Source organism: Mycobacterium mantenii, assembly GCF_010731775.1.
GTDB classification, from domain to species: Bacteria; Actinomycetota; Actinomycetes; order Mycobacteriales; family Mycobacteriaceae; genus Mycobacterium; species Mycobacterium mantenii.
The window spans coordinates 4299104-4414446 of sequence record NZ_AP022590.1 but is presented as its reverse complement, the minus strand read 5'-3'; the positions used below and the strand labels follow the sequence as shown (position 1 = coordinate 4414446).

Sequence of the window (115343 nt, the reverse complement as noted above, 5' to 3'; positions counted from 1 at the left end):
GACTACGACGAGTACGGCTATGAATTCGGTACCGTCGGCACCCGCCTGGACGACCTGGCGGCCGCGCTGCCCCGAATCCAAGCTCGGCTGGCCAAACTGAACCCAGCCCCCACCCGCGACATCCCGATCCTCATCGGCGGCAAGGGCCCGCGGAAAACACTGCGTATGGTCGCCGAATACGGCGACATCTGGCACGGCTTCACCACCGTCGAGACCTATCCGGCCGCGGCGGCCGTGCTGGAAGAACATTGCGCCGCCGTCGGGCGCGACCCGTCCACCATCGAGAGGTCGGCCGGCGTCGAAAACAACAGCGGAGTTCGCCGCGGTGAGGGAACCGACGGATTGATCGCCAATGCCGAAGGCCTGACCGCGCTGGGTGTGACGCTGCTGACCGTGGGTGTCAATGGTCCGGACTACGACCTGACCGCGGCCGAAGCACTATGCAAGTGGCGCGATAGCCGTTAAACCGGCCGGGCCGCATTCGCCTCAGGTTCGTCGGCCAAACACATAAACGCATGCGTCAATTCATGAGAAACTCTCACCGCTAGATTGCCGAACCGGCCGTGAAAGAGACTCAAGAAAACGATGCCGAAGAAATACGGGGTCAAAGAAAAGGACCTGGTTGTTTCGCACATCCTCCACCTGTTGTTGACCGGGAAGCTGCGCAGCGGGGACCGCGTCGACCGCAACGAAATCGCGCTGGGCTTGGGTGTGAGCCGGGTGCCTATTCAAGAGGCACTGGTCCAACTCGAACACGACGGCATCGTCTCCACGCGTTACCACCGCGGCGCCTTCGTCGAGCGGTTCGACGAGGCCACCGTCCTCGAGCATCACGAGCTCGACGGCCTGCTCAACGGGATTGCGTCCGCACGCGCGGCAACCAATCCCACGCCGCGAATCCTGGGACAGCTCGATACGCTCATGCGCTCGCTGCGCACCGCCAAGGATTCGCGCGCCTTCACCGACCTCGCGGCCGAATATCGGCGCACCGTCAATGACGAGTACGCCGGACCGCGGCTGCATGCCACCATCCGCGCCTCGCATAACCTCATCCCCCGCGTCTTCTGGACGACCTATCAGAACGGGCGCGACGACATGCTGCCGTTCTACGAAGACGAGACCTCGGCAATACACCGGCGCGACCCGGAGGCCGCGCGGGCGGCGTGCGTCGACCGCTCCTACCTGATGGCCCAGACCATGCTTGCCGAACTGTTCCGGCGGCGGGTCTTCACCCCGCCCGACGACATCAGCCGGGTCGTTCCCGGTCCGCTGCAGGTAATCCCCGACGCGGACACCATCTGCGGCGAAGCATCGCTGGCGCTGTGAACCGACGCTGAGCGGGCCGGGTCGCCGCTCAGTCGTTACCGTGACACTGATGAGTTCGCGCGTGGGCCGGCACACGAAGCGCCGCGGAAAGGCATTCGGCCTGGCCGCGACAGTCCTCATGGTGTGTGGGCTCGCGCTGGGCGGACCGGTCGCACCGGCGGCCGCCGACTGGAATCAATGCGCGCCGGCCGGCGTGGAGAGCGCGAGGACCCTGCCCAAAGATCTGACCGAGAACCCCACGACCGGCGAGGACGACCGCGACACAACGGCATCCGCCGAACCGCTCAGCGCCGTCGACGTCGGCTCCCTGGGCCTCGGCACGCCGGGACTCCTGACCATCGGCACGCTGTCGGACGCCCCGCCCAACATCTGCATCAACCCCACCGGTGAATTCAGCGGCTTCGACAACCAACTGCTGCGCGCCATCGCCGACAAGCTGGGCCTGCAGGTCCGCTTCGTCAGCACCGACTTTTCCGCGCTGCTGGCGCAAGTGGCGTCCCGGCGCTTCGACGTGGGTTCGGCGGCGGTGAAGGCCACCGATGCGCGTCGGCGTACCGTCTCCTTCACCAACGGCTACGACTTCGGCTTCTACTCGCTGGTAGTGCCGCCGGGTTCCGCGATCCACAAATTCCGCGACCTCGCGGCCGGCCAGCGCATCGGCGTCGTGCAAGGCACCGTTGAGGAGTCCTACGTCGTCGACGTATTGCATCTGCAACCCGTGAAGTATCCGGGCTTCGCCACCCTGTACGCCAGCCTCAAGTCCCGCCAAATCGATGCCTGGGTAGCGCCCGGAACCCTGGCGGCGACCGTCATTCGCCCTGGCGATCCCGCGGTGGTCGCCGCGAACACCTACAGCCCAGGCAATTTCGTGGCTTACGCGGTCGCCAAGGGCAACAAGCCGTTGATCGATGCGCTCAATTCCGGGCTGGACGCCGTCATCGCCGACGGCACCTGGGCGCACCTGTACACCCAGTGGGTGCCCCGGACGGTGCCGCCCGGCTGGAAACCCGGCTCCAAGGCCGCGCCCATCCCCAAGTTGCCGGACTTCGCCGCGATCGCGAAGCAACACCGTTCGTCGGCGGGCCCGCCCGCACCGAAATCACCCCTGGCGCAGTTGGGTGACTCCTTCTTCGACTGGGACATGTACCGGCAAGCCATCCCCATGCTGTTCACCACAGGATTGCCCAACACCCTGATCCTGACCAACAGCGCCCTCGTCATCGGCCTGGCGTTCGGAATGGTGCTGGCGATGGCGGGGATCTCCACCCGGCGCTGGTTGCGCTGGCCGGCGCGCGTGTACACCGACATCTTCCGCGGCCTGCCCGAAGTGGTGATCATCTTGCTCATCGGGATGGGCATCGGCCCGTTGGTCAGTGGCCTGACCAACAAGAATCCCTATCCGCTCGGCATCGCCGCACTGGGATTGATGGCCGCCGCCTATATCGGCGAAATCCTGCGCTCCGGAATTCAAAGCGTCGATCCCGGCCAACTGGAAGCGTCCCGGGCGCTCGGCTTCAGCTATGTCACCGCCATGCGGCTGGTGGTGGTACCGCAGGGAATCCGGCGCGTGCTCCCCGCCCTGGTCAATCAGGCGATCGGGCTGTTGAAGGCCTCCGCACTGGTGTACTTCCTGGGCCTGATCGCCGACCAGCGTGAACTGTTCCAGGTCGGGCGAGACCTCAACGCACAGACCGGCAGCTTGTCGCCGTTGGTGGCCGCCGGCCTCTTCTACCTGCTACTGACCATCCCGCTAACACATTTGGTCAACTACATCGACACCCGCCTGCGCCGCGGCCGCCGCACCGCCAAGCCCGAGGACGACGCCGACATGTTGGCGACGACGTTCGGCCAGGAAATCACGTGACCCCCGGCATCCACGGGCGAGTGTCAGTCTCGCTGGCGGCCAAAGACGTTCACCAAACCCTGGGCGGAAGCAAGGTGCTGCGGGGCGTCGATCTCGAGGTGCCCGCGGGCAGCACTGTGGCGGTCATCGGGCCGTCCGGCTCGGGCAAGTCGACACTGCTGCGCACCCTGAACCGCTTGTATGAGCCCGACAGCGGCGACATTCTGCTGGATGGCAGATCGGTGCTGCGCGACGATCCCGACGAGCTGCGTCAGCGTATCGGCATGGTGTTCCAGCATTTCAATCTCTTTCCGCACCGCAGCGTGCTGGACAACGTCGCGATGGCGCCACGAAAGCTGCGGCGTCTCCCCGCCGACGAGGCCCGCGACTTGGCGTTGGCACAGCTGGATCGAGTTGGCCTGAAGCACAAGGCCGCTGCCCGCCCCGGCATGCTGTCGGGCGGCCAACAACAGCGAGTGGCGATCGCCCGTGCGCTGGCGATGGCGCCGCAGGTGATGTTTTTCGACGAGGCGACCTCGGCGCTGGATCCCGAAATGGTCAAGGGAGTACTGCAGCTCATTGCCGACCTCGGCGCCGGCGGCATGACAATGGTTGTGGTAACCCACGAAATGGGTTTCGCGCGGTCGGCATCCGACGCCGTGATGTTTATGGATCACGGCAAGGTCGTGGAATCGGGCCCTCCTGAGCAGATATTCGAAGCCGCACAGACCGAACGGCTGCAGCGGTTTTTGTCGCAAGTCCTTTGATCCCAGATAACTAGTGGGCAATAGCTCCCTTGTAGGCAACTCATATCGGGATAGACTCCCGATTTATGTCAGACAGCGAATCGAACCCGGCCGAGGTAGCCGAGCTCGCGGAAGGTTTGCACCGAGCGCTGTCCAAATTGTTCGCCATTCTTCGCCGTGGGGACCCCAGCGGCGTGGCGGCAGGGGAACTGACCCTGGCGCAGTTGTCGATTCTGGTCACGTTGCTCGACCAGGGCCCGATTCGGATGACCGATCTCGCCGCACACGAACGGGTGCGGACTCCCACCACGACCGTGGCGATCCGCCGGCTGGAGAAGATAGGGCTGGTCAAGCGTTCCCGCGACCCGTCCGACCTGCGTGCGGTGCTCGTGGACATCACCCCGCGGGGGCGTGCCGTTCACGGTGAATCGCTGGCCAATCGACGCGCTTCTTTGGCCGCGATGCTGAGCCAGCTCCCGACGTCCGACCTCAACACCCTGATGCAGGCGCTGGCGCCGCTGGAGCGGCTGGCGTCCGGCGACCCGACGTCCGGACCCGCCGGCGTGCCGCCCGCGCGCAAGGAAGCTTGAAAACAGCTTTACCGCAAGGCTTTTCGTCTCCGCTCGGTACGGTCGGTAAGCTGCAGGGCATGCCCAATGTACTCATCACCGGCGCCGGCGGCGGTATCGGATCGGCAATCGCCACAGCGCTGGCCCCCACGCACACCCTGCTGCTGGCCGGCCGACCATCCGAGCGGCTCGACGCGGTCGCAGAGCGGCTCGGCGCCACCACGTTTCCGCTGGACCTCACCGACTCCGAGGACATCGAAGCCGCCTGCGAGATCGTGGACGAACTCGACGTGCTGGTGCACAACGCGGGATTGTCCATACCCGGCAGTGTCGCCGAATCGAACGTCGACGAATGGCGTGCCACGTTCGCGGTAAACGTCTTTGGACCGGTGGAACTCACGCTGGCGCTGTTGCCGGCGCTGCGACAAGCGCACGGCCAGGTGGTGTTCATCAACTCCGGGGCGGGCCGCAACGCTTCGCGGAGTATGGCGTCGTACTCGGCAAGTAAGTTTGCGCTGCGCGCCTTCGCGGATTCGCTGCGCAGCGATGAATCCGATTTGCGGGTGACGACGATCTATCCGGGCCGGACCGACAGCGACATGCAGCGCGAACTCGTCGAGTTCGAGGGCGGCACCTACGACCCCGCCAAGTTTTTGAAGCCCGAAACTGTCGCGACCGCGGTCGCCAATGCGGTAGCCACCCCGCCCGACGGTCACATGCACGAGGTGGTGCTGCGGCCCGCCCAGCATTAGGCGCCGCTACACAACCAGATTGACCAGCCGGCCGGGGACCACGATCACCTTGCGCGGGTTTGCCCCCGCCAAGAACGCCTGAACCTTTTCATCGGCGAGCGCCGCGGCCTTCAGGGTGTCCTGATCGGCGTCGGCGGCCACCTGCACTCGGCCGCGCACCTTGCCGTTCACCTGCACCGGGTACTCCACCGTGTCATCGACCAGATAGGCGGGGTCGGCGACCGGGAACGGACCGTGCGCCAGCGGGGTCTCGTGGCCCAGTCGCAGCCACAATTCCTCGGCCATGTGCGGGGCCAGGGGCGCCAACATCAACACCAGCGGCTCGACCGCCGCGCGCGGCACCGCGTCACGGTGCTCCTTGGTGAGATGATTGGTGTATTCGATGAGTTTGGCCGCGGCGGTGTTATTGCGCAGTGCGGCATAGTCTTCCGCGACACCGGCGATGGTGCGATGCAGCGCTCGAAGCGTGCCGGTCGCCAACGCTTGTGCGGGCCCGCCGACCACGCGGGTGTCACCGGTCTGCTCGTCGACCACCAACCGCCACACGCGCTGCAGGAAGCGGTGCGCTCCTACGACGTCCTTGGTCGCCCACGGCCGGGACGCCTCCAGCGGGCCCATCGACATCTCGTAGACCCGCAGTGTGTCAGCGCCGTAGTCGTCGCAGATCTCGTCGGGCGAGATCGAATTCTTCAGGCTCTTGCCGATTTTCCCGAATTCCTGGAAGACTTCGACCTCTCCCCCGGGCCCCGGGTAGACGAAGCGGCCGTCGCGTTCGACCACTTCTTCGGCCGGCACGTAAGACCCGCGCGCGTCGGTGTAGGCGAAAGCCTGGATGTAGCCCTGGTTGACCAGCCGACGGTAAGGTTCCCGCGAACTCACATGGCCCAGGTCGTATAGGACCTTGTGCCAGAACCGCGCATACAGCAGATGCAGCACCGCGTGCTCGGCGCCGCCGACGTACAGGTCGACCCCGCCCGGATCCTGCGGCCCGTGCTCGGCCGGTCGCGGACCCATCCAGTAGGCTTCATTCTCCTTGTCGCAGAACCTTTCCGAATTATGCGGATCGGTGTAGCGCAGTTCATACCAGGAGCTGCCCGCCCACTGCGGCATCACGTTGGTGTCCCGGCTGTAGGGCTTCAGGCCGTCGCCCAGGTCCAGCTCGACGTGCACCCACTCCGTCGCCTTGGCCAACGGCGGTGAGGGCTCGCTGTCGGCGTCGTCGGGGTCGAACAGCACCGGCGAGTAATCCGGCACGTCGGGCAGCTCGACCGGCAGTGCGGCCTCGTCGAGTGCATGCGCACGTCCGTCTGAGTCGTAGACGATGGGGAACGGTTCGCCCCAGTAACGCTGCCGGGCGAAAAGCCAGTCGCGCAACTTGAATTCGACGCGCGCCCAGCCGCGGCCATCGGCCTCCAAGCGGGCGGTGATCTTTTCCTTGGCCGCGGCCACATCCAATCCGTCGAGGTAGCCGGAGTTGACCAGTACCCCGTCACCGGCGTAGGCGGATTCCGAAATGTCGCCGCCGGCAATGACTTCCACGACCGGAAGGCCGAATTCGTGGGCGAAGTCCCAGTCGCGCTGGTCGTGGCCGGGGACCGCCATGATCGCCCCGGTTCCGTATCCGGCCAACACATAGTCGGCGATGAAGATCGGCACGGGCTTCCCGTTGGTGGGATTGGCGGCGTAACTGCCCAAGAAGACGCCGGTCTTCGCTTTGCTTTCCTGGCGCTCGAGGTCGGACTTCGACCCAATCGCCTGCCGGTAGGCGGCAACGGCCGCACCGGGTGTGGCCGCGCCATACGTCCAGCGCGGGTCGGTGCCCTCCGGCCAGGCGGCCGCCACCAACTTGTCGACCAGGTCGTGCTCGGGCGCCAGCACCAAGTAGGTGGCGCCGAACAACGTGTCGGGCCGGGTGGTGAACACCTCGATATCGACCGTCTCGCCGTCGCGCCCGGCGGCCGCGAACAGCGCTTTGGCGCCGGTGGATCGGCCGATCCAGTTGCGCTGCATGGTCTTGACGGGTTCGGGCCAGTCCAGCACCTCGAGGTCGTCGAGCAGCCGATCGGAGTACGCGGTGATCCGCATCATCCACTGCCGCAATCGTTTCCGGAAGACAGGGAAGTTGCCGCGGTCGCTGCGGCCGTCGGCGGTGACCTCTTCGTTGGCCAGCACGGTGCCCAGGCCGGGACACCAGTTCACCATCGAGTCGGCCCGATAGACCAGCCGGTGGCCGTCGATCACGTCGGCCCGCTCCCCCGCCGACAAGCCGGCCCAGTCCCGCCCGTCCTCGAGGGCGCGGGCACCGGACTCGAATTCGGCGACCAGCTCGGCGATGGGGCGGGCCTTGTTGGCGGCGGTGTCGAACCAGGCGTTGTAGATCTGCAGGAAGATCCACTGGGTCCACTTGTAGAACTCGACGTCGGTGGTGGAGAAGCTGCGCCGGCTGTCGTGGGCGAGGCCCAGGCGCCCCAGTTGGCGCCGGAAATTCACCACGTTGGCCTCGGTCCGGGTGCGCGGGTGGGTGCCGGTCTGCACCGCATACTGCTCTGCGGGCAGTCCGAAGGCATCAAACCCCAACGCATGCAACACGTTACGGCCGGTCATCCGGAAGTAGCGGGCGTACACGTCTGTTGCGATGTAGCCCAGCGGGTGGCCGACATGCAGACCCTCCCCCGACGGGTAAGGAAACATGTCCTGCACGAACAACTTGTCGTCCGGGACGGCGGCGCCGTCCAGCGGAGCCAGCGAACCGACCGGGTTGGGCACGTTGAACGTTCCCAGCTTCGCCCAGTTCTCCTGCCACACGCCTTCGATACGGCCCGCCAGCGCCGCGGTGTAGCGATACGGCGGCGCGTCGGAGTCGGCCGGGGCGGCGCCAGAGTTGCTTGCTGGCGAAGCGGTCGGGGAGTCGGTCACCTGAACAGGGTATAAGGACCGACACGACGGGGCCGCCGGCCACAGGTTGATCTCGGTTCCATTGCGCACCGATCAGAGGTTCATCCCAGGTGTGTTTCGAGCCTGTTCACCGCCGTTGACCTGTAGTTACAGTCAGCCACTATCGACGGCTTCTGGTACCGAGCCATTGGAAGGACCGACGCAGATGATTGAGATCGTCCCCGTCCACCGGGCACTCCTCGGCGGTATGGTCGCTGGCCTGATGGGCCTGGCGGTTGTTGTGGGCGGCACGGCATCCGCAGACCCGTTGCCTCCTGCGCCAGCACCCGTCCCCGCGGTTCCCGCGCCGGCGCCGCAGAACCTCGGGCCCGAGCTGGTGCCGCCGAGCAGATACCTCGCGGCCCCGCCGGCCGGCAATCAGATCGTCCCGCCGGCCACCGCCGCCGTCCCGGGCACCACGGCACCGGCCGCTGCCACGCCGGCGGCTCCGGCCCCGGCTCCCGCGACGTCCGGAACGATCCGCGAATTCCTGCAGTCGAAGGGCGTGAAGCTCGAACCCCAGAAGGCCCAGGGCTTCAAGGCACTCGACATCACGTTGCCGGTGCCCGCGCGCTGGACCCAGGTGCCTGATCCCAACGTGCCCGATGCGTTCGCGGTCATCGCCGACCGGCAGGGCAGCAGCATTTACTCATCGAACGCCCAGGTCGTGGTGTACAAGCTGGTCGGCACCTTCGATCCGAAAGAGGCCATCACCCACGGCTACGTCGACAGCCAGAAACTGCTGGCATGGCAGCCCACCAACGCCTCGATGGCCGATTTCGGTGGCTTCCCGTCGTCGGTCGTCGAAGGCACCTATCGCGACGGTGACTTGACGCTCAACACGTCGCGGCGCCACGTCATCGCCTCGTCGGGACCCGACAAGTATCTCGTGTCGCTGTCGGTGACCACCGATCGCGCGGTGAGCGTCGCCGACGCACCGGCCACCGACGCCATCATCAACGGGTTCCGCGTGAGCGCGCCCGGTGCGCCCGCCCCGGCGCGCGCTGCCTCTCCGGTCGGGCTGCCCGCACCGGCTCCCACCGCGCCGGCTCCAGTCGCTGCCCCGGTTGCCCCGGCGCCGGTCGCGGCTCCAGTTGCTCCGGCTCCGGTCGCCCCGGCACCGGCCGCAAGCCCGCTCGTACCGCTCGCCCAGACCTCGCCCGCGGCGCCGGTCGGGCTCCCCGCGCAGGCACCCATGGCGGGTCAGCAGCGCACGCCCAGCCTGCTGGCCATGGTGCCGGGCCTGCCCCCGCTCCCGAACTTCTCGTTCCTGCAGCACTGACGACGGCGGCACCGACACCCGCCGAGCCGGATTCGCGCGCCGGTAAACCGGCTCGTATTGTGAGCGCATGCTGATTGCGGGCGTGCTGTGCATGTGTGCGGCGGCGGCCTCGGCGGGGTTCGGCACTTGGTCGCTTGCACACAACCGGAGTTCCGGCGCCACTGCATTGGCGCTGCGCGCGATGGCGCCGACCCAGCTGGCGGTCGCGGTGATGCTGGCCGCCGGAGGCGTGGTGGCCATGGCCGCGGTCCCGGCTACCGCGCTGATTGTGCTCATCGTCTGTGTCGTGGGCGCACTGGGAACGCTGGCCGCGGGTTCCTGGCAGAGCGCGCGGTTCGCGCTGCGCCAGGAGGCGGCGGCGCCCGCGTGTGCCGGCAGCTGCGCCGGCTGCACGCAGTCGTGCCACTGATCTGAACTGGGGGAGAGGCCCTAGTTTCGGCTGACGTCGATGGGGTGGGTGGCAAGCAGCGAAAGCGGCAGCGGCTGGCGACGCAGGACCTGGCCCCACAGATCCGACCTCGGTCCGACTAGCACGTCGGATGGCAAGGCGGACAACACAATCCAATCGTCGCGTTCGATCTCGCCTTCAAGCTGACCGATAGTCCAGCCCGAGTATCCCGCGAAGATCCGCACCCCTTCGACCAGCGGCGCGATCACGTCGGGCTCGGCGTCCAGATCGACCATCACCACCCGGCCGTCCACGTGCCGCAGGCCCGGCGCGTCGTGCGGGTCGGCGCCGATGCGCAGCGTCGCCAGGCACAGCGCGGCGTCACGCTTCACCGGGCCCCCGATGAACATCGTCTTCGGCTTGGCCGACAGCTTGGTCCACTGTGGCAACACGTTGTACACCGCGGTTTCGCTGGCGCGGTTCAGCACGACACCCAGCGTGCCGCCGTCGTTGTGCTCGACGATGTAGATCACGCTGCGCCGAAACGTCGGTTCGAGGAGATCGGTGTTGGCGAGCAGCAAGGTGCCCGCGCGCACGCGTTGCGCGGCGGGTGCGACGTAGTCCTCTGGGTCCTCCGGCGGCGGCACCAGACCATCATCGCATCCGGTGCCCGGTCGCCCCAGGGCAATCGACGGGGTGGGCCGCGAAGATTTGTACTGTTATTGGGATGGCTTTGACCGCGCGAGCTTTGCCAACCCCAATCGTGGAAGTCGGTTTCGTGATTCCAACTCGGATGCAGTCCAGCGCACCCGTCGAAGTCTGGCGGTCGGTGCGCGCTTTGCCAGATTTCTGGCGGCTGCTGCAGGTGCGGGTGGCGAGCCAGTTCGGCGACGGTTTGTTCCAGGCGGCGCTGGCCGGGGCGCTGCTGTTCAACCCGGATCGGGCTGCCGATCCGATGTCCATCGCGCGCGCCTTCACGGTTCTGTTCTTGCCGTATTCGCTGTTGGGACCTTTCGCCGGTGCACTGATGGACCGTTGGGATCGGCGCCTGGTGCTCGTCGGTGCCAACGTGGGTCGGCTGATCCTGTTCGCCGCGATCGGCACGATCCTCGCGGTGCGGGCCGGCGACTTGCCGCTATTGCTGGGGGCCCTGTTCGCCAACGGGCTGTCCCGGTTCGTCGGATCCGGGCTGTCGGCGTCGCTGCCGCACGTGGTTCCGCGGGAGCAAGTGGTGACGATGAACTCGGTCGCCACCGCGTCCGGAGCTATCGCAGCGTTCTTCGGCGCAAACTTCATGCTGGTGCCCCGGTTCATCTTCGGGGCCAGCGACAAGGGCGCCTCGGCGATCGTGTTCCTCACCGCGGTTCCCGTGTCGATCGCGTTGCTGTTGTCGTGGCGATTCGGTGCCCGGGCGTTGGGCCCCGACGACACCTGGCGAGCGATCCACGGACCGGTCATCTACGCGGTGATCACCGGCTGGCTGCACGGCGCGCGGACGGTGGCGCAGCGTCCCACGGTCGCCGCCACCCTGTCCGGGTTGGCCACCCACCGGATGGTCGTCGGCATCAACTCGTTGCTGGTCTTGTTGCTGGTCCATCACATGCCCAACCTCGAGGGTGGGGGATTCGGCACCGCGTTACTGTTCTTCGGCGCCGCGGGGCTGGGCGCGTTTTTGGCCAATGTCCTGACACCGCCGGCGATCCGCCGATGGGGCCGTTACGCGACGGCCAACGGTGCGTTGGCGGCGTCGGCCATCATCGAGGTCGCCGGCGCCGAGCTGCTGCTCCCGGTCATGGTCGCGTGCGGCTTTTTGCTCGGCGTCACCGGCCAGATGGTCAAGCTTTGCGCCGACACCGCGATCCAGATGGACGTCGACGACGCTCTTCGCGGGCATGTGTTCGCCGTACAGGACGCACTGTTCTGGGTCGCGTTCATCGTCTCAATCACGGTGGCCGCCATCTTGATTCCCGACGACGGGCACGCACCCGCATTCGCGCTGTTCGGGTCGGGGCTGTACCTGGTCGGCCTGGCCATGCACAGCTTCCTGGGCCGGCGCACGGAGCAGGCGAATAATCGTTACCCGGCGGGCGCAACCGACGAGCGGAGGCGATGATGGCGGGTCTCGAACCGATCGTGGCGGACCTACGGGCCGAAAGCGATGAGCTTGACGCCCTGGTTGCGCCGTTGCCGGCCGAACGCTGGGCCGATCCGACGCCCGCGCCCGGCTGGACCATCGCCCACCAGATCGGCCACCTGTGGTGGACCGACCGGGTCGCGCTGACCTCGGTCACCGATGAGGCCGGCTTCGCCGAAGAGCTCAAGGCCGCCGCGGCCGACCCGACCGGCTTCGTCGACGCGGGCGCCGAAGAGTTGGCGGCTCTGGCGCCGGCCGAACTGCTGGCCGATTGGCGGGCCACGCGCGCCCGATTGCACGACGAACTGCTGTTGGTTCCCGCCGGGCGCAAACTTCCCTGGTTCGGGCCGCCGATGAGTGCAGCGTCAATGGCTACCGCGCGGTTGATGGAAACGTGGGCCCACGGGCTGGACGTCGCCGACGCGTTGGGGGTCAAGAGGGTGGCCACCGACCGGCTCCGGTCGATCGCCCATCTAGGGGTGCGCACCCGCGACTACGCGTTTTTCGTGAACAATCTGGAGCCACCGGCCGAGCCGTTCCTCGTCGAGCTGCGCGGACCCAGCGGCGACACGTGGAGCTGGGGATCACCCGACGCGGCCCAGCGAGTCAGCGGTTCCGCCGAAGACTTCTGCTTTCTGGTCACTCAGCGCCGCCCGCTCAGCGCCCTCAACATCACCGCGCATGGGGCCGACGCCCAGCGCTGGCTGGAGATCGCGCAGGCTTTCGCCGGGCCTCCCGGCACCGGTCGATGAGCGCGACGAACGCGCGAAGAGAGCCGGGGCCCACCCGGTCCAAGCACCGGTCGATGAGCGCGACGAACGCGCGAAGAGAGCCGGGGCCCACCCGGTCCAAGCACCGGTCGATGAGCGCGTGAAACGCGGCCGTCAGTGCAGCGGGCCGCCGTAGCTCGCCCGGTTCTCGGCCTCGGCCTCCTCGCGCAGCGCGGTGATCGCGAGGTTCAGTCTTTCGGCCAACTCGCCGTGGCCGTATCCGGTGATCACCCCGGGATGCAAAGTCAGTTCCAGCAACCGGCCGTCGGAATTCGCCACCGCGTGAATGTCGCCCAGGTCGACGCTGTAGGTGACGGCCTCGGCCTGCGCTACCAGGGCTTCCCACTTGTCGGCCGCCTCGCTCAGTTCCCGAAGAACCGATTCGACGAGATCCTTCTCGCTGAGATTCGCGCGACTGCCCGAACCCGCCACCATGCCAGTATCGTCGACCCCTCCGACCAGCGTCAATTCACACGCGAGCAGGTTTGCGCCCAACTTGTTGGGCGCTCACCCGGCGAGCTTTTGATACCAGGCGAGGTGGTAGTTCGCCGACACCGCGTCTCCGCTGGCGATGCCCTCGGTGGCGGCCATCAATAAGCACTTGAGCAGGAGCGCGGGATTGACGTTTGGATACTGCACGAGCAGCTGGTAGCGCGCGGTATCGAGATGTACCCGCAGCACGTCGACCTCCTGGTCGACGACAAACGTTCCCGCGGCGGCGGCTTGTGCCAGCCTCGGCACGATCTTGGGCAGATCGTCACGCCCACATGTGGCCGCACTCAGCACGCTCGCCAAATCCTCGATCGCGGGCAGCGCGCGGGGCTCGACCGACGACGTTGTCGCGGCGAAATCCACCGAGCGATGCAACGAATCGCCGGGAGCGTAAGTGACGACACGCGCCGTTTCGCCGATCAGTGTGGCGACCCCGCCGGTGCGACGCTCGGGTTCCAACAAGCGCACGCCGGCCGGAAGGGTGATGCCTGAGGGTATCCATCCGTGCGCCAGATCGGTGACCAGTACCGTCGTGCCGTCAGCGCGATCTCCGATCGCCCAATTCACGCGTGGCTCCTGCCGGACCACGAATTCGAGCAGCCTGTTCAGCCGTGCGTTGTCCAATCCTGTTGTGGTCAAAGGCTTTTCGCTGCGCGGCCGGGCGGCGGGGAAGGCGGCGGTTTCGGCTTCGGCCGCGGCGCGGGTGGCGTTCTCGGCGGCGGCAGGGGTGACGTCGGCGGCGGCGGGCGTGGCGTCGGCCACGGCTTCCGGCGGGACCACCTGCGGCTCCGCCTTAACGACGACCGTCTCGTCAACGACCACGCGGTGACAACCGGAGTCGGCCTGATCCGGCGTCGACTCCGGCGCACGCTGCGTCGGCGCCTCGAACATCGCCGGGGTGACCACGGGAATGACCTGCGTCTCCTCGAGATGGGACCCCTCGGCGGCGGCGGTGGGCTCGTCCTCGACGGCGTCCGGCTCGACGACGGCCGGCTCGACGATCGCGTGGTGGCGACCGGAATCGGCCTGATCCGGAGCCGGCTCGGGCAGCGGCGAAACGGGCTCGGCCCTGACCACCGGGATGACTTGTGTCTCGTCGAGATGTGACACGTCGGCGGTGATGGGGGTGGGGCCGTCGGCAGGGGCTTCCTGCTCGGGTGCCTGCGGCGTGCCGATGTCGGCGACCTGCTCGAGCGCGGCCGCTCGGCGACGACGTCTCCTGCCCGGACGTGGGGATGGCGTGGGTGCGCTCGGTGCGGGCGCTTCGACGATGGGCTTGACCTCGCGGATTGCGGGCAGCACCTGCGTTTTTTCCAGGTCGGCCCTGGACGGCTCGACCCTCGGTGGGGGAGCAGGGGGCGTTTGGGCTCCGCTCTGCACCGCATGCAGGTAACGAATCGTCGATTCGACTCGGCGCACGGCGCGGCCGCGAGCCTCGTCGATGACGCGCGCCTCTGCCGCCTGGCGGGATAGGTCGGTCATTCCCGCTCGCTTGAGCAACTTCAACTGATCATTGGCGGCGTGAGCAATTCGCTCCAGGTCGGCCTTGAGATACTCAGCGAGAGTGGCAGTTTCGGCCGTGATCGTCGACAATTCGGCAGGCCACAACCCGCCTGTCACCCACGGGGTGCAGTCGACAGGGGAGCTGAAAGCCGGGGTCGCCAGTGATTCCCGGGTAGCTCTCCGGAGGCGTTGGCGCGCCGACATCCGACCGAAGACCGCCACCGGCTAAGCGTACCGGGACCTGGCGGGCGACTTGTGCGGTCAGTGAATTGTGCGGTCGCGAGGCCCTGGGTAGCGTGAGGACATGGCTGATTCTGCACTGCAGCAGCAACTCGACGAGGTGCGCACCTTGCTCGCTCGCGCGCGAGAGTTGTTCGGCCCCAATCCGGTAGAACCGCCGACCGGAATCGCTCCCGATCCCAACGCAGCCAAGCCGTGGCTGCGCTAGGCCGGCAGCTGCCCTGACATTCGACTACCGCGCGCCGTTACGCCGCCGCAATTTGTGCGCCAGCAACTTCTCAATCGCCGCATCCAGATCGCGGGGGGTCGGGACCTCCGCGGAGGGGGTATGCCCGGCCGCGACGATCTCCTCACGAATTTCCAGCAACGCTTTGAGGCACGACACGTCGGCGGTCAGCAGGATGCCCTGCGCCAGCGTCTCGGCGTCGGTTTCCATCGCCTCTTCGCTCAGCGCGACGCTGTGCATATAACCGCCGCGGCAAGAGCGGACAAGGATGTGTCCACTCGGGTGAACAGTGTCAAAAGCGGGATTCGCGTCGGTCATCGACCGCGGTCGACGATGTCGCCGAACTTACCTGCCGCCTCCTGCTCGTGCTGTTCCCACATCGTCGCCGAAGCGGTCAACTTGTCGGCCAGATCGGCGTGGTCAGCAGCTTGCTGCTCATAACACTGACGTCGAAGTTCCAACAGCTCACGGCCCGCGTCGCGCAATTCACTGAAGATCGGCCCCAGCGAATCGAGGCTCTCTTGGATGGCGGCGTGCGACGACGGCACGGTACGCAAATACTCCGATGTGTCCTGGTGGTGCGCGGCAGCCTGACGCAGGTGCGCAGGCACTATATGAATCGAATCTGCCATCCGCTTCTCCCGTTTACTCCCGCCGGTTTTGCCGGCGAGTTCATTTCTGTCAGGTGGTCGACGAGGTCGCCGGCCGGGTAGGTGTCGGTGGGTCAGGCTTGGCCGGCGTCATTGCCGCGGTCGCCGCCGGCGGATGCTCCCAGCCTAGGAAGCTCGGCCCGCTCACGGTGGCGATGTGTTGAATTTGGCCGTCGAGAAGCGCCTTGCCAGGGCCAAGGGCGAGGGCGTGTCGGTCGGTGAACATACCGATATCGCCGGGACTCAACCGCAGGGAATCGACGGGGTTGGGAACGGCGGTTCCCGGTGGGGGAATCGTCATGCCCTGCTGTTGGAAGGCTTCCGCTATCGGGGTGCCGCCGACGGCGGCCGTGATCGCCGCCGCCAATTGCGGGGTGGCGGCTGTCGCTGTTTCCCCGTCGGGCAAGGTCACCGGCGTCGGACCGACCGGCGGCTCGTCGGGTGTGCCCTGCTGGTCGGTGGGCCCGTCGCCGGCGTCGGTCGAAAGGTCGTGTGCACTCGGGTCCTGGTCTTGGGCGTCCGGCAGCTCCTCGTCGGCCAGTTCGTCGACAGCGGGATCGGTTCCGTCGCCGCCTTGCAGTCCGGCGAGCGGAAGGCCGCCGGGCGCTTCCCAGCCGCCGGTGGAACCAAGCCCCGGAAGTGAACCGCCACCAAAGCTGGGCATGGCGGGCGCCATCGGCGGTGGCAACGGGGGCGGCATGGCGGCGCCCGCGATCGGATCGGGCCCGGACGCATCCCCCGAGAGCAGCCCGTTGTCGTCGGCCAAAAAGGAGTCCAGCAACGGATCCCATTCGGTATCGAGATCGTCGGTCGCGTCGACCGCGGGTGTATCACCGACGGGCACCGCGGCTCGCGGCTGTTCGCCGTGGGGATCCTGTTCGCCTTTGGAGGCGTCGTACAGCGACGTCCAGGCCGCCATCAGCGCTGACTTCGACGTGTCATCCAGGCTGGCGCCGAGGACGACCGCGCGAATGTCTCGGAGCTTGCCGATGAGGAACCGCTGGAAATCGCGTGCGCCCGCCGGGGTATCGAGGTCCGATCTGCTCCGTACCGCGGCTTCGGTTTCGTGTTGCAGTTTGGTGAGGGCTTCCCTGCCGTCGACCGCACGCAGGTGCGCGTTCAGGATCGCCGAGACCACCTGCATGTCCAGCTGCGAGCTCGCTGAGTTCTGTTGCGCGAGAGCGGCTTCGGCGTTGGCGATGGCGTCCGCCGCAGCGCCGGTCTCGCCATCGGGTTGCGGCGCGGTTTCAGCGGACGGGTGCGTTGCGGACGGGTCGGCCGTTGTTGCGGCTCCGAAGACGCCGGGGTGCTGTTGGTGGATCTTGCGCAGGATTGCCTCGAGTTGTTCGGGGCGGGTGGTGGGGGTGATCACGGCGTTGATTTCGGCCGGCGCCAATCCCGCTTGCCATGCGTTCTGATCACCGGTGCGATCTCGGACGTATTTGACCGCGGCAAGCAGGTCGTCATACGCCGACATCAGAAGGGTAGGCGGCGCTGCAGCCTGCGTGGACGCTGCTGCGAGAAATGGCGCGACCCCTCCATGTCCGGCGACTGTACTCAGGCGCATAGCTGCCGACAATTCACTGGTTTGCACGGTGTGGACTAGTTCCCGCTAGCCGCTATCGGCGGCGTACTGGGCTTGAAGGCTCTGCAACACGGCCTTTTTCGCGTGATCGAATTCGCGGGCCTGAGCCACTACCGACGCGATCTCACGTTGCTTGGCCATGAGGAACTTCTGAAACTCGCGCGCCCCCATGGGCGTATCGAGGGCAAGATCCGCCTGGTTCACGGTCGCGCGGTCGATCTGCTCGGCGATGGAGTCCAGTCGCCTGACGCTCTCGCGCGCCGCCTCGTGAGCGCTGGTCAGCACTTCGTTCAGCACACGGTCGGCTTCCGACGCGGCGCCGTGCTGACTTGCCAGCGCCGACTGACGCGCCTCGACGGCCTCTAACGAAGGTCCGGGTTGTTCCGGCATCGGCTCACCCTTTTCGTCGTGCCCGCATTGCCGGGCGGTCTTGGCTTGTCATATCGGTCGGCGGATCGCAATGTTGTTGCCCAGGCGGCTTATTCGCACCATGGCACCCGAGTAGGGCGCTTCCACCACCAGGTTGTTTCCGATGGCCAGCTGCACATGGCCGGCGTGCGGAAACACCAGATCACCGGGTCGCACCTGAGAGCGGGGCACCGGGATCCCGTCGTTGATCTGCTGATAGGTGGTGCGATCCAGGTGAATACCGGCCTGCGCGTAGCTCCACTGCACCAGGCCCGAACAGTCGAACTGGTCGGGACCGGTCGCGCCCCATACATACGGTTGGCCCAGGCGGGACAGTGCGGCGCGCACCGCCAGTGCGGCGCGGTCGTTCGGTAGGCCCCGCAGTCCTGATAGTCCCAGCCGCCGGTCGTGCCGGAGCCGATAGCGCAAGGCCAGCAGTTCCGCGTGGCGACGTCGGGCACGCAACCGCGCCGACACGACGTGGGCCCGCTGGGTACGCAGGCGAGTTGCGCGGCGACGCATCGCCTCCCGCTGCGCCAATGGTGTTGCCGGCCTCGTGGCGGCATCCGCGAGGGCCGCGTTCAGGACGCTTCGGGTCAGGTCGCCGGCCTGTGCTCGATCGCGATGCGCGCCGGCGATGATGTCGGTGGCCGCGGTGTCGGTGTCGGCCGCCGCGGCGAGGCGTTGCCGGCTATGGTTCACCGCGAGTTGGTATCCGCCGTGCACGTGCTTGCCGCTCAGCCGGGCGGCTCGCTGCAACACGTCGCGGTAATGCGCGGTGTCCGCGACGAGCGACGACGGCCGGCTGCCGCCGGCGAATAGTTGATGGGCACGGCTCAACGCCTCGACTTCGCTTTGACTCACGATGCCCCCTCGTCGTCTCGGGCCGCGCCTTGTCGGCCCGACTCGAACGCATCGGTGAAGGCACGTACGCGGGGGAGAGCACCCGGCGCGATCACCCCGCGATTGCGGATGTCCCACATCTCGTCGACGTCGACGCCGACCAGTGCGGCGATGATGGTCTCCGGCAACGACGACTGTGCGCATGCCCGGTCGAAGCGGGCGCTCAGGCTGCTGGGCATCCGCTTCAGCAGCGCCGTGCGCGTCGCCTCCAAGGCTTGCAGGTGCTCCATCAGCCGGTCCGTCGAGTCGGCGCCGGCGTTCACGGCCACCCGCCAGGAGCTGGCGGCGAGCATCTCGGCCTTCACGCATTGCGCGATCACAGACAGAATATACGTCTCATATTCGTTTGATGTTGTCGCAGGCAGCCGATCGATGACGGATTTGAGGGCATCAAGCTGTGCTTCGGCATAGCCTTCCAGCACTTCTGTGTCGCTGTGACGGTCGACCACCACCGGTCCGGTGCGCCGCGCGGGCATGGGGGCCGGAGGCTGCGCGGCCACCAGACGGGCCAGCTCGGCGTCCGGATCTGCGGCCACCAACAGCCGCGAGTAGGTGCCTGGCGGCAGGCCTAGGCCGTTTTCAATCTTCTGAACTGTGCTTTTGTGCGGCTTGCGGGCTCCACGCTCGAGAAAGCTGAGACCCATGATGCTGACCCCGGTCGCGGCGGCGAGGTCGGCCAGCGACCAATCGCGTGATTCCCGCAAGGCGCGGATCGCCGCGCCGGCCGATTCACGGGTCACCGCACGCTCCGGCCATGGGCCGGATATTACACAGCCGCCGCCTCCGATATCGTTATATACGTTTCTGTCACGTTTCTCTTGCGTCGGGCGGCTTGCTCTGTATACGCTTTTGCCTACGTTTCACGCTTGACAAGGAGACCGACATGGCACACCCCTGCGCAGCCAACCCGGAACTTTGGTTCGGCTACCCCGATGACGACGGTGGTGACGGCGCCGCGAAGGCGCGCGCATACGAGCGGTCGGCCACCGAGGCACGCATCCAATGCCTGCGCCGCTGCCCGTTGGCACAGCAGCGCCGCTGCGCCGCACACGCCATCGCGCATCGTGAGGAGTACGGCGTCTGGGCCGGCGTCAAGCTGCCGGGTGGCCAGTACCGCAAGCGTGACCAGCTCGCTCACGCACACGACGTCCTGCGGCGTATCGCCGCCGGCGAGATCAATGCCCGACAGCTGCCCGAGAACGCGGCGCTGCTGGCACGTCACGAGCACGAGTCGGTCGGGGTGGCCGCGGTCGTGCTGCACCTGCCGCTGGCGCAAGTCAAACCCCGTTCGGCTGCCTGACCTTCGCCGAAGGCCGGGGCGGCAGTTTGCTGAGCCGGTCAACGGGGTAGTCGGGGTCGGCAAGACCAGTCTGTCGACCTAGAGGCGCACCCATGACGTTCGACCTGACCCCGACGGCAGCACAACACGACCTGGCCCGGCGCACGCACGAGTTCGCCGAATCCGTAGTACGCCCAGTAGCTCTCGACTACGACCAGCGACAGGAATTCCCGTGGGCCGTGCTGGAGGAGGCGGCCCAGCGCGGTTTCTACAGCCCGCTGTTCTACCGCGATCTGATCGGTGATCCGACAGGCATCTCGCTACCGATGTTTATGGAGGAGCTGTTCTGGGGTTGCGCCGGGATCGGCTTGGCCATCGTCATGCCGGCGCTGGCACTGTCGGCGATCGGCCAGGCCGCTTCGCCGGAGCAGATGCTGGAGTGGGCGCCCGAATGTTTCGGCACGCCAGGGGATCTCAAGCTCGCCGCCCTGGCCATCTCCGAGCCGGAGGGCGGCAGCGACGTGCGTAACCTGCGTACCCACGCGCGCCGCGACGGTGACGACTGGATCATCGACGGCCACAAGATGTGGATCGGCAACGGCGGCATCGCCAACGTGCACGTGGTCAACGCTGTGGTCGACGAGGAGCTTGGCCATCGCGGTCAGGCGCTGTTCGTGGTGCCGGGCGGTACCCCCGGGCTCAAGCTGGTGCGGAAACTGGACAAGCTTGGCTGTCGGGCGTCTCATACGGCCGAGTTGCTCTTCGAAGGTGTGCGCGTTCCGGGCGCCAATCTGCTTGGCGGACAGGAAAAGCTGGAACATAAATTGGCCAAGGCCAGGGAAGTCGTGGCGGGCGGGAAGCGGTCCGGCTCAGCAACATTGGGGACCTTCGAGCAGACTCGACCCATGGTCGCCGCCCAGGCCATCGGCATCGCGCGCGCCGCGCTCGAGTATGCGACGGCGTACGCCACCGAGCGCGAGGCCTTCGGCGGACCCATCATCGACAACCAGGGCATCGCCTTTCCGTTGGCGGAACTGGCCACCCAGATCGACGCCGCGCGGCTGCTCACCTGGCGCGCGTCGTGGATGGCGGCCAACAATGTTCCCTTCGAACGCGGCGAGGGCTCGATGTCGAAGATGGCCGCCAGCGAAGTCGCGGTCAAGGCCACCGAGCGCGCTATCCAGACCATGGGTGGCTGGGGTTACATCACCGATCATCCGGTGGAGAAATGGTATCGGGATGCCAAGCTGTACACCATCTTTGAGGGAACCAGCGAGATCCAACGGATGGTCATCTCCAACGCGCTGGGTGCCGCGGTCGGCACACCGCCGCTGCATGTCGTGCTCGAGCCGTCCGGGGGAGCCCTGAACCGGGTGTTCGGGCGGGGCACCCCGCTGCGATCGCGGGTTGCCGACACCGCCCTGTCGATGCAAGATCGCGTGCCCGAGCCCGTCATGCGGCTGGCCATGAAGGTGCTGCGGCCCCCACGCAAGTAGGTGCGCCGGGTACCGTCGCTGTTGACGGCGCCGCATGAGGGCCCGGCGACGAAGGGTAGACGATGAGCAACCTTGAAGTCGCGCCGGCCGAAGTTGCCTGCGCCGCTTCACAACAGCTGGACGCCTACAGCTCACCGAGAAAGACCCGCGCCTTCGCGCCGGATACGGGACTTCGCCCATTACACGCCCGCGCCCCTGGTTGCCCGCCCCACCGTTGCCGACCGCTCGGCTGCGACTACGACCCACACCGCAAAGAAAGGGAAGCACAGATGACAACCGATAAGACCGGCGCGGAAGCCACGGTCAGCCTTCAGGACGGGAAGTACACGATTTCTGTCGACGGTAAGACGGTTGGGCTGGCAGATTTCGCCGACCGCGGCGATCAGCGCGTCTTCTACCACACCGAAATCGATCCGGCGTTTGGCGGACGAGGGCTTGCGACCATCCTCGTCGAGGAGGCGCTCAACGAGGCGCGGGATGAGGGCAAGCGCATTGTCCCGGTGTGCTCGATGATCGGCACGGTGCTCAAGAAGCATCCCGAATTCGACGACATCACCGACCCGGTCACTCCGGAGATCTCGAGGTGGGTGCGCTCTTAGCACTATTTACGTTCCGATTTCGAATGAGACTTCACGGGTGACACACTGGTCAGCAATCAATGTTTTATTGACGGGAAGGCCAAGCTGCCGATCGACCGCAGCGGATTTCGGACACTAGCATTTGACAAAGAGGCCGTCGGCGTAGCCGTTGCGAATTGCTTGCAGTGCGGTGAGCACAGCCTTCGTGTCGCGAAGGGCATCGTCTTCACAAGTGTTGATGAAGGCATGTACCGCGTCTTTGTCCGCCGCGCTGAGGCTCTTGTCGTTGTTCAAAAGATTGACGGCCTGGACGACCGAGTCGGAGATGCTCTTCAGCTGCGCATCCAAGGTGGCGGTCCGCGCTGCGCCCGCCTTTTGTGCGTCGGCCAACGCCGTGGCGATGTTCTCGAGGTCCGCCCCGTTTTTGGGTAGCTGCAGTGACTGCGCTCCCAAAGACTTCACCACCCGCTGCACTTCTTCGGAGTCATTCATCGGATGGCCGCCATCCTGGTGATTCCAGGCGGCTTCGAAGCGGGTGCGGGCTTGCTGGAAGGCATTCTCGGACTCCGCGGTGCATCGGCCCGCGCGATGAAAGGCACCGGCTAGATTGGAAATCTGCAGTGGGCTGCCGGCCTGCAAGCTTGCATTGATCGCCCAGGGGTCGCCGCCGGCTTCGGCGACCAGCGCCTTCTCATCTATATGGGGAAGTCCCATGACACCGTCGAAGTCTCACCGGCGCTACGCATCTCACCGCGGATAGCTTGACATGTGTTCGCACCGGAAAGGCGTATGACGCGATGTGCATTTCCAACCCTCCTGAGTTGCCCATATGGGTACTAATGCGGACGCACCGGTCAATTCACTACGCATTGTGTGCGTGTTCGGGCGTCGGCCGCTCCAGCGCGTAAAGCGCCGTCCGGCGATTCGGCAGGCTGTGTTCGCCGCGGAATTCGCAACGCAGGAACTCGCAGGGCCGACGGACGGTGGTGTTGCGGTGGTCGGGATCGAGCATAATCCGTTGGCACACGGGGTCGATGGCCAGAACGCTGGCAACGACCGGCCGAAGCATGAGAGGATCGGGTGGTTGCGGCCTGCTCGCATCCCTGTGATCCGCGACCACGCCCGGCCTAGTTATCAACGGCCACAGCAACTTCCGAAGCCGCGGTGTTGACCTCGCCCGGCTAGCCATTTCACCTGATGCCCAGGCAGCGGTCTAAAATGATATTCCGGTGACAGACTCCTGCGCGGGATGTGGGTTCACCTATGACCTACGGCGAGCCGCATCGGCCGGCGACGACATCTGCGCCGGGGCCGCCGAAGTCGTTGCGTTCCTGTGCAATAACGACGTCGATGTGCGACGCCGTGCACGACCCGAAGTGTGGTCGCCGCTGGAATACGCCTGCCATCTGCGCGATGTGCTTCTCGTACAGCGCGAACGGGTGCTCGCTGCCCGGCGGGTCAATGGCGCCGACTGCGCCTCCATGGGTCGCGACGAACGCGCCGAGCACGACGGATACAACGAGCAGGACCCGACCCGGGTCGCTCGCCAGCTCACCGACGCCGCGACGCTGTTCAGCAATGCGTTGGTCCGGCTCTCAGCCAGCGACTGGGACCGCACGGTGGTCTATCACTACCCCGAGACCGGCCCGCGGTCGTTGCGCTGGGTCGCGGTACACACCGCACACGAAATGCAGCACCATCTTGGCGACATTCGGCGCCAACTGTGAGCCGACTTTTGCCTACCGCGCTCCCGGTAGTCGTAGTGATACCAGCCGTCGTGATCGATGTAGATGTTGCGGTCATCATTCTTCAACACGACGCCAACCTCGATTGGCCGCGCGTTCAGCATCGCGGCGAGGCGATTGACATCAGCCTGCAATCGGGCCGTCTTGTCCTCGACCTTGGCGCCCGGCTCTACGTCGTCAGCGCTCCGCCGCTCCGCCCACCAGACACGAAAGTCACGACCTCTATCGAGGCCGTGACTTTCGTAGAACCGCTCAGTGTGGGCGAAGGGGGACTTGAACCCCCACGTCCCGAAGGACACTGGCACCTGAAGCCAGCGCGTCTGCCATTCCGCCACTCGCCCGGAAAAACGACCGATGGACCATATCACTCTAATGGCCCGATTCCCGAACCGCCGCAGCGGGCCCGGAAGCCGTCTACCGGGTGCCCCCGTCGGTCGGCATGGCTCTGAGCTGGGACGATCCGGTTCTCACGATTTCGAAAGTGCCGCGGCGACACGATGTCCCGATACCATGCGGGAGTGATCCAGTCCGAGGTGATTCGTTTGCCGTCCAGCGGCAATACCTCATGGCAAGTGCATGCGAACGGTAGGACATGAGTAGCCAACGGGGGCTGGTCGCGCGGATCGAGCGCAAACTCGAGGCGACGGTAGACAATGCCTTCGCGCGGGTATTCGGTGGATCGATTGTTCCGCAAGAGGTCGAAGCCCTGTTGTGCCGCGAAGCGCGTGACGGAGTCCAGAAGCTCCACGGAAACCGCCTTTTGGCCCCCAACGAATACATCATTACCCTCGGTATGCACGACTTCGAGAAGGTGGGCACCGATCCGGATCTCACGTCGAGCGCTTTCGCGAGGTACTTGGCTGACTACATCCACGAACAGGGGTGGCAAACGTATGGTGAGGTGGTCGTTCGGTTCGAGCAGTCGTCGAACCTGCACACCGGCCAGTACCGCGCCCGTGGTGCTGTCAACCCCGATGTCCAGCCCCGCCCGACGGTCGACGACCCCGTCCGGCCACAATCAAATAATGCGTTCGGCGAAGAACGAGGAGTAGCACCAATGACTGACAATTCTGGCTACCGCGGGGCTCAGGGGCCGGGTCGATCCGGCGACGAATACTACGACGACCGCTATGGGCGCCCGCAGGACGACGCGCGCGGTGGCCCGGACCCGCAGGGGACACCCGAGCAGCGGGGTGGCTATCCACCCGAGCAGGGCGGCTACCCCCCTCAGCAGGGCTACCCGCCACCCCGGCATCCGGAGCAGGGCGGCTACCCCGAGCAGGGCGGCTACCCCCCACAGCAGGGCTACCCCGAACAGGGTGGCTACCCGGACCAGCGGGGTTACCCCGAACAACAGGGTCAGGGCGGCTACCCCCCACAGCAGGGCTACCCAGACCAGCGCGGCTATCCCGAGCAGGGACAGGGCGGCCACCCGCAGTCGTACGAACAGCGACCGCCCGCACCCGGAGGCTACGGCGGCCAGGGCTACGAGCAGGGCTACCGCCAAGGTGGCGGCTACGGCCCGCCCGGCGGTCAGCAGGGCGGCGGTCAACAGGGCTACGGCGGCTACGGCGATTACGGTCGCGGTCCGGCCCGCCAGGACGAAGGCGGTTACGCCCCGCCGGAGCAGCGTCCCGGATACCCCGAGCAAGGCGGCGGGTACGACCAGGGCTACCAGCAGGGCGGCGGTTACGGCCGCCAGGACTACGGCTCCTCCGAGTACACCCAGTACTCGGAGCACGCGCAGGGCGGCACGTACGGCGGTCAAGCCGGCGGCTACCCCGAGGCCGCCAGCCCCGAGTACGAGTACGGCCAGCAGGCGGACTACGGCCAGCAAGCGGATTACGGTCAGCAGGCCGACTACGGCCAGCCCGCCGACTACGCCCAGCAGGCGGGTGGCTACGGCGGCTACGGCCAGGGTGGCTACGGTGCCGGCGGCACCACGATCACCCTGCAGCTCGACGACGGCAGCGGCCGCACCTACCAGCTGCGTGAGGGCTCCAACATCGTGGGCCGCGGCCAAGACGCCCAGTTCCGGTTGCCCGACACCGGCGTGTCACGCCGCCATCTCGAGATCCGCTGGGACGGGCAGGTCGCGCTGCTGTCGGATCTGAACTCGACCAACGGCACTACGGTGAACAACGCACCGATCCAGGAGTGGCAGCTGGCCGACGGCGACGTGATCCGCTTGGGCCACTCGGAGATCATCGTCCGGATCCACTAAGCCACTGGGCTTAACGCTGCCGTGCTTCGCCCCGTGTCGACCGCCGTCCAAGTATCGTGACGTAGCCGATGTGCTCGGAGTCACGGGCACCAGAGATGCGACGCTAGGACGGAAAGGACGCCAGATGCAGGGACTGGTACTGCAGCTGACGCGCGCCGGATTTTTAATGCTGCTGTGGGTATTCATCTGGTCCGTGCTGCGAATCCTTCGGACCGACATCTACGCGCCCACCGGTGCTGTCATGGTGCGACGCGGGTTGGCGTTGCGCAGCACGCTGCTGCCCTCACGGCAGCGCCGGCACGCGGCCCGCTATCTGGTGGTCACCGAAGGCGCGCTGGCCGGCGGCCGTATCACCCTGAGCGGGCAGCCGGTGTTGATCGGACGGGCTGACGACTCCACGCTGGTGCTCACCGACGACTACGCCTCGACGCGGCACGCCCGGCTGTCTCAGCGGGGCTCGGAGTGGTACGTCGAGGATCTAGGATCGACCAACGGCACTTACCTTGACAGGGCGAAGGTGACGACTGCGGTACGAGTTCCAATCGGAACGCCGATTCGAATCGGCAAAACGGCGATCGAGCTGCGCCCGTGACCCGCGCCTACGACGATGATGCCGGCACAGCCGGGATCGAGGAGTGGCGCCCGTGACGCTGGTCCTGCGGTATGCCGCGCGGAGTGATCGCGGCCTGGTACGCGCCAATAACGAAGATTCTGTCTATGCCGGTGCACGGTTGCTCGCGCTGGCCGACGGCATGGGCGGTCACGCGGCGGGCGAGGTGGCGTCCCAGCTGGTGATCGCCGCGCTGGCCCACCTCGACGACGACGAGCCGGGCGGCGACCTGCTGGCCAAGCTCGACAACGCGGTGCGCTCCGGCAACGCGGCCATCGCCGCACAGGTCGAAGCCGAACCCGAGCTCGAGGGGATGGGCACCACTCTCACCGCGATCTTGTTCGCCGGCGACCGCATCGGCATGGTGCATATCGGCGACTCGCGTGGCTACCTGCTGCGCGACGGTGAGCTGAGCCAGATCACCAAGGACGACACGTTTGTGCAGACCCTGGTCGACGAAGGCCGGATCACCCGGGAAGAGGCGCACAGCCATCCGCAGCGATCGTTGATCATGCGCGCCCTCACCGGTCACGAGGTCGAGCCGACGTTGACCATGCGCGAGGCGCGCGCCGGTGACCGCTACCTACTGTGTTCCGACGGACTATCGGACCCGGTGAGCGACGAGACCATCCTCGAGGCCCTGCAGATCCCCGACGTCTCCGAGGCTGCCTACCGTCTCATCGAGTTGGCGCTGCGGGGCGGCGGCCCGGACAACGTGACGGTCGTTGTCGCCGACGTGGTCGACTACGACTACGGGCAGACCCAGCCGATTCTCGCCGGCGCAGTGTCGGGCGACGAGGATCAGATGACCCTGCCCAACACTTCCGCCGGGCGCGCTTCGGCGATCCGGCCTCGCGATGAGTCCGCCAAACGTGTTGCGCCGCAACCGGAGACACCGAATCGGCCGCGCTGGTCGCGCCGGAAGATGTTCATCGCCGTCGCGCTGGCGGTGCTGTTGGTGTTCGCGGGCCTCACCGTCGGATGGTGGGTGATCCAGCGGAACTACTACGTCGCGGAATACAGCGGCAGGATCTCGATCGTCCGGGGAATTCAGGGCACCCTGCTGGGCGTCCCGTTGCAGCAGCCGTATCTGGTGGGCTGTCTGAACACACGCAACGAGCTATCCCTGATCAGCTACGAGCAATCCGGTGGCCACGCCAATTGCCAGCCGATGACGCTGCCAGACCTGCGCCGCCCCGGACAAGTCCAAGTCCAAACGGGACTGCCGGGCGGCAGCCTGGACCAGGCCGAATCGCAGCTGCGGCAACTGCTGGCCGAATATCTGCTGCCGATCTGTCCGTCCCCGCGGGCCACGTCTCCGCCCGGCTCACCGGGCACCCGCAGCGGAACACCAGAATCCGGCACCACAGCATCGCCAGCACCACCGACCACCTCGAGCGCCAGCCCCCCACCGAGTACGAGCGCCAACGGCCCCGCGAACTCTGCGCCGGCAGGTCCCACGACCACCTCGCAGACAGTGACCGCGCTTCCCGGGCCGCCACTTCAACCGGGCATCGATTGCCGGCCCGTGGCATGACGACACAGCTTCAGCCGCCGGTCGCGGTCACGCCCCCGTTGCCTACCCGGCGCAATGCCGAGTTGTTGCTTCTGGGCTTCGCCTCGCTGATCACCGTCGCCGCGCTGCTGATAGTCGAAGCCAACCAGGAGCGCGAGCTGCACTGGACCGCGATCAGCTACGGACTGGTGTTTCTCATCGTCTTCGGATCGGCGCACATGGCCATCAGGCGCTTCGCGCCGTATACCGATCCGCTGCTGTTGCCGATCGTGGCCTTGCTCAACGGCCTTGGCCTGGTGATGATTCACCGGCTCGATCTGGTCACCAATCAACTAAGCGGCCGCCACCACCCCAGCGCAACCCAGCAGATGCTGTGGACCCTGATCGGCGTGGTGACCTTCTCCCTGGTGGTCACGTTCCTGAAGGACCATCGGCAGCTGGCCCGCTACGGCTACATCTGCGGGCTGGTCGGTCTTATCTTCCTGGTGATTCCGGCCCTGTTGCCCGCATCGCTGTCCGAACAAAACGGCGCCAAGATCTGGATTCGCTTCCCCGGCTTCTCAATTCAGCCCGCCGAGTTCTCGAAGATTCTGCTGCTGATCTTTTTCTCCGCGGTGCTCATTGCCAAGCGGGGCCTGTTCACCAGCGTCGGCAAGCATTTCATGGGTTTGACCCTGCCGCGTCCCCGCGACCTCGCCCCCCTGCTGGCGGCGTGGGTGATCTCGGTCGGCGTGATGGCCTTCGAAAAGGACCTTGGCACTTCGCTGTTGCTGTACACGTCGTTTCTGGTGGTGGTCTATCTCGCCACCCAGCGCTTCAGTTGGGTGGGGATAGGCTTGGTGCTGTTCGGCGCGGGAAGCGTTGTCGCGTATTACATTTTCGCCCACGTTCGGGTGCGGGTGCAGATGTGGTGGGACCCGTTCTCCGACCCCGACGGCAGCGGCTACCAGATTGTCCAGTCGCTCTTCAGCTTTGCCACCGGCGGGATCTTCGGCACCGGCCTCGGTAACGGTCAGCCCGACACCGTGCCGGCCGCCTCGACCGACTTCATCATCGCCGCGTTCGGTGAAGAGCTGGGGTTGGTGGGGCTGGCCAGCATCTTGATGCTCTACACCATCGTCATCGTGCGCGGGCTGCGCACGGCGATCGCCACCCGCGACAGTTTCGGCAAGCTGCTGGCCGCCGGTCTGGCGTCGACGCTGGCCCTCCAGCTGTTCATCGTGGTCGGCGGCGTGACCCAGCTGATTCCGCTGACCGGGCTGACCACCCCGTGGATGTCCTACGGCGGCTCGTCCTTGCTGGCGAACTATGTGCTGCTGGCCATCCTGGCGCGCATTTCGCACAGCGCCCGTCGTCCCCTGCGCGGCCGCGCCCGCACAAAGCCGTCGATCGCGGCGGCCGGCACCGAGGTGATCGAGAAAGTATGAACGCCTCCCTGCGCCGGATCTCGGTGACCGTGATGGCGTTGATCGTGTTGCTGTTGATCAACGCCACGATGACGCAGGTCTTCGCCGCCGACTCGCTGCGTGCCGACCCCCGCAATCAGCGGGTGCTGCTCGATGAGTATTCCCGCCAGCGCGGCCAGATCGTGGCCGGCGGCCAGTTGATGGCCTATTCGGCCGCCACCGACAACCGCTACCGCTTCCTGCGGGTCTACCCGAACCCCGCGGAGTACGCGCCGATCACCGGGTTCTATTCGCTGCGCTATTCCAGCACCGGTCTGGAACGCGCCGAGGATCCGCTGTTGAACGGCTCCGACGAGCGGCTGTTCGGACGCAGGCTGGCCGACTTCTTCACCGGTCGCGACCCGCGCGGCGCGAACGTCGACACCACGATCAAGCCACGAGTCCAGCGGGCCGCCTGGGACGCGATGCAACAGGGTTGCGGCGGTCCGCCGTGCAAGGGCGCCGTCGTTGCCCTCGAGCCGTCGACCGGGAAAATCCTGGCGATGGTGTCGTCGCCGTCCTATGACCCCAACCTGCTCTCGTCGCACGACCCCGAAGTTCAGGCGCAAGCGTGGCAGCGGCTGCGCGACGACCCCAACAATCCGCTGACCAACCGTGCCATCTCGGAGACCTATCCGCCCGGATCCACATTCAAGGTGATCACCACCGCGGCCGCACTGCAGTCCGGTGCCTCCGACACCCAGCAGCTGACCGCCGCCCCCTCCATTCCGCTACCCAACAGCACCGCAACCCTGGAGAACTACGGTGGGGAGTCGTGTGGAAACGCGCCGACGGTGTCTTTGCAGCAGGCCTTCGCCCTGTCCTGCAACACCGCATTCGTCCAGCTCGGGATCCTCACCGGGTCCGACGCGTTGCGCAACATGGCGCAGTCGTTCGGGCTGGACAGCACGCCCAGTGTCATCCCGCTGCAGGTTGCGGAGTCAACCGTGGGGATCATCCCGGATGCGGCGGCGCTGGGGATGTCCAGCATCGGCCAGAAGGATGTCGCTTTGACGCCCTTGCAGAACGCCGAGATCGCCGCGACCATCGCGAACGGCGGGGTGACGATGCAGCCCTACCTGGTCGACAGCCTCAAGGGTCCCGACCTGACCACCATCAGCACCACAGCACCTTATGAGCAGCGTCGCGCCGTGTCACCGCAGGTCGCCGCTAAGCTAACAGAGCTGATGGTCGGCGCCGAGAAGGTCGCACAGCAGAAAGGGGCCATTCCCGGCGTGCAGATCGCATCTAAGACTGGTACCGCAGAGCATGGCAGCGATCCGCGGCACACCCCGCCGCACGCGTGGTACATCGCTTTCGCGCCCGCACAGACCCCGAAGGTCGCTGTGGCGGTGTTGGTGGAGAATGGCGCCGACCGCCTGTCCGCGACGGGGGGTGCACTCGCCGCGCCGATCGGACGGGCTGTGATCGAGGCCGCGCTACAGGGAGGACCATGAGCCCGCGAGTTGGTGTGACGCTGTCTGGCAGGTACCGCCTTCAGCGCCTGATCGCCACCGGCGGCATGGGTCAGGTGTGGGAGGCGGTAGACAGCCGGCTGGGCCGACGCGTCGCGGTCAAGGTACTCAAGCAGGAGTTCTCCCAGGACCCGGAGTTCATTGAGCGGTTCCGCGCCGAAGCGCGTACCACCGCCATGCTCAACCACCCCGGGATCGCGGCCGTCCATGACTACGGCGAAAGCCAGCTGGACGGGGAAGGCCGGACCGCCTATCTGGTGATGGAGCTGGTCAACGGTGAGCCGTTGAACTCGGTGCTCAAGCGCACCGGCCGGCTGTCGCTGCGCCACGCACTGGACATGCTCGAGCAGACCGGCCGCGCTCTGCAGGTCGCGCACGCCGCCGGTCTGGTGCACCGCGACGTCAAGCCGGGCAACATCTTGATCACTCCGACCGGCCAGGTGAAGATCACCGACTTCGGTATCGCCAAGGCCGTCGACGCCGCCCCGGTGACCCAGACCGGGATGGTGATGGGCACCGCCCAGTACATCGCGCCCGAACAGGCCCTGGGTCACGACGCCACCCCGTCCAGCGACGTGTACTCGCTGGGAGTGGTTGGCTATGAGGTTGTTTCGGGCAAGCGGCCCTTCACCGGTGATGGCGCCCTTACGGTGGCGATGAAGCACATCAAGGAACCGCCGCCGCCGCTGCCCGCGGAGTTGCCGCCCAACGTGCGCGAACTCATCGAGATCACGCTGGTGAAGAACCCCGCGATGCGGTACCGCAGCGGGGGACCGTTCGCCGACGCGGTGGCCGCGGTGCGGGCCGGACGCCGTCCGCCGCGGCCCAGCGCGACGCCGCCTGCCGGCCGGGCCTCGCCGGCTGCCATCCCGTCCAGCCCGACCACCCGAGCCGCCGCGGTGTCCCCGAGCCGCAACGCCGCGCCGCGCCGGTCGCGGCCGGCCACCGGCGGCCACCGCCCGCCCCCGGCCCGACGGACCTTCTCCTCGGGTCAGCGGGCGTTGTTGTGGGCGGCCGGGGTGCTCGGGGCGCTGGCGATCATCATCGCGGTGCTGATCGTCATCAACTCGAAGGCGGACCAGCAGCAACAACCACCGACGGTGACCGACACCGGGACCCCGCCCGCCTCGGCGCCGCCGCCGCCGAGCAAGACACCGAGCGGTTCTGGGGCTCGGCTCGACATGCGGCTTAATTGGCCGGATGACGGGACAATAGGGACTTCTGGCTTCCGCAACGTGCCAGCCCGACACGGAACACCGCAATGAGCACGCCGCAGCACCTGTCCGACCGCTATGAACTGGGCGAGATCCTCGGCTTCGGGGGTATGTCCGAGGTTCATCTGGCCCGTGACGTCCGTTTGCATCGGGACGTCGCGGTCAAGGTGCTGCGCGCGGATCTGGCCCGCGATCCGAGCTTCTACCTCCGCTTCCGGCGCGAAGCGCAAAACGCGGCCGCGCTGAATCACCCGTCCATCGTCGCCGTCTACGACACCGGCGAGGCCGAGACGCCGACCGGGCCGCTGCCCTACATCGTGATGGAGTACGTCGACGGCGTCACCCTGCGCGACATCGTGCACACCGATGGCCCGCTGCCGCCGCGCCGGGCCATCGAGATCATCGCCGACGCGTGCCAGGCGCTGAACTTCAGCCACCAGAACGGCATCATCCATCGCGACGTCAAGCCGGCCAACATCATGATCAGCACCACCAACGCGGTCAAGGTGATGGACTTCGGCATCGCCCGCGCGATCGCCGACAGCGGCAACAGCGTCACCCAGACCGCGGCGGTGATCGGGACCGCACAGTATCTCTCCCCCGAGCAGGCCCGCGGGGACGCCGTCGACGCGCGTTCCGACGTGTACTCACTTGGCTGCGTTCTCTATGAAGTCCTCACGGGCGAACCACCTTTCACCGGTGACTCGCCGGTCGCCGTTGCCTACCAACATGTTCGGGAAGACCCGGTCCCGCCGTCGCAGCGGCACGAAGGGATCTCCGCGGACCTCGACGCCGTCGTGCTCAAGGCGCTGGCGAAGAATCCCGACAACCGCTATCAGACCGCGGCGGAGATGCGGACCGATCTGATTCGGGTGCACAACGGCGAGAAGCCCGAAGCGCCCAAGGTGCTCACCGACGCCGACCGGAGCTCGCTGCTTTCGTCCGGCACGGGCGGCGCCGGCCCGTCACGGACCGATCCGCTACCGCGGCAGGTTCTCGCCGACGCGGGCGAGGACCGCAGCGTCGGTTCGGTCGGCCGCTGGATCGTCGCGGTGGCCGCGCTGGCCGTCCTGACCATCGTTGTTGTCATCGCTTTCAACACGTTCGGCGGCGGCGCCCGCGACGTGCAGGTGCCCGACGTGCGCGGGCAGGTGTCCGCCGACGCCATCGCCGCGCTGCAGAATCGCGGGTTCAAGACCCGGACCCTGCAAAAGCCGGATTCGACGATCCCGCCCGACCACGTCATTGCTACCGACCCGGGCGCCAACGCGTCGGTCAACGCGGGCGACGAGATCACCATCAACGTCTCCACCGGGCCCGAACAGCGCGAGGTGCCCGACGTGTCCTCGCTGAGCTACTCCGACGCGGTCACCAAGCTCAAGGCCGCGGGTTTCAGCAAATTCAAGCAGGCCAATTCGCCCTCGACCCCGGAGCTGCTGGGCAAGGTCATCGGGACCAACCCGCCGGCCAACCAGACGTCGGCGATCACCAACGTCGTCACCCTCATCGTCGGCTCCGGGCCGGAGACCAAGCAGGTTCCCGACATCGCCGGCCAGACCGTCGACATCGCGCAGAAGAACCTGACCGTTTACGGCTTCAGCAAGATCACCCAGGCGCAGGTGGACAGTCCGCGCCCGGCTGGTGAGGTGATCGGCACCAATCCGCCCAAGGGACAGATGGTTCCGGTGGACTCGGTGATCGAGCTGCAGGTGTCCAAGGGCAATCAGTTCGTCATGCCCGACCTGTCCGGCATGTTCTGGACCGACGCCGAACCCCGGCTACGCGCGCTGGGCTGGACGGGGATCCTGGACAAGGGCGCCGACGTCGACGCCGGTGGCTCCCAGTCCCATCGGGTGGTGTATCAGAACCCGCCGGCCGGGACCGGGGTCAATCGTGACGGCATCATCACGCTGAAGTTCGGTCAGTAGCCGTCGGGTCGGCCGGGAAATACGGTCGCACCGCGGCGTGCACGTCATTCTCCAGCCGGCGCACCAACGTGTCGTTGCGTTCCCACCCGCAATCGGCGAGCCAGTTCGCCAGCATGCGGTGGCCGCCCTCGGTGAGGATCGACTCCGGATGGAACTGAACACCGTGAATCGGCAATCCGGTGTGCCGCACGCCCATGATCACGCCGCTTTGGGTGCGAGCCGTGACCTCCAGCACCGGCGGCAGCGACTCGGGCAGGATGGTAAGCGAATGGTAGCGAGTCGCCGTAAAAGGATCCGGAAGTCCTTGCAGCACACCAACATTGGTGTGGTAGACGCTGCTGGTCTTGCCGTGCAACAGTTCGGGGGCACGGTCGACGGTCGCGCCGAATGCGACGCCGATGGCCTGGTGTCCCAGGCAGACCCCGAGCAGCGGAGTGCGCTCGGCGGCACACGCCTTGACCATCCCGATCGACGCGCCGGCGCGCTCCGGGGTGCCCGGCCCCGGGCTGAGCAGCACCCCGTCGAACTGACGGGCGACGGCCGCGTCGTCGGACAGCCGCGTGTCGTCGTTGCGCCAGACTTCGGCGTCCACACCCAGCTGACCGAGGTACTGCACCAGGTTGAACACGAAGCTGTCGTAATTGTCGACGACCAGGATCCGCACCGTGTCAGGTTACCGCCCGCCGCCGCTCGCGCCGCCGGTCAGTAGGAGTCAGTAGTTCACCGGGCCATTGGGCTGCGCAAAGTGCAGCCGATCGGGCTCGAAATGACCCACCACCTGCACGTCCGACTTGACGTCTTCTGCGTAACCGAGGCCGAAGCGGACCACGTACTGCTTGTACAGGATCACCAGGGGAGCGGCGGCGAGGGCGGCTTGCATGGCCGCGGCGTTGCCGATCGCGGTGATCGTGTACGGCGGGCTGTAGGTGCGCCCGTTGAGCAGCAGGGTGTTGCCGACGCAGCGCGGCACCGACGTCGCGATGATGCGCTGGTCCTGCATCTGGACCGCCTCGGCGCCGGCGCTCCACAGCGCGTTGAGCACCGCCTGGATGTCTTGCTGGTGCACCACCAGATCGTCCGGAGACGCGTCGCGCGGGAAGCGGCCGTTGGCGTCGCGCTGGGCGTCCGCGAGGGTGACGACCAGGCCCGGGCCGTGCACCGGGCCCATCCCCGCTTCGCCGGCGAGCTCGCTGGTGCGTCGCAGCATCGCCGTGAGCGCCGCATCCGACGAACGGCCGTGCGCGGCGTCGATCTGGTGCGCCAGATCCTCGCGCTGGGCGCTGAGACGGTTCACCGATGACTGGGTCTCGCGGACCAGGTCCACCAGCCGCGGGGCGTCACTGCGGCGGATTTCGGTGCCACCGGAGACGCCGTGGGTCGCGGCGAGCAGCAGCCCGGCCAGCAGACACACGACCGGGACGCCCAGGCGCCACGGCGACCGGCGCGTCTGGATCATCGAGTCTCCATTTCCTGGTCACCGTCCCAGGTGAGTTAGTCTCGTAGCCGAGCAATGGGTGCAGCTGCAGTGTTCATCGTTGCACCCCGTCCCGCTCGTCGTGTCGTTGAGGTAATTCGCGAGGTAATCATGCCCAAGTCCAAGGTCCGCAAGAAGAACGACTTCACCGTCAGCGCGGTCAGCCGCACCCCGGTGAAGGTCAAGGTCGGGCCGTCGAGCGTATGGTTCGTCGCGCTGTTCATCGGTCTCATGCTGATCGGCCTCGTCTGGCTGATGGTGTTCCAGTTGGCCGCAGTCGGAAGCCAGGCGCCGACCGCCCTCAACTGGATGGCGCAATTGGGACCGTGGAACTACGCAATCGCGTTCGCCTTCATGATCACCGGTTTGTTGCTCACGATGCGGTGGCACTGAGCAGGACACTCCGCATAATGAATTCATTTTCGGCCCGATTTGCCCCTGCCTCAGCAACTTTCCGACCACCCAATCACACGCATGTGATTTATCCCCACTGTTGATAGCTGATGTGGATAACTGCATAGGCCGTGGTGGGAGGGGCTAAAGGCCGCATGCAGCAAACACAATGGGAGCCGCACACGGCGGGAATCGCTGGTTGTGGAGCTGCGGGCGTTCTGATGGCTATCGCGGCTGTGACCGTGATCACAGACCCGCCGGGGCGCATCCTGGCGGGAGTTGCCGCAGCAGGTCTGATCTTGTTTGCCGGCGTGTCGTGGCACGCGCGTCCCAAGCTGGCAATCACGCCCGACGGCCTGATGCTCCGCGGCTGGTTCCGGACGCAGTTATTGCAGCACGCCGACATCAAGATCATCCGCATCATCGAGTTCCGGCGTTACGGCCGGAAGGTGCGGTTACTCGAGATCGAGACCGCGGACGACGACTTGGTGCTGTTCTCCCGCTGGGACCTCGGGACGGACCCGCTGGAGGTGCTCGACGCGCTCACGGCAGCTGGCTACGCGAGCCGTCAGTAGGCCTGATGTCCCGCGGCTTACCGCCCGGACTTAAGAGATCGTGATCGACTCGATGACGACGGGCTCGGTGGGACGGTCATTGCCGTCGGTCGCTGTCGTGGAGATCGCCTCGACCACCTGCTGCGACTCCGGGTCGATCACCTCACCGAAGATCGTGTGACGCCGGTTGAGGTGCGGGGTTTGACCGACCGTGATGAAGAACTGCGAGCCGTTGGTACCCGGGCCCGCGTTCGCCATCGCCAGCAGATAGGGCTTGTCGAATTGCAGTTCGGGATGGAACTCGTCGGCGAATTTGTACCCCGGGCCGCCACGACCGGTTCCGGTCGGGTCGCCACCCTGGATCATGAAGCCCCGGATCACCCGGTGAAAGACCGCGCCGTCGTAGAAGGGGCCGGAGGAGCCTCCCGATGCGTTCTGCGTCGAGTACTCCTTGGTGCCCTGCGCCAGGCCGACGAAGTTGGCGACGGTCTTGGGCGCGTGGTTACCGAATAGCGCGACCTTGATGTTGCCGCGGTTGGTGTGGAGCGTGGCGGTAGCAGTCTGAAAGGGGCTGTTGGTCACGGCATGAGAGTCTGCCACTACGCACGGGCGTGCCCGCACCCGGTGTCACCCAATCCGAACGGCCGCCGAAAACCCGGGGCACGCACACCGCGCACCCCGACGTCCCTATGCTGACAGTCTGTTCAGATACCGGACTCGTGATGGGCCGGCTTCTCGACAGGGTCCAGCAGCGGGACAGAAAGGCGACAGATGAGCGCAAAGACGGAATCCCGGCTGACCCCGCGGCAGCGACTGACCCGCGGCCTGACCTATTCGGCACAGGGACCGGTGGATGTCACCCGGGGAGTGGTCGGCCTGGGTGTTCAGTCCGCGCAATCGACCGCGTCGCAGTTGCGCAGCCGGTACGAGGAGGGGCGCCTGGCCCGGGACCTCGCCGCGGCCCAGGAAACACTGGCCCAGGAGCTGGCCGCCGCCCAAGAGGTGCTCACCAGCCTGCCCCAGGCGCTGCAGGACGCGCGGCGCGCGCAGCGGCGCGGCAAGCGCCCCTTCGTCATCGCGGGAGTCGCCGTCGCGGTCCTCGCCGGTGGCGCCGTCGCGTTCAGCATCACCCGGCGATCCGTGCGGGCGAAGCCTCAAGAGCCTCAGTCGCGGCCGCCGAGCGTGGACGTGCAACCGCGCCCCTGAGCTCACCGCACGACCAACCGCAACCGCTCGCGGCGCCGGACCAGGATGCTCGGCAGCCATTCCCCGATGTCCGTTGCGTCGATCCATGTGGTGCGCTCGAGCAGCGTGCCTAACACGATGCGGGCTTCCAAGCGGGCCAGCGCTGCTCCAACGCAGAAATGCACCCCCTTGCCGAAGCTCACGTGATTCTTGGCGGCGGTCCGGTCGAGCCGGAACTCGTTCGGGTCGTCAAAGTGCGCCGGGTCGCGGTTGGCCGCTCCCCACATCAGCAGCAGATGTGCACCGGCCGGCACCTCGACCCCACCTAGTGTGGTGTCGCGCCACACGTGGCGGTAATGACCGCGAAAGGGCGCTTCGAAGCGAAGCGTCTCCTCGATGAAAGCGCCTAGCAATTCGGGGTTTTCGCGTAGCTGCCGTTGGATCCCGGGCCGGTCGGTGAGGACCCCCGCCGCGCTGCCCAGTAACGACGCGGTCGATTCGCCGGCGGCGCTGAAGAGCGTGATCATGATGCCCAGCGCGGGCAGTTGTTCGAGTTCACCTGACGCATAGCGTGCGGCCAGGTCGGCTATCAGCCCGGATTCGCTGTCACCGCTGGTTTTTTCGAAATACTCCAGGACATAGCCGGACAATTCCATCGCGGCCATTCCGGCCTGTTCGAGCTGCTCTGAAGTGACGATTCCGTCGAGCAGCGTCGTGGTGGCGTAGCCGAGCCTGATGAGTCTGTCGACATCGTCATCCGGAAGGCCCAGCAGCTTGCAGACCACCATCATCGGCAACCGGTTGGCAATCGCGCTCATCCATTCGATTTGGCCATCGCGCAGGTTCTGCTCCCACAGGTCGCCCGCGATCTGGGCGGCGAACTCTTCGATGATCCCAATCCGCTTGGCCGACAAGTGCGGCAGCAGGATTTTCCGGTGCAGTGCGTGCACAGGCTCGTCCGCGGTGGCCAAGGCGTGCATCGACCCTCCCGGCGGGCCCATGTCGAATGGAGTGACGGTGCCGTCCTCGTGAAAGACCATGGTCGCCGTGAGGTTTGAGGAGAAATCCTCGACGCGCTCGACGGCCTCTTGTACCGCATCCCAACCGCACACGGCGTAGAACACGGAATCGCCGATGCGGTGCACGGGCGCCTCGGCGCGCATCCGGTCATACAGCGGGTAGGGATCCTGTATGGCCTCACCGCCGAAGAACCGGATCGCACTGTCCAAGACCGCCATGTGTTACAGGCTCGGCGCCGCTGCACCGCAGCGTCAATGGATCGCCGAAAAGTTGAGGAGCGTTCGCGGCCAAGGCCGATGCTGGATAACCGCGACGACCCGTGCTCAGCAGCCAGTACCCATGAGAACGTCAGTGCAAAATTTCTCACCGTGCGAGAAGCATTCCCGCGGCCCGCAATGTGGTGGAACATGGGTGGATGCCGCGTGACGACTGGTTGGTGGGCCGCGATCGCCGAAGCGAAGCCACCGACCGGATCTACACGGCAGCGGCCGACCTCATCGCTCGCCTGGGGTATGACGGTTTCACGATCGAGGCCCTGGCCGCCCGGGTGCACTGCTCACCCGCAACGATCTATCGGCATGCCGGCGGCAAAGCGGCCATCCGCGACGCCGTCGTCGCTGTCCAAGCGGCTCGCATTGTCGACACGACACGGGCAGCCATCAAGGACCTCACGGGCCCCGAGCGGGTGGTGACCGCCACGATCATCGCGTTGGAAAACCTGCGCTCCGATCCACTGGCGCAGCTGATGCGGTCGATCCATGCGGCACCTGTCAGCGATTGGGTCATCAGCTCACCGACCGTGACCGGCTTGGCCGCCGAGATGCTGGGGCCCGGGATCGACGACCCGCTGGCTGCGCAATGGCTGATCCGCGTCTTCCTGGCCTTATGGAGTTGGCCGCTCAAAGATCCTGTCGCTGAACGCGACTTGGTGGCACGCTTCCTCGGTTCGTCCTACAGGCTGAGGGCCGAGGAGGAACCCACCTCGTAGCAGACGGGCTTGGCATGTAAGCGCGACACCTTACGGCATCGCCTCGGCCCACGCGATATGTCCTTCGAGCCCAGACGTTCTCGCCATCTCGAGGTAGCGATCCCTGAGTTGCGGGTAAGCCGCGACATCGCCGTGAGCCCGCGCCAGTAAGGCCCGCACCCGACTCAGCCAGATCTCACGCAGCACCAAACCGTCATCGGCCGGCGCGGCCGCTAACCGCTCGATGGCGGCCTGCGCTTCGGCCAGGTCAGATTCGGACCCGCGATCGAGCAGGGTCTCCACCAGGACGGCGGTGGACACAATGCCCCAGGACAGCAGTTGTCCGCCACGGGCGAGCTGGTCGACCGCGGCGCGCATCACCGGTAGCGCCTGGTCTCGGTCTCCGCGGCGCGCCGTCTCCCGCGCCACATACACGTCGAGCATCGGGACATCGCACAAGTAGTGCCCGCCGCGCAGGAACACCTCGCGGACCTCAGCCAGCAGCTGTTGTCCACGATCTCGCTCGGACTCGGTGTCGCGGTGCACCAGCGCCAGGCCCAGGGTCAGCCAGGTGAACGCCAACTGCAGGTTGTCGCCGGATCGTTCGGCAATCGCCAGCGCCTCCTCGATCTCGCGCACCGCGGACTCGTCGGGTCGCAGCGCGCCGGCCGGTATCCCCGTGGTGTAGACGTAGCTGACGACGGTGACATAGCACAACGAGTCGGCGCCGTGTGCCATGGCCAAGCCGCACCGCTGGTCGTCTCGCCACCCGGGATGTCCCAGGGCATAACGGGCGATAGCTCGCTGCGCGAAGGCGAGCGCCAGGGGAGACCCGAAAAGGAAATTGCCCTTGGCGGGGTCACCGTCGGCCAGATCAATGACTCTCTGTGAGAGGCGGAGCATCTCGGACCACTCGCCGCTGCCCATCTTCGCGCGGATCGCTGTGAAGGACAGCCCCACCGTCAAGGTTGGATCGCCGATGGACTCGATGAGGGTGATGGCTTCGGAAGCCAGCCGCGACGCCTCCCGCACGCGGTCCTGGAAGGTGTGGTCCACCACCAGCCCAGCCATCGCAATGGCCAGCGACGCCTTGTCCCCCGCGGCGCTGCACAACTTCCGCAACTCCTCGAAGCGATCGCCGACATTGTGCACATGCACCCGCCAGCCGATCCCGCACAGCATGGTGCGCGGGGCGATGCACATAGCGGTCCGGTATGGCTCGTCTTCGGGCAATGCGTCGGCGATCCTCGCGGCGCTTTCCCACGCCAGACGCGCCGTGGCGAGGTCGCGGTAAGTCGCCCACGCGGCCGCGCGCATGTGCCAGCCGTAGGCGTCTCGGGAGTCACCCGCGGCTTCGAGATGTTCGGCGATCAGCGCCGCGTTCTGGTCGGCCGAATCGGGTTCGCGGGCCTCGATGGCGGTCGCCAGACGCCGGTGCATCTGGGCGCGATCGGATTTCAGTTGCGATTCGTAGGCCACGGCGCGGATCAGCGGATGGCGGAAGGCGAACTCGGCACCGGGGGTGAACCGAACCTGATCGATCAGCGCGGCGCCGAGGAGCGCGTCGAGCGCAGGCGCATTACCCACCGAGGCGAGCAACTCCGGCGTGAAGCGCGAGCCGATCACCGCGGCGGCGTTCAGCGTCTGCTTGGCATCAGGATCCAGACGGTCGATGCGCGCGGCGATGGTGGCCTGCAGGGTGCCGGGAACGGTGACCTCGGCCAGATCTGTGACGCTCGTGAAACCTCCGCGGTCGCCCCGAAGCACGGCGCGCTCGGCAAGCTCGCGCACCATCTCCTGCGCGAAAAAGGGGTTCCCGCCCGTCCGCTCGGCGATAAGCGATTTAATACCGGAGACCGACGGATCGGTGCCCAACAATTCGTCGAGCAGCGTCGCTGTTTCCGAATCACTCAATGGCGCCAGTGAGATCGTCTGTGTGCCCAGGACTTTCGCCAATGCACCCTGGTAGTTCGGGCGGTATGTGATCAGCACCATCGACGGCGTTTGGGGTATGACGGCGAGCAGCTCGGCCAGCATCGAGTCACTGACCTCGTCGATCCAATGCACATCTTCGATGACGTAGAGGACCGGTTGGGTGCGGTTCAACGACATGGAGTTGATCAGCGCGGTCAACCGCCGGCGCCGCGCGTCGGGATGGATTGTGGGAGGCGGCGTGTCCGGGTCGCGAATGCCCATCAGGTCATACAGCAGCAGCACGTCTTCGTCGGAGGCATCGGGGATCCTGGCGCGCACCTGTGCGCGCGCGGCCTCGTCATCGAGCTCGGTTATCCGAGTGGCTTCGCGCAACAGCCCAGCCGCAATCAGGAAGGGGGCATCGCTGGTATGCGACTCACAGAAGACCGACACCACCTCGACACCACGAGTGCGGGCCATCGCGACCGCTTCATCCGCGAGTCTCGTCTTGCCGATACCCGCGGGGCCGGCAACGCAGACCACACATCCCCGCCCGGTCATCGATCGATCCAAAAGCCCTGCGATCGAAGTGACTTCGAGCTCTCGCCCCACCAACGCACCTTGCAGGGAGCGACTACGCCGGCGCTCGTCGGCCATGCCCAGAAGACGGCGAGCCGGCACCGCACCCTCGCTGCCCTTGACGCGCACCATCTCGGCATCGCCGAGCAGGGTGGCGTGCGCGGCGAGTCGGGCGGTGGATTCGCTGAGCATCACCCCGCCCGGCGGTGCCACTGCTTCCATCCGTTGCGCCATCCCGACCTGCTCACCGATTGCGGTGTAGCCGAGCGGTCCCGAACCGATGTCGCCCGCGATCACCTGACCGGAGTTCAGTCCCACCCGCAACTGAAGCTCGATGCCGTCGCGCTCGCGGACGTCGGCGGCGAGCCGCTTGATCTCGTCCTGAACGCCCAGGGCCGTCAGACAGGCGCGAACAGCGTGGTCCTCCATTGCTACGGGTGCGCCGAACACCGCCATGATGCCGTCGCCGGTGAACTTGTCCACCGTGCCCCGGTAGCGGTGCACCACCTTGGTGCAGCGATCGACCAGGTCGGCCATGATCTCACGCAACCGCTCCGGACCGACGGCCATGGCGATGTCCATCGAATGGACTACGTCGGCGAACAACACCGATACTTGCTTGTACTCCGCATGTGCGGCGATGTCGGCGACCGGTGAGCCGCATTCGTGACAGAACCGCGCACCCTCGAAGAATTCGGTGCCGCACGCCTGGCACGCCGTTACGGCCGTCATCCGACCCTCCGCCAATCCTCGGCCCCCACGTTTGCTGAGCTCCTCAAAGGATAGGCCGTCGGACACTCCGCGAGGGAGCCTTAACTTCACACTCAAGTGCCGTCAACACGATATTTACGCGACGCTCACGCCTCAGTCCCTGGCAAAGCAGAACAGCCGGTAGGAAGCCTCGCCGTTTTCCAGACGGCGGTAGATCAGCGAGCCCCGCCCTCCCGCGTAGTCATCGGCTATGCCGCGCAACAGTCCGATATTCGGCAGCCGGCGCGTGATCTGGTCGAGAAACCGATTCTTCTCCAGCCCCCGCATCACCTCCGCATTGATGATCCGTTCGGACACCAGCCGCATCGGGATGTTGGCCAGGTCCGCCTCCCACGCATCGATTTCGTCGGCGTAGCGGATGTCGGCATAAAGAAAGTGCCCGCTCGGGCGCAGGACGCGTTTTACTTCGGCGAAGAACTTGGGGACATTTTGGTAGTTGATCGCGGCTTCGACATTGATCACCGCGTCGAAGGACTGTTCGGGAAAGGGCAGGCTCTCGGCGTTGCCAGGCACGAAGGTCAGACCGGGCAGGTTGTGCCTCTTGCGGCAGAATTTGATGCCGACCGTGTTGAGATCCAGTCCCGTGTAGGACGCCGGATGCAGGGTCCGCGTCAGATACGCAGCGCCGCCACCGTGGCCACAACTGACCTCGAGCACGTCCTTGCCTGCGAGGTCCACCTGCGTGGCCGTCCGATGGTAGAGCTGAATGGGAAACCGATCGGCCTCATCGGCCGCCGTCAGCGGCAAGGACATCGGCGGATCCTCTTCGTACCCGTAATTCAGGAACAACACGTCGTCCCTAGTGAGCAGGCGGCTGAGAAGCCGGTACCCGTATTTAAAACGCAAATTCAACAGCGCCAGAGAGATTGGGTTGCGATTCAACCGGTCGATGAGGCGTTCCATCGGCGTACGTTGGAGTCGCCCATCGTCTTTCGTGCAAAACCGACGTGTTGAGAACGGCCGAGGTAACCTGACGCCCATGCTCAAGTGTCCCATTCCGACACTGCTGCGCGAACGGGCGAGTCTGCAGCCGAATCAGACGGCGTTCACGTTCATCAATTATGACCAGGACCCGGGCGGAATCGCAGAAAGTCTGACGTGGTCGCGGCTGCATCGACGAGTGCTCAATCTTGCCCAGGAGCTCAGACTTCGCGCATCCCCGGGCGACCGTGCGGTGGTCCTGGCGCGACCGGGACTGGACTACACCAGTGCATTTCTCGGCGCACTACAGGCCGGCCTCATCGCGGTCCCGCTAGGTGAGACCAGCGACGAGCGCGTGGATACGGTGCTGCGTGACGCATCGCCCTCCGTCATTCTCACGACATCGTCCGTCGCCGGCGCTATTGCCGACAACGCCGGGTCCAAAATCGGCGAATCCGTACCATCGATCGTCGAGGTTGATTTACTGGATCTCGACTCCAACAAAGGCGCCCCGACCCGGGCTGAGACTGCAACGGACACAGTCTATTTGCAATACACTTCCGGATCGACGCGCACGCCCGTCGGAGTCATGGTCACGTACAAGAACATCATGGCCAATTTCGGGCAGATCAATGCCGCGTTCTTCGGTGACCACGGGGGCGTTGCCCCGCCGGACACCACCGTGGTTTCTTGGCTGCCGTTCTACCACGACATGGGCTTGCATCTCGGGATCATCTTTCCGGTTCTGACCGGATTCCGCACCGTGCTGCTGAGCCCGGTCGCATTTCTACAGCGGCCCGCCCGATGGATCCAATTGCTGGCAACGAACAGTCACGCACTTTCGGCGGGACCAAACTTTGCTTTCGAACTCGCGGCACGAAAAACCTCGGATGGCGACCTGGCCGGGCATGATCTCGGAAACGTGCTGAGCATCCTCAACGGTAGTGAGCGAGTACAGCCTGCCACACTGCGACGCTTCACCGAGCGGTTCGCTCCTCTCAACTTGCCGGACAAGGCATTACGTCCATCATACGGAATGGCGGAAGCCACGTTGTACATCGCGACCCGCGAGGCGGGCCAGCCACCGCAGGTCGTTCACTTTGGCTCCGACGAACTGACCGCGGGCCTCGCGAGACGGTGGGAAGGCGCGGGCGGCACACCATTGGTCAGTTACGGTTCGGCGCGGTCGCCGGTGGTGCGGATCGTCAATCCCGACAGCGGGATTGAATGTCCGGCGGGCACGACCGGCGAAATCTGGGTGCACGGAGACAACGTCGCGACCGGCTACTGGCAGCGACCTCAGGAGTCTGAGGAGACATTCGGCGCAACGGTTGTCACGCCATCGGAGGGCACCCCCGAAGGACCATGGCTGCGAACCGGGGATCTGGGCTTCTTCTCCGACGGCGAGCTGTTCATCGTCGGCCGCATCAAGGATCTGCTGATCGTCTACGGACGCAACCACTCTCCCGACGACCTCGAGGCAACTATTCAAAGCATCGCGCCGGGACGTTGCGCGGCGATCTCGGTGCCCGACGAGGGCACGGAAAAGCTGGTCGCGATCATCGAGTTCAAGAAACGCGCCGACTCCGGCGAAGAGCCGGTCGATGCGTTCGACGTCGTCAAACGCAAAGTCACCTCCGCGGTATCCCATGTGCACGGACTCAGCATCGCGGATCTCGTTGTGGTGGCGCCCGGTTCGATCCCCATCACCACCAGCGGCAAGGTCAGAAGGGCGGCCTGCGTGGAACGCTACCGGCGGAATCAATTCGCCCGCTTGGACACCTAGTACATGGACGGCTCGGCTTCGCGAAGTCTCGGCGTCGCCAGATCGGGAGGACGACATGCTGCGGACGATCCTGGACTCCGCATACCGGTGCCACTATGCGTCGAGGGAAGGCCGATCGAATTCGCAGGTGATCCCTGGCGTTAGTCTCAAGCACCTCCGATGGCGCTTGCCTATTCGCCGCGCCTATCGGGCCGTCGTCGAGGGTGGGTATGGGGTCGAGATCGGCGGTCCGAGTGCGCTCTTCAGAACGGTGCTTCCTCTGTATCAGTTCGTCCGAGGACTGGATGGGGTCAACTTTTCCGCCTCGACCATCTGGGAAGGCCGTATCAGGGGTGGTCAGAATTTCAACTATCACCACAAAAAACGCGGTCAGCAGTTCATCACCGACGCGACCGACTTACATGGGATCGATGCTGCGCGTTATGATTTCGCACTATCCTCGAATTGTCTCGAGCACATCGCCAACCCCATCAAAGCGCTGCTGGAATGGAACAGGGTACTCAAAGCCGGTGGTGGGTTGATCCTCGTCGTCCCCAACAAAGAGCATAATTTCGACCATCGTCGTCCGGTCACGACGTTCGAGCACTTGGTGGACGATTTCACTCGTCGCGTCGGCGAGGACGACCTCACCCATCTGGCAGAGATCTTGGCGTTGCACGACTTGCGCAGGGACCCGCCGGCCGGGGGGTTGAAGCATTTCCGGCATCGCAGTCTGAAGAACTTTCAGAATCGGACCCTCCACCATCATGTGTTCGATGTCGGGTTGATCGAGGAAACGCTGGACTGCGCGGGATTCGGCATCGTGGATGTGACCACGACACGGACCGACTTTTTCGCACTCGCAACGAAGAACGCCGACGTGGCGTCGCTGCCGACCCAGCAAGTGCAGGACGCTGCGGGGTCGACTTGAGACTCCCGAATGTGTTGCGCACCGAATCGGAGCGCACGGCGGCGGCCGTCCGCCACCGCCTGGGCCGCAACGCTTTCCGGTTCTTATGCGAAACCCACCTGGACCTTCCCCCGCAGCCTGCGCCCGGTTGCCGCACGCTGCTGCTGTTCGCGCACTTCGACCCCCAGGGCATCGTCGACCCTTATGTCGCCCATTATCTTCGGGCGCTGCAGCGGCTGGGAACAACCGTTGTTTTCGTCTCCGGTTCGCCTATCCTCGCGCCGGAGTCGGTCGCCCCCATCCGGGCCCTCTGCGCCGGCATCTACACCCGTCGCACGCTGTCCTTCGACTTCGGGTCGTGGCACCTCGCCTGGTGCATCCTCACCGACCGCGGGTGGTCGCTCGATCAGTTCGACCGGTTCGTCCTCGCCAACGACAGTGTGTTCGGTCCGCTCTTTCCCCTCGACGAGATGTGGAGCTCGTTCTGCGACGCCGACATGTACGGAGCGATCGAAAACAGCCAACTGGTTCCTCACCTCCAATCCTTCTTCCTGGCGTGGGATCTCAACTCGCGAACCCGGCCCTTCCTCGACGACTTCTGGAACGACTTCGAGTACGTCGTCCACAAAGGCTCCGTCATCTGGCGGCACGAGATCGGCTTGTCCCGGCGTGCGCGCAAGGCGGGGCTGAGTGTCAAACCGTTCGTCTCCGCCGCCGCCATCGACGCAACCTACGGGCACTCATCGGCGCAGCGGCGAGTCCTCAGGCACCTCGGGCGAAACAACGCCACGCTGTACTTCTGGGACGGGCTCATCGAGGACTTCCGATTTCCCTTCCTCAAGACGATCCTGGTCCGCGACAACAAGTACCGGCAAGGGTCGATGGCGCAGCTGCGCGACGTCATCGAACGGCACACCGACTATCCGTACCGGCTCATTCAATCGAATGCGGACCGGCTCGACCCGAGAGGTCTCGCCTCAAATGCTGCCTACGCCAGCAGTCACCAACAAAATGCCCGCCACTGCGGGGACGACGGTGAGAATGCGCCGACGGTGAGGTAGGACGATCCGCTGCAGTTGCAGCACGGCCGCCTGGGTTCTCGCCGGCATGACGAGGTAGCTGACGAGCGGGATCTCAATGAGAGTGAGCACCACCAGGGTGAACGTCACCACCGCGCCGAACTGAGTGCCGATTGCCGCCCCGGAGGAGGCGATGACGATGAGCACGACCAAATAATCGGCGGGCGGCATGGTCGACACCAGGCCTATCCCAAACGCCACCCATGGGTTTCCGCCCCGCAACGCATGTTTGACACGCGCGACGATCCGTTCCGATGGGGCCGGTGCGATCGGCTGCAGAACCGAGGCGCCCCCGTACGGCAGCATCCCCGCCTGCCGGCGGCCCGGAAACCCCGCTGAAACCGCTGCAGCGATCAGCAGCGCGAGCACACCGATAACGATCTGCAGATATCCGCCCGTGAAACGGGCAACCGTGGACCGTGCATGTTCCACCACTGCCAAGGAATCACGCAGCGTTAACAGCAGCACGACACCACCAAGCCCGGGGGCGATGCCTGCTGCCACGCCGCCCAGCCAGTACGCGACGAGGTTGTGTCGCGGCCGGGGGCGCGACATCATGACCATGACGATCACCGGACGCGTCGGGTCGATCGACAGCCAGAGTGCGAGCGCCAGCACCGTGCCCCACATCAGTTGACGCGCTTCGTACGGGCCGCAACTTCCAGGAGATCGGCCGCCGCGGTGACGCTTTCGGCAGGTTTGGTCATCCGGGTGGCGATTTCACGGGCTCGGATGGCGTACTGCGGCGCGTGGATTTCGCGCAGGTGCGCGACCAGCGATTCCCGGGTGATGGTCGACAAGCGCTGGGCACGACCGACTTTCATCCGTGTGACCTGTGCCGCCCAGAACGGCTGATCCGCCACGTCCCACAGGACCAACATCGGCATGGCGGCACGCAGGGCCGCGGCCGTGGTGCCCGCGCCACCGTGGTGTACAACCGAGCGGCATAAGGGAAAGATAACTGAATAGTTAACCAGGTCGACCATTTTCACATGGTCATAACGGGGAACGCAGTTGGAGCCGCTAGTGCCGGAATAGACGATGGCCCGCTCGCCGAGTTCCGCGCAGACGGTGGCGATCGTGGCGATCGTCTCCGCCGGGGATTGAACCGGTGTGCTGCCGAAACCGAAGTAGACCGGCGGCGTTCCCCGGTCAATCCACGACGCGACCTCATCGTCGGCATCCGTCGGTAGGTCCATCGTCAACGCGCCGACGAAGGGTCGCCTGCCGTTCCATTCGGTCGCGAGGCCCGGAAAGCACGCCTCGTCGTATGCCTGGATTTCGAGCGATCCACCTGCCGCCATCCGTTTCGCCGCTGGGGTCGATGTCCTCGGAAGGCCCATTTCGCGGCGCTGCGCGTCGTCGACATCCTTGGTGATGCGCCAATACAGCCACCACGCCGACCGCAAAGCGGAGCGGACCAGGGGAGCCGGCGACGGTATCGAAGGAAGGCCGAGCCGGCCGTTGACGCAGATCGGCATGTGGTGCAGCCCCGCCAGCGGAATATCGTAGTACTCGGCAACATTCGCGACGACCCCGTGGTACGTCTGCCCGGTTACCAGCAGGTCCGCTCCGTCCGCCAGTGAAGTCAGCGTCCTGCTCATCTGCGCCCAGCCCTCAACGAAGAGTTCCTTGCCCGCGCGCACCAGGTGGATGGGATTCTGCGGTTTGAGGGCGTGATGAACGAAGTCCGCGACCGCGTTCACCTGCTCCTGTGAATCGGGTCCGTACTCCACCGCGGCAAGGCCGGCCGACGCCACGAAGTCCACCAGGTTTGGTGGGACGGCCATGTGTACTTCGTGCCCTCGCCGCAGCAGCTCCAGACCGACGGCGGCGCAGGGCTCGATGTCGCCGCGAGTTCCGTGGGTGGCCAACACAACTTTGAGAGGGGCGGCCCGGCGCATCAGTCGTCGTCCGCGTAGGCAAGGCCCGTGACGTCGGTCATTGCGCTACCGGCATGGCGCGCGCCCACGACGCGGCCCAGCACCGATTTCAGCGCACTGAGATATCGCGTCACCGAGTCCCTGGCCACCGGATTGTTCGGGAAATTCACCCAGATCGACACCTGGTCGAAGAGGCGGATCACCGAGATGTACAGGTGCGCCGGATCTCTTGGGTCGCAGTAGATTCTGATATTCGCGTTCTTCATGTGCGAGGCGATGGTCGCGGAAAACGGCGGGAGTCCCGTATCCATGTAGTTGACCATGGTGCAGTTCGGTCCCCATTCCCTGAGCCAGGGCACCATCTTCAATACGTCGTTGAACGACACCTTCGCGAGGTCGAGATTCGCATCGAAGGATTCCTGCGCGGCACGGGCGGTCTCTTGAAAAGACGCGGGCTCGACGGGCACCGTGAATGGAACCACGCCGGTGAACCAACCCATCGTGGCGAATTCCGCCAATGACCTGCGATTGTCGGTCGGCGCGAGCCCGTAATACGTTGTAGCGCCCGTCAACTCGTACTGTGCGAGCGCGACGCAGGCGAACAGGCCGCCGCTGACGCGCGCGCCCGCTTTCGTACAGAGCGCTTCGAATTCTGCCGTCTGTTCCTGGTTCATCAGCCGTTCGACCACCAGGGCGCCGCCGGTGGGTTCCGACAGGTCGCCGAGGGGGAGGGGAAAGTCCGGCAGGGTTCCACCATTGTTTTCGGCGAACTCGATCCACTTACGCACCTCAGGCGAAGCCAGGGACAGGGTGGACAGGTGTTGTTTCTCCCGCAGGCAGAAATCGTCATGGCTGGCCGGAGGCGGTGACGCAGCGAGCGCGCCGCCGGTAACCAGGATGCGGTAGTTCATCACGATCTCGGCGTACAGACCCGAAATGATCGTCGGGTCACAGTGCAGGTGATCGACATTCGCGAAGAACGTGAAGTGGTCCGCGCGCTGGATGATCCCGAACCTGAAGCAATCCCACTGAACGGGGTCAGGCGTGGACAGCACAAACTCTTGCCACTCACTTGTCGACATCTCACCGTGCCGGATCGGGAGAAACTCGATGTCCGCGGGGTCTTCCATGGTATGCCGCACAATGCGTTCCGCATCTTCGAATACGAACCAACTGTGATACGTCTTGTGTCGACGAAGATGTGCGTTGATGACGTAACTCATGGCACGGATATCACAGCGCCCGATTTCGTCGCCGGAACCGATCACCAGCCGTGCGTAGTTGAGCCCCCGCGCCGCGTAGCGCGAATAGCCGCGAAGATGGGCTTCTTGCATGGCACTGAGCGGAACGTCGCTTACCGGCGCCTGCTGGGCTTTCTCGAGCGACGCGGGCGATGCTTGCCACGACACGATCCGGCCCGACCCCGGCACCCAGTCGTGGACTGTTCCGACGAACAGCCCGCGCGCTGGCCCTGCGCCTACGAACACCGTTTCTCCTTCAGTCCACTGGCTCGGCCGGCATTTCGATGTGCGCGCCGTTGCGGCGGTGCGGTGCCGACTCGCCGGATGCCAGCCGTTCGGACAGGAGTCCGGCCAAACCCTGAATCGTGGTGATGTCGTTGGTGGTCACGCGTATCCCAGTTTCGGCCTCGATACGAGTGCGCAGCTCGAGGTTGCCCATCGAGTCGAGGCCGTACTCGGAAAGGGGGTGATCCGGATCGATGGTGCGACGGAGAATCAGGCTGACCGCATCGGAGATCATGCGCCGCAGCCGGATAGGCCGCTCCTCCGGCGGTAGCGCGTTCAACTCGTTGAGAAATTCGCTTGCATCCACCGCGCTTTGAGATTTGGACCGGAACAGTTCGGCGAACCGGCTGCGGTGCGCGTAGGCGGCGAACCACGGCGTGCCCGTCATTTTTGCGTACCCGGAGTACGCGCGGTCGTGGCAGAGCAGCGCTTGGAAAGCGTAGGCCCCCTCTTCGGCCGTGAAAGCGGTGTCGCGCCAGTGTGCGATGGCGGTGCCTTCGCCGCCCTCGCCGGGAGCCGGATCGTCGCCGTTCTCGGCTCGGCGTTCGGTGACGCGACCGACCTCGGACCACAATGCCCATCCGATCGCGGTGGCGGGAAGGCCTTGGGTTCGGCGCCACCGCGCGAATGCGTCCAACCAGCTGTTCGCCGCGGCGTAGGCCCCTTGTCCGGGTGAGCCCACCAGACCTACTGCCGAGGAGAACAGGCAGAACCAGTCCAGCGGAAGGCCGGCCGTAGCTTGGTGTAAGTTCCACGCTCCGTGGGCCTTTGGCGCCCAATTGCGTCCGATGAGCTCCTCGGACATATTGGCCAGCATTGCATTTTCGAACACGGCTGCGGCGTGTAGCACCCCGCGCAGCGGAAGGCCGGTGGCGGTCGCCGCGGCCACCAAACGCGCCGCCGTACCGGCTTCGGTGATGTCGCCGCATTCCACCTCGATGTCGGTGCCCATCGCCCGCATGAAGGCGATCGCTTCCAGCGCTTTGGGATTGGGCTGCGAACGGGAGCTGAGCACGATGCGGCCACAACCGGCCGTTGCCATCTTCTCGGCAAGGAAGAGACCGATGCCCCCCAATCCGCCGGTGAGGATGTAGGAGCCGTCAGCCCGGAAAGCCGGGACCTGCTCGGGTGGGACCACGACGTTGGTGTGCCCGCCCCGGGGCACGTCGAGCACGAACTTGCCCGGCTGTTCGGCCTCGGTTTTCACGCGGAGAGCCGCGGCCGCGTCACCCAGCGGGTAGTGCGTGATTTCCGGTAATGGCACCGTACCGTCTGCGACAAGCCGGTACACCGTGCCCAGCAGGTCACCGATGCGCTGCGGGCGACTCTCGGCCATCAGGGTCAGATCGACGTGATGCACGGTGAGATTGCGATGGAAGGGGAAGGGGCCGAGTCGCGTGTTGGCACAGGGGTCGTGTTGACCGATTTCCACGAATCGGCCGCCAACGGACAGCGCTTCCAACCCGGCGCGCTGGGCGGCCCCCGTCAGGGCGCTGAGCACGATGTCGACACCGTACCCGTCGGTGTCGCGGCGGATCTGCTCGATGAACTCGGTGCTGCGTGAATCGTAGGCATGCTCAACACCGCTGTGGCGCAGCAGGTCTCGTCGCTGCTCGCTGCCGGCGGTGGCGAAGACCTCGGCTCCCGAGGCACGGGCGATGGCGATCGCCGCCTGCCCGACGCTGCCGGTGGCGGAGTGGATCAATACCCGGTCGCCACTGGTGATCCTTGCCTGATCGTGTAGCCCATACCAGGCGATGGCATGCGGGGTGCTCACCGCGGCCGCCTGATCCTCAGTGAGGCCCGGGGGAAGGGGCGCGGCGAGGCGGGCGTCGCAGGTGACAAACGTGGCCCAGCAACCGTTTTCGGACAGGCCGCCCACACGTTCGCCCACCCGGTGAGTGGTCACGCCGGGGCCGATCGCGGTCACGACGCCCGCAAAATCCGTGCCCAGCCGGGGCGCCCTGCCGGGGACACCCGGATACTGGCCGGAGGCGAAGAGGACATCGGCGAAGTTGATGCTGGCCGCCATCACCGCGACCTCGATCTCCCCGGGTCCCGGTGGAAGGCGTTGGAACGCGGCCAGTTCGATCGTTTCCAGGTCGCCAGGCGTGCGGATCTGCACCCGCATCCCATCGTCCGGGTGGTCCACCACGGCGGTCCGCCGCTCCTCCGGCCGTAGCGGTGCCGGAGTCAGGCGCGCCGCGTGCCACTGGCCGTGCCGCCAGGCCGTCTCGTCCTCATCCGAGGACCCCAGCAGTTGCCGTGCCAGTTGCTCGGCGTCCGTGTCCTCGTCCACGTCGATCTGGGCGGCCCGCAGATGGGGATACTCCGTGCCGATCGCTCGCACCAGGCCACGCAGCCCGGCCTGTTCCAGGTTGATCACGTCCCCCGGCAACACGGTCTGGGCGTTGCGCGTGACGACGTAAAGGGGCGGCGGTTCGTCGTCGATTGCCGTGATATCCCTGACAATTCGCGCCAGATGGCGCACATAGTCCCCGCCGCGCTGGGCACACTCCTCGTCCGGGTTGCCGTTTCTAGGTCCCGTGAGGACGACCACTGCACCGACCTCGTGGGTATCCAGATGCGACCCGACCGATTCGGAATTGGCCTGGTGATCGGAGCGTTGCGGCCATGTCATGGTCAGGCAGCCGGCGCCTGCGGCCTTCAACGCATCGGTCAGGCTGGTCGCCATGACGGCGGCGGTGGCAGAGGTGCTGATCAACAAATACGTGCCCGGCACGACCTGGTCCGCATCGGGCAGAGTGCGCGGCATCCACTCGATGCTCAGCAGCCGTTCGTTGAGAACACGATCACGGTTCACGCTCTCGGAGGCCCCGGTGCCGACTTGCAGCCCGCGGACGGCCAGCAGGACCGTCCCATACTCGTCGAGCACATCGAGGTCGGCCTCCAACCCGGCCCCGTCGGCACGTGTCACCGTCGTGTAGCAGTAGCGCGCGGTGCGCGCGGGAGCATAGACACGGATCCGGCGTATGCGCATCGGCAACAGCAGACCTGAACTACCGGCGGCCCGGGCGGCAGAACTAGCCGCCACCGACTGGAAGCAGGCGTCCAGCAAGGCGGGATGCACGCCATAGGCGTTCTGTTGCGAGCGGATCGGGCCGGGTAGCCCGACGTCGGCCAGCACCGTGCCGACCGTCTCGTCGGCGCTGTGCACCGCGGCCAGTCCGGCGAATGCGGCACCGTACTGCAAACCGTGCTCGTCGAACTGCGTGCGCAACTCGGCGCCTTCCAGCCGGTGCGGGTGGGCCGCGAGTAAGGCGGGCATGGCGTAGGTCGGGGGCTGGTCGTCATCCCCTACCGGGTGCAACACCGCCGCCGCCCGGCGAATCTGGGTGCCTTCCGCGAACGTCTCCACCACGAAATCGACTGCGCCCGCGGGGGTCACCGATGCGACGGCGGATACCGGAGTCTCATCGTCCAGCAACAGCATCGCCTCGAAGCTGATGTCGCGGACCTCGGACTTCTCGCCCAGGACGGTGCGGGCGGCTTCCCACGCCATCTCGCAGTAGGCCGCTCCTGGAAGCGCGGCCACGTTGTGGATCCGGTGATCGACCAGCCAGGGCTGAGCCGCGGTACCGACCTCGCCCTGCCAAACGTGGCGCTCCGGCACCTCGTGCAGTCGCACATGGGCGCCCATCAGGGGGTGCACCGGAACTGCCCAAGCGCCGCGTGCCCGCGAATCGTCGCCGCCGCGGGTCAGCAGCAGGGGGCGGTGGTTCCACGCCGGAAGCGGCGCATCCACCAGCCGACCGCCGGGGGAGATCGCGGAAAAGTCGATCGCAGCACCGGCACTGAACAGTTCGGTAAGAAAGCCTCGCAGTCCATGCGGCAGGGCTTGCTCGCGGCGCATGGCGGCGAGTGCGGCCAGCGGCATGCCGAGGCTGCCGGCAGTCTGCTCCACGGCGTGGGTGAGGAGGGGATGCGGGGCCAATTCCGCGAATACCCGGTGGCCGTCCTCCTGCGCCGCCTGCACTGCCGCGGCGAAACGCACCATGTGACGCAGATTGTCCGACCAGTACCAGGCATCGCACACGGGCTGCTCGCGCGGGTCGAATGCGGTCGCGGAGTAGAAGCGCACCTCAGGTGTCATGGGGTTGAGCTCTGCGAGCACGTCGGACAGCTCGTCGAGGATTGGATCCACCTGCGGGGAGTGCGACGCGACGTCAACGGCGATTTCGCGGGCCGGCACGTCCCGTTGCTCCCACGCGGTGACCAGGTCGCGCACGGCCTGCGTGGCGCCGCCGACCACCGTGGACCGGGGCGAGGCGACCACCGCGAGCACGACGTCCTCGACACCGCGGGCCATCAGTTCCAGAAGCACTTGCTCGGCCGGCAATTCCACCGATGCCATGGCGCCGGAGCCGGCGATCGTGGACATCAGTCGTGAGCGGCGGCAGATCACCCGCACGCCGTCCTCCAGCGACAGCGCGCCCGCCACGACCGCGGCGGCGGCCTCGCCCATCGAGTGACCGATCACGGCCCCGGGCCGCACCCCGTAGGACCTCATCGTGGCGGCCAGCGCGACCTGCATCGTGAACAGCGCGGGCTGAATGCGATCGATCCCGGTCACCGTCTCGGGCCCCGAAATCGCTTCGGTCACCGAGAATCCGGACTCCCGGGCGATCAGGGGTTCCGCCTCGGCGACGGTCGCGGCGAACACCGGTTCAGTCGCGAGCAGCTCGGCACCCATCGCCGCCCACTGCGAACCCTGCCCGGAGAACAGCCACACCGGTCCTCGATCGTCCTGTCCGACCGCGGACTGGTACGGGAAGTCGTCCGCCGCAATTCCGCGCAGGCCTTCGGTGAGCTCCGTGAGGCTGCCGGCGATGACCGTCGTGCGCACCGGGCGGTGCGCACGGCGGCGAGTAAGGGTGTACGCCACATCCGCCGCCGCCGGCCCCTGCGCGTGCGCGCCGATCCAGGCGGCGAGCCGCCCGGCGGTTTGCCGCAGTCCGTCGGCCGACGTCGCCGACAGCGGGAAAAGCAGGGGGCAGCCGATCGCCGGAGTGTTGGGCGCGTCAACCGGTGCCGCCGTCTCGGGGGCCTGCTCGACGATCGTGTGCACGTTGGTGCCCGAGAAGCCGTATGACGACACCGCGGCGCGCCGCGGGCCGCGGTGACCGTTCCGGGGCCACGGCGTATTCTCCTGCGGCACAAACAGATTGGTTTCAATTTGGGCCATCTCGTCGGGCAGCCGGGTGAAGTGCAGGTTGCGCGGAACCACACCGTGTTGCAGCGCGAGGATCGCCTTCATCAGACCCAGCGCCCCGGCGGCCGACTGGGTGTGCCCGAAGTTGGTCTTCACCGATGCCAGCGCGCACGGCCCGTCGAGGCCGTACACCTCTGCCAGGCTGGCGTACTCGATCGGATCGCCGACCGGGGTTCCGGGACCGTGCGCCTCCACCATGCCGACGGTGCGGGGGTCGACGCCCGCCGCGGCCAACGCCGCGCGATAGGCCTCGACTTGCGCGGCCCGTGACGGCGTCACGATATTCACCGTGTGGCCGTCTTGGTTGGCAGCCGTGCCGCGCAGCACCGCCAAGATCCGGTCGCCGGCGTCGATCGCATCCGGTAGTCGCTTGAGCATCAGCACGACGCACCCCTCGCCGGCCACGAACCCGTCGGCGGCGACATCGAACGCATGGCAGCGTCCGGTCGCGGACAGCATTCCGATGGCGGAACCCGAACAGGATTTGCGCGGTTCGAGGGATACCGAGGCGCCGCCCGCCAGGGCGATGTCGCTCTCGCCGTCCTGCAAGCTTCGGCAGGCCAGATGCACTGCGGCTAGTCCTGACGAGCACGCGGTGTCCACCGTCATCGCCGGGCCGCGCAGCCCCATCGTGTAGGCGATCCGCCCGGAGCCCATGGCGAAGCTGTTGCCCATGTATCCGTAGGGCCCGTCCAGCGCGTTGGCGTCGGCGTGCACGAACTGGTAGTCGTCGTGCATCAATCCCATGAACACGCCGGTCCGCGAGCCGGCCAGCGTATGCCGGGTGAGGCCCCCGTGCTCCATGGCCTCCCACGAAACTTCCAGCAGCAAGCGATGCTGAGGATCCATCGCGGTCGCTTCTTTTTCGGTGATACCGAAGAACTCGGAATCGAAGCCCGCCACGTCATCGAGGAACGCGCCCCACTTACACACCGACCGGCCGGGCACACCAGCCTGCGGGTCGTAGTACTCCTCGGCGTCCCACCGCTCGGGTGGGATTTCGGTGACCAGGTCAGCGCCGCGCAGCAGCGCGTCCCACAACTGTTCTGGAGAGTCGATGCCACCGGGCAGTCGGCACGCCATGCCGATGACCGCGACCGGCGTGAAAGGCGTCCTGACTACCCGGACCGAAGACATGGCCGACCCTGAGCACTCACCCCACTGCGGATTAGCCCGTACAAAGCCGTTTCCTCCTCGTAGCAAAGGTGGAGTTGCGCCGTGGGCTGCCTTATCGCTGGTTAGCAACCGGTCAATTGCCGGGCTGCCTACTGCGTCGCCGATATTGAGAATATGTGGTAGGGCTGGAGATTTGCTGCAGGTCAGTCGCCTTTACGGCGGCGGTGGCTTACGGGTCACGCAATCAGTGCTTACAGATGTTAGCGGAACACGATCGGTCCGTGAGGTTATCTGCGGACCTGAGATGTCCGGGATCGGAGTTAACTGAAATTCTTGAGCGCCACTCGAGTGTCTCGTGGCTTGACCCGCACGCGTCGGTCGGTGCGGTCGGGTTGATGGAGGTCCGCAGCGTTGTGGAGCCTAGGGGAATCGAACCCCTGACACCCGCCTTGCAAAGGCGGTGCTCTACCAACTGAGCTAAGGCCCCTCATCGTGACTGGGTGGTTGACCTTGGTCATCCACAGCCACGTGCCAGATCTCGACTCCACGTCGTGACCACGCCACCGCTGCCAATACGGCGGCAAGCCCCAGTGGCAGTGCGAGTCTTACGCAACGTCTTGACGGGCACATGGTTGTGGGCCTAGGAGGACTCGAACCTCCGACCTCTTCGTTATCAGCGAAGCGCTCTAACCGCCTGAGCTATAGGCCCGTACTCGCGTACGGCCGAGCGACGAGATTACCGCAATAGCCGCCCGACTCCCAAAAGCGCAGCATCCACTGCTAGTCGCGATCCGCCAATGTCACTTCGACACCGCCGATCAGATCCGTGGTGAGGTTGTAGACGAACGCGGCGATGGTGGCCATCGCGGTGAGCAGCACGATGTTGACCAAGCCGATCAAGACGGCGCCGCCGAAAATCGTGCCGCTGGACACCAGTTCGCCGCTGCTGCCGCTGGTGTTGTTCAGCAAGTCGCCGACGTTGCTGTTCAACTTCGACCACACGCCCATGCCCCCGAGCACCAGGTAGAGGAACGCGACGGCGATCATCCAGACGAAGAACAAAGCCACCGAGAGCAGCAGCGATACCTTCAACGTGCTCCAGGGATCGATCCGCCGAATCTGCATGCTGGCGCGCACGGGGCCCCGCGTTCGCCGAGACACCTGCACTCGGTTGTCGCGGCTTTCCCGGCTCTCGGCGGTTGTCGGACGTCCGCCCGACGAGCTCGACGAATCTGCGGGACGCTCGGGTGCGGGCTTGCGGTGTGGGCCACGCGGCAGCGGGCCGGACAGATCCGGCAGTTCACTAGCGTAGGCCTCGGCCGGGGATCCCTCGGTGCGCGCAGGCTCAGGTTCCTTGGCATGCGCCGGACCGCCGGGTGCGGGCGCTGCGGTGCCGGAGATGAAGCGGTTCAGTCGGGGCGCGACGCCGCTCTGCTGGCCCGATGGCCGCTTATCGGTGGACGCCTCGTGCTGCCGGGGCCCCGGCTGCGAGGGCCGGGCACCGCCGCGCTGCCACGGTGGTCCCTCCCCACCCTCATGGGGGGCGCCGCCACCCGATGCGGGCGGCGCGGCCCGGCGCACCCCGGCGCGCTCGACCGAACCATCCCCGTTGGGGCCGTCCCCCTTGTTGGGGGCGCCCGGCTCGTTCGGTGAGGTCACCCCGACTCCTTAGGTCTCCTACCCTGGCCGCCCGCGCGGTGGCAGTCGCATTCTGTCTGGTCGGGCTGAGTCTAAATGCCCGATTCCTCCGCGGGCCGCCCCGCGGCCCGCATCGTCATCCGGCTGAGTCTAAATGCCCGATTCCTCCGCGGGCCGCCCCGCGGCCCGCATCGTCATCCGGCTGAGTCTAGTGGTTCGGTACCGACTAGTTGTCCGACTCCGCAGCACTGCCGCTTTCCTCGACGACTTCGTCCGCGTTTTCTTCGGCGTTGCGGGCGATGGCCAACAGCGTGTTCTCTTCACCCAGGTTCATCAGGCGCACGCCCTTGGTCTGTCGTCCCGCCTTGCGGACCTGGCCCGCCGCGGTGCGGATGACGCCGCCTCCCGAAGTGATGGCGTACAGCTCGCTGTCCTCATCGACGATCAAGGCACCAACCAGCCTGCCGCGCCGGCGGTCGTACATCACCGTCAGGACTCCCTTGCCGCCGCGGCCCTGCACGGGATACTCCTCGATCGCGGTGCGCTTGGCGTACCCGCCCGACGTCGCCACCAGGAGGTAGGTGCCCTCGCGGACGACGTTGAGCGACAGCAGGTAGTCGTCGGCGTTGAACCGCATGCCCTGCACGCCGGAGGTGGCGCGGCCCATCGGACGCAGGGCTTCGTCGGTCGCCGAGAACCGGATGGACTGGCCGTTGGCCGAGACCAGCAACAGGTCCTCCTCGGAGGAGCAAAGCACCGCGCCGACGAGTTCGTCGCTGTCGCGCAGGTTGATCGCCACGATTCCGCCCGACCGGTTGGAGTCGAAGTCGGTCAACTTGGTTTTCTTCACCAGACCGTTGCGGGTGGCCAGCACCAGGTACGGGGCGTCCTCGTAGCTCTTGATCTGGATGACCTGAGCGATCCGCTCCTCGGGCTGGAAGGCCAGCAGGTTGGCGACGTGCTGGCCGCGCGCGGTGCGCGACGCTTCCGGCAGGTCGTATGCCTTGGCCCGATACACCCGGCCCTGGGTGGTGAAGAACAGGATCCAGTCGTGGGTCGAGCAGACGAAGAAGTGCCGCACGATGTCGTCCTGCTTGAGCCCGGCGCCCTGCACTCCCTTGCCGCCGCGCTTCTGGCTGCGATACAGGTCGGTCTTGGTGCGCTTGGCGTAGCCGGTCTCGGTGATGGTGACGACGACGTCCTCGCGGGCGATCAGATCCTCGTCGGCGACGTCACCGTCGGCGGCGATGATCCGGGTGCGACGGTCGTCGCCGTGCTTCTCGACGATCTCGGCCAGCTCGTCGCGGACGATGGCGCGCTGCCGCTCCGGCTTGGCCAGGATGTCCTCGAGGTCGGCGATCTCCGCTTCGATCTTGGCCAGGTCGTCGATGATGCGCTGACGCTCCAGGGCCGCCAGCCGGCGCAGCTGCATGTCCAGGATGGCCTGGGCCTGGATTTCGTCGATGTCCAGCAGCTCGATCAGGCCGGCCCGGGCGATGTCGACGGTTTCCGACGCCCGGATCAACGCGATCACTTCGTCAAGTGCGTCAAGGGCTTTCACCAAACCGCGCAAGATGTGCGCGCGCTCGTTGGCCTTGCGCAGGCGGTACGTGGTGCGCCGGATGATCACGTCGAGTTGATGGTCGACGTAGTGGCGGATCATCTGGTCGAGGCGCAGGGTGCGCGGCACCCCGTCGACGATCGACAACATGTTCGCCCCAAAGCTGGTCTGCAGCTGGGTGTGCTTGTAGAGGTTGTTCAGCACCACCTTGGCCACGGCGTCGCGCTTGATCTCCACGACGATGCGCAGGCCGACGCGGTCGCTGGACTGGTCTTCGATGTTGGAGATGCCGGCCAGCTTGCCGTCGCGGACCTGCTCGGCGATCGAGGTGATGAAGTTGTCGTGGTTCACCTGATACGGCAGCTCGGTGATCACCAGCGAGGTACGCCCGCGCGAATCTTCTTCCACCTCAACGACTCCGCGCATCCGGATCGACCCGCGGCCGGTGGTGTACGCGTCGTGGATGCCTTGCGATCCGACGATCAGACCGTGGGTGGGGAAGTCCGGGCCCTTGACCCGCTCGCAGACCGCGGCCAGCGTGGCCTCTTCGTCGGCCTCGTGGTTGTCCAGGCACCAGTAGACGGCGTCGGCCAGTTCCCGCAGGTTGTGCGGCGGGATGTTGGTCGCCATGCCGACCGCGATACCGCCGGAGCCGTTGGCCAGTAGGTTGGGGAACCGGCTGGGCAGCACGGTCGGCTCTTGCACCCTGCCGTCATAGTTCGGGATGAAATCGACTGTCTCCTCGTCGATTTCGCGCAGCATCTCCATGGCGAGCGGAGTCAGCCGCGCCTCGGTGTACCGCATGGCTGCTGGCGGGTCGTTACCCGGCGAGCCGAAGTTGCCCTGGCCGTCAACCAACGGGTAGCGCAGTGACCACGGCTGGGCCATGCGCACCAGGGTGTCGTAGATCGACGAGTCGCCGTGCGGGTGGTAGTTACCCATCGTCTCGGCGACCGAGCGGGCCGACTTCGCATGGCCACGGTCCGGACGGAAGCCCGAGTCGAACATGGCATAGAGCACCCGGCGGTGCACCGGCTTCAGACCGTCCCGCACCTCGGGTAGTGCACGGCCGACGATCACGCTCATCGCGTAATCGATGTAGCTGCGTTGCATCTCCTGCTGGATGTCGACCGGTTCGATACGGTCGGCGGCATCGCCGCCGGGCGGCAGCGTGGTGTCTGTCATCTATTCCTCATCGGTGAGATTTCAGTGGGGTAGCAGGTGCTGAGGCGCTAAACATCAAGGAAGCGCACATCTTTGGCGTTGCGGGTGATGAAGCTGCGGCGGGCGTCGACGTCTTCGCCCATCAGGATCGAGAACAATTCGTCGGCAGCGGCGGCGTCGTCGAGAGTGATCTGACGCAGCACCCGCACCGAGGGGTCCATCGTGGTCTCCCACAGTTCCTTGGCGTCCATCTCGCCGAGACCCTTGTAGCGCTGGATGCCATCCTCGGCGTTGATCTTGCGGCCGGCCTTCCTGCCTTCGGCAAGTAGACCGTCGCGCTCGCGGTCGGAGTAGGCGAATTCGGGTTCGCTGCGCTGCCACTTCAACTTGTACAGTGGCGGCTGCGCCAAAAACACGTGCCCGTTTTCGATCAGCGGCCGCATGAATCGGAACAACAGCGTCAGCAACAACGTAGAGATGTGCTGGCCGTCGACGTCCGCGTCGGCCATCAGCACGATCTTGTGATAGCGCAGCTTGGTGAGGTCGAACTCGTCGTGAATGCCGGTGCCGAGCGCGGTGATGATCGCCTGGACTTCGGTGTTCTTCAAAACCCGGTCGATACGCGCCTTTTCGACATTGATGATCTTGCCGCGCAGCGGCAGGATCGCCTGGAACATCGAGTCGCGGCCGCTCTTGGCCGAGCCGCCGGCCGAGTCGCCCTCCACCACATACAGTTCCGACTTGCGCGGGTCGGTGGATCGGCAGTCGGCGAGCTTTCCGGGCAGCCCACCGAGATCGGTAGCGCTCTTGCGGCGCACCAACTCTCGCGCCTTTCGCGCGGCGATGCGGGCCTGCGCCGAAGACACCGCCTTGTTGACCACGACCTTGGCGTCCGCGGGGTTGGCTTCGAACCAATGCGTCAGTTGTTCGTTGCAGACCTTCTGCACGAATGACTTGACTTCGGTGTTGCCCAGCTTGGTCTTGGTCTGGCCCTCAAACTGCGGTTCGCTGACCTTCACCGAGATCACCGCGGCCAGCCCTTCGCGGATGTCGTCGCCGGTGAGGTTCGGGTCCTTGTCTTTGAGGAGCTTCTTGTCCTTGGCGTACTTGTTGACCACCGTGGTCAGCGCGCTGCGGAAGCCCTCTTCGTGGGTGCCGCCCTCGTGGGTGTTGATGGTGTTGGCGAAGGTGTGCACGGATTCCGAGTAGCCGCCGTTCCACTGCATGGCGATTTCGACCTCGTGGCCGGGGCCCTTGCCGTCGAAGTCGATGATGCTCTGCTGGATCGGGCTCTTGGTGCGGTTGATGTGCTTGACGAAGTCGACCAGACCACCGGGGTAGTGGAAGGTGCGGTGCTTGACCTTATGGGGCGCAGTGGATTCGGCTGCTTTTTCCTCTGCCGTCTTGGGAGCTTCGGCGGTATCGCTGACGACCTCGTCGACGACCTCCTCCTTGGACACCCGCTCGTCGGTGAGGTTGATCGTCAACCCCTTATTGAGGAACGCCATCTCCTGGAGCCGGCGTGCCACCGTTTCGAAGTCGTAGTCGGTGGTCTCGAAGATTTCCGGATCGGCCCAGAATCGGATGGTGGTGCCGGTGCGCTTGGTGGCCTCGCCCTGTTTGAGCGTTCCGGGCACCGCACGGTCGTAATACTGCGACCATTCGTGGCCGTCACGGGCGATGTCCACCTCGAGCCGCGTCGAGAGCGCGTTGACCACCGACACACCGACGCCGTGCAGACCACCACTGACGTTGTAACCGCTGTTCTCCCCGCCGAACTTGCCGCCGGCGTGCAGTTGCGTCATCACGACGTCGACGGTGGGGGCGCCGGTCGCGTGCATCGCCACCGGAATGCCGCGGCCGTTGTCGGAGACCTCGACGCTGCCGTCGTCGAGAATGCGGACGTCGACCTTGTCGGCGTAGCCGGCCATCGCCTCGTCGACCGAGTTGTCGACCACCTCCCAGATGAGGTGGTGCAAACCACGCTCACCGGTGGACCCGATGTACATACCGGGGCGTTTGCGGACGGCCTCCAGGCCTTCGAGCACGGTGATCGCTGAAGCGCCGTATTCGTTTTGCGCCTTCTTCTTCTGGGCAGCCACGGTCGGAATGCTCTCCTTGGGGTTTCATGCGGGCGGTTCCAGTCACCGCAACAGTCGCATCCCGCCAGTCTAGCGTGATCGGGCGTCGGGACCGATTTTCTGGCCGCGTTTCTACCCAGCTAACCGCGCCGTGCGCACGATTTCTTTATTCTGGCCGCGTCCCGACGTGCGTCGAGGGGGTCTGCGTCGTCCTGGCCGATTTCAGGGGCCTGTGGACAAACCCCCGTCTGGGCATCCGCAGGCGGGGGTCTGACTCCCTAACCGTAGGTGTCGCGCGGGCCTCGTCCCGCGATGTGACGCGGCCCCTTACGCCAGGAGGGTGCGGCCGGGCCGGTGATTCTCAACGACGTCACGACTCCGTTGCCGACGGCGGCCGCGATCTTGGCCAACAACTGCGACTGGATCATCCGCAACTGGGTGGCCCACGCCGTCGATTCGGCGGTCACGCTCAGCACGCCCTCGTTCAGGGCGGTCGGCACCGCATGGTCGGCGATCTGGTGGCCAACCACCGTCGCCCAGTTTCCCAGCACGGTGCCCTCGGCGACTTGCGCTGACCAACCCCGTTTTTTCGCCAGTTCGCGCGCCAGGCTGCCCAGCGGTTGCGGGTCTCGAACGTCGGGTCCGGGTCCCGACCAGCTGCGTCGCCGGCCCGCCACCCGGCGCGGCACGGGAGCCACCGCCCGGCCGCGGCCGGCATCTTTTCCCTGGGCCCGGGCCGCGGCCCGAGCCTCCTCGAGGGTGCGCCTGACCAAATCGATCCCACTCAGCGCACTCGACGCCCCGCTGGGGCGCGGACCGTCATCCGTACCGGTCATGAGTGCATCTCCGATACCCGGCCCGAGTCGCCGTCGCATAAGTCGACGTAGACCTGTCGAGCTTCCCAGCCCGCCGGAATGTCTTCGAGCACCGCGGCGGTGACCAACACTTGTTCGGCGGATTCGGCCACCGTGGCGAGTGCGCGGCGCCGGGCGGTATCGAGCTCGGCGAATACGTCGTCGAGCAACAACACGGGTTCGCTTTCCTCGGCACGCAGTAGTTCGTAAGCGGCCAGCCGCAGCGACAAAGCAAACGACCACGACTCCCCATGGCTGGCAAAGCCTTTCGCGGGTTGATCCCCGAGCCACAATTCCAGGTCATCGCGGTGCGGCCCGACCAGACACATGCCCCGTTCCAGCTCCGCGCCGCGGCGTGCCGACAATGCCGCCAGCAAGGCGGCTTCCAGGAATTCACGATCGGCGCCGGCGAGATCAGCCGCCGCCTCGGCAGCCAGGCTGGATCGATAACCGATGGACGCGGCACGCGATCCGGGAGCCAAAAGCTGATACGCCTTTTCGACCTCCGGAGCCAACTGGTTCACCAAATCGATACGCGCGGCCATCAATTGGGCACCGTGTTCGGCGAGGCGACTGTCCCACACGTCGAGCGTGTCCAGCGCGCCCTGGTCGCCCCGGTAGCGCGCACCGGACAGCGATTTCAACAACGCCGTGCGCTGCCGCAAGACTTTTTCGTAGTCGACCCGCACCGCGGCCACCGCCGGGCGGCGCACCGTCGCCAGGTCATCGAGGTAGCGGCGCCGGTCCGACGGATCACCCCGCACCAACGACAGGTCTTCGGGAGCAAACAGCACCGCGCGCAGGACCCCGATCACTTCGCGGGTACTGCGCACCGGGGAACGATTCAGCCGTGCCTTATTCGCCCGGCCCGCGGCGATTTCCAGATCGACCGCACACTCCCTGCCTTCGTTGACGACGATTGTGGAAATCAGCGCGCGGTCGGCACCCGCGCGAATCAACGGCAGGTCGGTTCCCACCCGATGTGAACCCAGGGTGCTCGAATACCACAGCGCCTCAAGGAGATTCGTCTTCCCGAACCCGTTGGACCCGATGAAGACCGTCCGACCAGGCTGCAATTCGAGGTCGGCGTGTGCCCAGGACCGGAAGTCACGCAGTCCCAAATGCCGGACGTACACCTAGCCAGGCAACCGGACAGGCATCAACAAGTAGACGTAATCGGTCGGCAGGGCGCTGTAGGGGCCCGGGCCGGTCGGGTGGCTGTCGTCGTTCAACGCCGGACGCAGCAACGCCGGCTTACCCGGAGTAGTGAAACCGAACGACACCCGCTCGGAATGGACCGATCCTAATCCGTCGGTCAGGTACGTCGGGTTGAAGGCGATCGTCAACGGCTCGCCGACAAAATCGACCGCCAGATCTTCTTCGGCCCGGCCGACGTCATCGGCACCGGCGGACAACCGCAGCGAACCTTCGCTGAATTCCATCCGCACCTGCGCACCACGGTCGGCCACCAACGCCACCAGCTTGATGGCCTCGGTCAACTCCGCCACATTGATGGTCGCCACGGCCGTGTGCTCGGCCGGCAGCAGCTGACGGAACTTCGGAAACTCCGCATCGAGCAGGCGGGTGGTGCTGCGCTTGCCATTACCGCTGATGCCGAGCAATCCATCTTTTCCGACGCCCGAGCCCGCACCCAATGACAACCGGACCTCGGAGCCGTCGGCGCCGGTCCGGGCGGCTTCGGCCAGCGTCTTGGCCGGCACCAGGACCGCGGCTTCGATGTCCGGTGCGGCCGCCGACCAAGTCAGCTCGCGAACTGCCAAACGGAATCTGTCGGTCGCGGCCAACACCACCGTGTCCCCCGAAATCTCTACCCTGATACCGGTCAGCATCGGCAACGTGTCGTCGCGGCCGGCGGCGATGACAACCTGGCCGATCGCCTCGGCGAACAGATCAGCGGGCAGCGCCCCGGTCTCTTCCGGCAGCGTCGGCAGCGTCGGGTAATCCTCGACGGCCATCGTCGGCAACGAGAACCTGGCGTTTCCGCAGTGCAGCGCCACGCGATTACCGTTGACGTAGAAGTCGATGGGCTTGTTCGGCAGTGCCCGCACGATGTCCGACAACAACCGGCCGGATACCAAAACGCTTCCCGGAGAAGCGATTTCGGCTGAAACCTGTGCTTCGGCGGAAACTTCGTAATCGAATCCGGAGATCGTCAGGCCCTCGTCGGTTCCAGACAGCAGCACACCGGACAGCACCGGCACCGCTGGTCTGGACGGCAGGTTCTTCGCCACCCACGAGACCGCGTCGGCGAAAGACTCCCGCGTTAAACGAAATTTCAAGTCGCTGAGGCCAGCCGTTGTCGTCGCCGCGTCCATAGCGTCCCTTCACCTACTCAGCGTTTCGAATCCATTGGCTAGCCGCCCGCCGCTAGCACGGGGCTCCGCCACGAACGCCGATGACATGCAATGCCAACGACGAACGTTACGGCAGTCGAAGAACAACCGTAGATCCTTCGGGGCCATCTTGAAAGCTAATCGCAAAGCCCGACAACCCGAGCTGACCAAGGCCAAGGCGACGGGTGTGTGCCGCGCGTCCCCAAGCCTGTATTTCAAAGAAGAACCGATGAAGAGATCTCAGTACCAGTATTAAGGCCTGTGCATTCTGGGGAGAACACCGTCTCGGCGCAGCTAGCGCCATGATCGGGTTGTGCATTGCGGCGTGCCTACCTGTTGGTGGTGTGTTGGGTGGGTGGGGACGAACCACGGCTGTGCACGCACGCGGTGTTACTGCACCGGCGTTTAATTGCGTTGTGCACAGCCCTGCCCACATACGCACGGTGTGGCGGGTGTGACAGACGCGCGTGAAGTTTCTCGAAAAAAATCACAAACTCGGGCAGCAGAAGCCCGGAAAACGGCGCTCGGTGCGCCGGGCGAGAGAAGAACTCAGCGCTTGGAGCGCTGCCGGATGCGAGTGGTGAGCTCCTTGACGTGATCAAAAATCTCACGGCGCTCGGCCATCTCGGACAAGATCTTCCGCTGCGCATACATGACCGTGGTGTGGTCCCGGCCGAACGCCTGGCCGATCTTGGGCAGTGAGAGGTCGGTGAGCTCGCGGCATAGATACATGGCGATCTGGCGCGACTGCGCCAGCGCGCGAGTCTTGCCGGGCCCGCGGAGTTCTTCCACGGTGGTGTCGAAGTACTCGGCGGTGGCCGCCATGATGGTGGCCGCGCTGATCTGCATGGTGCTGGCATCGGCGATCAGGTCGCGCAGGACGATTTCGGCCAGTGATTTGTCGATCGGCGTCTTGTTCAGCGAGGCGAACGCGGTGACCCGGATCAGGGCACCTTCGAGCTCGCGGATGTTGCGCTCGATGCTGCTGGCGATGAGTTCGAGCACGTCGTCGGGCACCGCCAGCCGCTCCATCTGAGCTTTCTTGCGCAAGATGGCGATCCGGGTTTCCAGCTCCGGGGGCTGCACATCGGTGATCAAGCCCCACTCGAAGCGTGTTCTCAGCCGGTCTTCCAGGGTGGCCAGCTGTTTGGGCGGCCGGTCCGAGGAGATGACGATCTGCTTGTTGGCGTTGTGCAGCGTGTTGAAGGTGTGGAAGAACTCTTCCTGGATACCTTCCTTGCCTTCGATGAACTGAATGTCATCGACCAGCAGCACGTCGACGTCGCGGTAGCTGCGCTTGAACGCGACTTTGCGGTCGTCACGCAGCGAGTTGATGAAGTCGTTGGTGAACTCCTCGGTGGACACGTACTTGACCCGCATCCCCGGGAACAGCCGCTGGGCGTAATTCCCGGCGGCGTGCAACAGGTGGGTCTTACCGAGACCGGACTCACCCCAGATAAACAACGGGTTGTAAGCCCGCGCCGGTGCTTCGGCGATCGCCAGGGCGGCCGCGTGTGCGAACCGGTTGGAGGCGCCGATGACGAAAGTGTCGAAAGTGTAGCGGCGGTTGAGGCTCGTTCCGGCGGCGACGGCCGGGTCGATCGCGTGCGGCCGCTCGGTGAAGTAGTTGGGCCAGCCGGGCTGGTTGTCGCCGACGGTCTCGCTGTTTTCGAAAGCTTCCTCGGTATCGACGGCCGGTCCGTCGCCGCCGAAGGAAGGATCGGATTCGGGGAACGGTTCCGCCGGCGGGATGAGCGCGTCCTCGACGTCGTCGGGCGGGGGAGCGATGCGGACTCCCAGTTGGATCTGCTGACCAAGCCGACGGCTGAGCGCATCGGTGATGGGCGCGCGCAGATGTCGTTCGATCTCGTTCTGCACGAAACTGCTCGGCACCGACAGCAGAGCAAAGCCCTCGACGATGGTCAGCGGGCGAACCAGATTCAGCCACGCTCTTTGCTGCGGGGTGAGGGGAGTGACCAGCGTCGTGCGGTTGACGGTCATGCCGTCGGCAGTGGGCTCCCCGTTGAGCTCGGAAACGACCGCATTCCACACTGTCGTGAAACTGGAACCGGGGTCATCGGCCAACGACGCATCTCCCTGGTTTTCGAACGTCCCGGACCCGAGTCACACCACGCTTGGCGACAAAACAACTGTCCACATAGTTATACACAGGTGTGGACAGGATGATCGTAGGCGAGCCACAACCTACCGGCGACGGCTCGCGATCTCCGCGCTGGAAGAAAACCTCGGGAGGTTGTCTAGGCAGCTAGTCGATCTACCATCCTCGCTTCGTTGTCGAGCGCTGCTTCAGTCTAAAACGACTTCGCAGAAGCTAACAGTTTTCCGTTCGGCTGCCAACAGTTCTGCTGCATTCCAATCGGGTCGTTTAGGGTACGTGGGGCTTGCTTCGGCTCGTCATGTTAGCGGCGTGCGCGGCGGGTGTGACCGAAACCGAAAACGTTCCGACGCCTCCGTGCGGCTTCGTTGTGGCAAGCCAGGTTTGACCAGGCGAAGCCTCGTCAGTACCCTCAAACAGTCGCCCGAAAGTCGGCGATACGGCTGCGACCCGAACCACCTGGGGACCGCGCCGGCCAGCAGCACCAAGACCACCTCCGGTCGAACCGCGGACGAGCTCGATGCGAATGTCTGATCGGCCGGATGGCAACACAACGAGGAGAACGTCGTGGCCAAGGGCAAGCGGACCTTCCAGCCGAATAACCGGCGCCGAGCCCGCGTGCATGGCTTCCGCCTGCGGATGCGCACTCGTGCCGGACGCGCGATCGTATCCGGTCGGCGCCGCAAGGGTCGTCGCGCGCTCTCTGCCTGATCGCAACTTCAGGTCTTCCGGCGGTGCTTTCCGCGCGCAACCGCATGACGCGGTCAATTGACTTTGACGCGACGGTGAAGCACGGGATTCGTATGGCGCAGCCGGATGTCGTCGTGCACTTTCGGCGTGGGGAGCACCGCGACGAACCCCGCCCCCCGCGCGTCGGGTTGGTGGTGGGCAAGCCCGTCGGATCCGCCGTGGAACGTCATCGGGTCGCTCGCCGGCTGCGGCATGTGGCGCGCAATCTGCTGGGCGAGCTCGGCCAATCCGATCAGCTGGTGATCCGCGCGCTGCCCGGCAGCCGGACCGCATCCTCGGCTCGGCTCGAGCAGGAACTGCGCCGGTGTCTACGGCGCATACCGGCGGCGGGAAGTCAGCGATGAGAGCGGTGGCGCAGCTGCGCACGTTCACCCGTGATGCGGGAAGGACGGCCGCGCGCGGAGTGATTTTTTTGATTCAGCTGTACCGGCATATGGTGTCGCCGCTACGCCCGGCGACGTGTCGTTTCGTTCCGACTTGCAGCCAGTACGCGGTCGATGCTCTCAACGAGCACGGCCTGATTCGGGGGAGCTGGTTGGCTGTAGCCAGACTCGCCAAGTGCGGTCCATGGCATGAAGGCGGTTGGGATCCGATTCCGGACCGCCCGGGAAGCCACGTGAATTGCCAACATGCCAGCGACGCTTGGGCTGTCCAAGCGGCGCGAGGGGAGAGTGGATCTTTTGTTTGATTTCTTTAGCCTCGACTTCGTCTACTACCCGGTGTCGTGGATCATGTGGGTCTGGTACAAGTTGTTCGCCTCCATGCTGGGGCCGTCGAACTTCTTCGCCTGGGCACTGTCGGTGATGTTCTTGGTGTTCAGCCTCCGGGCCCTGCTCTACAAGCCCTTCGTGCGTCAGATCCGGACCACGCGTCAGATGCAGGAACTACAGCCCCAGATCAAGGCGCTGCAGAAGAAGTACGGCAAGGATCGCCAACGCATGGCGCTCGAGATGCAGAAGCTGCAGCGCGAGCACGGCTTCAATCCGATCCTGGGCTGCCTGCCGATGCTGGCGCAGATCCCGGTGTTCATCGGCCTGTACCACGTGTTGCGCTCGTTCAACCGCACCACCGGGGGATTCGGTCAGCCGCACCTGTCGGTGGCCCAGAACCGCCTCACCGGAAACTACGTCTTTACCCCGACGGACGTCGGACACTTCCTGGACGCCAACCTGTTCGGGGCACCGATCGGCGCCTTCATGACGCAGCGCACCGGACTGGACGCATTCACCTTCTTCAGCCGGCCGGCCGTGATCGCGGTGGGGCTGCCGGTGATGATCCTGGCCGGGGTCGCAACCTACTTCAACAGCCGGGCGTCGGTGGCACGGCAGAGCCCGGAGGCGGCGGCCAACCCGCAGACCGCGATGATGAACAAACTCGCGCTCTACGTGTTCCCGCTCGGCGTGGTCGTCGGTGGCCCGTTTCTTCCGCTGGCGATCATCCTGTATTGGTTCGCCAACAACATCTGGACCTTCGGGCAGCAGCACTACGTCTTCGGGATGATCGAGAAGGAAGACGAGGCTAAGAAGCAGGAAGCCATCCAGCGGCGCGCGGCGAATGCGCCGGCGCCGGGAGCCAAGCCGAAGCGAAATCCTAGGGCGGCAACTGCCGGCGAGAACGGTTCGCCGCCTTCCGCCGCGGACACCGACGGGTCCGGTTCCGCGGCGACGGAGTCCGACATGGCCGATGACTCAGCGACCAAAGCGAGCGAAGGCCCGAGCAACCGCACACCGCGGCCCGGGGCCCGACCGAAGAAACGCAAACGCTGACACCGGCGGAATAGCTACCGGGTCCGCCCCGACAGGGCGACCTAATTGGGCCGGGGCCCATGAAATGAGGGAGAGAAGACATGACAGACGCCGACACCACCGAGCGCGAGGTTGACACCGAGCTCGACACGCAATCGGCCGCCGAGGATGCCGCGGATTCCGGCGCCGAGGAAATCGATGATCTGGAGGAGCGGTTGGTCGCCGAGGGTGAAATCGCCGGCGACTACCTCGAAGAGTTGTTGGACCTGTTGGACTTCGACGGTGACATCGACTTAGACGTCGAGGGCAGCCGCGCGATCGTGAGCATCGACGGCAGCGACGACTTGAACAAGTTGGTGGGCCGTGGCGGCGAGGTGCTCGACGCGCTGCAGGAACTGACCCGGCTGGCGGTACACCAGAAGACCGGCGTGCGGAGCCGCTTGATGCTCGACATCGCGAGCTGGCGGCGCCGCCGCCGGGAGGAATTGGCGGCGCTGGGCGACAAGGTTGCGCGCCGAGTGCTCGAATCCGGCGAACGCGAAGAGCTCGCGCCGATGACGCCGTTCGAACGCAAGATCGTCCACGACGCCGTCGCCGCCGTCGCCGGAGTGCACAGCGAAAGCGAGGGCGTCGAGCCCGCGCGCCGCGTCGTCGTCCTGCACGACTGACGCGCGAAGTTACAGCCGTGTAGTTCCCGTCGTCCTGCCTTCGAAGGTTGTTCGTGCACCCTGCAACTCGAGGATGTTTCACGTGAAACATGTCGGCCCCGCCGACGCCGTGGCGGGAGGGTCGGGGGAGGGCGCCGGCTTCGGCGCCGCCCCAGATTCCGCGGCCGTCGTCTTCGCCGAACGGCTCGAAATCGCGCAGCGATACGCGGAGGTTCTGGCCAACGCCGGGGTCGAGCGCGGGCTGCTCGGTCCGCGGGAAGTAGACCGAATCTGGGACCGCCACATCTTGAACAGCGCGGCCCTCGCCGAGTTGCTCGATCGGGGCGAGCGAATCATCGATATCGGCAGCGGTGCGGGCCTGCCCGGGATACCGTTAGCGATCGCGCGGCCCGATCTCTCCGTTGTCCTGCTCGAGCCGTTGCTTCGACGCAGCGAATTTCTCAGCGAGGTTGTCAACGAACTAGGGTTAGCCGTCGAGGTCGTCCGTGGCCGTGCGGAGGAACCGGGAGTGCGTAACCGGTTCGGGGAGAGGGATGCTGCGGTGTCGCGAGCGGTTGCTTCGTTGGACAAGCTGACGAAGTGGAGTTTGCCCTTGCTACGACCCGGCGGACGGATGCTCGCCATCAAGGGGGAGCGTGCTTCCGACGAAGTTGAACAGTACCGGCGTGTGATGGCAGCATCGGGCGCCGCTGATGTCAGGGTGGTGACATGTGGCGCGAACTATTTGCGTCCCCCCGCAACCGTAGTTTCAGTGCGCCGCGGAAAGCCGCCACACCACAAGCCGGCACGGACCGGGAAGGCCGGAACCCGATGACTTCTTCAGGAGATTGGCCGGTGGCTCCGCAGGCACCGGCGGACGTTCACCAGGCGACCGCTCCGGCTCCGGCCGCGGCGAAACCGGAGGCCTCCGCGCCGCCGGGGTTGGCCGCCGCGCCGCGCGCGCCGGCGAATGTTTCACGTGAAACAGCCGACGAATTCGATACGCCGATCGGTGCGGCCGCGGAACGCGCGATGCGGGTCTTGCACACCACCTACCCGCCGTTGCGCCGGCCGCCCCATCGCCGGGTCTTCACGGTCGCGAACCAGAAGGGCGGCGTGGGCAAGACGACCACCGCCGTCAATCTCGCCGCCGCCCTCGCGCTGCAGGGACTCAAGACCCTCGTCATCGATCTCGACCCGCAGGGCAACGCGAGCACGGCGCTCGGCATCACCGACCGGCAATCGGGGACACCCTCCTCATACGAGGTCTTGCTCGGCGAGGTCTCCGTGCAGGACGCGCTGCGGCAGAGCCCGCACAACGAACGCCTGTTCTGCATTCCGGCGACGATCGACCTGGCGGGCGCCGAGATCGAATTGGTCAGCATGGTGGCCCGCGAGAACCGGTTGCGCACCGCATTGGCCGATCTCGACAGCCTCGACTTCGACTGCGTCTTCATCGATTGCCCGCCATCGCTCGGGCTGCTGACCATCAATGCTCTTGTCGCCGCGCCGGAAGTCCTGATCCCGATCCAGTGCGAGTACTACGCGCTCGAGGGCGTCTCGCAGCTGATGCGCAACATCGAGATGGTGAAGGCGCATCTGAATCCGAAGCTCGAAGTGACCACCGTGGTGCTGACCATGTACGACGGCCGGACCAAGCTCGCCGATCAGGTCGCCGAAGAGGTGCGTCGATACTTCGGGGCCAAGGTGCTGCGCACGGTTATTCCGCGCAGCGTCAAGGTCTCCGAGGCGCCGGGCTACAGCATGACGATCATCGATTACGACCCCGGATCACGCGGGGCGATGAGCTATCTCGACGCGAGCCGCGAACTCGCCGAGCGCGATTGACCACCATCCGCGAAGGGACGACCATGACGCAGCCGTTACGCAAGAAGGGTGGCCTCGGCCGGGGCCTGGCTTCGCTTATTCCGACCGGTCCCGCGGAGGGCGACGCCGGACCCGCGACCCTCGGACCGCGGATGGGCGACGCCGCCGCCGACGTCTTGATCGGGGGACCGCCGCCGCAGGACGCGTCCGCAATGGGCGCGGTCTACCGCGAAATCGCGCCGGCCGACATCGAGCGCAACCCGCGTCAGCCGCGCCAGGTCTTCGATGAGGAGGCGCTGTCCGAGCTGGTGCACTCCATCCGCGAGTTCGGCCTCTTGCAACCGATCGTGGTGCGGGCGGTCAAGGATTCGGCGAGCGGTGCGCGTTACCAGATCGTGATGGGGGAGCGACGCTGGCGCGCGGCCCAAGAGGCCGGTCTGGCGACCATCCCGGCCATCGTGCGCGAGACCGGTGACGACAATCTGCTTCGCGACGCCCTGTTGGAGAACATCCACCGGGTACAGCTGAACCCGCTGGAAGAGGCGGCCGCCTACCAACAGCTGCTCGACGAGTTCGGCGTCACCCACGATGAACTGGCCGCGCGCATCGGCCGGTCGCGGCCGTTGATCACCAACATGATCCGGTTGCTCAAGCTGCCGATCGCGGTGCAACGGCGCGTGGCCGCCGGCGTGCTGTCCGCCGGGCACGCGCGCGCACTGCTGTCGCTGGAGGCTGGGCCCGAAGCGCAGGAAGAGCTGGCCACCCGGATCGTCGCCGAGGGACTGTCGGTGCGGGCCACCGAGGAGGCGGTCACGCTGGCCAACCGGGCCGGCACGGCCACGCCGACCGCCCCCCGCCGCAAGCCGATTCAGATGCCCGGCCTGCAAGATGTAGCTGACAAGCTTTCGACCGCCTTCGATACCCGGGTGACGGTCAGTCTGGGCAAACGCAAGGGCAAAATCGTGGTCGAGTTCGGCTCGGTGGACGACCTCCAGCGGATCATCGACGTCATGTCCCCGCCCAAGTCATGACCAAGGACACCGTGTAATTACGTCACTGTGACACCGCGGCCGTCACTGCGCGGAATCGGCCTGCGCCAGCTGCTTAGCATTAGACGAAACGGCATGCGCATCAACAACTTTCGATGTTCGGCGCGCTGCGCCCGGTCGGTGCGGGCCATTTGGCCGCGCCAACCGCGCTGGCCGGGCCAAAGCTGGCCCGATCACGACCACCTCTCTTATCCTGGAGGGGTCGCCGGTGCAGATGGCTGCAGTACCGCACAGGAGCCAGGAGGCTAGTGTCCGCTCGAATCATGCCACTACGGCTCGAGGCATTCGAGCAGCTTCCCAAGCACGCACGCCGGTGCGTCTTCTGGGAAGTCGATCCAGCGACCCTCGGCAACCAGGATCATCTCACCGACCCCGAATTCGAAAAGGAAGCGTGGCTGTCGATGGTGATGCTGGAATGGGGTTCATGCGGGCAGGTTGCCACCGCGGTCCCCGACGAACGAAGCCAATCCGAGCCGTCGTGCCTGGGCTACGTGTTCTACGCCCCACCGCGGGCGGTGCCGCGGGCGCAACGATTCCCGACCGGTCCGGTGTCCGCGGACGCTGTGTTGTTGACGTCGATGGGCATCGAACCCGGGCCGGCTGCCGAGGACCTGCCGCACGGTTTGATCGCCCGGGTCATCGATGAGTTGGTGCGACGCGGCGTGCGCGCCCTCGAAGCGTTCGGCCGCACCCCGGCGGCCTCCGAATTGCAGGATCCGCGCCTGGTCGGTCCCGACGTGCGGCCGGTACTGGAAGCCGTCGGCGACTGCTCGGTGGACCATTGCGTCATGGACGCCGAATTCCTGAAGGACGCGGGATTCGTTGTGGTGGCACCACATACGTACTTCCCACGGTTGCGGCTCGAGCTCGACAAGGGCCTCGGGTGGAAGGCCGAAGTGGAGGCGGCCCTGGAGCGTCTGCTGGAGAACGCGCACCTGGAGCAGCCGGTCGGCGCCGGGTCCACGGCTGTGAATGGGTTGAAAACCACCCTCGATGGTTAGTTAGAACCGCCCAGGTGGCTGGTGCGTTCCACCGACAGCTCGTGAGCCAGTAACTCGGCGAAGGTGAATGTGCCTGTGGGACGGTCGTTTTTGCCCAACAGGTAGAGCCGCTTGACCGCGGCGAGGATTCCCTCGGCGATGGCGTCGCGCGTCTGCGTCGAGACCAGCATCGAACGATCACGCGGGTTGGTGATGTAGCCGACGTCGACCTGCACCGTCGGCATCCGGGTCAGACGCAGCAGATCCCACGTCCGGCCGTGCGTGCGGCAGTCCCGTAAACCGGTGCGGGCCACGACTTCTCGCTGGATGAAGTCCGCAAGATTACGCCCGATGGTGGACACCGAACCGTGCGAGTTCCCGAAGTGAAAGGAAGCCACCCCGTTGGCCGCGGCGTTGACCTGAGTTTCGCAGCGCAGGCTGATCATCAGGTCGGCCCCGACATTGTTGGCGGTGGCGGCGCGTTCGGCATCGAGGGGACTGCGGTTGACCGGGCGCGACAGGAAGGTCTCCATGCCGATCGCGGCCATCCGCCCTTCGAGCCGGCTGGCCAAGTCCCACAACACGTCTGCTTCGCTGACCGGTCCCGACGGACCCTGCATGATGGTGCCGTGGTCCGCGCCGCCGCGGCCCGGATCGATGATGATCCGCTTGCCCGACAGTTTCGGACCGGACGAGCGAACCAGCTCCTCTTCGCGGATCGCGTGCGGGGATCCGCCGGTGACCCGTGAACTCAGGAAGTGGAAGGAGCGCAACGTTTCCGGTCCGCAGATGCCGTCGGCAGACAGCCCGTACTCGCGCTGGTACGACATCAACGCGTTGTGGGTCTGCAACCCGAAGTATCCATCGACCAGGCCGGTGTAGAAACCCAAGTCCTGCAACCGCGCCTGCAGCGTGGCCACATCGTCGCCGAACAGCGGGGCACCGAATTGGTGATACAGCGTGCGGGCACCCAGCCGGTACGACGCCTCCTTGAGCGCCCGGTAGGTGGCCTCACCGACGATGCCGTCCACCAGAAGTCCGCGATGCTGTTGGAAGGCACGGACCGCCTGGTCAAGCTCGGCATCGAAGAGCTCGAGGGCCACGTGCCGACCGGTATCGAGGTCGTCCTCGGAGCCGTCAAGCAGGCCTAATGTGGCCAGCGTCGCCCGGATCTCGGTCACAGCAGCGCTGCGGTCACCACAGCGCAGCGCGTCGCCGTATTCGCGGCGCGGACTCGACATACCAAGGGCCCTCCGGGACTAACAGACAAGCTCAGATCTGGGCAACAGCTGACCGTATTGTCGCAGACGCTTCGCAAATTCGGGAAAACCCCAGGCCATTAGCGGGGCGTGGTGCGGCAAAATGAACGGAGATCAGCTGAGGTTGGGAACCGCGTCCGAAAGCTCCCGCAGTAAAGCCGCCTTGCCCTTCGCGCCGACGATCCGCTTCACCGGCTGCCCGTCCTTGAACAGGATCATGGTGGGGATGGAGACCACCTGAAAGTTCTGTGCGGTTTCGGGGTTGGCATCCACGTCGAGCTTGGCGACGGTGAGGTGTTCGCCCCGCTCGCTGGCGATCTCCTCGAGGACCGGCGCAACCATCTTGCACGGGCCGCACCACGTTGCCCAAAAGTCAACTAGCACAGGTTTATTGCTGGACAGCACGTCGGTGGAGAATGACGCGTCCGAGACTTCTAGTGTGGCCCCGGCTTTTTCGGCGTCGGTCATTGTGGTGCTCCAATCAATGTGTCGGTACTGCCAGGAAATTCGGTGGCGTCGCCTTGCGCGGCGGCGCTGGACTCTTCGTGGTCGGCGAGCCAGCGTTCGGCGTCGATGGCGGCCGAGCAGCCGCTGCCGGCGGCGGTGACGGCCTGCCGATAAGTGCGATCCACCAGGTCCCCGGCGGCGAACACCCCATCGATCGAGGTGGCCGTGGTGTGCCCGCGCACCAGCACATAGCCCTCAGGGTCGGTCTCGAGCACCTCGCGCACCAACTCCGAACGCGGGTCATGCCCGATCGCCACGAACACCCCGGTGACCGCCAACGTGGACACCTCACCGCTGACGGTGTCGCGCAGCCGCAACCCCGTCACCGTCTGCTCACCCTCAACGGCCTCCACGGCCTTGTTCGTCACGATGGTGATCTTGTCACTGGCCTTCGCGCGTTCCAGCATGATCCGGCTGGCGCGAAACTCCTCCCGCCGATGCACCAGCGTCACGCTGCGGGCAAAGCGGGTCAAAAAGGTGGCCTCCTCCATCGCCGAGTCCCCACCACCGATCACCGCGATGTCTTGATCCCTAAAAAAGAACCCATCACAGGTCGCACACGAGCTCACCCCGCGGCCCAGCAACTCCTGCTCCCCGGGCACCCCCAAATAGCGCGCCGCCGCCCCCATCGCCAAGATCACCGACCGCGCCCGATGCGTCTGGCCCTCAGACGTGGTCACCGTCTTGACCCGACCCTGCAGCGACACCGACTCGACGTCTTCCATCCGCAGATCCGCACCAAAACGCAACGCCTGCTCACGCATCTGATCCATCAACTCCGGACCCGTGATCCCATCACGAAAACCCGGGAAATTCTCCACCTCGGTGGTCGTCATCAACGCCCCACCAAACGACGTCCCCTCAAACACCACCGGCGCCAACTGCGCCCGCGCCGTATACAACGCCGCGGTATACCCAGCAGGACCCGAACCAATAACGATCACGTCGTGCACAGTGTCGGCGGTCATGAAAACCTTTCAAGCGATCGGATCTGTGTCAACGCCAGCGTAGGTACGCCTGTTCCCCGGTGTGTCGCACCACCCATGGCACCACATTAGAGGCGGGGAACCTGGGTGTTGGCCAGTAGTCCCGTGTCGGCGGCACTGCAGTTGGGGGAGACCGCATAGACGGCCAGCACGTGTGGGCTGTCGCCGGGTATCACCAGGACGACGCCGGGGCGGGCATTGATCTCGACCGGCCGCGCCCCCAGGACCTGCGTGGACGCGGGATAGCCGAGGCCGGTCAGGCAGGAGGCGCGCCGCGCCGGGTCGCTGAGCGCGCCGTAATCGGGGCTGCGGTCGAGCAGGCCGAGGATTTCGTGCTGGGAAAGCGGGATCTCCATCGGCGGCGTCGACACCGTGATGTGCTGGACGTCGCCAGGGGTGTCCGGGGCGGGTTCGGGAGCGTGCAGCAGCGCGACCGTCCCGAAGCCGATCGCGGCGAGCACCGCGCACAGGCCGGCAACCGCGGCGATGGTCCGGGCCGGGCGGATGTGGGGGCGTGCCGAGTGCACAGCGGGGCCGGCCGCTTCACCGGAAGCGGTCTCCGCCGAGCGAAGCGCCGCGGAGATTCGGGCTGCCACCTCGGGGGGAGGGTCGGGTGCCGCGCCCGAGTCGGCGCCGACGGCGGCGACGTCATGCCGAACCTGGTTCAGGGCGCCCAGCACGCCGGCGGCTTGGGGGTCGGCGCGGACTTGCCGGCGGACGCGTGCGGCGGACTCGTCGTCCAAGATGCCGGCTTGCAGGTCGGCGAGGAGATGGACGGTCAGCGCCGGCTCTGACTCCGCGCTGCGGTCATTCGCCGCCTCGTCATCCGCTGCATCCATCGGACCCAGTGTCCGTCATGCGCGCACCGATCGCCACGAACAGCACCGCCGGGGCGGCCGCCTGTCGGGTGGGTCAGGCCTGGCCGGGGGCGGCGTCGGGCAGCGCGTGGGCGCCGACGTTGAGGTAGCCCAGCAGCTCGGCGAGCCGAACCCGGCCGCGAGCGCAGCGGCTTTTGATCGTGCCTTCGGCGACGCCGAGCAGCCGGGCGGTGTCGGCCACCGAGTAGCCCTGCATGTCGACGGCCACCACCGCGGCCCGTTGCTCGACGGGAAGGCGCATCAAGGCGCGCTGCACCGCCATTGTGGTCTCGACCTGAGCCGTCCGATCGGCCACCGGATAGATGTCTTCCAGCGGCACGGTCGGGTGGGCTTTGGTGCGGCGTAGCCGGTCCAGACAGGCGTTGACGACGATGCGGTGCAGCCAGCTGCCGACGGCGGCGTCGTGGCGGAACGCGCCGGCGCCGCGGTGCGCCGAGAGCATGGCGTCTTGCAGCGCGTCCTCCGCGTCCTCGGGGCTGCGGGTGGTCAGTCGGGCCAGCCGGTGCAGGTGCCGCTGATGGCGGCGGAACAGCTCGCTGAAGGCGTAGCGATCGCCGGCCACGTGGGCCGCCAGCAGCTCGGCGTCGCTGCGCTCGTGCTTGGCGTTTCTCCTGAAGCCCACGGCCGGACAGTAACTAATTGCGTATGACGCGGCACTTCACTTGCGGCGCCTCGTGTGAGTGTTCGGGACCGCCCGGATCAGGACGCGGCCTGGACCGTGATCTCCGAAAAGCCGGCTTGGCTCTTGCCGCTGGTGGTTCCCAGCGTGGATATCCACACCAGCAGATTCGACGTCGGCGAGCCGGCCTTGACCGGGATCACGTTGTGGCCGGGCTTGAGCGTGAAGGCCGGGGCCAGCACGGTGGTGTCGTTGAGGCTGGACGGCGACGGCGAGGATGCCGCGCGGATCTCAACCTTGGTTCCGCTGCTGGGCGTGTCGATGCTGACTTGGCCGATGACGGTGGGGCTGGGCAGCTGCAAGATCAGCCCCTCGCCCTGCTTGAAGCTGGGGAAGGGGACGGCGTCGGTGTAGACCTCGGTCGCCCAAGCCGTCGAGGGGTCGCCGTCGATGGCCTGGCCCGCGGTCCCGGCGTTGTCGGCGTCGCCGTCGGGGGAGAAGACTGTGGCTTTGGTCGGCTTGACGACGCTGCCCGCCGCCGCGGACGGGGCGCTCGACGTTGCCGAGGCGGACGACGACGAAGGGCTGTTGAGTCCGAGCTCATCCTTATTGAGGCCGCCACCGACGTTGCCGAAGATCTTGCTCACGATCGACGCCAGCAGCAGCAGGGCCACCACGATGACGGCAAGGCCGGCCGCGACCCCGATGATCACATTGCGTCGTCGGCGCGCGAAGGCCGCCTGGTCCTGACCGGTTGAGAGCAGGGCAGTTGACGGCGAGGGTGAATCGTCGATCGGTCCGAGCACTTCGGTGCGGTCGGCGACCGCGGTGGCCTGCTGAAGCAGGTTCAAAAGCGTTGAGGCGCTGCGGATCCCGCCGTCCTCCTGGACGGCTCGGACGGCGACGGCGGAGATCTGGAACGGGATGTCGCGGTCGACGGACATGGGTTCGACGGGATTACCCGAGGAGTCGCGCTCGGCCGCCGCGAGTCCGCTGCGCACCCCGCTCTCCAGGATGGGCCACCGATTGACCAGCAGGGCGTAGAGCGCGGCACCGATGCCGCGGATGTCATCCTGCGGGTTGGCGTCGGGCATGGTCGCCGGGTAGGCCAGCACGACGTCGCCCTCAATGCTGACCCGCACCCGGCTGGGGTGGTCGATCGACAGGGCGACGCCGGCGCGGTGGGCGGCGTCGGCGGCGGCGGCCAGGGACTGCATGGCCCGCACGGCCCCCACCGGTGAAGGTGCGGTGTCGGCCACCTCCTGCAGCGAGCCGCCCCGAATCCACTCCGAGACCACCAGGCCGCCCGAGCCGGTGTGCACGACATCGAGCACTCGGGCGATTCCGGGTTTGTCGATGCGGCTGAGCCGCAGGGTGCGCGACAGGATCTCCTGCAGGACCTCGTCGGGCAGAGCACCGTCGGGGTCGACGAAGGTCAGCGCCACCTGCCGGTCCAGGGCGGTGTCCAGCGCCTGCCAGAACTGCAGCGGCGGCGCGCCGCCGTGGAACACCAGCAGGCGATACCGTCCGCCGGCGATCCGGGCGCCCGGCACCAGGTGCACGTCGTCTCCCGCGGCGTCTGCCGAACGCTCGCGCGGCGCTTCGAACGGGGTCGGTGCGCGCCGGGATTCCCCGGGCACATCGCTCCTGGCCTGATCGGACGGGCGCTGCGCGGACCGTTGGGGCTCGTCAGCGGGGATGTCGGGGTGGAAGTCGTCGGCGACCGGCCGCGGCAGCGGAGTACCTGAACCTGCGCCAGGTCCAGCGCTGGGGGATGCGCTCTCCATCGGGCGGTCGGTCACCTCCGGTCCTTTCGCTAGCCGGGGCTCGGTTGGCCCGCTCCGGAGGCCTGCGCCGGATCGGCTCCTGGACCGCATTTACCCCAGGCGGGGAAGAATTCCTCTGCTCAGGGTACGTGACCGGGCGCCGGTGAGACGATCGATCCTTTGCACGTGGTCTGCGCGGGCGCGGCCCGCGGCCCGTGATGCGGTAGCGGAGGGCGTCCAGCGCCGCCCGCGCTTCGGGGACCTGTGCGCGCAGCATGACCGCGGCGGTGATGGGCAGCATGATCAGCCCCAGGACGAACAGGCGAAGCAGGGAGCCGGCGCCACCGTGCTCGGTCAGGTGGTCCAGCCCCAGCAGCCGGTCGCTGACATGTGCGATCAACCCGGCCAGCATGGACGCGGTGAGCGTCACCAGGATGGTCCGGACCTCGCCGACGCCGATCAGGTGGCCACCCGCCGGCAGCAGGGCGCGTCGCAGCAGGAGGTAGCCGATGACCGCGCCGGCGAGGAATCCGACGCCATTGGCCAGCCCGAGGAAGCCGGCCACCAGCTTGGGGTCGTCGGTGAGGTGCGGGGCCAGCACCGAGCCCAGGATTTTGACGGCCGTGATGACGAGGATGATGACGATCGGCGTCCACGGCTGTTCCCGCGCGTAGAACACCCGCAGTTGCAGGAGCACCAGGCCGTAGGGGATCAGCGTGAAGGCCGAGAGGGTGATCGCGGCGCCCAGGTAGCCGGCGTCGACGTTCCCGAAATGGCCGTAGGCGAACAGCGCGCTGCCCATGGCGGGACCGCCGACGGTCATGAACGCCACGATCGGGATCAGCGTGATCAACGTCAGCCGGGTGGCCAGCGACAGGTCGCCCAGGACGGCCTGAGTATCGTCGGCGGCGGCGTTGCGGCTCAGCCGCGGCATCACCACGGTCAGCACCGTCACGCCGATCATCCCGAACGGCAGCATCAGGACCAGCCAGGTGTAGTTGTAGATCGCGGGGCCGGAGGCCGCCGCGGTGCTGGCGATCTGATTGCCGACGACCAGGCCGAGCTGGCTGATCAGCACGTAGAGCACCATGGCGGCGGCCATGGTGCCGAAGCGCTTGAGGCGCTGGTCGATTCCCCACAGTGGGCGCAGGTCGACGCGTTGGCGCCGCAGTGCCACCAGCAGCAGGCCGGTTTGAGCGAACACGCCCAGCGTGGTGCCGATGGCGAGCACCAGCAGCTTGGCGTTGCCCATGCGGACGGGGTCGACCGACAGCTCACCGGGAACCAGTGCGTAGACCGCCAGGGTGATCAGCGCGACGACGTTGTTGACGACGGGCGCCCACGCCGTGGGCCCAAATACGTTGCGGGTGTTCAGGATCGCCATGAACACCGACGTCAGGCCGTAGGCGAGGACCTGGGGGAGCAGCAGATAGGCGAAGGCGACGGTGAGCGGCTCGTTGACTTGCGGGGCGCGGCCCAGCATCAGCCGCACCAACAGCGGGGCGGCCGCCACCGACAGTGCGGTGGCGACGATCAGGAGCGCCGTCGTCAATGTGACCAGGCGCCGCACGAAGGCCGCGCCGCCGTCGGGGTCGCTCTGCTCGGCGCGCGCCAACACCGGCACGAAGATCGCGGTGAACGTCGCCTCGAGCACCAGGGCCGCCACCAGGTTGGGCAGCTGATTGGCCACCGAGAACGCGCTGGACAACGCCGCGCCCAGGATCGCGGCCAGCAGCACCACACGGGCGAAGCCGGTGAGCCGGCTGATCAACGTGGCGAAGGCCATCGCCCACGACCGCGAGACGACCGCGGAGTCGGACAGCTCGGGGCGTCGACGGTCTATCTCGGCTGCCACGGGCGGCAGCGGCCCGGTCGGCGGGGAGCCCGGCATCCGGGAACGCCGCGGCGGCTCGGGCAGGCGGTGGTGGTGGTGCGGTTCGGCCTGCCGATAAGCGGGGGTCATACTCGGTGCTCTTCTTCGGCCCGCCGGTCGGCGTCGTCGCGCGTCTCGCCAGGTCCCGCGGCGTGCCGGGCATCGGGTGGGTCGGGACGGTCCAGGTCGGCGCGGTCGGGCTGCCCGCGGAAGCGGTGCCACAACCGCCGGCCGGCCAGCAGGACCAGCACCGCCGCGGCGGACAGCGTGATGGCGAACAGGACCTTGCCGTAGGCGTTGGAATGCACCGACAACCGCACCGGCTCGCCCAGCCGCAGACCGTCCGCGGTCCGCAGGGTCACGTCAACGGCGACGCGCTGGGTGAAATTCACCTCGATCGGGATCCGCAGCGGCAGGTAACCCGGCGGCAATTCGATCTGACCGACGTCGGTGACGTTCATCCCCGGCGGCGCGTCGACGTGCAGCCGCACCCGGATCGGCACGGCCAGGCCGTTGTGTAGCGCCAGAGGCAGCGGGCTGTGCTCGGTGGCCAGGGTGTAGGAGCCGCCCGGGTTGACGATCGTGACGGCACCGAACAGGTCGTTGATCGTTTTGCCGACCACCGCCAGGCGCTGCTGGGCCAGCCCGTTGCGGGTGTCGGGCGGTTCGGACTGGCTCAGCGCCCGCAGCATGTCCTCGCGCAGCGGCGCGGTGTACTGGACGCCGGTCAGCCCGGTGCGGTCGTCGGTCATCAGCGACGAGGTCAACGCCCACAGCCGGCCGACCTGACCGGTGATCCCGGCGGTGACGTCGTCGTTGAACTGGCCGCGGGCGGAGGTGTAGGCGCCGACCTCTTCGGGCGGTTGGGGGTGGGCTTGTGCAGCCTGGTTGGCCTCGGTGATCACGGCCGGCAGCGGGCGCGGCAGCGCCAGACCGGAGCGGATGGTGGTGGCCAGCGCCGTCAAGATGACCTGGGCGTCGTCGGCCTGCAGATTCCACGTCGTCGGCGGGACCAGGATCTGGGTGCGCGGGTCGTCGTGGCGCAGCGCCTGCCAGAACATCGACCCCAAAGCGTCCTGGCGGCGTGCGGTCACCGAATCGTGGCCCAGCCGGACGGTCATGGACGAGTCCAGGTATGTCGGCACGTCGGGGGCGGTGCCCGCCCCAGCCAGTGCGGCCCCGACGGCGGGGTCGAACGGCGCGACCGTGACCTGCGCGGACAACCGCCGGGGCGCGGTGTCGACGCCGGTCTCGGAGTCGGCGGCCGACAAGTCGGCGGCGGCGATCGCGACCGTGTTGTCGTTGCCGCTGAGCAACTTGACCGCGCGGCCGGTCAGCGGGCCGTCGGGCACCAGCGTGGCGCCGCGCACCGAGGAGACGTCCAGGATCTTGTCGATGATGCCGTTGGCGCTCGTGGTGGCGATCGCGCTGAGACCGGGATCGTTGACCCGCTGCACGGCATCTAGATCAGCTTGCGCGTACGGCAGCGGGGTCACGCAGGTCCGGTGTGCCAGCGCGCGCAGGCGGTTCAGCCATTCGGTCGCGGTGGCCTGCCCGGCGCCCGGGTGGGTGGGGGCGCCGGGCAGTTGCGCGGGCCCGTCCGGGGAATTGGATACGACATAGCCGGCGGTCATCGCGTTGACGGTGACCAGCAGATCCGGATCGATCGCCAAACAGAGTGCGCGGCCGACGGCGCCGTCGGGGTCGACGTCGTGACTGGTGGCGACCTCGGCCGAAGCCAGCAGGATGTCGAGGCGGCCGCCGCTGGCCAACGAGGTGGCCAGGTCGTCGTCAACCAGCCGTACCGGGATGGTTCCCCCCGGCACGCCGGGAGCCAGGCGCGGCCGGTCGGCCAGCGGCCACAGCATGGTGATCAACACCGGTTTGGAGGTGTCGGGCGCGACAGCGGAGCCGACGTCGTCGGCGCGGTCGGGCGGCACCCCCACGGCGGGCAGCAGGAATCGCGCGTTGTCCAGCCGGGCGGGCGCGCCGTAGTCCGGCGTGCCGTTCACGTTGACCAGCACGGGGTAAATGCCGGGCTTCTCCACTCCCAGCGACGGCTTGGTCAGTGCCCGCAGGGGGGCCGACAGGGTGAAGCCGACTTCCTGGCCGCGCTGCAGCTCGGGAGCCACAGTGAGGAAATCCGCGGCGGGCTGGTACCCGTCGGTGTCGCCGTCCAGCGTGGTGCGTAACCCGGCGGAGGCGGTGACCGCGCCGGCGTGCTCGAGCCGGACCATGACGTCGCGGACGGGGCGGTCGCCGATGTTGGTCACCATGCCGGTGACGGTCACGACGGGCGGACTGGTCGTGGTGACCACATCCGGGGTGACCTGATCGATGCGTACGCGGACAAACGGCGTCACCCCGGGCTCGCCGGCGGCCGCACGGGGAATCACCGGCCCGGTGAGTACCGCGATTCCGGCCACGATGGCGAGGACGGCGGCTATACGCGCCAGGCCGGCCCAACGCAGACGCGCAGCTGTCACGGCCCCGGTCCGTGGCCGTTCTTCCGGCTCGCGGCCGGTTTGTCAGAATGCCGAGTCCGCGAGTGCGTCTGCGGGCGGCGCCGCGGCGAACTGGGTGGCAGCGGCGGCAGCGAGGCCGGGCCGTCGTTTTGCAGCTTGTCGATCAGCTCGTCGGCCACGCGGGCAAGGCGACGTTCGTCGGCGTAGGCGAGCCGGGACGGCAGTTCGCCCATCGGTACCCAGGCGACCTCGGCGACTTCCAGATCGTCATCGGACAGCTCGCCGCCGGAGAAACGCATTAAGTAGTGGTGCACGGTCTTGTGCACGCGGCGGCCGTCGGTGACGAACCAATAGTCGATGCGGCCCAGCGCGGCCAGCACGCTGCCGCGGATGCCGGTCTCCTCGGCTACTTCTCTGATAGCGGTCTGCTCGGCGGTCTCACCGAGTTCGATATGCCCCTTGGGCAGCGACCACAGCATCCGCCCGCGGCGGTCGATGCGCCCGATCAGGGCGGCGACCTGCGATTCGCGCGGCCCGTCGAGACCGTCGATGACCAGCCCTCCGGCGGACGTTTCGTGGACGGTGCGCAGCTGATCCGGTCCGCGGCGAGTCGCCCGGGGTCGGCGCGATTTGGTGGCCGTCGAGTCGCCGGTCGTCTGACTGGTGGTCTGATTCTCGGACGGAGTCGCGGCGCCTCGGCCACGACGGCGCCCCCGGCGCCGACGTCGTTTGCCTTGTTCGCCGTCCGACACCCAAGCGATAGTAGCTGGCACGACTTATTCTCCCGGAGACGCTCGCCGCGGAATGAGTGGGCGAGGCCGAGACGGAATGCGTCTCGTCAGATCGGGCCTATCGCTTGGGCGATCGCCCATGCCGCGCCAAAGATGAGCAGTGAGAGTGGCCCGGACAGGCTGCCGATGAGCATCCCGCGCCCGATCTGGCCCACTGTTCCCGGCGCAAGCATGACAAGCGCTGAGATCGCCATGTAGATGAGGACTGCCGGAAGCACGAACACGATCGAGTACGGCATGAAGAGCCACGTGGCGAACTCGACAATGAATACGTGGAGAACCGCGACCGCAAAAGTGACCGGACCGTAGAGCGAATTTGGTATCGGGGTCAGCGATTCGTCGGCCACCACAAGACCTTTCAGCGCAAAACCAGATACGCGAAAATTATTCCACCGATAAGCACGGTCGCAGAAGATCCCGCAATGCTAAGCGCAATACCGCGATTGCGCGGCGAGGGCGACTTCCCCAGTACCGCGGCGAGTGCAAGAGACACCACTGTGGTGATGACGACGGCGATGAGCATCCAGCTACGTTCGGTGTGCCCGCGTTCGGTCATGAAGGGTCCCTTGCCTAGCGCCCACATCGTGACGAGCAGCAATCCCAAGACGATCTGGACGACGAACGGCGCCGACAAAGTCGCCACGCGCCACGCGCCAGCGTCCAAGTTGCGAGGTCGAAGGAAAGGTGGCATCCCTGGTTGCTTTCAGTTGATCGCCGTCATGCGGGGACTGCAGTGCCGGTGGGCAAAGGCGGGACCGACGGTATGTCGGTAACTGGGCCAAACTCGGTCGCGGGCAAAGGAGCCGGCACATCGTATTTCGTGTTCCAGCCACCCGTGTCGAACGGTGTGAACGCTTTACCGCCGATGGGGCCGACGTCATGATGGCCGGGCAGGTTGAAGGCCGGACCCCACGATCGGCCGGATTGGGCGGGGTCGATCAGCACTGTGCGGGTACCGCCGTTTGGCAAGTCCTGGTACACCTCCAAGGACGGGTAGTCAGTGCGCGTGCCGTTAACCTGCACACCTCCTGGTCCGGGCGTGAAAACGAGGTCGCCGTTGACCGTTACTGTATGGCCCGTAAACGGTCCGGTGGGATCTCCAGTAACTTTCGGGGCGAACGGGTTGCCCGCGTCGTATTTAATTCGAACAGATCCATCGGGAAGTTGCGTCACGCTGCCTTTGGGTATGCCGACCTTCACTTGCCCCGGGCCGCCGGTGGAGTTCTCCTCGACAGAAGGATTCTGCCTTAACACGACGAGCCCATTTTCGTAGTCGATGTAGGTGGTGACCTTGGTGTCTTCCGGGTCGAAGGTGGGATTGGGTCCTCGGTTGTTCCCAAGATCTCGCTTCCATGGCGGAAAGCTAGTCACGTCGCGTTGTTCGATCCATTGCGAGACACGAACTACTCCCTGTCCGGGCACTGGGCGAATCTTTACCACCTCGACCTGCGATTTAGTGCCCTTGAACTTCGGATCATAGGTCTGCGGATCTAAAGCTGCCGCAGTCTCCCAGTCGGCGGCCGACGTCGGTTCGCGGCCGAAGACCTGTTTGAAAGCCTCGATCTGGTTGTGCCGCCGTTCCTCGTCGCTGACAGTCTGTGGGGGGCCTTCCGGGATCTCGCCGTCGAGAGCTTGAATCGGCGCCTGGTATTCGCCCTGCTTACGCAGGTTGGCCAACGAAGTTTGTAGCTGCTGAGAGTACTGCCCGCGGATTTGCGTGAGGTTATTCAGCGAGGCCTTGGTGTCGCCGATCGCATGCTTCTCGAGTCCGTTGATGTAGTGGTCCAGCAGCTGCCTCTCCGAAGCTGTTAACTGAGGATTCTTCTCAAGCTCGACCGCCTCACCGATTTGATCGTCGAGACCTTGGAGCGTGCCTTCGAGCGACGCAATCTCGCCCTTTCCGGATCGTTGGGCCTCGGCCAGCGCCGCCGCGACGTTCTCCAGATCGGCACCGATTTTGGGCAATTGAGCCGCTTGTAATCCGAGTGAGGTCGTGGCCCGCCGAACCTCGGCCGAGTCGTTGATCGGATTCTCGCCGTTCTCGTGCGTCCAAGCGTTATCGAAGCGGTCGCGTGCCTGACGGAACGCGACCTCGGCTTCCGTCGTGGACTGGCCCGCGTCGTGAAACGCTGCCGCGAGGTTCGAGATCTGGGCCGGCCGCCCGCTCTGCAATGTGGCGTCGATCTTCCATGGATCCCCGCCAGCGAACATGATCAGTGCGGCCTTGCTTATGTATCGGAGATGCACCGCACCGTCCCGCCGTTCACCCTTCTTGTCGCACGTAAGGCTACTGACGCTCCGTGCCGGGTCAATTCACCTTTGTGACGTGCGAGCCTCCTCACACGGGCTTTTCGGCTCCGGCCGACTAGGCTGATCGAACGTGCCTGAAGCCGCCCAGGATGCCGACCTGCTGACCGCCGCCGCGGTCGCTCTTAACAGGCATGCGCCCATGCTTGCCGAGCTCGGCTCCGCGTTCGACGCCGCGGGCCATCAGGTCTACCTCGTCGGAGGTTCCGTACGGGACGCGTTGTTGGGCAGGTTGAGTCCTGATCTGGATTTCACCACGGATGCACGCCCCGAGCAGGTGCAACGAATCCTGCAGCGGTGGGCCGACAACCTGTGGGACACCGGGATCGAATTCGGCACCGTCGGTGTCGGCAAGGGCGACCACCGCTTGGAGATCACCACCTTTCGCGCCGACACCTACGACCAGGTGTCCCGGAATCCCGAGGTGCGCTTCGGCGATCGCCTGGAGGACGACCTGTTGCGCCGCGATTTCACGGTCAACGCGATGGCCGTGCGTATCACACCCGAGGGGCCCGGCGAATTCCTTGACCCCCTAGGCGGTTTGGTGGCGCTGCGGGCGCGGGTGTTGGACACCCCCGCCGCCCCGGAGGTGTCTTTCGGCGACGACCCGTTGCGGATGCTGCGCGCGGCGCGGTTCGTCTCGCAGCTGGGTTTCACCGTCGCACCGCGCGTGCGCGAGGCGATCGATCGCATGGCCCCGCAGCTGTCGCGGATCAGCGCCGAACGGGTGGCCACCGAGCTGGACAAACTGGTGCTCGGCGACGATCCGACGGCCGGCATCGATCTGCTGGTACAGACCGGCATGGGCGAGGTGGTGCTGCCCGAGGTCGGCGGCATGCAGATGGCCATCGACGAACACCATCAGCACAAGGACGTCTATCAGCACTCACTGACGGTGCTGCGCCAAGCGATCGCGCTGGAGGACGACGGCCCGGACTTGGTGCTGCGCTGGGCCGCGCTGCTGCACGACATCGGTAAACCCGCCACTCGGCGCCACGAAGCCAACGGTGGCGTGAGCTTTCACCATCACGAGGTCGTTGGTGCCAAGATGGTGCGAAAGCGGTTGCGCGCGTTGAAGTATTCCAAGCAGATGGTCGAGGACATCTCGCAACTGGTGTACCTGCATTTGCGGTTTCACGGCTACGGCGACGGCAAGTGGACCGATTCCGCGGTGCGCCGCTATGTCACCGACGCGGGACCGCTGCTGTCACGGCTGCACAAGCTGGTGCGGGCCGACTGCACGACCCGCAACAAGCGCCGGGCCGCGCGGCTGCAGGCCAGTTACGACCGGCTCGAGGCGCGAATCGCCGAGCTGGCCGCCCAAGAGGATCTGGCGCGGGTGCGTCCCGATCTGGATGGCAACCAGATCATGGAACTGCTCGGCATCCCCGCGGGGCCTCAAGTCGGCGAGGCGTGGCGGTTTTTGAAAGAGCTGCGGCTCGAACGTGGGCCGTTGGACAACGACGAGGCGACCGCGGAACTGTTGGCGTGGTGGCAGTCTCGGGGGAACGACTAGCGGCAGCCGCGCGTCCGAGTACGCATGGATTACTGTCTCGCCGGCGACGACGGCGCCGCCATTTGGCATGGGCAACCCGATCTCGATCTCGATCACGACGGCCGCTTCGACTCGATCGGGCTGGATTTCGACCACGACGGACTGCGCGATGACGCACTCGCGGATCTCGACGGCGACGGCCTCGTTGATCACGCCGTGCTGGACCTCGACAACGACGGCACACCCGAGGCCTACTTCACCGACGACGGATCCGGGACGTGGGCGGTGGCCATGGACCGCGGCGGTCAATTGCGCTGGTTCGGGCTGGACGGTGTCGAACACACCGGCGGCCCGCTGGTCGACTTCGACGGGCACGGGCGCCCGGACGCCCGCCTCGTCGATACCGACGGCGACGGCCTCGCCGACCGCGTCCTGCGGTCCGACGAAAACGGCGTGACCGGTTACGTCGATACCGACGGCGACGGCAAATGGAATGTCCGGCTGACCGACTCTGACGGTGACGGTCTCGCCGACGGCGCGAGCCCCCTGTGAGGACGAATTGCTGACGTAGCGATCGCTTCGATGCTGCTGCGCCATTTGAGCGTTCCCTTCCTCGTTGCCGAGGCCGGCGGGGATCCGTGGTCGGTCAACGCCAGCTTGCAAGCCGGTCGCCCGGCGCAGATCTCGGCCCTCGCGCAGGCCTTCCGTGACGCCGGGGTAAGCACCGTCGAGGCCGGCGTCGCTTTTGAGGCAGCTCGGCGCCGGTTCGATGCGGCGTGGAATCACCAAAACGGCGGGCGCCCGTTCAACGATGACGCCGAGGTGCGGCGAGTGACCCGGTCGCTGGGGCTGCAGACCTCGCAATTGCCGCGTATAGCAATCGATTTGGAGAACGTTGCCGCGGCGCTGGCCGAGGCGCAGCGAACCTCCGCGTGGTACATCGGCGCGCTGCAATACGACCTCGAAGCCATCGACAACGAGATGTGCGAGGCCCTCGCTGACGACGACCATTGCGCGGTTGAGGATCTGCGCGCGGAGGCGGTCGCCGAAACGAGGGCAATAGCGTTCTTGCTGCGCCAGATCCGTGATCGGTATGCGGCTTCTCTTGCCGCGGGCCTGGGGGCGTTGCGTACGGACGGGGCCGACCCGGCCGAGATTCGAGGCGTCGACGAGTTGTCGATCCCGCCGCCGGACAGCGGCCCCGAGGCGGCCAAAAGGTGGTGGGATTCGTTGAGCGCCGATCAGCAGCACCTATTGATCGATCAACACCCGCACGAGCTGGGCAACCTCAACGGCATCCTGGCCGAAGTGCGCGATACGGTGAACCAGGCGGCTCTGAAGGACGACTTGCGCAAAGTCGAAGACGTCGCCCGTCAGCGCGGGCTGGATCCCGCGGCGCTCCGGGACAGCGCGCTCAGCGATAGGGATAGCGAGATATTCACCACGCCTGGCGATTATGGGCTGTGCGCCACGGACATCACCCGATACCAGAACGCGGTAAAGACCAACGACTTCCTCGAGCGCGCCAAGGGCTCCGACGCAACCATCATGCTGTGGGCGTACGACCCGCTGGCCTTCAACGGCAAGGGCAGGGCGGCCATCGCGATCGGCAACCCGGACAAGTCCCGCAACACGGCGGTCGTAGTGCCGGGCACCAACAGCAGCGTGCGGGGAGGGTGGATGTCTGACGGGACCGACGACGCGATCAACCTCTACGAGCAGTCATCGAAGGCCGACCCTAACCAGCCGACCGCGGTGCTGGCGTGGATGGGTTATGACGCACCCGAATTCGGGAATCCGCATTGGGAACAGGCCGTCACTGATCCATCGAAGTTGGAAGAGGTCGGCACCCCGTGGAGGGCGCGGCAGGCGGGTGCGCTGCTGGCCGCCGACGTCAATGGTCTTAGTGCCACACACGATGGTCCAGTTCATGTCACCGTCCTCGGGCACTCCTACGGGTCCACAACGGTGGCCGACGCATTCGCCCACAGCGGCATGCGCGCCAATGACGCCGTGCTAACCGGTTGCCCGGGAACCGATTTGGCGCGCAAAGCCGCGGACTTTCATCTAGACGGCGGCAGGTTGTATGTTGGCGCCGCATCGACTGATGCGATCAGCTGGATAGGTGACTTGGGCAGCGGGCTTCCAAACGGGCTGAACGAGGCGCTCGGCGGACCGGTTGGCCCCTTAGCCGGGCTGGGCTCCGACCCGGCCCATGCCGGTTTCGGGGTGGTGCGGTTTCGCGCCGAAGTCGCTGGCTCGCACAGCGTCATGCCGTGGTTCACCGACCACTCGCACTACTACGACGTGGGCAGCGAAGCGCTCCACAATATGACCGAGATCGTCACCGGGCATGGCGATGATCTCGCCGGTGAGGGCATGCTGGCGTCCGACCGGGCGGCCGCGCGGATCGCTATTCCTCTTCAGGTCCGCACGCCGTTGGGGACGGTTTCGCTGCCGCATGTCGGGATCCAGCTGCCCGTCACCGTCGACCCGGAGTGGGATCGGCCGACGCGCTCGGTCACCAATGGTCATGGGTTTCGGTGAATTGACCACTTGCGGGGCTGCATTTAGCCTGGTCAACAGATTTCGAGACTTGGAAGGAGTGCCGATGTTCGTCGATACGGAGCTATTGCACTCCGGAGGCAACCAGTCCCACCGCGCGGGTGGCCACGCCCAGGAGGGGGCCGATCAGCTGGCGGGAGGGACCGTGGCATCGGGGATGTTCGGAGACTTCGACGCGGCCAACGCCTTTCACAGTGCGGTCGCCGCCGCGCACGGGCAGCACGTCAAAACCCTGCAGGGGCACAGTGAGACGCTGACCGGTGTTGGCACCAAGGCCCACCACGCCGCCACCGGGTTCACCAATATGGACAGCCATAACGCCGCTGAAATGCAGGCGTTGCGACCGAGTTCCGGATCGTCGACACAGAACGTCTGAGTGACGCCCGTGATGGAGGACCCGCATTGGAATCCTGGTGCCGGGCCGCATGGTGGTTCCTCGGAAGGGAGTGGGCGCCGGGCGATGCCGCTCCGCCAGTGCGTCCCTCACGGATGTGGCCGGCCGTCACGGTTGGTGCGACTACCGCGGCCGCGCCCACCGATAGCCCCGCCGAAGTGTTTGCGGCGCACCAAAAGTTTTGTGACGCTTACAAACTCGCTATCCGCGCCGTGCAGATCGAGACGAATGGCAACAGTCCGGAGCGTGCAGGTAATGCGACTGTCAATGGTGCGGTACACCTCGAGCGAGTACCCAGTGCTTACGTCCAGTGATCGCACCACCGCTGTGGCACTAGCCAACGCATACAGCAATGCCGCAGCCGAAGCCAGCTTGGGTGATTCTGCCGCGTGGCAGTCGACCGTAGCTGACGTCAACGCGAAGGACGCTGCGATGAAAAAGCTATGCGGGGGCGGCTGACCCGGTTTGCGGGGCGCGGTGATTGCTCGTCACTCGGTTAGCTGTTCAACTAATGGAATGAAGCTTTCGAGGGACGGTCTCGGAAAGCACTTACACCATTAGGAGGACGCATGGCGGGGGATTTGCCTCCAGCTCCGGGGAGTGGGCCGCGAGTCAGCCCGCCCGGCTCAACGCAGTGGGCACCTGTATTTCCCACGCAATCACACCGACGCTCAAGGACGTGGCCGTCTGTAGCTCTGGCTGGAGTGGCCACGGTGGTTGCCATTGCTGCGCTGGTTGTTGCTCTTACGCGACCGACAGCTACGAAACCAACGACGACGAGTACGCCGACCTACAGTGCTGCCGAGGCGACTACAGCTCAACGCCAGCTGTGCGATACCTACAAACAAGTTGCGCGAGCCGTGCAAGCTGATACCAACGGCCACGACGTCGCGTTGGGCCGTATCGCGCTTACGAACGCTGCGGCCATGCTCGATGACGCATCCGCCAACCCAGCCCTTGGCGCAACATATCGCGATCCCGCCCACGCATTAGCCGCGGCTTATCGCCAGGGGACGGCTATGGGAAATAGGGACGTCGCGACCGATGCACAGTTTCAAGCCGCACTTGACGACATTAACGCGAAGGATGCCGCGATGAAGAAGGTATGTGGTTCGTAGTGCTTCTGAACGAGTCGGTGAATGAACCTGTTCCGCACGCCCGATCGCTAAGTCTGGACAGGGCAGCTTGCGTCCGCGCCGCTGAGGGGGTTCGCCGCGTGGTGAATTGCTGGCGTGCCGTTGCCTGACGCACCATTGAAATTGACGGTGATTGGGCACTGGGCGGCTGTCTTATACCGGTGTTCATGACGAGTGGGGAGTGGGCGTGACGGCGGAGGTATTTTCGGCGCTCGGTGAGGGACCGGACGGGGAGCCTCCCATGGGGAATTCGTCGACCCATCTCAGGCGCCTCGCATCTCGTTCAAGCCGGTCGCCGCTGACCCTTGCCCTGGCACGGCCAACGGCGCCGCACACTTCGGTGAACTCAACGTCGCCGACTCATGCCACTGCGGAGATTGCAACGGCGCAGCAGCGGCTCTGCGAGACTTACAAAGTGGCCGCGCGGGTTGTGCAGGTCGACACAAATGGCAGGGACAAAGCGTTCGCACGCATCGCGCTGACGAATTCCGCCGCCTTGCACTACAGCGCATTAAATGACCCGCCTCTGGACGAGCCGCACCGTAGCGCCGCCCAAACTTTAGCGACGGCATACCTGACGGACACGGCGAAAAGCAGTGAGGGAGCCCCTACCGAGGCCGAATTTCAAAAGGCAGTCGCCGATGCGAGCGCCAAGGATGCCGCGATGAAAAAGGTATGCGGTGGCGGTTGATCTTCCACCCGGTACGTGGACCTCGGCATTAATTGGACCGTGGTGGCCAGCACCTTCGACGGGATTACGCGCCGCTGCTCAACACTGGAGCCAAGAGTGCGGGGAGCAGCAGCTGTATTCGCAGAACCTGCGTGTCCAGTGGACAGCGTTCGCTGCAAATAATAAAGGGCACACGGCAGACGACCTCATAACGAGGTTTCAGCAAGGGGAAAAGCTTCATCTGGATCTCGCCGAAAAGTACCAGACAAAGGCGTCAGCGTTCAATTCAGGCGCCGATGCCATCGATTATCTACGAAGTCGCTTGTCGGACATAGCGAATACGGGCAACAAAGAGATCAACAAAATCCTGGCATCAAAAAAGCTGCCTCCGGAGAAGTTGGCGGAAATACAGGCGGTCCAAGCACGCTGCAACGCCGATGCCGCAAACGCTAGCCGGGACGCCCTCGACAAGATGATGGCGGCAACGCAAAAGATTCTCGATGCGGATGGTATCGGTGGCGATGCCCGTAGCTGGGCGGCGGCAAACGGCTTCAATGTAGGTGACGCCTCGCCGCCAAAACCGATCAGCCAGCAGGATTTGAATTCGGCGGGTGGCGGTGTGGGTGGCGGCGGGGTGCGCGGCGATGGAGGAGTGCCCGCACCTGCTGGGTCGCCGGGGCACGCACCGCCGGCAACGGCAGTTGGCGGTGGCATACGCGGTGGTGGAGGTGTGCCGCCCAGCAGGCCGTCGGGCGGGTCAGCGCCTGTTGGTGGGGATGGTGTACGCGGCGGCATTCCAGCCGCAAGCGCTCCGCTATCGCCCGCGGGCGTCCAAATGCCCGGCGGCGGCGGCACCGTCTCGCCAGGGATGCCAGGCGTACATGGCGGTGGAATGCCAATATCGCCGGCCGGTCTAGGTCAAGGCGGCCAGCCCGGATTAGCACAAGCCTTTACCTCCGGCTTGGCGACCGGCCAGGCGACGGGCCCTGGTGGACAAGCGTTTACGGCCGGGCCGATACAGGCGATGGAGGCAGGGGGACCTCAAACTCCTCAAGCAACGCCGGCAGTGACGCCGACCGCACCGAGTGCAGGGGCATTCATACCGGCAAGCCCTCCGGTCGACGCACCCCCACCTGCATCCCCCGCTCCGACGGCCACCGGCGGAGGCACCTCAGTTGCGCCGGTGATGCCCAGTGGTTCGTGGTCGTCGCCCGCACCGACCGTCGGTGGCGGCTCGTCCATCCCCTCAGGGTCGTTGCCCGCGTACGGTTCCGACCTACGCCCGCCCGTGGTGGCGCCGCCGTCGGTGCCGTCGACTCCGGCCGGTCCCGTATCGGGCGCGCCGGTAGCGTCTTCGCCGGCATCGTCCCCATCCGCGGGCGGGCCGGTTGTCTCTCCGGTGGAAAGGGCCGCCGGATCTACCGCGGGTCAGGCCGGTGCCGGCTCCTCGACGATGGCCGGCGCGTCGGCAGCGTCTGCGGCAACTGGGGCCACCGCTGGGGCGGTCTCCGCCAGAACGGCCGAACAACGGCGGCTGCAGCGACTCGTCGACGCGGTGGCACGTCAAGAGCCGCGGCTGTCGTGGGCGGCTGGGCTACGCGACGACGGCGTCACCACGCTGCTGGTCACCGACCTCGCCGGCGGGTGGATTCCGCCCCACGTCCGGCTGCCCGCCCACATAACACTGCTCGAGCCGACGGCGCGACGCCATGACGCCAACGTGGTGGACTTGCTCGGCGCGATCACGGTCGCGGCCGCCCACCACGCCAACACTTATGTCGCCGAACCGGGTCCCGACGAGCCCGCACTCAGCGGTGATCGGCCTGCCCGCTCGGCCGCGCCTGAAGTCGATGAGCTTGGGCCCACTCTGGTGGATGCCGTGCGCCGTCGGGACGGGCTGCCTCGGATCGCACAGGCTGTCGCGGCGCCCGCGGTGCGAAAAACCGGCGTCCTCGAAAGCGAAACCGCGATGTTGCGCGAATGCGCCGCAGAAATCCAGCATTCGGTACTAGCGGCCTATCCCAATCATGACCCAACGGTGGTCGGAGACTGGATGCTTTTGGCGGCCATCGAAGCCCTGATCGACGGCCATGAATACCTTGCGAATTATCACCTCGCGTGGTTTGACGCGATCGGTCATCGGAGTCGTTCGTAGTTGCCCCAAGTTGTTGGGTGAATAGCATTACCGGCGTCTTATGCCAAAATGAGTGGCACGAGCGCCGAGCTGCGCCCAAGGGTTAAGCATCAAGCGGTTCGGGCTTCACGAGTGGGGTGGAGGTGAGATTGTGGGTGTCGGTAATCCCATCAGCAGTGACTTGCCAAGTACTACTGTCCTGATCAACGGAGTGCCGGTGCAGGTCCCGGGGCCAGGCCCCGGTCATCCACCTGACCAGTCGCCCGCCGGCGGTGGCGGTGGCGGCGCGCTAACCGGCGCCGGCAACGCTGGCGTCCCAAAAGACGCAGCCGACGCCGCCGCCGCCGACGCTGACCGTCGCGCCCACGCCGCCGACGCCGCGGCGAAGTTCCCGGCCAACGAGGCAACCAGCCAGCAGGACATGCAGATGATCCAGCAGATGCTGCAGAGCGTCACCGGCGCGGTCGGCGGTGCAATCGGTGGCGTCATGGGACCGCTGACCCAGCTTCCCCAGCAGGCCATGCAGGCCGGCCAGAGCGCCCTGCAGCCGCTGATGAGCGCGGTGCAGGGCGCCCACGGCGCCGGGCTGGCCAGCGACGCGCATCTGGTCGACAGCGTCGGCAGTGGTGGCGGCTCCGGCCTGGGCGCTGGCTCCGGCGGCGGTGGTGCAGGCCTCGGCGGTGGAGGCACGACCCCGGCCAGCTCGCTGGGCCCGCCGCCGGTGCCGACGTCGTCGCCGCCGACCACACCCGCGGCCGCCAAAGCGGCGATGATGCCGCCAACCGGTGGCATGCCCGCCATGCCAGGACAATCCGGAATGACCGGCATGCCGATGATGCCCCCGGGAGCGATGGGCCACGGCGGCGAAGGCGGCAATAAGGACAAGCCGGTCGAGAAGCGGGTGACGGCCCCGGGCGTGCCGAACGGCCAGCCGGTCAAGGGCCGCTTGACGATCCCGCCGAGCGCGCCGGGTAACAAATCCGGCGAAGCCAAACCGACCGTCGTCACCAATCGGCCCAATCGCCGGATCGTGATCATGCCGTCCGAGGACGAGCCCAAGGAATAGCAGTCCCCCCAGCCCACCGAAAGGGTGAATGGTCGGGTAGTTCAGTCGGCAGTAGGGTCATTACGTAATTGCGGCCGGCCGAACCCAATGCGCGGGTCATATTGGGATGCTCGTTTTTGACAGCAGAACTGTCGATGCGTGCATGCTATTGGTACGTCTGCAGCGAGACCGCGGAATGCGCGGCCAGGAGGGTGTGGGAGTACAAGCGCGAAGTGTCCGGCGACGATGCGGCGCCGCGAGGGCGCACAGGTGAATCAGGGCGGGGAAGTCGGTGACCGATCCCCTGAAAGCGCAAGCGGTCGCGGCGTTGTCTCGCGCCCACAAGCTGTTCGGGGAGCCAGCGACGGGCGACGGCATCGGTGACGCACCGGCGCACACGCAGGCGCGCGCCGACGCGACATGGCATGGGACCGCCCGGTTGCCAGGGGCGGCGGCGGCGCGGTCGGGCACCGCAATAAGACGCCTAAGTCGGTTGTCCCACACCGACCGGGCGCTGGAACAAATCATCACCGACGCCCGCGCCGACCACGCCCACGGCCGCGCGGCGACAAGGGCAACCCTGGAAGACGCGTTGGCAGACGCAACCCCGGCCATCGACACGCCGATGGGCCGCCGCGAGGCCCTTGCCCGCATGGCCGCCCGGCTGCGGACTCAGCATCGGCGCGTCGCCGGATCTCGCCGACGGGCACGGCTGCTCGCGCGCAGGCTGCGGCGCTTGCACTACCTACAAAGGCGGTCGATGCACAGCAACCAGCCAAACGGTCGCCCAGCGGTGCTGGCGGCCATCCGTAAAGCCCTGGACATCAAGGGCATTCACGACCGGGCGGCGCGCGCCCGCTGGGAACGCGGCATGGACCTGGTGGCTCGCCGCGAATCCGACTACGACGCAAGCGCGGTCAACGACTGGGATTCCAACGCAGCGCGGGGCACCCCGAGCAAGGGTGCCTGGCAATTCATCGCGCCGACCTTCGCGGCCTATCACCAGCCGGGAACCTCGCGCGACATCCACAATCTGGTGGCGCAGGCGTGCGCGTTCATCAACTATGCGATGGGCCGCTACGGGGTTGCCGCCGATGCGTCGAATTTGGCTGATCGGATTCAGCAGGCCGATCCTCACCGAGCGCCCAAGGGGTACTGAGCATGCCGCTGAGTTTGTCTAACCGCGACCAGAACTCTGGGCACCTGTTTTACAACCGGCGGCTGCGCGCGGCGACCACCCGCTTCTCGGTACGCATGAAACACGATGACCGCAAGCAGACCGCCGCGCTGGCGCTGTCGATTCTCCTGGTGGCCATCGCCGCGGGCTGGATGCTACTCCTCAACGTCCTGAAACCGACTGGCATCGTGGGTGATTCGGCTATCATCGGCGACCGCGACTCCGGAGCGCTCTACGCCAGGATCGACGGCCGGCTCTACCCGGCGCTGAATCTGACGTCCGCGCGGTTGGCGACGGGCACCGCGAACCAGCCGACGTGGGTGAAACCCGCTGAGATAGCGAAGTATCCGACTGGGCCCCTGATCGGCATCCCGGGAGCACCGGCGGCGATGCCGGTCCACCGGGGTGCGACGTCGGCGTGGGCGGTATGTGACACTGCGGGACGCCCGCGCAGCCCGGAGCGGCCGGTGGTGACTTCGATCGCCGGTCCGCTCGACGGATTCGACCGCGCCACCCCCCTGAGCGACGACGCCGGGGTGCTGGTGACGTTCGAGGGCAACACCTTGGTCATCTGGGGCGGCAAGCGCTCGCAGATCGATCCGTCCAACCGGGCGATCACGCTCAGCCTGGGACTCGACCCGGGAGTGACGCTGCCGGTGGAGATTTCGCGGGCGCTGTACGACGCGCTGCCCGCGACCGAACCGCTCGGTGTCCCCGCGGTGCCGCTGGCGGGCACGCCGTCGACGTGGGTCTCGGGCTCCCAGGTCGGCGCGGTGTTGCAGGCCCAGACCGCCAGCGGCGGCAAGCAGTTCTATGTGTTGTTGCCCGACGGGGTGCAAAAGGTCACCAGCTTCGTCGCCGACCTGTTGCGCAGCGCCAACTCGTACGGCTCGACGGCCCCGCGCGTGGTGACGCCCGACGTGTTGGTCAACATCCCCGAAGTGAACTCGCTAGCGGTGGACTACTACCCGACCAGGCGCTTGAATTTCGTTGACACTGCAGCCGATCCGACCACCTGCGTCGGCTGGGAGAAGGGCTCGACAGATCCGCAGGCACGCGTCGTGGTCTACAACGGGCGCGGCCTGCCCTCGCCGTCGTACATGGACAACCGCATAGTCCACCTGGTGCGTGACGACCGCGACCCGGCGTCGGTGGTGGCCAACCAGGTGCTGGTGTTGCCGGGCGCGGCCAACTTCGTCACGTCGACGAGCGGCGTGGTCACCTCCGACTCCCGGGAATCGTTGTTCTGGGTTTCCGACAACGGGGTGCGGTTCGGCATCACCAACGACGACACGACGTTACGCGCACTCGGGCTCGATCCGGGCTCGGCGGTGCAGGCGCCGTGGCCGTTGCTGCGAACCTTCGCGGCGGGCCCGGCACTGTCAAGGGAATCGGCGCTCTTGGCGCGGGACACCGTCCCGGCGCTCGGCAAGGTGGCTGTGGTGACGACATCGGCGAAGCCGGGAGGCTAGAGAATGTCCAAGAAAGCTTTCCCCATCAACCGCGTCAAGATCGAGCCGCCGAAACCGGTGCGGGTGGCACCCAGCGCACCGATCGCGCTGCCGGAACGCGAGCCACGCAACATCTGGGTGATGATCGGGGTGCCGGCGCTGATCGTGGCGCTCATCGGCACCATCGTCATGCTCTACGTCTCCGGCGTGCGCAGCCTGACCACCGGCTTCTTCCCCCTGATGGGCATCGGCGCCTTCAGCATGCTTGCCTTCTCCGGCCGTTTCGGGCGCGCGCGCAAGATCACCTGGGGCGAAATGGAAAAGGGCCGTCGCCGCTATCTGCGTGAGCTCGACGCCAACCGTGATGAGATCCAGACCGCGGTGTGTGCGCAACGCGAATGGCAGAACTCCGTGCACTCCGACCCCCGCGGGCTCGGGGCCATCATCGGCGGCCCGCGGATGTGGGAGCGCGGACGCGGCGACGCGGACTTCCTCGAGGTGCGTCTCGGCACGGGCGTGCAGCACGCACCGGACTCGGTGCTGTCGGTGACCTGGCCCGACATTGCCTCCGATGAGGAGCTCGAACCCGTCACCGGACAGGCGCTGCGCGATTTCATCTTGGAACAGCGCAAGATTCGCGATATTGCCAAGGTGGTCAACCTGCGCTCGGCACCCGGCTTCAGCTTCGTCGGCGACGACCTGGACCGGCTGCGCTCGTTGATGCGCTCGGTGCTGTGCTCGCTGGCGGTGTTCCATAATCCGCGTGACGTCAAGCTGATGGTGGTGACCCGAAATCCCGAGGCGTGGTCGTGGATCGTCTGGCTGCCGCACAACCTGCACGACGAGTTGTTCGACGCCTGCGGGTTTCGGCGCCTCGTCTTCGCCACCCCCGAGGAACTCGAAGAGGCGCTGGGCGTCGAGCTGCACATGAAGGGCAAGCGCGGCGCGTGGACACCGCTGGCCGCGGCCAGTCCCACCGCGATGGGCTCGACACTGGAAACCGGCACGAACACGGTCGATCTGGGCCCGCACCTGGTGATCGTGGACGACAACACCGGCAGCCCCGACGCGTGGGAGAGCGTGGTGGGGCAGGTCGGCAAGGCGGGAATCACGCTGCTGCGCGTCGCCTCCCGGGTCGGCACCGGCGTGGGCTTCGCCAACGACCAGGTGTTCAACCTCAGCGAACGCCACAGCGCACCCAGCGGCTCGGTCAACGGCGACATCACCCTGCACCGGAACGGCTCCGACGCCGACGGCGAGGACAATCGCCCGGCTCCACTGCTGCGCGTAAATAACAAGTTCTTCGCCCACGCCGACCAGCTCTCCGTACACCGCGCCTACCGCTACGCCCGGGCGATGGCCCGGTGGTCACCGACCAGCCGCAGCGAGATCGCCGACTCCGTCAGCGGCGCAACCGAATTGCTGCGCGCCCTGGGCATCAGCGACCCCCGGGACCTGGACGTCGACCGGTTGTGGGCCGAGCGTCGGGGCCGCGGCGACGAGCGCTGGTGCGAGGTCCCGGTCGGGGCCAAACCCAACGGCGAGCTGCAGAACATCACCATCCGCGCAAAAGACTTCGGCGGCTTCGGGTTCCACTCCGTGGTCATCGGCACCAGCGGCTCGGGTAAGTCGGAGTTCTTCCTGTCGCTGGTCTACGGCATCGCGCTGACGCACTCCCCAGAGACGTTCAACGTCATCTTCGTCGACATGAAGTTCGAGTCGGCGGCGCAGGATATCCTGGGCATCCCCCACGTGGTGGCCGCGCTGTCGAACCTCGGCAAGGACGAACGGCACCTGGCGGAGCGGATGCGCAGGGTCATCGACGGTGAGATCAAGCAGCGCTACGAGCTGTTCACCTCGGTGGGCGCCCGCGACGCCAACGACTACGAAGAGATCCGGCTGGCCGGACGCGACCTGCCGCCGGTGCCGGTCCTGCTCGTCATCGTCGACGAGTACCTGGAACTGTTCGCCAACCACGAGAAGTGGATCAACCTGATCATCCACATCGGCCAGGAAGGCCGCGGAGCCAACGTCTTCTTCATGCTGGGCGGCCAGCGACTGGACCTGTCCTCCCTGCAAAAGGTCAAGTCCAACATAGCCTTCCGCATCGCGTTACGCGCCGAGTCCGGTGACGACAGCCGCGAGGTGATCGGCTCGGACGCCGCCTACCACCTGCCGTCGAAGGAAAACGGTTTCGGTCTGCTCAAGGTGGGTCCGCGCGATCTCGAACCGTTCCGGTGCTTCTACCTCTCCGCCCCGTTCGTCGTGCCCAAGACCAAGGAGGTCGCCACCACCGTCGACATGACGCTGACCAAGCCGCGGCTGTACAACTGGCAGTTCCAGCCGCTGGACGCCTCCGACGCCACGGCATTGGAGGCGGCCGCCGCCGTCGACGCCGAACCCGACGAATTCCTGTACTACGACGACGGTTTCAAGCGGAAGAAGATCGTCGACGTGCTGCGGGAGTCGCTGCGCGAGGTGCCGCACCGCTCACCGCGCCGGCCGTGGTTGGAGCCGCTGGAGGAGCCCGAGTCCATCGACGCGCTGGTCGCGGGATACCGGGGCAAGCCATGGCACGTCGACTATGGGCGCAACGCGGGGCTGATGTTCCCGGTGGGTGTGATGGACATCCCCGAAGAGTCCAAGCAGATCGTGCACGCGGTGGATGCGTTGCGCAGCAACGTGATCGTGGTGGGGGCCAAGCAGCGGGGCAAGACGACCACACTGATGACGCTGATGTGTTCGGCGGCAACGATGTACAGCCCCTCGCGCGTGACGTTCTTCTGCATCGGCGGTGCGACGCTGGCCCAGGCCGCCTCGCTGCCCCACGTCACCGACATCGTGTCGCCCAAAGACGCCGAGGGCATCGAGCGCATTTTGAGCAGCATGGACGCCCTGATCGACGCCCGCGAGGATTCGTTCCGGCGCCTCAAGATCGACCTCGACGGCTTCCGCGAGCGCCGCTTCGCGCCGGGCAGCGACGGCCTGGGCGGCACGGACGCCAACGACCCGTTCGGCGATGTGTTCGTGGTGGTCGACGACTACGACGACCTGTACTCGAAAGATACGGTGCTGGGCGATCGCATCATCTCGTTGAGTAGCCGCGGCCCGGAATACGGGGTGCACGTGATGTGCAGCGCCGGTGGCTGGATTCACGGCCAGCGGCAGAGCCTGCTGCAAAACGCCACGGCGCGAATCCAATTGCGGCTGGCCGACCCGAGCGAAAGCCAGATGGGGCACTCGTCGCTCGAGTCGCGGGACGCGGCCCGGCGGACGCTGAACCGGCCCGGCTTCGGTCTGACCGACAGCTTGCACGAGCTGCGGGTCGGTGTGCCAGCACTGACCGATGCCAGCACCGGCGCGATGGTCAGCATCGTCGACGTCGGCGCCCGCATCGCGGAGGTCGCCGGCGTCACCAAGCACGCCACCCTGCAACGCTTGCCGCAGCGGGTGGCGCTCAAGGCGATTCTGGAGTACGAGGCCGCTCACCCCACCGCGCCTCAGTTCCAGGACCTCGCGATCAGCTTCGCCATCGGCGAGCGTCACGAACTGGGTCCGGTCCCCATCAAGCTGCGCGAGAGTCCCGGGTTGATGATCTTGGGCCGGCAAGGCTGCGGAAAAACCATGTCGCTGGTCGCCATTGGCGAGGCGATCATGAACCGATTCAGCCCCGAGGAAGCGCAGCTGACGCTGATCGACCCGAAGACCGCGCCACACGGTCTGCGCGATCTGCACGGACCCGGATACGTGCGCGCGTACGCCTACGACCAGGACGAGATCGACGAGGTGGTCACCACGCTGGCGCAGCAGGTCCTGCTACCCCGGCTGCCCCCTAAAGGCCTGAGCCAGGAGGAGTTGCGCGCGCTCAAGCCGTGGGAAGGCCCGCGGCATTTCGTGCTCATCGACGACATCCAGGACCTGCGCCCGGATCAGAGCTACCCGCCCAAGCCGCCAGTGGGCGCGGCGTTGTGGAAGCTGATGGAACGTGCGCGGCAGATCGGCTTGCACGTCTTCACCACTCGCAACAGCGCGAACTGGGCCACGTTGCAAATGGATCCGTGGATGCGGTTCCAGAATTCGGCGAAAGTGGCTCAGCTATATATGGACAACGATCCGCAGAACCGGATCAACCGAAACGTCCGGGCCCAGACACTGCCGCCGGGGCGTGGCCTGCTGGTCAGCGTCGACGGCGACGTCGAGGGCGTTCTGGTCGGGCTGCCGTCGTCGGTCATACCGCCACAGCAGTAACCAGTTGCGGATCGGGTCTTTTCACCGCCGACGTGGCGGCGCGACGGGGGAGTGGACGCGGCCACCAGAACCAGCGGCCCAGTAGCGCCACGATGGACGGCACGATGAAGGCCCGCACCACCAACGTGTCTACCATCAGCCCCACCGCGATCGTCGTGCCGATCTGGGCGATGCTGAGCACGCTGCTACTCAGCAGCGCCAGCATGGTCAGCCCGAAGATGACGCCGGCGATGGTGACCACCCCGCCGGTGCCACCGAACGCCCGGATGATGCCGGTCTTCAGGCCGGCCGCCGCCTCCTGTTTGACGCGCAACGCCAGCAGCAGGTTGTAGTCCGCGCCGACGGCGATCAGCGCAATGAAGGCGATCGGGGCCACGGCCCAGTGCAGGTCGTGATGGAGCAGGTGCTGCCAAATCAACACACTGGCACCGATGGCCGACGCGTAGGAGGTGACGACCGTTCCGACGACGACCAATCCCGCGACCGGGCTGCGCAACATCGCCGTGACGATCAGAAAGATGAGGACCAGCGCGGCCCCCACCAGCAGCGTGGTGTCCCCGGCCACGAAGCGCTGCAGATCGGCGGTCACCGGGCCCACTCCGGCAAGGTCGACCTCGGTCGGCGTGAGGGTGCCTTCCTTGGTGGCCTCCTTGATGGCGGCGCGCACCTGATCGGCCCGCTTGGCGCCCTCGCCGCCCCACTCCGAGCCGTCGCCATAGACCAGCAGGTATGCGGCGCGGCCGCTTTCGGAGATCAGGTGGCGCAACGCGGTGGTGTACCGCGGGTCGCTCAGCGCCCGCTGCGGCATGTAGAAATCCGCTGCGGCGCTGCCCTGGAATTGGGTGGCGATCTCGTTCATGTAGTCGGTCAGCTGACGCATTTGGGGTCCGAGCGTGTCGGACAGACTCAGCAAGTCATGCATGGCCGAACGTGCCTGCCCCAAAGCATCTTTCATCGACACGACACTCTGCGGCAGCGTGGCCATCGCGGTGGCGGCTGTGCTCGACCCGCTGGTGAGTTTAGCGGCGCCCGAATCCAGGCGCGTGGAAGTCTGCACCAGGCTGTCGACGGGCTGGAGCACCCGATCCACCGTCGAGCAGATCGGATTGGTGGCGCAATCGGGGGTACGCCCGACGAAGTCCCGCAGCGGGTCGAGGTAACCCGACACGGTCGTGACATTGCGCTGCAGGCCCTCCATCCCGGCCCGCATGTCTTCCGCGGCACCCGAGACTTCCGCCAATCCCACACTGCCACCGCGTAATCCGATACCCAGCCCGTCTACCGCAACCTGGGTTTGCGCCAGCGCGCTGTCCAGCTCGGTGACCCGCTTGAGCCGCTGGGTCAGCGAATCCATGGTGTCGCCGAACTGCCGGCCGAGCACGCCGGCCTGATAACTCAACGTCGCCTGTTCGGGCACCTTGCCGTCGGGGCGACTGGCGGACTGCACCGCACGCACCCCCGGTACGGCCATGATGTGACGGGTGATTCGCTCGATGGCGATCAGGCCGGCCGGGTTGCGCAGGTCGTGGTCGGCCTGGATCGCGACAACGTTGGGCAGCAAGGCGTTGGCCGCGAAATGCCGGTCAGCGCTGGCATAGCCGCGGTTGGAGTCGGTGGACGACGGCGTGGCGGCGGGTTCGTTGAAGCCGACCCGCATGCTCACCAAGGGCAGCGCGACCAGCAGCGTCAACGCCAGCGCGGTGACCAGGATCGGCCCGGGCCAGCGCGCCACCGCCGCCCCGACCCGGCGCCAGCGCCGCGCGGTCTTCGACGGCCGCGGTTCCAGGTATCCGCGGCGTATCGCCAAAGTCATGAGCGCCGGCGTCAGCGTCAGCGCCGCAACCATGGTGGCCAGAATGCCGATGGCGCAGGGCAACCCGGCGCTGCGGAACGAGCCCACCTTGGCGAACACCAGGCACGCCAGCGCCACCGACACGGTCAGCGCCGATCCGATCACCACGGGCGCGATTGAACGGTAGGCCTGCGTCAACGCCTCGGCCGGCGCGACGCCGCGACGCCGGCCCTCGTGGTAGCGGCCGACCAGGAAGATCGCGTAGTCGGTGCCGGCCCCGAGCGTCATCGCCGCCATGAGCGCCACCGAAAACAGGGATACCTCAACCACATTGGCCTGGCCGAGGGCGGCGACGACGGCGCGTGCCAGGGCCAGGGCGAGGCCCACGGAGGTCAGCGGGATCGCCGCCGCGACCGGCGATCGGTAGACCAGCAGCAACAACAGCAGGATGAGACCGATGGTGGCCGCGGTGATTCCGAGCATCTGACGATCGATCGCGGAGAATTCGTCAACGATCGTCGCGCCGGGCCCCGTGACATGAACGGCCAGGCCCACCGGCGGTGAAAGCTTCTGGACGGTCCCGCGCACCGCGTTGACCGAATCCCGCGCCTGCGCGGTGCCGAGCATTCCTGCCAGCCGGACCATCACGCTGACCGCCTTGCCGTCCGAACTCTGTGCTCCGGCGGCGGTGGCCGGCTGCGACCACAGGTCGGTCACCGCGTAGACGTGGCGCTGATCCGAACCGAGTGATCCGGTCAACGCGTCGTAAAACTGGCGATCCCGCGGGGTCAGCCGCTGATCACGTTCCAGCACAACGTAAACGAAGTTGTTGCTAGGGGTCTGGTTGAACAACTGGGCGGCCCGGGCCGCGGCCACCGCGCTCGGCGCGCCGGGCGGCATGAAGGACCGGGCATGCGAGTCGACGACCCGCTCCAGTTGCGGCACCGCCACATTGGCGACGGCCGCGGCCAGGATCCAAAACCCGACGATCAGGACGGCGTACCGACCGGTCAGGCGCGCGAAACGGCCCATTCGATCATGCAACGGTCTGCCGATCGCTGGTCGGCCCGCCGAACAGGCCCACGGCGACATGCTCGCCGCGGGTAAGCGAGCGCACCCGCACCGACCGGCGGGTGCCGATCTTCACCAGCGCGTGCAGCCCGGGCTCGGCGGCCTCGAGATCGGCGCGCACCTGTTGGGCCGATGCGCCCTCGTGGGCCGCCTGATCCAGCTTGGCCACCAGCATGGTGATCCAGCGCTGCCCGAGCGAGAGCATCAAACCCTCCTCGTCGCCGAATAGCTCGGACACCTCGGATGAGTTGTCGATCAACGCAAGTGCCGACTCGGGGTCCGTCTCGGCGGCTTTGATCACCTCGGCCATGAAGGCCATGCGGTTGTGCAGCTGTGTCCATGTCATGACTCGACGCTAGAAAAACAGCCACCCGCCGCGCGTCGTGCCGAAGTGCAGTCTTTGTCTCCTACCACGGGCGGAGACGGGTGCCGCCCGCAGGAGGATGTGACGTCGCGCCGGGCTCTTCTAGGATTGCACGATGGCGCACGCCGCGGTGAATTACCTGCGGGAACAGCTCCGCCGACGTAGCGAGCTGATCCCGGTCGGTGTCACGTGGGCGGCGATGATCTCCGTCGATGCCGCCCTCGTACTCGGCGGCGTGATCGGGACGTTGCAGCGGCCAGCCGCCGATCTACCCGTGGCACTGGGGGCGTTCGCGCTCGCCCTGTCGCCGGAGTTGGCGTTCTTCGTCTTCAACATGAAGATCACCCCGGGACCGTTGTGGGCGACCTGGTCGACGGCCACCGCGCTGACGCTGTTCGGTACGTCGACGCCCATTCACGCCGATTTCGCACCGGCGTTGTTGGTCCTGATGGTCTTGGTCGTCGCGACGCTGGCGTCGGTCTTGTTCGGCTTGCTGGCCACCGCGTCGGCGGCCGCGCTATTGCTTACCGCGTCCGCATTGCACCGACTCGACACGGTGGTGCTGTATTTGGGTCTCATCGCGGTGGGTTGGCTGCTCGGTTACCTGATGCGCACCCAACGGCTGCTGCTGGCCGAACAGATCGAGGCGCAGAACATGCTGGCCGAACACGCCGCCGCCGATGAGCGCCGGCGCATCGCCCGCGAGGTGCACGACGTCATCGCCCATTCGCTCAGCATCACGCTGTTGCACATGACCGGTGCACGGCGCGCGCTGCAGCAGGATCGCGACGTCGACGACGCCGTCGAGGCTTTGGAGCAGGCCGAGCGGCTGGGCCGCCAGGCGATGGCCGACATCCGTCGCACCGTCGGCCTGCTGGACAACTGGCCGACCAAGACCGCGCCGACCGCGCCCGAACCCGGCATCGACGACGTCGCGGCGCTGGTCGAGGGTTTCCAGCGGGCCGGACTGACCGTCGCGCTGTGCGTCGAAGGCCCCACCGATCACGTGTCCGCCGCGGTCGGCCTCGCGCTGTACCGCATCACCCAGGAGTCGCTGGCCAACATCGCCAAGCATGCGCCCGAGTCGAAAGCCGGTGTGGTGCTCGATATTTCACCGGCGTCCGCCCGTCTCGCCGTCACCAATCTGGTCCCGGCCGCGGTGGTGGCCGCGCCGTCGCAGGAAGGGCGCGGCGTGCGAGGCATGCGCCAGCGGGTCGAATTGCTCGGCGGGGCCATCGACGTCGGCCCCACCCGGGACGGCTGGTCGGTGTGCGCCGAAATACCGTTGCAGGAGGGCGATACCGCCTGGCGGCCCTGGTGGTGTAAGGGGTGATCCCGGGTCACTCGGCGGCGCCCGAGATCACCGTCTTGTTGGTCGACGACCAGGACCTGGTGCGGTCGGGCCTGCGCCGGATCCTGCGCCGCAAGGACGGTTTCGTCATCGTCGCGGAGTGCGCCGACGGTGACGAGGTGCCCGCCGCGGTGGCCGAGCACCGGCCCGACGTCGTCGTGATGGATCTGCGGATGCGCCGCGTCGACGGGATCGAGGCGACGCGCAGGATGGGCGGCAGGCCGCCGGTGCTCGCGCTGACCACCTTCAACGAGGACGAGTTGTTATCGGGGGCACTGCGTGCCGGGGCGGCCGGCTTCGTGCTCAAGGACTCGTCTGCCGAGGAACTGATCCGCGCGGTGCGGGCGGTCGCCAGGGGCGACAGCTATCTCGATCCCGCGGTGACCTCGCGTGTGCTCACCACCTACCGCAAGGCCGCCCCCGGACCCCGCGGCACCGCGATCGGCGAGCTGACCACCCGCGAGCTCGACGTGCTGACCCTGATCGGGCACGGCCTGTCCAACACGGAGATCGCCGACGAGCTGTGCATCTCGGGCGTCACGGTCAAAAGCCACATCGGGCGGATCTTCGGAAAGCTCGACCTGCGCGACCGCGCCGCCGCGATCGTCTACGCGTACGACAACGGCATCGTCGCGCCGCGCTGAAGATCTAGATAGGCGTTGACTGCTCCGCCAGGTTCAGCAAGACGTAGGCCATGCAGATCAGCAAGTTCAGCACCACCATGACGATGCCCGCAAAGATCAATGAACGGGCGCTGCGTTGCTTTAGCCGCTTGAACCGCGCGGCGCGCGACTCGTGGTCGAGTCGGATCGCGATCAGCGCAAAGTTCACGTTGATCATTTCGTGAGCGGCCAGCGGCGCGCCGGCCAGCAATTCCCGCAGCCGCTCCGGTGCCGTTCGAACACCCACCCGTTCGAAACGGTGGCACAGACGTCGCGCTCGCCGTTGGCGGAGCGTGTGATACGGCAGGCGAAGCTGCCGCGCAAGCTGCCCTCGATCGTCCCCCCACGGGTAAGACGGGGTCATCACAAGCGGGATTCTAAATCGCCCGGCGTCACTTTCGCGCCGTGAACGCGAATTATGTTGCGAGATATCAGCTCGTCGTTTGCGGTCAGGTGCTCGGACAGGGGTGGATCCACGTAACGTTCGAGGTCGCGAAGCTACCAGGGCGCCATCGGATGGCGCTTGGGCGCATCCGCCCCAGGCTCCGCCGGGTTCAGTGCTCGATGTCGAACTCGAGCGCCAGGGTGATGGGGCCGCGCAGCGCGTTCACCGGTTTCCGCGGAGCTGGGCAGGTGCGCCGCGCGTTGGGCGGTTCGCGCCGTGGGAGTTTATGTCTGCTCGCGACAAACCTGACTTGGTGGACTGAGCGGGGATCGGGCAGCCCGGACTTGTCGGTGGTGGCTGCAATGATGATGTGATGTCTTTGACCGCATCCGCTGGTGCTGTGGTGGTGAGTCCCAGCGAGCGTGTTGCGGTGTTGTTCGAGGAGCTGGCGGAGTTGACGGGTCAGCGCAACGCGATTGATGGGCGCATCGTTGAGATCGTCGCCGAGATCGATCGCGACCAATTGTGTGGCGTCACCGGCGCGCGGTCGGTGCCGGCGTTGGTGGCCTGGAAGACGGGCTGCTCGCCGGCGAACGCGCACACGATCAGCACCATCGCGAGCCGGCTCGAGGAGTTCCCACGCTGCGCTCAAGGCATGCGAGAGGGCCGGCTGTCGACCGATCAGGTCGGCGTCATCGCGGCGCGGGCCGGGGCGGGTTCTGATGAGCACTACGCGCAGCTGGCGCGCTGCGCCACGGTCAATCAGCTGCGCACCGCGGTCAAGCTGGAACCGCGACCCGAACCCGACCCCCGGCCCGGGCTCGAGCGCTGCTCGATCACGACGACCACCAACGAGCAGGGCAGCTGCTATCGGATCGCACTTGCCCACCAGGACGCCGCGAAGTTCGACGCCGCCTTGGCGTCTCACCGTGATGCGCTGATCGCCGAGTGGAAGCACGATCACGGTGAGGGCCGGGGCGCTTTAGATCAGCGGCCCCCGTTGCCGGGCACCGCCGAGGCGTTTATGCGCCTGGTTGAGGCCGGATGGGACGCCGAGGCGGCCCGCCGCCCGCACGGGCAGCACACCACCGTGGTGGTGCATGTCGACGTCGAGCAGCCCGCTGCGGCACTGCATCTGGGTCCGCTGCTCACCGACGCCGAACGCCGATACCTCACGTGTGATGGCACTGCCGAAGTCTGGTTCGAGCGTCACGGTGAGGTCATCGGTGCCGGGAGGGCGACCCGCCTGATCAACCGGCGGCTTCGCCGCGCGCTGGAGTACCGCGACCGCACGTGCGTGGTTCCGGGTTGCGGTGCCACCCGTGGTCTGCACGCCCATCACATCTGGCACTGGGAGGACGGCGGCCCCACGGAGTTGGCCAACCTGGTGCTGCTATGCCCTCATCATCACCGGTTGCACCATCGGGGCGTCATCACCATCACCGGACCCGCAGGCGCTCTCACCGTCACCGACGACGCCGGCCGGTTACTGAGCCCGGGATCGCTGGCACGCCCACCGACCCAACCCCCTCCCGCGGTGGCGCCCTGCCCGGGACCTACCGGCGAGCGCGCCGACTGGTGGTGGTATGAACCCTTCCACCCCCAACCACCACCGACAAACAACTAGCTTGGTTTCCGGAATCGGTCACTACCGGCAATGCATCGAAGCTCAAACATATTGGGGTATCGAGGAATTCGTGAACATTCCCGGCTGCCCCCACCGCTTCGTGGACATCGGGGCACCGACAACCAAACACGCACCGCCCCCGCGGCCCCGCGACGTCCGCGACCCCTCATCAACACCCGCGATGACAGTGCGCACTAACTGGGGCCAAGTTGGGTCTGCGCGCGAGAAACTTTAGGCGCCGCCGGTCATCCGCTGTGACTCCGGCAGGTCCAAGTAACGCTCGAGGTTGCGATGCATGTTGATCACGCGGCGTTCCTCGCTGGACAACACCAGGTGCGTGAAGCCGGGTTGGTGCATGCCGCGCTGCAGGCCGGGGAGCACCGCGATGTCTTGAGTGAGCACCACGCCCGGCTCGGCCGCGTCGGCGGCCATGCGGACATCCGTGGGCTTGGTGCGTGGCGCCCCCGGCGGCATTCGCGTCATCAAGAACATGACCAGCTCGCCCCTGTCGGGGCAGGGGGCGGAGGCGGGGCGCGAGCACATCACGGTCAGGTGGTCGGCGTTGGTCAGCAGCGTCATGTTGGGGAACACGTTGTACTGGTGCAATCGGGTCATTCGGTCGGTGTCCGCCCAGTCGAGATCGACGCCGCGACTCGCGGCGAATGCCCGGGTTCGGTCCGCGATCAGGTCGGCGACCGTCTGTCCGGGCCGGCGTTCGTCGGCGGGGAAGGGCGTCCCTTCGGCCGCGCCCATCAACGCTCCCTGCGTGTAGACGTAGGCGTTCCAGACCTCTTCGTCGCTCAGCGCGCCGTCAAAGCGTGGGCTCGGCACACCGTAGGGCTGGTCGGACTTGCCGGTATGACCCCAAATCCGTTGCGGCGCATGGATGTCGTCGACGCAGCGCAGCAGTTCGGGATGCAGGGTCGCAATGTGGTAGGTCTCGCTGTATCCGTCGGCGATCGTTTTCCAGTTCGCGTCGACCTCGACGGTGAGCGTCGCGTAACAGCGGAAGTCCTCCAGGTGACACCAGGCGATGTCATCGGGCACCGCCTCCAGGTATTCGGTCAACGGCAACGCGTCCGGGTCGAGGTTGACGAAGACGAGCCCCGCCCAGGTGTCGACCCGCGCCGGTATCAGCGGAAAGTCGGACATCCTCAGGGCGCCGAAGCCCTTGCGGTTGGGCACCCGTTTGAGCGCGCCGGCCAGGTCCCAGGTCCAACCGTGATAGCCGCATTTGAGTTCGCGCAAGCCCGAGCCCGATCCGGTGCACAGCGAATTGCCGCGGTGCCGGCAGACGTTCTGAAACGCTCGGAGCACCCCGTCGTCGTCCCGGATGATCAGCACCCCGTACGGCCCGCAGCGGTACTCGAAGTAGTCGCCGGGCGCCGCGACGTGGTCGGTCATACAGGCCAATTGCCACACCCGCGGCCACATCCGTTGCAGCTCGAGCGCGGCGAAGGCGGGGGAGTAGTAGCGTTCGGCGGGCACCAGCGTCGGATTCGGGCGGGGTGCCGATGGCGTCCTCGTCGCGGGTTCGCGCCGGATTGCCGGCCGTCGTGGCCATCGAGGAGTTCTTAACGCGCTCCGCGGACCAGTCGCCCGGGCCGGGCGCCGGTGTCGACGTCGTTGCGCCGCGTCACCGTTCCGCTGACGATGGTCGCCGCATATCCGCTGGCGCCCTGCAGGATTCGGTTGCCACCCGCGGGCAGGTCGAATGCCATCGCCGCCGGGTGCAGGGTCAGAGCAGCCATGTCGATGACGTTGAGGTCGGCCTTCTTGCCCGGCTCGATGGTGCCGCGGTCGGTCAGGCCGAACAGGTGAGCGGTGTCGCGAGATTGCTTGCGGATCACGTACTCCAGTGACAGCTTCTCGCCCCGGTGCCGGTCCCGCGCCCAGTGGGTGAGCAGGAACGTCGGATACGAGGCGTCGCAGATCATCCCGCAGTGGGCGCCGCCGTCGGACAGTCCGAGCACGCCGGCGGGGTGCAACATCATCTCGCGGATCGCGT

Annotated in this window: 94 protein-coding genes, 3 tRNA genes and 4 pseudogenes (2 of these 101 running past the window's edge); 53 read left to right on the top strand and 48 right to left on the bottom strand. The window is 66.4% G+C overall.

Annotated elements, in window-relative coordinates; translation table 11 throughout:
- The 6 genes from G6N50_RS19935 to G6N50_RS19910 all read left to right on the top strand — a co-directional run.
- On the top strand, positions 1–465 hold the 3' portion of the coding sequence (locus G6N50_RS19935; RefSeq protein ID WP_083095145.1) for an LLM class F420-dependent oxidoreductase. 351 nt of this gene lie to the left of the window's left edge; only the last 465 of its 816 coding nucleotides appear in the window; its start codon lies off the left edge, out of view; it ends in the stop codon at positions 463–465.
- A 120-nt stretch (positions 466–585) separates the two neighbouring features.
- Positions 586–1326, top strand: a complete 741-nt coding sequence (locus tag G6N50_RS19930; RefSeq protein ID WP_083095144.1) for a GntR family transcriptional regulator — start codon at positions 586–588, stop codon at positions 1324–1326.
- A 49-nt stretch (positions 1327–1375) separates the two neighbouring features.
- Positions 1376–3190 carry an ABC transporter substrate-binding protein/permease gene (locus G6N50_RS19925; RefSeq protein WP_083095188.1) on the top strand — a complete coding sequence of 605 codons (1815 nt, stop codon included), beginning with the start codon at positions 1376–1378 and terminating at the stop codon, positions 3188–3190.
- An 8-nt stretch (positions 3191–3198) separates the two neighbouring features.
- Positions 3199–3936 (top strand): amino acid ABC transporter ATP-binding protein, encoded by a 738-nt coding sequence (locus tag G6N50_RS19920; RefSeq protein WP_372509890.1) that lies wholly within the window; start codon positions 3199–3201, stop codon positions 3934–3936.
- A 65-nt stretch (positions 3937–4001) separates the two neighbouring features.
- Complete coding sequence (locus G6N50_RS19915) at positions 4002–4505, top strand: MarR family winged helix-turn-helix transcriptional regulator (RefSeq protein WP_083095142.1); 504 nt, start codon at positions 4002–4004, stop codon at positions 4503–4505.
- Between the two features lie 59 nt (positions 4506–4564).
- On the top strand, positions 4565–5236 hold the full coding sequence (locus G6N50_RS19910; RefSeq protein WP_083095141.1) for an SDR family oxidoreductase: 672 nt from the start codon (positions 4565–4567) through the stop codon (positions 5234–5236).
- A gap of 6 nt (positions 5237–5242) precedes the next feature.
- Here the strand turns inward: G6N50_RS19910 and leuS are convergent, their stop codons facing one another.
- Entirely contained in the window at positions 5243–8152 is a 2910-nt protein-coding gene (gene leuS / locus G6N50_RS19905; RefSeq protein ID WP_083095140.1) for a leucine--tRNA ligase, read from the bottom strand.
- A gap of 184 nt (positions 8153–8336) precedes the next feature.
- Between leuS and G6N50_RS19900 the strand changes: the two genes are divergently transcribed.
- Together G6N50_RS19900 and G6N50_RS19895 are read left to right on the top strand one after the other, a co-directional pair.
- A complete protein-coding gene (locus G6N50_RS19900; RefSeq protein WP_083095187.1) occupies positions 8337–9452 on the top strand; it encodes an LpqN/LpqT family lipoprotein in 1116 nt (371 codons plus the stop codon).
- A 67-nt stretch (positions 9453–9519) separates the two neighbouring features.
- Complete coding sequence (locus G6N50_RS19895; protein ID WP_083095139.1) at positions 9520–9861, top strand: hypothetical protein; 342 nt, start codon at positions 9520–9522, stop codon at positions 9859–9861.
- Between the two features lie 20 nt (positions 9862–9881).
- Here the strand turns inward: G6N50_RS19895 and G6N50_RS19890 are convergent, their stop codons facing one another.
- Entirely contained in the window at positions 9882–10490 is a 609-nt protein-coding gene (locus G6N50_RS19890; protein ID WP_142275553.1) for a YqgE/AlgH family protein, read from the bottom strand.
- Positions 10491–10633: 143 nt separating this feature from the next.
- On the opposite strand from G6N50_RS19890, the gene G6N50_RS19885 reads away from it, so the two are divergent.
- Both G6N50_RS19885 and G6N50_RS19880 read left to right on the top strand, forming a co-directional pair.
- The gene (locus tag G6N50_RS19885) at positions 10634–11953 is read left to right on the top strand and encodes an MFS transporter (RefSeq protein WP_083095186.1); all 1320 of its coding nucleotides are present in this window, start codon (positions 10634–10636) and stop codon (positions 11951–11953) included.
- Entirely contained in the window at positions 11953–12726 is a 774-nt protein-coding gene (locus G6N50_RS19880) for a TIGR03084 family metal-binding protein (RefSeq protein ID WP_083095185.1), read from the top strand. The genes G6N50_RS19885 and G6N50_RS19880 overlap by 1 nt, the downstream gene beginning before the upstream one ends.
- A 132-nt stretch (positions 12727–12858) precedes the next feature.
- Here the strand turns inward: G6N50_RS19880 and G6N50_RS19875 are convergent, their stop codons facing one another.
- Entirely contained in the window at positions 12859–13179 is a 321-nt protein-coding gene (locus tag G6N50_RS19875) for a DUF2710 family protein (protein ID WP_083095137.1), read from the bottom strand.
- 72 nt (positions 13180–13251) lie between these two features.
- A complete protein-coding gene (locus tag G6N50_RS19870) occupies positions 13252–14961 on the bottom strand; it encodes a DUF5631 domain-containing protein (RefSeq protein ID WP_083095136.1) in 1710 nt (569 codons plus the stop codon).
- A gap of 82 nt (positions 14962–15043) precedes the next feature.
- On the opposite strand from G6N50_RS19870, the gene G6N50_RS28875 reads away from it, so the two are divergent.
- Positions 15044–15187 carry a hypothetical protein gene (locus tag G6N50_RS28875; RefSeq protein ID WP_169926959.1) on the top strand — a complete coding sequence of 48 codons (144 nt, stop codon included), beginning with the start codon at positions 15044–15046 and terminating at the stop codon, positions 15185–15187.
- 24 nt (positions 15188–15211) lie between these two features.
- Here G6N50_RS28875 and G6N50_RS19865 read toward each other — a convergent pair whose 3' ends face one another.
- From G6N50_RS19865 to G6N50_RS19840, 6 genes are all read right to left on the bottom strand, one after another.
- Positions 15212–15523, bottom strand: a complete 312-nt coding sequence (locus G6N50_RS19865; RefSeq protein WP_083095135.1) for a DUF2694 family protein — start codon at positions 15521–15523, stop codon at positions 15212–15214.
- Complete coding sequence (locus G6N50_RS19860; RefSeq protein WP_083095134.1) at positions 15520–15837, bottom strand: ESX-1 secretion-associated protein; 318 nt, start codon at positions 15835–15837, stop codon at positions 15520–15522. The genes G6N50_RS19865 and G6N50_RS19860 overlap by 4 nt, the downstream gene beginning before the upstream one ends.
- Before the next feature lie 49 nt (positions 15838–15886).
- A complete protein-coding gene (locus G6N50_RS19855; protein ID WP_083095133.1) occupies positions 15887–17332 on the bottom strand; it encodes a DUF4226 domain-containing protein in 1446 nt (481 codons plus the stop codon).
- Between the two features lie 135 nt (positions 17333–17467).
- Positions 17468–17830, bottom strand: coding sequence for a DUF4226 domain-containing protein (locus G6N50_RS19850; protein WP_083095132.1), 363 nt, complete (start codon positions 17828–17830; stop codon positions 17468–17470).
- A 48-nt stretch (positions 17831–17878) separates the two neighbouring features.
- Positions 17879–18712: a C40 family peptidase gene (locus tag G6N50_RS19845; protein WP_083095131.1), complete on the bottom strand. Its 834-nt coding sequence runs from the start codon at positions 18710–18712 to the stop codon at positions 17879–17881.
- Positions 18709–19491 carry a helix-turn-helix domain-containing protein gene (locus tag G6N50_RS19840; RefSeq protein WP_083095130.1) on the bottom strand — a complete coding sequence of 261 codons (783 nt, stop codon included), beginning with the start codon at positions 19489–19491 and terminating at the stop codon, positions 18709–18711. The genes G6N50_RS19845 and G6N50_RS19840 overlap by 4 nt, the downstream gene beginning before the upstream one ends.
- Positions 19492–19634: 143 nt before the next feature.
- Between G6N50_RS19840 and G6N50_RS19835 the strand changes: the two genes are divergently transcribed.
- The 3 genes from G6N50_RS19835 (at position 19635) to G6N50_RS19825 (ending at position 22125) form a co-directional block, all read left to right on the top strand.
- Positions 19635–20051: a WhiB family transcriptional regulator gene (locus tag G6N50_RS19835; RefSeq protein WP_083095129.1), complete on the top strand. Its 417-nt coding sequence runs from the start codon at positions 19635–19637 to the stop codon at positions 20049–20051.
- A 92-nt stretch (positions 20052–20143) separates the two neighbouring features.
- Entirely contained in the window at positions 20144–21526 is a 1383-nt protein-coding gene (locus tag G6N50_RS19830; RefSeq protein WP_083095128.1) for an acyl-CoA dehydrogenase family protein, read from the top strand.
- 269 nt (positions 21527–21795) lie between these two features.
- Entirely contained in the window at positions 21796–22125 is a 330-nt protein-coding gene (locus G6N50_RS19825) for a GNAT family N-acetyltransferase (protein ID WP_083095127.1), read from the top strand.
- 129 nt (positions 22126–22254) lie between these two features.
- On the opposite strand, the pseudogene G6N50_RS19820 reads toward G6N50_RS19825, so the two are convergent.
- Positions 22255–22818, bottom strand: a pseudogene (locus G6N50_RS19820) (putative alpha/beta hydrolase); the annotation flags it as partial.
- 148 nt (positions 22819–22966) lie between these two features.
- Positions 22967–23179: pseudogene (locus G6N50_RS19815) on the bottom strand (acetyltransferase); the annotation flags it as partial.
- Positions 23180–23327: 148 nt separating this feature from the next.
- Here G6N50_RS19815 and G6N50_RS19810 point away from each other — a divergent pair.
- Positions 23328–23831: a DinB family protein gene (locus G6N50_RS19810; RefSeq protein WP_083095126.1), complete on the top strand. Its 504-nt coding sequence runs from the start codon at positions 23328–23330 to the stop codon at positions 23829–23831.
- A gap of 276 nt (positions 23832–24107) precedes the next feature.
- Here G6N50_RS19810 and G6N50_RS19805 read toward each other — a convergent pair.
- A tRNA-Leu gene (locus tag G6N50_RS19805) sits at positions 24108–24190 on the bottom strand.
- Positions 24191–24441: 251 nt separating this feature from the next.
- On the opposite strand from G6N50_RS19805, the gene G6N50_RS19800 reads away from it, so the two are divergent.
- The 7 genes from G6N50_RS19800 (at position 24442) to pknB (ending at position 34261) form a co-directional block, all read left to right on the top strand.
- Positions 24442–26073 (top strand): DUF3662 and FHA domain-containing protein, encoded by a 1632-nt coding sequence (locus tag G6N50_RS19800; RefSeq protein WP_083095124.1) that lies wholly within the window; start codon positions 24442–24444, stop codon positions 26071–26073.
- A 124-nt stretch (positions 26074–26197) separates the two neighbouring features.
- Complete coding sequence (locus tag G6N50_RS19795) at positions 26198–26665, top strand: FHA domain-containing protein FhaB/FipA (RefSeq protein ID WP_007771646.1); 468 nt, start codon at positions 26198–26200, stop codon at positions 26663–26665.
- A gap of 52 nt (positions 26666–26717) precedes the next feature.
- Positions 26718–28220: a PP2C family protein-serine/threonine phosphatase gene (locus G6N50_RS19790; RefSeq protein ID WP_083095184.1), complete on the top strand. Its 1503-nt coding sequence runs from the start codon at positions 26718–26720 to the stop codon at positions 28218–28220.
- On the top strand, positions 28217–29626 hold the full coding sequence (locus G6N50_RS19785) for an FtsW/RodA/SpoVE family cell cycle protein (RefSeq protein ID WP_083095123.1): 1410 nt from the start codon (positions 28217–28219) through the stop codon (positions 29624–29626). The genes G6N50_RS19790 and G6N50_RS19785 overlap by 4 nt, the downstream gene beginning before the upstream one ends.
- Complete coding sequence (gene pbpA, locus G6N50_RS19780; RefSeq protein ID WP_083095122.1) at positions 29623–31101, top strand: D,D-transpeptidase PbpA; 1479 nt, start codon at positions 29623–29625, stop codon at positions 31099–31101. Before G6N50_RS19785 ends, pbpA begins: the two co-directional genes overlap by 4 nt.
- Complete coding sequence (locus G6N50_RS19775; protein ID WP_083095121.1) at positions 31098–32384, top strand: serine/threonine-protein kinase; 1287 nt, start codon at positions 31098–31100, stop codon at positions 32382–32384. The genes pbpA and G6N50_RS19775 overlap by 4 nt, the downstream gene beginning before the upstream one ends.
- On the top strand, positions 32381–34261 hold the full coding sequence (gene pknB, locus G6N50_RS19770) for a Stk1 family PASTA domain-containing Ser/Thr kinase (RefSeq protein ID WP_083095120.1): 1881 nt from the start codon (positions 32381–32383) through the stop codon (positions 34259–34261). The genes G6N50_RS19775 and pknB overlap by 4 nt, the downstream gene beginning before the upstream one ends.
- Here the strand turns inward: pknB and G6N50_RS19765 are convergent.
- Both G6N50_RS19765 and G6N50_RS19760 read right to left on the bottom strand, forming a co-directional pair.
- Complete coding sequence (locus tag G6N50_RS19765; protein WP_083095119.1) at positions 34239–34925, bottom strand: aminodeoxychorismate/anthranilate synthase component II; 687 nt, start codon at positions 34923–34925, stop codon at positions 34239–34241. The genes pknB and G6N50_RS19765 overlap by 23 nt on opposite strands.
- A gap of 48 nt (positions 34926–34973) precedes the next feature.
- Positions 34974–35717, bottom strand: a complete 744-nt coding sequence (locus G6N50_RS19760; RefSeq protein WP_083095118.1) for a DUF881 domain-containing protein — start codon at positions 35715–35717, stop codon at positions 34974–34976.
- A 129-nt stretch (positions 35718–35846) separates the two neighbouring features.
- Between G6N50_RS19760 and crgA the strand changes: the two genes are divergently transcribed.
- Both crgA and G6N50_RS19750 read left to right on the top strand, forming a co-directional pair.
- Positions 35847–36128, top strand: a complete 282-nt coding sequence (gene crgA / locus G6N50_RS19755) for a cell division protein CrgA (protein WP_003872098.1) — start codon at positions 35847–35849, stop codon at positions 36126–36128.
- A gap of 155 nt (positions 36129–36283) precedes the next feature.
- Entirely contained in the window at positions 36284–36703 is a 420-nt protein-coding gene (locus tag G6N50_RS19750) for a PH domain-containing protein (protein WP_083095183.1), read from the top strand.
- 30 nt (positions 36704–36733) lie between these two features.
- On the opposite strand, the gene G6N50_RS19745 is transcribed toward G6N50_RS19750, so the two are convergent.
- On the bottom strand, positions 36734–37282 hold the full coding sequence (locus G6N50_RS19745; RefSeq protein WP_083095117.1) for a peptidylprolyl isomerase: 549 nt from the start codon (positions 37280–37282) through the stop codon (positions 36734–36736).
- A gap of 171 nt (positions 37283–37453) precedes the next feature.
- Here G6N50_RS19745 and cwsA point away from each other — a divergent pair, with 171 nt between their 5' ends.
- The gene (gene cwsA, locus G6N50_RS19740) at positions 37454–37888 is read left to right on the top strand and encodes a cell wall synthesis protein CwsA (RefSeq protein WP_083095116.1); all 435 of its coding nucleotides are present in this window, start codon (positions 37454–37456) and stop codon (positions 37886–37888) included.
- Between the two features lie 2 nt (positions 37889–37890).
- On the opposite strand, the gene G6N50_RS19735 is transcribed toward cwsA, so the two are convergent.
- The gene (locus G6N50_RS19735) at positions 37891–39105 is read right to left on the bottom strand and encodes a cytochrome P450 (RefSeq protein ID WP_083095115.1); all 1215 of its coding nucleotides are present in this window, start codon (positions 39103–39105) and stop codon (positions 37891–37893) included.
- A 197-nt stretch (positions 39106–39302) separates the two neighbouring features.
- Here G6N50_RS19735 and G6N50_RS19730 point away from each other — a divergent pair, with 197 nt between their 5' ends.
- Entirely contained in the window at positions 39303–39875 is a 573-nt protein-coding gene (locus tag G6N50_RS19730) for a TetR/AcrR family transcriptional regulator (RefSeq protein WP_083095114.1), read from the top strand.
- Between the two features lie 30 nt (positions 39876–39905).
- Here the strand turns inward: G6N50_RS19730 and G6N50_RS19725 are convergent, their stop codons facing one another.
- Positions 39906–43079: an adenylate/guanylate cyclase domain-containing protein gene (locus G6N50_RS19725; RefSeq protein WP_083095113.1), complete on the bottom strand. Its 3174-nt coding sequence runs from the start codon at positions 43077–43079 to the stop codon at positions 39906–39908.
- 132 nt (positions 43080–43211) lie between these two features.
- On the bottom strand, positions 43212–44021 hold the full coding sequence (locus G6N50_RS19720; protein ID WP_083095112.1) for a phthiotriol/phenolphthiotriol dimycocerosates methyltransferase: 810 nt from the start codon (positions 44019–44021) through the stop codon (positions 43212–43214).
- A 76-nt stretch (positions 44022–44097) separates the two neighbouring features.
- Here G6N50_RS19720 and G6N50_RS19715 point away from each other — a divergent pair, with 76 nt between their 5' ends.
- From G6N50_RS19715 to G6N50_RS19705, 3 genes are read left to right on the top strand one after another with little or no spacing between them, the layout of a single operon-like run.
- Positions 44098–45825 (top strand): AMP-binding protein, encoded by a 1728-nt coding sequence (locus G6N50_RS19715; protein ID WP_083095111.1) that lies wholly within the window; start codon positions 44098–44100, stop codon positions 45823–45825.
- 55 nt (positions 45826–45880) lie between these two features.
- Entirely contained in the window at positions 45881–46735 is an 855-nt protein-coding gene (locus G6N50_RS19710; protein ID WP_083095110.1) for a class I SAM-dependent methyltransferase, read from the top strand.
- A gap of 11 nt (positions 46736–46746) precedes the next feature.
- Complete coding sequence (locus tag G6N50_RS19705; RefSeq protein WP_158086063.1) at positions 46747–47775, top strand: rhamnan synthesis F family protein; 1029 nt, start codon at positions 46747–46749, stop codon at positions 47773–47775.
- Here the strand turns inward: G6N50_RS19705 and G6N50_RS19700 are convergent.
- The 13 genes from G6N50_RS19700 to dnaA all read right to left on the bottom strand — a co-directional run bounded on the left by G6N50_RS19700 (position 47692) and on the right by dnaA (position 69288).
- Positions 47692–48423, bottom strand: coding sequence for a GAP family protein (locus G6N50_RS19700; protein WP_083095108.1), 732 nt, complete (start codon positions 48421–48423; stop codon positions 47692–47694). The genes G6N50_RS19705 and G6N50_RS19700 overlap by 84 nt on opposite strands.
- Positions 48423–49697 carry a glycosyltransferase gene (locus G6N50_RS19695; RefSeq protein ID WP_083095107.1) on the bottom strand — a complete coding sequence of 425 codons (1275 nt, stop codon included), beginning with the start codon at positions 49695–49697 and terminating at the stop codon, positions 48423–48425. Before G6N50_RS19695 ends, G6N50_RS19700 begins: the two co-directional genes overlap by 1 nt.
- Entirely contained in the window at positions 49697–51106 is a 1410-nt protein-coding gene (locus G6N50_RS19690) for a condensation domain-containing protein (RefSeq protein ID WP_232068788.1), read from the bottom strand. The genes G6N50_RS19695 and G6N50_RS19690 overlap by 1 nt, the downstream gene beginning before the upstream one ends.
- Positions 51107–51173: 67 nt before the next feature.
- The gene (gene pks2, locus G6N50_RS19685; protein ID WP_083095105.1) at positions 51174–57572 is read right to left on the bottom strand and encodes a sulfolipid-1 biosynthesis phthioceranic/hydroxyphthioceranic acid synthase; all 6399 of its coding nucleotides are present in this window, start codon (positions 57570–57572) and stop codon (positions 51174–51176) included.
- Positions 57573–57965: 393 nt separating this feature from the next.
- A tRNA-Ala gene (locus G6N50_RS19680) sits at positions 57966–58038 on the bottom strand.
- 148 nt (positions 58039–58186) lie between these two features.
- Positions 58187–58260 (bottom strand) — tRNA-Ile (locus G6N50_RS19675).
- Between the two features lie 71 nt (positions 58261–58331).
- Positions 58332–59210 (bottom strand): DUF3566 domain-containing protein, encoded by an 879-nt coding sequence (locus tag G6N50_RS19670; protein ID WP_083095104.1) that lies wholly within the window; start codon positions 59208–59210, stop codon positions 58332–58334.
- 205 nt (positions 59211–59415) lie between these two features.
- On the bottom strand, positions 59416–61935 hold the full coding sequence (gene gyrA / locus G6N50_RS19665; protein WP_083095103.1) for a DNA gyrase subunit A: 2520 nt from the start codon (positions 61933–61935) through the stop codon (positions 59416–59418).
- A 47-nt stretch (positions 61936–61982) separates the two neighbouring features.
- Positions 61983–64016, bottom strand: a complete 2034-nt coding sequence (gyrB, locus tag G6N50_RS19660; protein ID WP_083095102.1) for a DNA topoisomerase (ATP-hydrolyzing) subunit B — start codon at positions 64014–64016, stop codon at positions 61983–61985.
- A 257-nt stretch (positions 64017–64273) separates the two neighbouring features.
- Entirely contained in the window at positions 64274–64831 is a 558-nt protein-coding gene (locus G6N50_RS19655) for a DUF721 family protein (RefSeq protein ID WP_083095101.1), read from the bottom strand.
- Positions 64828–65985, bottom strand: a complete 1158-nt coding sequence (gene recF / locus G6N50_RS19650) for a DNA replication/repair protein RecF (RefSeq protein WP_083095100.1) — start codon at positions 65983–65985, stop codon at positions 64828–64830. Before recF ends, G6N50_RS19655 begins: the two co-directional genes overlap by 4 nt.
- Positions 65986–67185, bottom strand: a complete 1200-nt coding sequence (gene dnaN / locus G6N50_RS19645; protein WP_083095099.1) for a DNA polymerase III subunit beta — start codon at positions 67183–67185, stop codon at positions 65986–65988.
- A gap of 567 nt (positions 67186–67752) precedes the next feature.
- Positions 67753–69288 (bottom strand): chromosomal replication initiator protein DnaA, encoded by a 1536-nt coding sequence (dnaA, locus tag G6N50_RS19640; protein ID WP_083095098.1) that lies wholly within the window; start codon positions 69286–69288, stop codon positions 67753–67755.
- A 598-nt stretch (positions 69289–69886) separates the two neighbouring features.
- Between dnaA and rpmH the strand changes: the two genes are divergently transcribed.
- The 9 genes from rpmH to G6N50_RS19595 all read left to right on the top strand — a co-directional run bounded on the left by rpmH (position 69887) and on the right by G6N50_RS19595 (position 76338).
- Positions 69887–70030: a 50S ribosomal protein L34 gene (gene rpmH / locus G6N50_RS19635; protein WP_003874369.1), complete on the top strand. Its 144-nt coding sequence runs from the start codon at positions 69887–69889 to the stop codon at positions 70028–70030.
- Positions 70031–70053: 23 nt separating this feature from the next.
- On the top strand, positions 70054–70413 hold the full coding sequence (gene rnpA, locus G6N50_RS19630; protein ID WP_083095097.1) for a ribonuclease P protein component: 360 nt from the start codon (positions 70054–70056) through the stop codon (positions 70411–70413).
- Positions 70410–70757 carry a membrane protein insertion efficiency factor YidD gene (gene yidD / locus G6N50_RS19625; protein WP_083095096.1) on the top strand — a complete coding sequence of 116 codons (348 nt, stop codon included), beginning with the start codon at positions 70410–70412 and terminating at the stop codon, positions 70755–70757. The genes rnpA and yidD overlap by 4 nt, the downstream gene beginning before the upstream one ends.
- On the top strand, positions 70741–71835 hold the full coding sequence (gene yidC, locus G6N50_RS19620; RefSeq protein WP_142275552.1) for a membrane protein insertase YidC: 1095 nt from the start codon (positions 70741–70743) through the stop codon (positions 71833–71835). Before yidD ends, yidC begins: the two co-directional genes overlap by 17 nt.
- Before the next feature lie 80 nt (positions 71836–71915).
- The gene (locus G6N50_RS19615; RefSeq protein ID WP_083095094.1) at positions 71916–72482 is read left to right on the top strand and encodes a Jag family protein; all 567 of its coding nucleotides are present in this window, start codon (positions 71916–71918) and stop codon (positions 72480–72482) included.
- A 73-nt stretch (positions 72483–72555) separates the two neighbouring features.
- Positions 72556–73296, top strand: a complete 741-nt coding sequence (gene rsmG / locus G6N50_RS19610) for a 16S rRNA (guanine(527)-N(7))-methyltransferase RsmG (RefSeq protein WP_083095093.1) — start codon at positions 72556–72558, stop codon at positions 73294–73296.
- On the top strand, positions 73293–74309 hold the full coding sequence (locus tag G6N50_RS19605; protein ID WP_083095092.1) for a ParA family protein: 1017 nt from the start codon (positions 73293–73295) through the stop codon (positions 74307–74309). Before rsmG ends, G6N50_RS19605 begins: the two co-directional genes overlap by 4 nt.
- 23 nt (positions 74310–74332) lie before the next feature.
- Positions 74333–75319, top strand: a complete 987-nt coding sequence (locus G6N50_RS19600; RefSeq protein ID WP_083095091.1) for a ParB/RepB/Spo0J family partition protein — start codon at positions 74333–74335, stop codon at positions 75317–75319.
- Between the two features lie 266 nt (positions 75320–75585).
- A complete protein-coding gene (locus G6N50_RS19595; RefSeq protein ID WP_142275551.1) occupies positions 75586–76338 on the top strand; it encodes an acetyltransferase in 753 nt (250 codons plus the stop codon).
- Here G6N50_RS19595 and G6N50_RS19590 read toward each other — a convergent pair.
- From G6N50_RS19590 to G6N50_RS19540, 11 genes and pseudogenes are all read right to left on the bottom strand, one after another.
- Complete coding sequence (locus G6N50_RS19590) at positions 76335–77558, bottom strand: N-acetylmuramoyl-L-alanine amidase (RefSeq protein ID WP_083095089.1); 1224 nt, start codon at positions 77556–77558, stop codon at positions 76335–76337. The two genes, G6N50_RS19595 and G6N50_RS19590, sit on opposite strands and share 4 nt — an antisense overlap.
- A gap of 132 nt (positions 77559–77690) precedes the next feature.
- Entirely contained in the window at positions 77691–78044 is a 354-nt protein-coding gene (trxA, locus tag G6N50_RS19585; protein WP_083095088.1) for a thioredoxin, read from the bottom strand.
- Complete coding sequence (gene trxB / locus G6N50_RS19580; protein ID WP_163650869.1) at positions 78041–79051, bottom strand: thioredoxin-disulfide reductase; 1011 nt, start codon at positions 79049–79051, stop codon at positions 78041–78043. The genes trxA and trxB overlap by 4 nt, the downstream gene beginning before the upstream one ends.
- A gap of 86 nt (positions 79052–79137) precedes the next feature.
- Entirely contained in the window at positions 79138–79908 is a 771-nt protein-coding gene (locus tag G6N50_RS19575; RefSeq protein WP_083099529.1) for a hypothetical protein, read from the bottom strand.
- Positions 79909–79981: 73 nt separating this feature from the next.
- Positions 79982–80569 (bottom strand): RNA polymerase sigma factor SigM, encoded by a 588-nt coding sequence (sigM, locus tag G6N50_RS19570; RefSeq protein WP_083099532.1) that lies wholly within the window; start codon positions 80567–80569, stop codon positions 79982–79984.
- 77 nt (positions 80570–80646) lie between these two features.
- Positions 80647–84223, bottom strand: a pseudogene (locus G6N50_RS19565) (lipid II flippase MurJ).
- 68 nt (positions 84224–84291) lie between these two features.
- Positions 84292–86691, bottom strand: coding sequence for a hypothetical protein (locus tag G6N50_RS19560; protein WP_083099536.1), 2400 nt, complete (start codon positions 86689–86691; stop codon positions 84292–84294).
- Positions 86688–87422 carry an NUDIX hydrolase gene (locus G6N50_RS19555; RefSeq protein ID WP_083099538.1) on the bottom strand — a complete coding sequence of 245 codons (735 nt, stop codon included), beginning with the start codon at positions 87420–87422 and terminating at the stop codon, positions 86688–86690. Before G6N50_RS19555 ends, G6N50_RS19560 begins: the two co-directional genes overlap by 4 nt.
- Positions 87423–87508: 86 nt before the next feature.
- On the bottom strand, positions 87509–87808 hold the full coding sequence (locus G6N50_RS19550; protein WP_083099569.1) for a hypothetical protein: 300 nt from the start codon (positions 87806–87808) through the stop codon (positions 87509–87511).
- Between the two features lie 11 nt (positions 87809–87819).
- On the bottom strand, positions 87820–88104 hold the full coding sequence (locus tag G6N50_RS19545) for a hypothetical protein (RefSeq protein ID WP_232068786.1): 285 nt from the start codon (positions 88102–88104) through the stop codon (positions 87820–87822).
- A gap of 74 nt (positions 88105–88178) precedes the next feature.
- Positions 88179–89708 (bottom strand): putative alpha/beta hydrolase, encoded by a 1530-nt coding sequence (locus G6N50_RS19540; RefSeq protein WP_083099541.1) that lies wholly within the window; start codon positions 89706–89708, stop codon positions 88179–88181.
- 133 nt (positions 89709–89841) lie between these two features.
- On the opposite strand from G6N50_RS19540, the gene G6N50_RS19535 reads away from it, so the two are divergent.
- The 12 genes from G6N50_RS19535 to eccCa all read left to right on the top strand — a co-directional run bounded on the left by G6N50_RS19535 (position 89842) and on the right by eccCa (position 106083).
- Positions 89842–91284, top strand: a complete 1443-nt coding sequence (locus G6N50_RS19535; protein ID WP_083099544.1) for a CCA tRNA nucleotidyltransferase — start codon at positions 89842–89844, stop codon at positions 91282–91284.
- A 24-nt stretch (positions 91285–91308) separates the two neighbouring features.
- On the top strand, positions 91309–91815 hold the full coding sequence (locus G6N50_RS19530) for a pullulanase (RefSeq protein WP_083099546.1): 507 nt from the start codon (positions 91309–91311) through the stop codon (positions 91813–91815).
- Positions 91816–91845: 30 nt separating this feature from the next.
- Complete coding sequence (locus G6N50_RS19525) at positions 91846–93810, top strand: putative alpha/beta hydrolase (protein ID WP_083099548.1); 1965 nt, start codon at positions 91846–91848, stop codon at positions 93808–93810.
- Between the two features lie 64 nt (positions 93811–93874).
- Positions 93875–94204, top strand: a complete 330-nt coding sequence (locus G6N50_RS19520; protein ID WP_083099550.1) for a DUF2563 family protein — start codon at positions 93875–93877, stop codon at positions 94202–94204.
- A gap of 587 nt (positions 94205–94791) precedes the next feature.
- Positions 94792–95340 (top strand): hypothetical protein, encoded by a 549-nt coding sequence (locus tag G6N50_RS19515; protein WP_083099552.1) that lies wholly within the window; start codon positions 94792–94794, stop codon positions 95338–95340.
- A gap of 358 nt (positions 95341–95698) precedes the next feature.
- The gene (locus G6N50_RS19510) at positions 95699–96049 is read left to right on the top strand and encodes a hypothetical protein (protein WP_232068785.1); all 351 of its coding nucleotides are present in this window, start codon (positions 95699–95701) and stop codon (positions 96047–96049) included.
- 590 nt (positions 96050–96639) lie between these two features.
- On the top strand, positions 96640–96945 hold the full coding sequence (locus G6N50_RS29500; protein WP_232068784.1) for a hypothetical protein: 306 nt from the start codon (positions 96640–96642) through the stop codon (positions 96943–96945).
- Positions 96946–97427: 482 nt separating this feature from the next.
- Positions 97428–98183 (top strand): DUF5631 domain-containing protein, encoded by a 756-nt coding sequence (locus G6N50_RS29495; protein ID WP_232068783.1) that lies wholly within the window; start codon positions 97428–97430, stop codon positions 98181–98183.
- Positions 98184–98379: 196 nt separating this feature from the next.
- Positions 98380–99228, top strand: a complete 849-nt coding sequence (locus G6N50_RS19500; RefSeq protein ID WP_232068782.1) for a hypothetical protein — start codon at positions 98380–98382, stop codon at positions 99226–99228.
- Between the two features lie 271 nt (positions 99229–99499).
- Positions 99500–100366, top strand: coding sequence for a transglycosylase SLT domain-containing protein (locus G6N50_RS19495; RefSeq protein WP_083099557.1), 867 nt, complete (start codon positions 99500–99502; stop codon positions 100364–100366).
- A gap of 2 nt (positions 100367–100368) precedes the next feature.
- Positions 100369–101856 carry a type VII secretion protein EccB gene (gene eccB / locus G6N50_RS19490; protein WP_083099559.1) on the top strand — a complete coding sequence of 496 codons (1488 nt, stop codon included), beginning with the start codon at positions 100369–100371 and terminating at the stop codon, positions 101854–101856.
- A gap of 3 nt (positions 101857–101859) precedes the next feature.
- Entirely contained in the window at positions 101860–106083 is a 4224-nt protein-coding gene (gene eccCa / locus G6N50_RS19485) for a type VII secretion protein EccCa (RefSeq protein ID WP_083099561.1), read from the top strand.
- On the opposite strand, the gene G6N50_RS19480 is transcribed toward eccCa, so the two are convergent.
- Together G6N50_RS19480 and G6N50_RS19475 are read right to left on the bottom strand one after the other, a co-directional pair.
- The gene (locus tag G6N50_RS19480) at positions 106064–108919 is read right to left on the bottom strand and encodes an MMPL/RND family transporter (protein ID WP_083099563.1); all 2856 of its coding nucleotides are present in this window, start codon (positions 108917–108919) and stop codon (positions 106064–106066) included. The two genes, eccCa and G6N50_RS19480, sit on opposite strands and share 20 nt — an antisense overlap.
- The gene (locus G6N50_RS19475) at positions 108912–109292 is read right to left on the bottom strand and encodes a hypothetical protein (protein ID WP_083099564.1); all 381 of its coding nucleotides are present in this window, start codon (positions 109290–109292) and stop codon (positions 108912–108914) included. Before G6N50_RS19475 ends, G6N50_RS19480 begins: the two co-directional genes overlap by 8 nt.
- Before the next feature lie 133 nt (positions 109293–109425).
- Between G6N50_RS19475 and G6N50_RS19470 the strand changes: the two genes are divergently transcribed.
- Together G6N50_RS19470 and G6N50_RS19465 are read left to right on the top strand one after the other, a co-directional pair.
- Positions 109426–110643: a sensor histidine kinase gene (locus tag G6N50_RS19470; RefSeq protein WP_083099566.1), complete on the top strand. Its 1218-nt coding sequence runs from the start codon at positions 109426–109428 to the stop codon at positions 110641–110643.
- Positions 110643–111305 carry a response regulator transcription factor gene (locus G6N50_RS19465; RefSeq protein WP_083099578.1) on the top strand — a complete coding sequence of 221 codons (663 nt, stop codon included), beginning with the start codon at positions 110643–110645 and terminating at the stop codon, positions 111303–111305. The genes G6N50_RS19470 and G6N50_RS19465 overlap by 1 nt, the downstream gene beginning before the upstream one ends.
- A gap of 4 nt (positions 111306–111309) precedes the next feature.
- Here the strand turns inward: G6N50_RS19465 and G6N50_RS19460 are convergent, their stop codons facing one another.
- Positions 111310–111570: a hypothetical protein gene (locus G6N50_RS19460; protein ID WP_142275788.1), complete on the bottom strand. Its 261-nt coding sequence runs from the start codon at positions 111568–111570 to the stop codon at positions 111310–111312.
- A gap of 511 nt (positions 111571–112081) precedes the next feature.
- Here G6N50_RS19460 and G6N50_RS19455 point away from each other — a divergent pair.
- A complete protein-coding gene (locus G6N50_RS19455) occupies positions 112082–113335 on the top strand; it encodes an HNH endonuclease signature motif containing protein (RefSeq protein ID WP_163650867.1) in 1254 nt (417 codons plus the stop codon).
- Positions 113336–113566: 231 nt separating this feature from the next.
- Here G6N50_RS19455 and G6N50_RS19450 read toward each other — a convergent pair.
- Together G6N50_RS19450 and G6N50_RS19445 are read right to left on the bottom strand one after the other, a co-directional pair.
- Positions 113567–114899 (bottom strand): annotated as a pseudogene (locus G6N50_RS19450) (aromatic ring-hydroxylating oxygenase subunit alpha).
- Between the two features lie 10 nt (positions 114900–114909).
- Positions 114910–115343, bottom strand: the 3' end of a protein-coding gene (locus G6N50_RS19445) for an N-acyl-D-amino-acid deacylase family protein (RefSeq protein WP_083094753.1). 1327 nt of this gene lie beyond the right edge of the window; the window shows 434 of its 1761 coding nt (coding positions 1328–1761); the start codon falls outside the window, past its right edge — the gene reads right to left on this strand; its stop codon occupies positions 114910–114912.

Excerpts from the sequence above, each read along its gene's own strand:
- yidD (WP_083095096.1), top strand. The coding sequence starts at position 70,410 with ATGAGAGCGGTGGCGCAGCTGCGCACGTTCACCCGTGATGCGGGAAGG.
- G6N50_RS19575 (WP_083099529.1), bottom strand. The coding sequence starts at position 79,908 with ATGGATGCAGCGGATGACGAGGCGGCGAATGACCGCAGCGCGGAGTCA.
- G6N50_RS28875 (WP_169926959.1), top strand. The coding sequence starts at position 15,044 with ATGGCTGATTCTGCACTGCAGCAGCAACTCGACGAGGTGCGCACCTTG.
- G6N50_RS19605 (WP_083095092.1), top strand. The coding sequence starts at position 73,293 with ATGACTTCTTCAGGAGATTGGCCGGTGGCTCCGCAGGCACCGGCGGAC.
- G6N50_RS19785 (WP_083095123.1), top strand. The coding sequence starts at position 28,217 with ATGACGACACAGCTTCAGCCGCCGGTCGCGGTCACGCCCCCGTTGCCT.
- G6N50_RS19725 (WP_083095113.1), bottom strand. The coding sequence starts at position 43,079 with ATGACGGCCGTAACGGCGTGCCAGGCGTGCGGCACCGAATTCTTCGAG.
- G6N50_RS19470 (WP_083099566.1), top strand. The coding sequence starts at position 109,426 with ATGGCGCACGCCGCGGTGAATTACCTGCGGGAACAGCTCCGCCGACGT.
- G6N50_RS19525 (WP_083099548.1), top strand. The coding sequence starts at position 91,846 with ATGCTGCTGCGCCATTTGAGCGTTCCCTTCCTCGTTGCCGAGGCCGGC.
- G6N50_RS19910 (WP_083095141.1), top strand. The coding sequence starts at position 4,565 with ATGCCCAATGTACTCATCACCGGCGCCGGCGGCGGTATCGGATCGGCA.
- G6N50_RS19825 (WP_083095127.1), top strand. The coding sequence starts at position 21,796 with ATGACAACCGATAAGACCGGCGCGGAAGCCACGGTCAGCCTTCAGGAC.
- G6N50_RS19720 (WP_083095112.1), bottom strand. The coding sequence starts at position 44,021 with ATGGAACGCCTCATCGACCGGTTGAATCGCAACCCAATCTCTCTGGCG.
- G6N50_RS19515 (WP_083099552.1), top strand. The coding sequence starts at position 94,792 with ATGGCGGGGGATTTGCCTCCAGCTCCGGGGAGTGGGCCGCGAGTCAGC.
- G6N50_RS19800 (WP_083095124.1), top strand. The coding sequence starts at position 24,442 with ATGAGTAGCCAACGGGGGCTGGTCGCGCGGATCGAGCGCAAACTCGAG.
- G6N50_RS19865 (WP_083095135.1), bottom strand. The coding sequence starts at position 15,523 with ATGACCGACGCGAATCCCGCTTTTGACACTGTTCACCCGAGTGGACAC.
- G6N50_RS19775 (WP_083095121.1), top strand. The coding sequence starts at position 31,098 with ATGAGCCCGCGAGTTGGTGTGACGCTGTCTGGCAGGTACCGCCTTCAG.
- G6N50_RS19530 (WP_083099546.1), top strand. The coding sequence starts at position 91,309 with ATGGATTACTGTCTCGCCGGCGACGACGGCGCCGCCATTTGGCATGGG.
- G6N50_RS19855 (WP_083095133.1), bottom strand. The coding sequence starts at position 17,332 with ATGTCGGCGTATGACGACCTGCTTGCCGCGGTCAAATACGTCCGAGAT.
- G6N50_RS19900 (WP_083095187.1), top strand. The coding sequence starts at position 8,337 with ATGATTGAGATCGTCCCCGTCCACCGGGCACTCCTCGGCGGTATGGTC.
- G6N50_RS19930 (WP_083095144.1), top strand. The coding sequence starts at position 586 with ATGCCGAAGAAATACGGGGTCAAAGAAAAGGACCTGGTTGTTTCGCAC.
- G6N50_RS19700 (WP_083095108.1), bottom strand. The coding sequence starts at position 48,423 with ATGTGGGGCACGGTGCTGGCGCTCGCACTCTGGCTGTCGATCGACCCG.
- G6N50_RS19615 (WP_083095094.1), top strand. The coding sequence starts at position 71,916 with ATGACAGACGCCGACACCACCGAGCGCGAGGTTGACACCGAGCTCGAC.
- cwsA (WP_083095116.1), top strand. The coding sequence starts at position 37,454 with ATGAGCGCAAAGACGGAATCCCGGCTGACCCCGCGGCAGCGACTGACC.
- trxB (WP_163650869.1), bottom strand. The coding sequence starts at position 79,051 with ATGACCGCCGACACTGTGCACGACGTGATCGTTATTGGTTCGGGTCCT.
- G6N50_RS19475 (WP_083099564.1), bottom strand. The coding sequence starts at position 109,292 with ATGACATGGACACAGCTGCACAACCGCATGGCCTTCATGGCCGAGGTG.
- G6N50_RS19830 (WP_083095128.1), top strand. The coding sequence starts at position 20,144 with ATGACGTTCGACCTGACCCCGACGGCAGCACAACACGACCTGGCCCGG.
- gyrA (WP_083095103.1), bottom strand. The coding sequence starts at position 61,935 with ATGACAGACACCACGCTGCCGCCCGGCGGCGATGCCGCCGACCGTATC.
- G6N50_RS19695 (WP_083095107.1), bottom strand. The coding sequence starts at position 49,697 with ATGCGCCGGGCCGCCCCTCTCAAAGTTGTGTTGGCCACCCACGGAACT.
- dnaN (WP_083095099.1), bottom strand. The coding sequence starts at position 67,185 with ATGGACGCGGCGACGACAACGGCTGGCCTCAGCGACTTGAAATTTCGT.
- G6N50_RS19895 (WP_083095139.1), top strand. The coding sequence starts at position 9,520 with ATGCTGATTGCGGGCGTGCTGTGCATGTGTGCGGCGGCGGCCTCGGCG.
- G6N50_RS19925 (WP_083095188.1), top strand. The coding sequence starts at position 1,376 with ATGAGTTCGCGCGTGGGCCGGCACACGAAGCGCCGCGGAAAGGCATTC.
- G6N50_RS19590 (WP_083095089.1), bottom strand. The coding sequence starts at position 77,558 with ATGTCGAGTCCGCGCCGCGAATACGGCGACGCGCTGCGCTGTGGTGAC.
- G6N50_RS19715 (WP_083095111.1), top strand. The coding sequence starts at position 44,098 with ATGCTCAAGTGTCCCATTCCGACACTGCTGCGCGAACGGGCGAGTCTG.
- G6N50_RS19875 (WP_083095137.1), bottom strand. The coding sequence starts at position 13,179 with ATGGTGGCGGGTTCGGGCAGTCGCGCGAATCTCAGCGAGAAGGATCTC.
- G6N50_RS19885 (WP_083095186.1), top strand. The coding sequence starts at position 10,634 with ATGCAGTCCAGCGCACCCGTCGAAGTCTGGCGGTCGGTGCGCGCTTTG.
- G6N50_RS19750 (WP_083095183.1), top strand. The coding sequence starts at position 36,284 with ATGCAGCAAACACAATGGGAGCCGCACACGGCGGGAATCGCTGGTTGT.
- G6N50_RS19735 (WP_083095115.1), bottom strand. The coding sequence starts at position 39,105 with ATGGCGGTCTTGGACAGTGCGATCCGGTTCTTCGGCGGTGAGGCCATA.
- eccB (WP_083099559.1), top strand. The coding sequence starts at position 100,369 with ATGCCGCTGAGTTTGTCTAACCGCGACCAGAACTCTGGGCACCTGTTT.
- pks2 (WP_083095105.1), bottom strand. The coding sequence starts at position 57,572 with ATGTCTTCGGTCCGGGTAGTCAGGACGCCTTTCACGCCGGTCGCGGTC.
- G6N50_RS19850 (WP_083095132.1), bottom strand. The coding sequence starts at position 17,830 with ATGCCGGAACAACCCGGACCTTCGTTAGAGGCCGTCGAGGCGCGTCAG.
- crgA (WP_003872098.1), top strand. The coding sequence starts at position 35,847 with ATGCCCAAGTCCAAGGTCCGCAAGAAGAACGACTTCACCGTCAGCGCG.
- G6N50_RS19915 (WP_083095142.1), top strand. The coding sequence starts at position 4,002 with ATGTCAGACAGCGAATCGAACCCGGCCGAGGTAGCCGAGCTCGCGGAA.
- G6N50_RS19880 (WP_083095185.1), top strand. The coding sequence starts at position 11,953 with ATGGCGGGTCTCGAACCGATCGTGGCGGACCTACGGGCCGAAAGCGAT.
- G6N50_RS19655 (WP_083095101.1), bottom strand. The coding sequence starts at position 64,831 with ATGACCGGTACGGATGACGGTCCGCGCCCCAGCGGGGCGTCGAGTGCG.
- G6N50_RS19730 (WP_083095114.1), top strand. The coding sequence starts at position 39,303 with ATGCCGCGTGACGACTGGTTGGTGGGCCGCGATCGCCGAAGCGAAGCC.
- G6N50_RS19760 (WP_083095118.1), bottom strand. The coding sequence starts at position 35,717 with ATGATCCAGACGCGCCGGTCGCCGTGGCGCCTGGGCGTCCCGGTCGTG.
- G6N50_RS19835 (WP_083095129.1), top strand. The coding sequence starts at position 19,635 with ATGGCACACCCCTGCGCAGCCAACCCGGAACTTTGGTTCGGCTACCCC.
- G6N50_RS19455 (WP_163650867.1), top strand. The coding sequence starts at position 112,082 with ATGTCTTTGACCGCATCCGCTGGTGCTGTGGTGGTGAGTCCCAGCGAG.
- rsmG (WP_083095093.1), top strand. The coding sequence starts at position 72,556 with ATGTTTCACGTGAAACATGTCGGCCCCGCCGACGCCGTGGCGGGAGGG.
- G6N50_RS19860 (WP_083095134.1), bottom strand. The coding sequence starts at position 15,837 with ATGGCAGATTCGATTCATATAGTGCCTGCGCACCTGCGTCAGGCTGCC.
- G6N50_RS19710 (WP_083095110.1), top strand. The coding sequence starts at position 45,881 with ATGCTGCGGACGATCCTGGACTCCGCATACCGGTGCCACTATGCGTCG.
- pbpA (WP_083095122.1), top strand. The coding sequence starts at position 29,623 with ATGAACGCCTCCCTGCGCCGGATCTCGGTGACCGTGATGGCGTTGATC.
- pknB (WP_083095120.1), top strand. The coding sequence starts at position 32,381 with ATGAGCACGCCGCAGCACCTGTCCGACCGCTATGAACTGGGCGAGATC.
- G6N50_RS19795 (WP_007771646.1), top strand. The coding sequence starts at position 26,198 with ATGCAGGGACTGGTACTGCAGCTGACGCGCGCCGGATTTTTAATGCTG.
- trxA (WP_083095088.1), bottom strand. The coding sequence starts at position 78,044 with ATGACCGACGCCGAAAAAGCCGGGGCCACACTAGAAGTCTCGGACGCG.
- G6N50_RS19600 (WP_083095091.1), top strand. The coding sequence starts at position 74,333 with ATGACGCAGCCGTTACGCAAGAAGGGTGGCCTCGGCCGGGGCCTGGCT.
- G6N50_RS19520 (WP_083099550.1), top strand. The coding sequence starts at position 93,875 with ATGTTCGTCGATACGGAGCTATTGCACTCCGGAGGCAACCAGTCCCAC.
- eccCa (WP_083099561.1), top strand. The coding sequence starts at position 101,860 with ATGTCCAAGAAAGCTTTCCCCATCAACCGCGTCAAGATCGAGCCGCCG.